Raw genomic sequence first — 87,546 nt, forward strand, 5'->3', positions numbered from 1 at the left:
CCCTTATCCCTGCTAGACGCGCCAAACGCCAAGCCCTGTTGGGGCTGATGTCTTCGCCCATGTCGCACAGATCATCATGCAACTTGCGGTATCCATAGACCTCGCCCCTCTCATCCCAAGCCTGCTTCAACAGCACCGTTTGGCGCTGATCCTCCAGCGCACGCTGACAAAAAGGTTCACGCAGCCATGCATAGAAGCCGCTCGGATGAACGGCCAGCATCCGGCACATAGCCCTGACGGCAAAGATTGGCCGGTGTTCGGCGATAAACGCATACCTCACCGGGATTCCCTGGCGAAGTATGCGGTCGCCTTTTTTAGGATGTCCCGTTCCTCCGTGACCCGCAGCAGATCTCGCTTCAACCGGCGGATCTCATCAGCTTGCGCATCGACCTCTTGGATCACCTTTGCGGGCCGCGAAAACTGCTTCTGCCATGTGTAGATCGACTTGGTGCTGACCCCCAATCGCTCGGCCACCTCGCGCACCGGGTAGCCCCGATCCTCGACCTGTGCGACCGCATCGCGCTTGAACTCATCTGTGAATTTGTTCGTGGACATATCGTCCTCCTTGCTTCCAAAATTACCAAGCAAGGCGTCTACAAATCTAGGGGCTATTCAGGGCTGGATATGGCCAATGCGATTTTCGGAAATGGCATCACCGCCACTTCGGCAACCTATAACAGATCTACGGTTTCTTCAGGCGTCTACTCGGGTGCGCTGACCACGATTGCGGGGGTCTCGCCGACAGATACAGGCGTGATTCTATCGACGGGCAACGTCGCGATTGACGAGGTGAACGCGGGCAAAAACCGTAACCTCTATCATGACAACACCTTGGATCAGTTCAACACCGAGATGGACGGTTTCACTATGTGATCTCGCTCAAGGCCCCGGTGAATGCGGGGCAGGTCAACACCATCAAGATCGGCATCGCTGATGCCAGCGATACGGCATATGATTCCAACCTGCTGATCATGGGTGACAGCGTTCAGACGATTGCGCTTGCGATTGATGACAAGATTAACATCACCGCCAACGGCACCCGCACCTTTGATATTCTGGCCAATGACCGCAACGCGGCGGGCACGACGCTGACCATCACCCAGATCAACGGGGTGAATGTGGTGGCAGGGCAAACAGTGACGTTGTTCACCGGGCAAACCTCGCGGCTGAACGCCGATGGCACCATCACCGTGACGGCCAATGGCACCAACGGGGTTGAGAGTTTCACCTATACCGTCAGCGATGGCACCAATACCAACGTGAGTTATGTGACGCTGACCTCCTCTGGCTCGGCCTCGCCGGATGGCATCGTGTCGGGCACCTCGGGCAATGACACCATCGACACCTCTTATGTTGGCAACCCGGATGGCGATAAGGTTGATAACAATGACGGGCTGGGGGTGCAGGGCACCACGGGCAACGCCGATCTGATCTATGCGAGCGCGGGCAATGACAGCACTTCTGCCGGAGTGGGCAATGATATTGTCTATGGCGGCTCGGGCAATCATACGGCGCTGGGCGGCGCGGGTGACGACAAGATTTACGGTGACGCTGGCAATGACCTGGTTGCCGCGGCGGCGGGCAACGACTCGGTTGAGGGCGGCGCTGGCAATGACACGCTGTATGGTGGGGCGGGCAACGACAGCTTTGTCGGTGACAGCGGGGCCGACAGCCCGTTCGGTGGCGATGATCGCGATACATTCTTCGGTGGGGCTGGCGATTGCATAGACGGTGGTGAGGGCGGTCACGATTATGACGTGCCCGACCTCACGGCCTACGGGTTTGCGGCCACAAATTTCCTCTACGACCCGCTGAACCACGAAAACGGCACGGTCAAGTTCTTGGATGCCACGGGTCATGTGACGGGTACGCTCAACTTCAGCCATATCGAGAAGGTCATCGCCTGTTTCACCCCCGGAACTTTAGTGCTGACAGCGTACGGCAAGGTCGCGGTTGAAGATCTGATGGTGGACGATCTGGTGCTGACCGGCGACAATGGTTTCCAACCAATCCGCTGGTTCGGGCGTCGCGATCCGTCGGCTGCCAAACTGGCGGCTGCACCACAGTTTAACCCGACGCGGATCGCGCAGCGCGCAATGGGACGTGGTCTGCCAGAGCGCGATATGCAGGTCAGCCCGCAGCACCGGATGCTGATCAACACCTCGCGCGCCGATCTGTTGTTCGGCGAGCCTGAGGTGTGGGCAGCCGCGATGCATCTGATCGGCATGCCCGGCATCACTCGGGCCACGCCGGGGCGGATCAGCTATTTCCACATCCTGTTCGATGAACATCAATTGGTCTGTGCCGATGGCGCTTGGAGCGAAAGCTTTCAGCCGGGCCAGCACACGTTGGCGGGGCTAGAGCGCGGACAGCGCCAAGAAATCTTCGCGCTTTTCCCAGACCTGAGTGCAGGCGTGTCCTATCCAGCGCGCGCATGATGTTGAAGTCAAAAGAGGCGCGCATGTTGCTGCATCATTGAACGTCCAGATGGCAACACTCATCAGTATGTACGCGCAGGGTAGCGGGCATTGTCCTCACAACAGAAACATACCCCAGTCTGGCCACATTTCGACCATGCGGAAGGGGTATTCCCAGTCTTAGAAATACTGGAATGGGCCCGCTTTGTGGTTACCTGTCGCAAAAAATTACCTCTGTGTCCCTGAGCGCCCGCCTGGGTTGCAGGGCCTTAAGGAACGTTGATCATGGCTGTGTTGAACTCTGGTCTCGGCGGCACCTCGGGCTACGGTGAGCAATCCTTCAAGACCACGGGCGGTTATACCGGGTCTTTGGATGACGGCTCGCGGTTGGTTGATATCAGCGGGGTTTTCGGCACCGGCGGCATGGATGTCTATGGCAGCCGCTTTACCTCTATTTATATCAACACCAATGGGTTGATCACCTTCACCTCGGCACAGCCGAGCTATACTCCAGCGGCCCTGACCACGCTGGGTCAACCTAGCCTTGCGCCGTTCTGGACCGATATCGACATCTCAAAAGGTGGCGATATCTATTGGGATATCGACGCCACCACGGGCAAGATCACCATCACTTGGCTGAACGTAGCACCCTATTCTGGCACGGGTACGAACAGCTTTCAGGCGGTGATCACCAATCTGGGCGGCGGTGATTTCGGCGTTGATTACCTTTATAACTCAATCGGCTACACCAACGGCTATGCGGGGCAGGCAACGGTTGGTATCTCGAATGGCACCACCTCGCAGACATTGCTGGAAGGCTCGGGCGATCCGGCTTTTCTTGCCACTTATGCGGGCAATGATTTCGACACCAATGATCCGGCTGGCGTCTATTCGATGCAGTTTGAGGCCGGACAGATGTTTCAGGGCGACGGCGTGGTCGATGGCACCGCTGGCAATGATCTGATCGACACATCCTACACCGGGGACCCGGACGGCGACCGCATTGATGCCAATGATGGCACAGGATATGCAGGCACCACGGGGCAGGCGGATTATGTGCTGGCGGGCGCGGGCAACGATACCGTCAATTCCGGTCTGGGCAATGACATCGTCTATGGTGGCAGCGGCAATGACGTCGTCAATGCGGGCGTCGGGAACGACACCGTATATGGCGATGATGGCAATGACAGCCTAGATGGCTCCAGCGGCAACGATGTCATCTATGGCGGCGCAGGCGATGACACGATCTCGGGCGGCACTGCCACCACAGGCACCACTTATACCCCGGTTTACACCGAAGTTACCGCCGCGTTGCAATCGGTTGCGGGCACCAACGGCCGCCCGAATTTCACCGTCAACACCGTATCGGGCGACAATGATCTGACCACCGGCACCTCTGGCACGTTGACTGGGTTCCGGCTGGGCAACACCGATGCGGTAGAAACCCACACCCACACCGCAAGCTCGCAGCTGGCTGGCGGGCAGATCCTGTTCAACGCCATCAACAGCAATGAAACGATGACCATCGTCATCGACGGTGTCACGATTAATCTGAACACCGCCATTGCCTCGGGTATGGTGACGTTCAACGGCAATGCGGTCTATGCGATCAACGCTTCAGGGCAAGTGATCCGCATCGGCGGTGGCGCAAGTTCGACCACCAACGGCACGCTGACGATCAACGTGCCCTTTACCAGCCTTTCGCTGACAGCGGGCGGCACCACGACCGGGACTGCGGCGGGTTTTTACTACGAGTTTTATGCCAACACCAACCCGCTGAACGTCGCAGCCGAGGCGGCGGGCGATGATTACCTGTCCGGTGGTTTGGGCAACGACAGCCTGCTTGGCTATGATGGCAATGACACTTTGTTCGGCGACGAGGGCAACGATACGCTCGACGGTGGCAACGGCAATGATAGCCTCAACGGCGGTATCGGTGATGACAGCCTGCTCGGGGCCGCAGGCAATGACACGCTGGCGGGCGGCGATGGTCGCGACAGCCTCTATGGTGGCGCGGATGCCGACAGCCTGACGGGCGATGCGGGCAATGACCTGCTGTACGGGGGTGACGGCAACGACACCCTTGATGGCGGCGCTGATAACGACACGCTTTATGGCGACGCTGGGAACGATAGTCTGCTCGGCGGCGCGGGCAACGACCTGCTGTACGGCGGCGACGGCAATGACATGCTGGATGGTGGCGCTGACAACGACACGCTCTACGGCGATGCGGGCAATGACAGTCTGCTGGGGGCTGCTGGCAACGACAGCCAGTTCGGCGGCGCGGGGAATGACACGCTTTACGGTGGCGATGGCGATGACAGCCTTGATGGTGGCACCGAGGCTGACAGCCTTTATGGCGATGCGGGCAATGACACGCTGAACGGCGGGGCTGGGGCTGACGGGCTCTACGGTGGCACCGGGATGGATTATGCCGATTACTCGGGCTCGGGTGCTGCGGTAAACATTGACCTTGCGGCGGGAACCGGGCTTGGTGGCGACGCGCAGGGTGATGTGCTGAACAGCATCGACGGTATTTTCGGCTCGGCGTTTGACGATACTCTGCTAGGCTATGACGGCGAAAGTACGCTGCCGGGCGATCTGTGGACCAACGTGCTGTATGGCGCTGTGGGCAATGACTACATCGACGGGCGCGGCGGTTCGGACAGCCTCTATGGCGGCACCGGCAACGATACGGTGATCGGCGGCGCGGGCAATGATCTGGTAGATGGCGGCGATGGCAATGACAGCCTGACCGGAGACGCGGGCAACGACACCCTGACGGGTGGCCTTGGCGATGACCGCCTCTACGGCGGCGCAGACAATGACACGCTGTCGGGCGATGCGGGCAACGATCTGCTCTATGGTGGCACCGGCAACGACAGCCTGCTGGGCGGTGCGGACAACGACACCCTCTACGGCGACGATGGTGCAGATACGCTTGATGGCGGCGCGGGCGCTGATCAGCTGTTTGGCGGGGCTGGCAATGACAGCCTGATCGGCGGCACGGAAAACGACACCCTGAACGGCGACGATGGCAACGATACGCTGCTGGGTGGCGCGGGCAACGACAGCCTGCTCGGCGGTTTGGGCAACGACGACTTGCTGGGCGAGGCGGGCAATGACACGCTTCTTGGTGGCGATGGCAATGATACGCTGGATGGCGGCACCGAAGCTGACAGCTTGCTCGGCGAGGCTGGTAATGACAGCCTGATCGGCGGCGATGGTGCAGACAGCCTTTACGGCGGCGCAGACAATGACACGCTGTCGGGCGACGCGGGCAACGATCTGCTCTATGGCAGCACCGGCAACGACAGCCTGTCGGGCGGCGCTGATAGCGATACGCTCTACGGCGAAGACGGTGCGGATAGCTTGGACGGCGGTGCGGGCAACGATCTGCTTTACGGCGGCAATGACAATGACACGCTGCTGGGCGGCGTGGACAATGACACGCTTTACGGCGATGCGGGCCATGACAGCTTGTTCGGCGGCGCTGGGCTGGACCAGTTGTTCGGCGGTGATGGAAATGACACGCTTCTCGGCGACGATGGCAACGACACGCTGTCGGGCGATCTGGGCAATGACAGCCTGTTTGGCGGATTGGGCAACGACCAGCTTTATGGCGGCGACGGCAACGATACATTGTTCGGTGATGCGGGCGATGACACGCTGGAAGGCGGGCAGGGCGCTGACAGCCTTGACGGCGGCGACGGCAACGACCTTCTCGACGGCGGTGCAGACAATGACACCCTGCTTGGTGGCGCGGGCAATGACACGTTGCTGGCCGGGGCGGGCGACGACTCGTTGGTTGGCGCAGATGGCAACGACAGCATAAATGCCTCGCTTGGCAATGATACCGTCGATGCCGGGGTGGCCGATGACAGTGTTGATGCAGGCTCTGGCAATGATCTGGTCTATGGCGGCGACGGGCAGGACAGCATTTTCGGCGGTGACGACACCGACACGCTTTATGGTGGCGCGGGCCACGACCTGATCTTTGGCGGCAACGGTAATGATCTGGTCTACGGCGATGCCGGCAATGACACGCTCTCAGGTGATGCGGGCAATGACACGCTTTATGGCGGTGCCGACAACGATCAGCTTTCCGGCGGTGATGGCAATGATCTGCTGTTTGGCGGACTTGGCAACGACGTGGTCTACGGGTCTGCGGGCGACGATACGCTTTATGGCGATGCCGGGGCAGACACGCTCTACGGTGGTGCGGGCAACGATCTGTTCGTTGTCGAGGGCAATTCCAACGCCTTCGGCGATGTGATTGTCGGCGGTGAGAATGTCGGCGACAATGACGTGCTCGATCTGACCAGCTGGGGTTGGGCGCGAACCAACATCATCTACGATCCGATGAACCCCGAGAATGGCGCGGTCGAGTTCCTTGATGGCGCGGGCCATGTGATTGGCACGATGACCTTCTCGAACATCGAGAAAGTCATCCCCTGCTTCACCCCCGGCGTGATGATCACTACAGATCGTGGCGATGTGGCAGTTGAGGATTTGCTTGCTGGCGATCTGCTCGTCACCCGCGATCATGGCTTGCAACCGATCCGCTGGATCGGTAGCCGCAAATTGGGGCTGGGGGATTTGATTGCCCAACCGCGCTTGCAGCCGGTGAAAATCGGCCAAGGCGCGCTGGGCGAGGGTCTGCCGCTGCGTGATACGCTGGTCTCGCCGCAACACCGCATGCTGATCGAAGGCGCTTTGCCAGAAATGCTGTTTGGCGAGGCCGAGGTGCTGGTGGCCGCCACGCATCTGATGGCCTTGGCGGGGGTCGTACAGATTTTGCCGCCGGGCGTGACTTATATTCACCTCCTGTTGAAGCATCATGAGATCATCCGCGCCAATGGTGCTTGGACCGAAAGCTTCCAACCCGCCGAGCGGATGCTGGATGCGTTGGAGGACGGACCACGCGCGGAAATCGCCGAATTGTTTCCCGAGCTGATGCTGGATCATGCCGATTACCCGGCGGCGCGTCTGACGCTGAAAGCACATGAGGCCAAGGTGCTGCTCTCGGCGTGATTTCTCGATTTCCGTCACGGAAATCGTGCCGGAATTCGTGTCGAATTCCGCCTGCTAGCCTTGTCGCCCCGCGCGCCACGCCGCCCAAGCTTCCGGCGTATCGAGATCCGTCAGCGCGTGCTGATCGGGCAGGGCGATCAGCCGCACGCGGTCGTGGTGCCGGATCAAAACGCTCCGCGCCCCCTCATCGCCGCGCAAGTCCTGTAATGCCGCCCACAAATCTGCCGAAAAAATCACCGGATGCCCCGGCCTGCCATCCGCACTTGCCCCGCGCAGAATGGCATCAGGCCTCTCATCGAAAGCCTCGATCATCACCGTCAAATCCGCTGCATCCAGCTCAGGCATATCCCCCGGCAGGATCATCAGCGCGCCCTGCGCCGCAGCCGCCCCGGCACGGATCGAGGCCGCCATGCCCTCGGCAGCATCCGCCAGGGGCAGCAGAATCACATCCAGCCCCGCCAAGGCGGCGGTCCGCGCCAGATCATCCCCCCGCAGCGTCACGATCACTCTGTTGCACACAGATCTTGCCAGCCGCGCCTGCCTGCGCAGTATCGGCTCTGCGTCTAGCAGTTCCAGTAACTTGTCGCCACCGCGCATCCGGCGGGCGGCCCCGGCGGCGGGGATCAGGATGGTCAGGTTCATGGAGTGAGGGTGACGCAAACAAAAACGCCGGTCAAGCGACCGGCGTTTTCTGTTTTATCAAACTGGACCTTAGCCACGCATCCGCGCGCCATCACCGTCAAACAGCGGGGCGAGATGCACCACAGCTTTGCGGCGTTCGCCCAAGATTTCGATGTGGCACTCCAAGCCATCCTGCACTTTGTCGGCAGGCAGGAACCCCTGCGCGACCGATTTCCCGGTGAAATGGCTGAAACCACCGCTGGTGCAGAAGCCAACCACCGCATCCTCCAGCCAGATCGGCTCCCATGCCACCACGTCCGCATCCGATGCATCGACGATGAACGACACCAGCTTGCGCTTCGGACCTGCGGCTTTCTCGGCGGTGGCCGCCGCTTTGCCGATCCAGTCGGCATCTTTGTTCCAGCGAATGAAGCGATCCAGACCCGTCTCGCAGGGAGTGTAATCCGGCGAGAACTCACGCCCCCATGATCCGAACCACTTGTCCAACCGCAAGCTCATCATCGCCCGCATCCCGAAGGCGCGCAGACCCAGATCGCTGCCCGCTGCGTTCAGCGTATCCCACAAATGCCGCACTGACATGTGATCGCAGAAAATCTCGTAGCCCAGATCGGCGGTGTAGCTGACGCGTTGCACGATGCAATTTGCCATCCCCACCGTCATCCGCTTCACATCCATGAACTTGAATGCAGCGCCCGACACATCCGAGCGCGTGACGCGGCTCAACAATTCCCGCGCATTCGGCCCGGCAATCTGGAAGCCCGAGCGTGCGTCCGAGACGTTTTCGACCGTCACCCCGTCCATCGCATTCTGCTCAAACCAGCGGTAATGCCAGCCCTGCGCGCCATAGCTGGCGGTCAGTTGGAATTCGGTTTCCGACAGGCAAGACACCGTGAAGTCACCGATGATCTTGCCGGAATGCGCCAGCATCGGCGTCAGGCTGAGGCGGCCAACCTTGGGGATATTCCCCGCCATGATCCGATCCAGCCAAGCCCGCGCGTTCGGCCCTTTGACGATATACTTGCCGAAGTTCTGCAACTCGTTGATGCCGACGCCCTCGCGCACCGCCATCACTTCCTGCCGCGTCGCCTCCCAAGCGTTGGAGCGTTTGAAGGTCGGCTCCTCATAGGTCGGTTCACCCTGCAGAGCGTAGTAGTTGACGACCTCAAGCCCATATTGCTGGCCCCAAACCGCATTCAGGGCATTGTTGGTGTCATACATCGGCGTGGTACGGAACGGCCGCGCCGCCGGACGCTCCTCGTTCGGATAGCCGACCGAAAAGCGCATCTGATAATTCTCGATCACCTTCGGCACGGTATAACCCGGCGTCGTCCAAGTGCCGAACCGCGAGACGTCAAAGCCGCGCGGGTCACGCTCGACCTCGCCCTCGATCATCCACTGCGCCAGCGCCAGCCCCATGCCGCCGCCTTGGCTAAAGCCTGCCATCACCGCGCAGGCCGACCAGTAGTTCTTCAAGCCCTGCACCGGGCCGATCAGCGGGTTGCCATCGGGGGCAAAAGTGAACGGCCCATGGATCACCCGTTTTACGCCCGTGCGCTCTAACACCGGGAAGCGGCGATAGGCGAAGTTCACAGAATCCTCGATCTTGTCAAACTGTTCGTTCAACAATTCATGGCCGAAATTCCACGGGGTGCCGTCCAAAGACCATGGCTCACAGGGTTTTTCATAAAAGCCAATACACAAACCCCGGCCTTCTTGGCGAAGATAAGACTCGCCACCCGGATCCATCACATGCGGGAATTCCTTGCCAGATTTCAGGATATCCATGATTTCAGGAATGTCATCGGTGACCAAATACTGATGCGCCATCGGCAACAGCGGCAGATAAACCCCCGCCATCGCGCCAATTTCGCGGGCCCAAAGCCCGCCTGCGTTCACCAGATGCTCACAATACACCGTGCCCTTTTCGGTGACAACTTCCCAACCCTCAGCGGTCGGGTTCGTCTCCAACACGCGGTTGTGCAGAACGATTTCCGCCCCGCCCATCCGCGCGGCTTTGGCATAGGCGTGGGTCGTCCCCGACGGGTCCAAATGCCCATCCAAGGGATCATACAAAGCCCCAACGATGCCTTCGAGATTCACCATGCCATAGGTGAATTTCTTGATCTCCTCTGGCCCCAAAATCTCGGTATCCAGCCCCATATAGCGGTGCTTGGCACGCTCTGCGATCAGTTGATCAAATCGCGCCTGATTGTCGGCCAAGGTGATGCCGCCAACATGGTGCAGGCCGCAAGACATCCCGGTGATCGCCTCCAGCTCTTTATAAAGCCGGATCGTATAGCCCTGCAAAGCCGCCATATTGGTGTCGCCGTTCAGCGTATGAAACCCGCCCGCCGCATGCCAAGTGGAACCGGAGGTCAACTCCGACCGCTCAATCAGCATCACATCCGACCAGCCGAGTTTGGTCAAATGATACAGAACCGAGCAGCCGACAACGCCGCCGCCAATCACAACAACGCGGGTATGGGTTTTCATCTGGGAATCCTTTTGCAAGCGCAGGGCCGTAGCCCTTTTGCGCCAAAATAGGCGCTTCAACGCAAATCACCGCCCCATCCGCGACAAAATGCGTCGCAAATGACGTGCTTCGACCGCGGTGGACCGCAACCTCCGATCATAGTAGCAAGGGCGCAGCAACGGAGGCGCAGATGCTGGGTAAACTTTGGCCGATCCTAATTGGCGTGGCAGTGGTCATGGCCGCCCTTGTGGCAATGCGTCCGCTGCTGCCGATTGACGAGACCCGCTACCTTTCCGTCGCGTGGGAGATGTGGCTGTCGGGCGACCCGGTGCATCTGACCAAAAACGGCGAGATGTATACCCATAAAACCCCGCTGCTGTTCGTGCTGATCAACCTCGTCTGGCTGGTCACAGGTGTCAGCGAATTCGCCGCCCGCCTCGTCGGCCCCGCCTGTGCTGTTGGAATGGTTGCAGGCACCGCGATGCTCGCCCGCCGCTTGTGGCCCGCCGAAAACCTCGGGATCCGCGCCGCGCTGATCCTTGCAGGTTTCCCGGTTTTCCTGATCTACGGTTCCGCCACGATGTTCGACGCACTTCTGGCGCTCGGCGTGCTTGGCGGCATCGCAGCACTTTGGAGCATCGGTCAGGGCAGGGGTGGCTGGCCGCTGTTCGGCTTGGCACTCGCTTTCGGCGTCTATGCCAAAGGTCCGGTCATCCTCGTCCACCTGATGCCCGTTTTGCTGACCATGCCCTACTGGGCGCCAAACCCACCCAAAACCGCCCAAATTGCCAAGGGTTTCGGCGGCGCACTTCTCATTGCCCTCGCCCTGATCGCGCTCTGGCTGGTCCCCACGCTCCTCACCGCCACCCCCGAATTCCGCACCGAACTGCTCTGGACCCAATCCGCCGCGCGCGTTGCGGGCGGCATGGCGCACGACCGCCCGTTCTGGTTCCTCGCAACCCTACTGCCGCTTTTGCTGTTCCCATGGGGCTGGTCGATCCGCCTGTGGTACGGCTTCAAAGGCACATGGAGCGATCCCGCGATCAAACTCTGCACGATCTGGGCAGGCTCAACCCTGATCCTGTTCTCGTTGATTTCCGGCAAACAAGCACATTACCTGCTGCCCGCCTATCCCGCGATGGCCCTACTTTTCGCCCATGCCTCAATCCGGGCCAAATCCGGCAGCCTTGCTTGGGTCGCCCTGCTGCTGATCGCCGCTGGGGCAGGGGCAGTGGGCCTCGGCCTGATCCCCGCCAAAGCTGATCTCGCCCCACTGGCCCCGTACTGGCCGCTCACCGCTTTCGCCGCCCTCTGCCTGATCCTCGCCCTGTTGATCTGGCGCTTGCCCAGTATCCCCGGCCACCTGCTGGCGGGCATAGGCCTAACCCTTGGCATCCACGCCATCATTGCCACCACCGGGCTCTATGCTGCCTATGACGGCCAAGCCCTTGCCACCACCCTCGCCGCCGATGAAGCCGAAGGCCTCGCCGTCACGAACGCCGAATACAACGCCGAGATCAACTTCCTCGCTCGTTTGACCACAAATGTCGCCCTGACCCCCGATCTGCCAAGCCTGACCGCTTGGGCGCAAACCCACCCGAACGGCATGATCTTTGGCCGCATAAAAGAAAACCCGCTGACGGCAGCGCCGCAGCAGGTTTTCCATTTCATGGCGCAGGATTGGGGCCTCTGGCCTGCTACTTCTCTGGGATCAACCCCTTAGGACTAAACCTGAGCACCAACAGCAAAACTGCGCCCAACGTCACCAAGCGCAAATGCGGGGCGGCATCAATCAGATGCGCCTTCAAGGCACCTGCTGGCAGCGGATAGGTCAGATAGCCCATGAACACCGGGCCTGCGTTTTCAACGATCAACCACAGCCAGCCCAAAAGCAAACCGCCCAGAACCGCGCCCCAGTTGTTGCCAGAGCCCCCAACAATCACCATCACCCAGATCAAAAACGTAAACCGCAGCGGTGAGTAATTGCCCGGCGTCAACTGCCCCTCCATCGAGGTAAGCATCGCGCCTGCCATCCCCACCACAGCCGAGCCGATGATGAAAATCTGCAAATGCCGGGCGGTGACGTTCTTACCCATCGCCGCCGCCGAGACTTCATTGTCGCGGATCGCCCGCATCATCCGGCCCCAAGGGCTGTTCAGCATCCGCTCTGATACCCAGATCAGCGCCAGCAGAACCAGACCAAAGATCAGCATATACAGCAGCTTGACCAGAATGGTGGAGGAGGTGATCAGCTCAAACCCCCAACTCTGCGCCCACCCGATAAACTCTGGCGATTTCTGCAAATCAACCTCATACGGCACCGGCCAAGGCCGCGGCAGACCGACGAGGTTCTTCACCCCGCGCGACAGCCAGTCCTCGTTCTTCATCACTGCCAGCACGATCTCGGCAATCCCCAGCGTCGCAATCGCCAGATAATCCGAGCGCAGACCCAAAGCCACCTTGCCAATCGCCCAAGCTGCGACCCCTGCGAACAGCGCGCCGACTGGCCAAGACAGCAACGAAGGCAAACCGAAGCCGCCAATATTGCCATAGACCGCCGGGTTAAACGCCTCAATCGCCGTCACCGCCGGGTCATAAATCGCGCGATAGGCAAAGAAGCCGCCGACCAGGATCGCAGCCACCGTCCAGTTGCGCGCGTGGCCGGCCAGCCGCCGATAAGCCGCCACCGCCGCCGCGATCACCGCAAGCCCGAACGCAAGGCTCAACAGCAACCGAGGCCCACCCGCCGCCCAAGCTTCGGGCACTGGCTGGGCTGAAACCACCACCACCGCCAAACCGCCCAACGCCACCGAGCCCATGATCCCGGTCGAAAACAACCCAGCATAGCCCCATTGCATATTCACGCCCAAGGCCATGATCGCGCTCAGGATGCCGATGTTGAAGATTTGCAGGCTGAGGTTCCAGCTTTGCATCAGGCCGGTCAGCACGAACAGCAGACCGACGCCCGCGAAAAGCATCACATTGCGGTGCATGTCATTTCCCCTTAAAAATGCCGGTCGGCATGAACAGCAGCACGATGATCAGGATCGAGAAACTGACTGCGAATTTGTAATCGGTCGACAATAGTTGCAGCAGCTGCGTCGGGGCCAGGTCAACCGAAGCCAGATACAGCACCACCTTTTTCCACGCATAGGTCACAAAGACCTCGGAAAACGCGATGACAAAGCCGCCCGCAATCGCCCCCAGCGGATTGCCCAAACCGCCCACGACCGCTGCCGCCGCAATCGGCAACAGCAGTTGGAAATAGATGAAGGGGCGGAACGACTTATCAATGCCATACAGCGTGCCCGCGATCACCGCCAAAGCCGTGGCAATGATCCAAGTCACCATCACCACCTTTTCAGGGTTGATGCCCGACAGCAGCGCCAGATCCTCGTTATCCGAGAACGCCCGCATCGACTTGCCAGTGCGGGTTTTCTGCAAGAACCAGAACAGCAAGCCTACACAGACCGCCGCCATCACCACCGTGATCGCCGTGGTGGATTTGATCGCCAGACCCTCTTGCAGCCCGGTCATGTCCTTGAACTGCTGCGCCGTCATCACAAACCGCCCGCCATCGGCAAAGCTTTGTTCCTCTGGCCCGATGATCATCCGGGTCAACCCGTTCAGGATGAACATCACGCCGGTCGAGACGATCACCAGAATGATCGAGGCCGCCTTCTTTTGCCGATAGAACCGATACACCACTCGGTCCGTCGCCAGCACAAATGCGCAAGTGATCGCAATCCCGAAGGGCAGCGCGAGCAGCGCCGTTGGCAGCGGTCCAGCACTGATGCCCATGCTTTGGAACCACCAGGTGATCAGGATCACCCACATCGTGCCAAAGGCCATAGTATCGCCATGCGCAAAGTTGGAAAACCGCAGGATGCCGAACACCAAGGTCAACCCCAGCGCCCCCAGCGCAAGCTGGCTGCCATAGGCAAAGCCCGGCACCACAACGAAGTTCAGAAAGGCCACAAGGGCGTTGAGCATATCCATGGCCTCAGCCCCCCAAGAACGAACGACGGACTTCGGGATCGGCAAGCAGCGCTTGGCCCGTGTCGGTAAAGCGATTGGCGCCCTGCACCAGAACATAGCCTTTGTCGGCAATATCAAGCGCTTGGCGGGCGTTTTGTTCCACCATCAGAATGGAAATCCCGGTGCGGGCGACCTCGATGATGCGGTCAAACAACTCGTCCATCACAATCGGCGACACGCCAGCGGTCGGCTCGTCCAGCATCAAAACCTTCGGCTGCGTCATCAGCGCGCGACCCACGGCGACCTGCTGACGTTGCCCGCCAGACAATTCCCCCGCTGCCTGATAGCGCTTTTGCTTCAGGATCGGAAACAGATCATAGATCTGCGCCATGGTGTCCTTGATGTCATCAGTGCGAATAAACGCGCCCATCTCAAGGTTTTCTTCCACCGTCATCGAGGTGAAAATATTGCTGGTCTGCGGCACAAAGCCCATGCCCTTATGCACGCGCGCCTGCGGCGAAAGCTTGGTGATATCCTCACCGTCCAGCATCACCCGGCCACCGCGCAGATTGAGCATGCCAAAAACCGCCTTCATCGCTGTGGATTTGCCCGCGCCATTCGGACCCACGATCACCGCGATCTGGCCTTTTTCGACGGCAATCGTGCAGTTGTGCAGAATATCGACCGGGCCATAGCCACCCGTCATATTCTCACCAATCAGGAAGGGTTCAGACATGCGCCGCTTCCTTCACCTTGTTCTTCAGCCCGGTGCCCAAATAAGCCTCAATGACCTTTTCGTTGTTCTTCACTTCCTCAACCGTCCCCTGCGCCAGCACTTTGCCCTCGGCCATGCAGATCACGGGGTTGCAGATGCGGGCGATGAAATCCATGTCATGTTCGATGACGCAGAACGTATAGCCGCGCTCTTTGTTCAGCCGCACGATGGCATCGCCAATGGTGTTCAAGAGTGTGCGGTTCACGCCCGCGCCGACCTCATCGAGAAACACCATCTTGGCATCGACCATCATGGTGCGACCCAACTCCAGCAGCTTTTTCTGCCCGCCCGAGATATTGGCGGCGCGTTGATCGGCCAGATGGGTGATCGTCAGAAATTCCAACACCTCATCGGCCTTCTCGCGGATGCGCTTTTCCTCGGCAGCCACAGCGCCACGGCGGAAACAGGCGTTCCACAGGCTTTCCCCGGATTGCGCCGCTGGCACCATCATCAGGTTTTCCCGCACCGTCATGCTGCCAAATTCATGCGCGATCTGGAAGGTGCGCAGCAGACCCTTGCCGAACAACTCATGCGGCGGCAGCCCGGTGATATCTTCGCCCGCCATCTTCACCCGTCCGCTGGTTGGTGGAAGCCGTCCTGCGATCACGTTGAACAATGTGGTCTTGCCCGCGCCATTCGGCCCGATCAGCCCGGTGATCGACCCGGCCTTTATCTCCAATGATGCACCATCAACAGCCCTAAAGCCGCCGAAATGCCTGTGCAGGTCTTCGACAACGATCATATTTCCCCCTAGTCCCCGCTTCTTGTCATGGAATCCCATGCGAGCGTGTTTGGTTGCATGGCAAGCCATGCTGCCGTTTTGGTTTGCATGGAACCCCATGCGGGCGCGTTTACTTACAGCAACGGCCCGAGGCGTAACCCCGGGCCGCACTTAGATCACTTCAGAGTCGAAATCAACGGAACTTGACCGTCTCGTAGACGCCGCCCTTGATTTCAAACTCGCGGTAACGGCCAGCGCTTTCGCCCGGACCGATCAGTTCCACGCCCGACGCGCCATCATAGTCGATGTCTTTGCCAGCCGCGATCAGCTCCAGTGCTTTGCCGATTTCGCCGGGCAGGATTTTCTCACCCGGTGCGTTGGCAATCTCCATCACTTTGTCTTTGTAGACTTTGGAATCGGTGGAATTTGCCGCCTGCATCGCCAGCATGATAAGGGCCGCGGCGTCATACGACTCCATCGAATAGGGCGAGGTCGCATCGAACGGTGCTGCCGAGGTTTTGCCCATTTCGGTCAGAATAGCCGCGCCGGGGCTGTCGGACTGAGCGACTTGGCCGTAGGAGCCGTCCAAAGCCGGACCGATGGATTTCGGCAGGTTATCCCCCACCATACCGCCCGGCAGACCGAACTTGGTGAAAGCGCCTGCGTCGAGCGAGGCTTGGATGATGCCCTTGCCGCCTTGGTCGAGATAGCCCGCCACAACCAGCAAATCGCCGCCAGCCGCCGCCAGCGAAGCGACTTCAGCCGAGTAATCAGCCTTGCCATCTTCATGCGGGATATTGATGGTCACGGTGCCGCCTTTGGCCGTGAACGCGGCTGCAATCGCTTCCGCCAGGCCCTTGCCGTAGTCGGTATTGGAATAGGTCAGCGCGATCGACTTCACGCCATGCTCGACCAGAATGTCGCCCATGACTTCGCCTTCGCGGGCATCCGACGGGGCGGTGCGGAAGAACAGGCCGTCATCTTCAGCGCTCGACAAGGCGGGCGATGTCGCCGAAGGCGAGACCATCACGATGCCGTTCGGACGCGCGACGTTTTGCAACACAGCCCCGGTCACACCCGAGCAATCGCCGCCCATGATGCCTTTAACGCCGTCAGCTGTGACGATACGTTCTGCTGCCGCAGTGCCAGCCGCTGAGTCACCGCAGGTGTCATCTGCGCGCACCGAAACAAAGTTCCAGCCGTTCAGCGCTTTGCCCGAAGCATTGGCTTCCGACATCGCCAATTCAGCCGCGTTGGCCATATGGCCGGTCAGCGATTCGATTGGCCCGGTAAAGCCGATCAGAACGCCAATTTTCACATCTTCCGCCGAAGCAGCACCAGCCATAAGGGCGGTTGCCGCCGAGGCCAAAAGCAGTTTTTTCATTGTTATCTCCCATGTTGGATCGCAATCCTGCCATCAAGCCTAGAGCGGCGTTTCGCAAAAGAAAAGCGTCTTAAAGGACAACATTTTCTTCCGATACATCAGCTTTGGGTGCAGCAGGTTGCAAGCAGGCTAATGGCGGAATGGCGTTATTTCAAGCTTAAAGCACTATGGACCAATGAAACCGCAGGTATTTGCTGCAAATGCGGGGGGCGTTGCAGCTTGAGCTTGCATTTTCTGGACAGATTATCGGACCGCGTGCAAGGATACAAAATTGGATTTTGTGAGGTCAGAAATGAATTTTGTCGAAGCCGTGAAATCTGGCTATGCGAACTATGTAAACTTCTCGGGCCGCTCGCAGCGCTCTGCCTATTGGTGGTGGACGTTGTTTCAAATCGTTGTGGCGCTTGTTATCGCGCTGCTTGAAGGCGGCGGCTCGTTCAGCCGTGGCGCGGGTTCTATGGAGTTCGCCGTGGCGGGCGGTATCTTTTCAACGATCTGGTCGCTGGTCAACATATTGCCGGGGATCGCAGTTTCGGTGCGCCGCTTGCACGATACCGACAGATCCGGCTGGTGGCTTCTGATCGGTCTCATCCCACTGGTGGGGGCGATCATCCTGCTGGTCTGGTTCTGCTCGCGCGGTACAGTTGGCGGCAATCGCTTCGGCGCCGACCCTCTGAGCGGCACTAACGCTAACGTGTTCTGATCGGCCTCAGATCGACAGCCGCACGCCAATTCCGGGGCTGGGCATCCCTTGGGTGCCACGCTCGCGGTAAGGTGTGGTGTTGTAATGGCTGCGGTAGCATTTTGAGAAATGCGACGGGCTGGCAAAGCCACAAGCCAAAGCCACGTTGATCACCGACATATCGGTCTGCATCAATAGGTTGCGCGCTTTTTGCAGCCGCAATTCCATGTAATAGCGCTTTGGCGAGCGATTGAGATACCGCCGGAACAACCGCTCCAACTGCCGCGTAGACATCCCCACGTCCTCGGCCAAATCCGCTGGGCTCATCGGGTCTTCGATGGCGTTTTCCATCATCTGGATAACCTGAGACAACTTCGGATGCCGCACCCCGATCCGGGTCGGGATCGACAGCCGCTGGGTGTCCTGATCGGTGCGGATGGTGGAGTAGATCATCAAATCGGCTACGTTATTCGCCAGGTCCTCACCGTGATCCGAGGCGATGATCCGCAACATCAGATCAATCGACGAAATCCCCCCCGCCGTAGACCAGCGATTACCATCCATCACGAACACCGATTTGGTCAGCTTGACCTCCTCGAACTCCTCGGCAAAGCCGTCTTGGTTCTCCCAATGGATCGTCGCTTTTTTGCCGTCCAACAAACCGGCCTTGGCCAGCGCATAAGCCCCGGTGCAAAGCCCGCCAATCGCCACGCCGCGCCGCGCCTCGCGTCGCAGCCAGCCGATCACCGGCTTGGTGGTGGTGCGTTGAATTTCAATACCGCCGCAGACCAGAATGGTATCCTCGCGGTCCACCTCATCTAACCCGAAGTCGAGCTTAAAGGTCGCCCCGCTGGAACAGGTCTTCTCGACCCCGCCTTCGCCGCACAAGGCCCAAGAGTAAATCGGATAGCCCATCACGTGATTGGCCAGTCGCAAAGGCTCAATAGCGCCTGCGAAATTGATCATGGTGAACTTGTCCAGCAGCAAGAAGACAAACCGACGCGGCGCGTCAGCCTTTTCTACTTGGGTGGCTTTGCGCGTAGGGGCGGGCATGTTGCGACCTGTTTGTGTCGGTTTCGACGCAAGGAAACAGGAAACAACGGCTTCCGCAAGGGCGAACAATGCACAAACACCGCCTTTCGCTCTTTGCAATCCCGCATATTTTTTCTATACCGCCCCGATATCGCTAACAGAGGGGGAACTCCCATGACCAAGGGTTGGACAAAGTCGGATTGGCGCGCAAAACCGCGCGTGCAAATGCCCGATTATCCGGACACCGCTGCACTCAACACGGTTGAGGCGCAACTGGCCAAGTATCCCCCGCTGGTGTTTGCAGGCGAGGCGCGCAAGCTGAAAAAGCAACTGGCCTTGGCGGGCGAGGGTAAGGCCTTCCTGCTGCAAGGCGGTGATTGCGCCGAAAGCTTCTCCGAGTTCTCTGCCGACAACATCCGCGACACCTTCCGCGTCATGCTGCAAATGGCGGTCGTGTTGACCTATGGCGCAAAAGTTCCGGTGATTAAAGTTGGCCGCATGGCGGGGCAATTCGCCAAGCCGCGCTCGGCCAATACAGAAATCATCGGTGGCGTCGAATACCCGTCCTACCGCGGTGACATCATCAACGGCTTTGACGCCACGGTCGAGGCGCGCCGCCCCGATCCGTCGCGGATGCTGCAAGCCTACACCCAAGCCGCCGCATCTTTGAACCTACTGCGCGCGTTCTCGACGGGCGGTTTCGCCGATATCCACCGTGTCCATTCCTGGACCCTTGGCTTTGCCGAGCATGACAAGGCCGAGCGTTACCGCGAACTCTCGAACCGCATTTCCGATGCGCTCGACTTCATGTCTGCCGCGGGCATCAATTCCGATTCTGCGCCGTCGCTGGCAACCGTCGATTTCTACACCAGCCACGAGTCGCTGTTATTGGAATACGAAGAAGCGCTCTGCCGCGTCGACAGCATTACTGGCCAGAACGTAGCAGGCTCCGGCCATATGATCTGGATTGGTGATCGCACCCGTCAGCCCGACGGCGCCCATGTCGAATTTGCCCGTGGCGTGTTGAACCCGATCGGGTTGAAATGCGGCCCGACCACCACGGCAGATGATCTCAAGGTGCTGATGGCCAAGCTGAACCCGGCTAACGAGGCAGGCCGTTTGACCCTGATCGCTCGCTTTGGCGCAGGCAAGGTGGGTGAAAACCTGCCGCGTCTGATCAAAGCCGTGCAGGAAGAAGGTGCCAACGTGGTCTGGTCTTGCGATCCGATGCACGGCAACACTATCAAAGCGGCATCGGGCTACAAAACCCGGCCCTTTGAATCGGTGCTGCGCGAGGTTCGTGAATTCTTCCAGATCCACAAAGCCGAAGGCACAGTGCCGGGCGGCGTGCATTTTGAGATGACCGGCCAAGACGTCACCGAATGTACCGGTGGCCTGCGTGCTGTGACCGACGAAAATCTGTCCGACCGCTATCACACCGCTTGCGATCCGCGTCTCAACGCTTCGCAATCCTTGGAATTGGCGTTCTTGGTGTCGGAAGAACTCTCTGCCCAACGCGAAGCCGCTCGCCGCGTCGCGCTGTAAGCACCAAGAACATTAAAACAAAAGGGGCGGGGACAAAAATTCCCGCCCCTTTTGCATTTCACATTGGTGCAAATATCCTCGGGGGTTAGGGGGCGGAAAGCCCCCTTTTTGCTAGCCGCGCGAACTCACCAATCGCAACTCTGCCCGCCCCGAACTGCGCGGCGGTGCAGGCTCGACAGGCTCCGCATCTGGTACGACGCGCAAACCCGACCCCGCCACCAATTCCCGCACCAGCCCCGAAATCGCAAACCGCCGTGGTTGCCGGCCCAACTGCCCTTTCGTCACCAAACATCCCAACGCCAGCTTCGGCTCGCCCACAGCCCCTGCCAGCGGCAACAGCAGCATTCGCCCCGACAAAGCAGGCCGCCCCACCGAACGCTCCGCCTCCAGCCACACTTCCATGATCGCAGGCGAGGCAAAAACCTGCTCCAACTCATGCCCCATCCGGGCCCGCGCCACTGGTTCCAACAGCGCCGACAGCGGCATCCCGCGCAGATCCATGCCCAGCAGATCGTTCAAAGCCATCCCGGCAAGTCGAAACCGCGCCAGTCCCGGCGCGATCTGCTCAATCAAAAACGCCTTATCCAGACAATCGGCCATCCCACGCGGATCAATCTGGCTGCGCTGAGGCAAGCCACCCGCCACCCGCAACGCCTCCCAATAGCCGCGCACGACCTGCAACACCGCTAGCATATCCGTCGAAGACCCGCTGCAATCACCGCCCTTGCCATGCGGGCCTTTACCAAAGAAAGTTAACATCGTAGGCCCTCCACAGGCATCGGGTTGCAGCAATCTGAGCGTGTAGAGCTGTTCAACTTAAGATTGCTTACTGATAAGTTAATATACACCAGTTGCCCCGCATTTCGCGGATAATCTCAACAAATGGTAAACACCGCGCGTCCCCAGCGCACGGCGGATAAGGAGCAAGCGATGACAGTTTCGATGACAGGATTCGCGGCGCGCAAAGGGCAGGGGGCAGGTTATACTTGGGCCTGGGACATCCGCTCGGTCAACGGCAAGGGCCTTGATCTGCGGTTGCGTCTGCCCGATTGGATTGATGGCTTGGAACTCGCCCTGCGCGCCGAACTCAGCCGCGCCCTGCAACGCGGCAACGTCAGCCTGTCGCTGAAAGCTACCCGCGATGCTGGGGCCGAGGGTGCCGAACCCCTCCGCCTCAACCCCGCCACGCTGTCCGCCGTCCTCAGCGCCTTGGCCCAAATCGAAGACGCAGCTATGGCCGCAGGGGTTACTCTTGGCCAGCCCACCAGCGCCGACGTTCTCGCCGCGCGTGGCGTCATTGATGCCGCTAGCACCGACACCGACCCCACCCCGATCCGCACCGCCCTTCTCGCCGACTTGCCCGGATTGCTCAGCGATTTCCGAGCCATGCGCGCCGCCGAAGGCGCTGCCCTGAACAGCGTGATCGCCGCCCAACTCGACAAGATCACCGATCTCACCCAACAAGCTGACACCGAGGCCACCGCCCGCCGCGACGCAGCCCCCGCCACCCTGCGCGACGCGCTCACGAAAGTCCTCGTCAATGCCGAAGGCGTCGACGAGACGCGCCTCGCCCAAGAACTCGCCCTGACCGCAGTAAAAAACGATGTCACCGAAGAACTCGACCGCCTGCGCGCCCATATTGAAGCTGCCCGTGATCTGTTGACTGAAGCGGGGCAGGTGGGCCGCAAATTTGATTTTCTGATGCAGGAATTCATGCGCGAGGCCAATACCTTGTGTTCCAAATCTCAAAGCCTTTCACTCACCCGCATCGGGCTTGACCTGAAGACCGTGATAGATCAGATGCGCGAACAGGTTCAAAACGTGGAATAATCATGGCCCAAACCCTCACCCGACGCGGCCTTTTGCTGATCCTGTCCTCACCGTCCGGTGCGGGCAAATCCACCCTCGCCCGCAGGCTGATGCAATGGGACTCGACCTTGCGCTTTTCCATCTCGGCCACCACCCGCCAACCGCGCCCCGGTGAAGAAGATGGCCGCGAATACTATTTCCACAGCCGCGCCGCCTTCGAGGCCCTCGTGCAAGCCGATGAGATGTTGGAACATGCCGAAGTGTTCGGCAACTTTTACGGCTCGCCAAAAGCCCCGGTCGAGGCTGCCATGCGTGAAGGCCGCGACACTCTGTTTGATATTGATTGGCAAGGCGGCCAGCAAATCCGCAACTCGTCCTTGGGCCGCGATGTGGTCTCGATCTTCATCCTGCCGCCCTCGATTGCCGAGTTGGAATCCCGCCTGCGCGCCCGCGCGCAGGATTCAGACGAGATCATCGCAGGCCGAATGGAGAAATCCCGCGATGAAATCAGCCACTGGGCCGAATATGACTACGTCATCATCAATCGCGATATCGACAGTGCGTTCAATGAGTTGACGGCCATTCTTCAAGCAGAACGCCTGAAACGCGACCGCCAACCTGATCTGTCCGATTTCGTCCGCAATCTGAACCGAGAGTTTGAAACCCGATGATCTACTTACTCGACGGAATGACCCCGCAAATTGACCCTTCGGCTTGGGTCGCCGACACTGCCGTGCTGATCGGCAAGATCACACTGGAGCAAGACGCGAACATCTGGTTCGGGGCGATCTTGCGTGGAGACAATGAAGAAATCTTCGTCGGGCGCGGCAGTAACATTCAGGAAAATTCGGTGCTGCACACCGATATGGGCTATCCGCTGACCATCGGCGCCAACTGTACCATCGGCCACAAGGCGATGCTGCACGGCTGCACCATTGGCGAGGGCACCTTGATCGGCATGGGCGCGACCATCCTGAACGGGGCCAAAATCGGTAAAGGCTGCCTGATCGGGGCAGGGGCGCTGATCACCGAAGGCAAAGAGATTCCCGATGGCAGCTTGGTGATGGGCGCGCCCGGCAAGGTGGTGCGCCAGTTGGACGCCGAGGCGCAAGCGCGGCTGCTGAAATCGGCGACCGGCTATCAAGCCAACGCGAGGCGCTTTGCCAAGGGGCTGGTATTGCTCAAATAAAAAGGGGGCCGATTGGCCCCCGAAACGTCGTAGATTTTCAGGCCAGAGCCCGGCAGCTTAACCCCAGACAGCCTTGCGGGCGATGCGTTCTGCATCCTCGGGGAAGATGCCCAGATCGAGTGCGACCCGGCGCGGCATCCCAGCGATTTCGTCACGGGTGCGACGATACAGGGCATGTTTCTCGGCAGCGGTACGCAGTTGAGCGATAAGCGATTTCATAATGTTTCCTTTTCCTCTGCGATGACTTGGCCCGGATGGCTTTGTCCCTTTCGCATGATCAGAATATAGGAAAGCTGTTAGCGCCAACAACCGACAATGCTGCGATGCGGCATTGCGTTTTGTGCATGGCTTGTGCATTTGCGCCGTAACGAAAAGGGGGCACCCAAGGGCACCCCCAAACCGATTTCTATCAGAAATCGTGCCGGAATTCGCGCGAATTCCGCCCTACGTTAAGGTCAGATCAGCTTACCCATCGCCACAGCGGTATCCGCCATCCGGTTCGAGAAGCCCCATTCATTGTCATACCACGACAGGATCGAGCAGAACGTGCCGTCCATCACCTTGGTCTGATCCATGTGGAACACGCTCGAATGTGGGTCATGGTTGAAATCCGACGAGACATTCTTGAACTCGGTATAGCCCAGAATACCCTTCAGCGGCCCGGAAGTCGCAGCGTCTTTGATCGCAGCATTGATTTCTTCCACCGAAGTCGCCCGCTTTGCGATGAACTTCAGATCGACAACCGAGACGTTCGGCGTCGGCACGCGAATGGCGAAACCATCCAGTCGGCCCTTCAACTCGGGCAGCACCAGACCAACCGCCTTAGCAGCCCCGGTCGAAGTCGGGATCATGCTCAAAGCCGCAGCGCGACCGCGATAGAGGTCCTTGTGCATGGTATCCAGTGTCGGCTGATCGCCAGTATAGCTGTGGATCGTCGTCATCATGCCTTTTTCGATGCCGATCAGTTTGTTCAGCACATAGGCGACAGGCGACAGGCAGTTGGTGGTGCAAGAGGCGTTGGAAACCACCAAATCCGCCGAAGTCAGCGTGTCATGATTCACCCCAAACACAATCGTCTTATCGGCATCCTCACCCGGGGCCGAGATCAGCACGCGTTTCGCACCATTCTCAAGATGTGCCTTGCACTTCTCTTTGCTGGTGAAAATCCCGGTGCATTCCAGCACGATATCGACATCGCCCCACGGCAATTCCGCCGGGTTGCGCAAAGCCGTCACCCGCATCGGGCCACGGCCCACATCAATCGTGTCGGCGGTGGTGGTCACCACATGCGGGAAGCGGCCATGCACCGAATCAAAGCGCAGCAAATGCGCGTTGGTTTCCACCGGGCCCAGATCGTTGATCGCGATCACGTTGATATCGGTGCGTCCCGATTCGATGATCGCGCGCAGCACGTTGCGGCCAATGCGGCCAAATCCGTTAATGGCGACTTTTACGGCCATGCAAACCTCCTGAAAACAGCGCGACTCACGCGCGATATGCTAGCGCTAACATCACGAAATCGGTGTGACAATCAACGATAAAGCCAAGCCTTACCGCCAGATCATCACATATTGAACCAGATCGCCAAGCTTGCGTAGCAAAAACACCGAGGCGTGACCACTGTTGAACGCCGCATCCGCCGCAATAGCGGCGGCAATCAGCAGGGCAAGCACCAAAGCAATACGGTCGGTCACGGCATCTCCGCTTTATTGCAGCAGCCGCCCCATCACCCCGGCCACATCGGCCATGCGGCAGGAAAAGCCCCATTCATTGTCATACCAAGCCAAAACCCGCACCGAGCGTCCCACAACTTTGGTCTGGTCTGGCGCGAAGATAGACGAATGTGGCGTATGATTGAAGTCGATTGATACTTTGGGTTCCGGGTCATAGGCCATCACCATGCCCATATAGCCCGAGGCCGCCGCGCGCACGATCTCATTGACCTCATTCACCGTCACCGATTTCTTCGCGATGAAGGTCAGATCCACCGCCGAGACATTCGGCGTTGGCACCCGGATGGAGGATCCATCCAGCAGCCCGGCCAATTCCGGCAGGACATCCCCCAGCGCACGGGCCGCACCCGTCGAGGTCGGAATCATCGCCATAGAAGCCGCCCGTGCGCGGTAAAGATCCTTGTGGCGGCGGTCCAAAGTCGGCTGATCGCCGGTATAGCTGTGGATCGTCGTCATGATCCCGCTTTCAATCCCAATGGCATCGTTCAAAACCTTCGCCAAAGGCGCGAGGCAGTTCGTCGTGCAAGACGCGTTGGACACCACATGATGATCCGCCGTCAGGCCGCGATGGTTCACCCCATACACCACCGTCATATCCGCACGCTTGGCAGGGGCCGAGACCAACACCCGCTTCGCGCCGCGCCCCAGATGCACCGCTGCCTTCTCACGCTCGTTGAACTGCCCGGTGCATTCCAGCACCACATCGACGCCCTCCCAATCCAATTCTTCGGGGTTATAGGTGCTCATCACCCGCATCGGCCCACGTCCAAGGTCCAGCTCATTGCCCGAGATCTTCACCACACCCGGAAACCGCCCATGCACCGAATCATATTTCAGCAGGTGGGCATTGGTCTCAATCGGCCCAGTCGCATTGATCGCCACCACCTGCACATCATTGCGCGCGGACTCGGCAATATGCGCCAAAGTGCAACGGCCAATGCGGCCAAATCCGTTGATCCCGATGGTAATCATGCGCGCACCCCTTGGTTTCGACCTCTATCCCATTTTGCTATAGGCAAGCCGGACGCGGGCGAAAAGTCTAAAAACGACACGAATTCAATATGTTATCGCAAACATTGCCTGTTCGCGCTAACAAGTCACAGGCTTTGCCTTTTGCCGGTGCAGCCCCTAAATAACCTCAAACAACCTTGGGGCAGGCATGAGCGGTTTACTGGCACTACTGGATGATGTCGCGGCCATCGCCAAAGTCGCGGCGGCTTCGATTGATGACATCGCGGGGGCTGCGGCGAAAGCCGGGGCGAAAGCGGCAGGGGTGGTGATCGACGATGCCGCTGTGACGCCGAAATACGTCCACGGTTTTGAGGCCAAGCGCGAGCTGCCGATCATCTACCGCATCGCTAAGGGCTCGTTGAAAAACAAGCTGATTATCCTGCTGCCCGGCCTGTTAGCGCTGAACGCTTTCCTGCCGCAAGCGATTACGCCCTTGCTGATGCTGGGCGGGGCCTATCTGTGCTTTGAGGGTGCGGAAAAGGTCTATCACGCTTTGATGCCCCATGCCGATGAGCAGATCGAGGCCGATTTCGACACCAAAGACCCCGCCCATCTCGAAGAAGAAAAGGTCGCAGGCGCGATCAAAACCGATTTCATCCTGTCGGCTGAGATCATGACCATCGCCCTCGCTGCCATCCCGGCAGGCAGCTTCTGGATGGAGGCGATCACCCTCGCCATCGTCGGCACCATGATCACCGTCGTGGTTTACGGCGCGGTGGCGCTGATCGTCAAAATGGACGACATCGGCCTGCACATGGCGGCGAACCGCAAAACCTCTGCCGCCCGCGCCTTTGGCCGTGGCCTTGTCACCGCGATGCCAAAACTGATGAGCTTCCTCTCCACCGTCGGTACGCTCGCGATGCTCTGGGTTGGCGGCAATATCATCGTGCACGGTCTGGACGTTTTGGGCCAACACGAACCCTACAACACCATCCACCATTGGGCCGTCGCCGCAGCCGAGACCTTGCCGCAAGCCGCTGGTCTGGTGGAGTGGGCCGTGACCGCCGCCTGCGATGGCGTGCTGGGTCTGGCCTTGGGCTTGGCTCTGATTCCCGTTGCCACAAAAATCGTGCTGCCCGCTTGGGCTGCATTCACCGGAACGAAAAAGGTCGCGCATTAAGCGCGACCCCATTCCGTATCGGTAGGGCGGGGTTCACCCCGCCTTACGTTGCTCTCAAAGCAGCGCTTTGACCTTCGCCACCGCATTCTCTGCCGTGATGCCAAACTCTTTATACAGCCGCTCCATGGGAGCAGATGCACCAAAGCTCGACATCCCAACGAAATCGGCCTTGCCGTCGCGGCCACGCTCGCCGAGCAACCAGCGATCCCAGCCCTGACGCACGCCAGCTTCAATCGCCACCCGCACCGGACCAGCTGGCAGCACTTTGCGGCGATAGGCTTCGTCCTGCGCCGCAAACAACTCCATCGACGGCACCGATACAACCCGGGTGCCAATACCCTCGGCTTGCAGCAGATCGCGCGCCTTCAACGCAATCTCGACCTCCGAGCCCGTTGCCATCAGAATGACCTGACGTTTGCCCTCGGCCTCGGCCAAAACATAAGCGCCCTTGGACACCATATTGGTATTGGTATGGACTTTCCGCACCGTTGGAAGGTTTTGACGGCTCAACGCCAGCACCGAAGGCGTTTTCTTCGAGCTGAGGGCAATCTCCCAAGCCTCAGCCGTTTCCACCAGATCGGCAGGACGGAACACATAAGTGTTTGGCGTAGCCCGCGAAATCGCCAGATGCTCCACCGGCTGGTGGGTCGGGCCATCCTCACCCAAACCGATGCTGTCATGCGTCATCACATACACGACAGGAATCCCCATCAGCGCCGACAGACGCATCGCCGGCCGTGCGTAATCGGTGAAGCACATGAAGGTGCCCGAATACGGACGCACCCCGCCATGCAAAGCCATGCCGTTCATCGCTGAAGCCATGCCATGCTCGCGGATGCCGTAATAGACGTAGCGACCCTTGCGGTCCTCAACGCCAAACACCCCCAGATCAGCGGTCTTGGTGTTGACCGATCCGGTCAAATCCGCCGAGCCGCCAATGGTTTCCGGCAAAATCGGGTTCACCGCCGCCAGCACTTTTTCGGACGCCGAACGGGTGGCAAGCTTTGCTCCCGCTTCCGAGGCCGCCTTCTTCACGCCGCGAATGATCGCTGGCAGTTTCGCCACCACATCGCCCGCGAAAATCCGTTTGAATTCAGCCTGCTTGGCCGGGGAAAGCGCCGCAAACCGCGCCTCCCATTCAGCATGCGCCACACCGCCACGCACCCCAAAAGCCTCCCACTGCGCCTTGATCTTGGCGGGAATAACGAAGGGCTCCGAAGTCCAGCCATAAGCCTCTTTCGTGGCTTTCATCTGCGCCGCATCGGTCAAAGCGCCGTGGCCCTTCGAGGTATCCTGCGCCGCATGGCCCAAAGCGATATGGGTCTTGCAATCAATCAGCGTCGGCTTGTCGGATTTCTTCGCAGCCGTCAAAGCCCGGTCAATATCCACCGGATCATGACCGTCGCAATGCAGCACATTCCAGCCGCTTGCCGCAAACCGCGCGCGCTGGTCGGTCACATCCGACATCGACACCTTGCCATCAATGGTGATGCCGTTGTTGTCCCACATCACGATCAAGCGGCTCAGCTGCAGTTTCCCAGCCAAACCAATGGCTTCCTGAGAAACACCCTCCATCAGACAGCCATCGCCCGCGATCACATAAGTATAGTGATCCTGAACCTTAGCCCCCCAACGCGCCCGCAAATTCTCCTCGGCAATCGCAAAACCGACCGAATTGGCAATGCCCTGACCCAGCGGGCCAGTGGTGGTCTCAACCCCAGACACATGACCATATTCCGGATGACCTGCGGTAATCGCGCCCCACTGACGGAAGTTCTTGATCTGCTCAATCGTCATATCGGCATACCCCGTAAGGTATAGCAGCGAATAGATCAGCATCGAGCCATGGCCCGCCGAGAGAATGAAGCGATCCCTGTCCGCCCAACGCGGCGCTTTCGGATCAAACTTCAGGTGTTTTTCAAACAACACCGTCGCTACATCCGCCATGCCCATCGGCATGCCGGAATGGCCGGAATTGGCGGCGGCAACGGCGTCCAACGTCAGCGTGCGGATGGCGGCGGCGCGCATCCAATGATCGGGGTGAGCGGTGCGAAGCGTCTGGATATCCAAGGCTGATGTCCTGTTCATAAGATTGGGTGGGCTGAAAGCTGCATAACAGCCCGTGCGGCAAGATCAAGCGCGCCCCGCAAGGCCTTGGACGCAAAAGACAAGACGGCCCCGCACCAAGCCGCTAAGATCGCCCTTAACGCAAGGCTTTGCCGATTCGCGAACCGCGGGTAGGGCAGGGCCAGCCCAGAAGAAACAGAAAGGGCGTAAGACCCATGCAGGATATCGCAGAACTAGAGCGGCGCATCACCGCAGCCCTCGAACGCATCGGGCGCGGAGTGGAAAACCTCAGCGCCGCCGTGCCAATGCCATCGGACAACCCCACGGCGATGCTGCCCGAAAGCGATTTCGCGGTGCTGAATGAGAAACTTGACGAAGAGCGCATGCTCAACGCCCAGCTGCAGGAACGCCTGCGCGCGGTGCATCAAAAGGATGAGGCCACGAAATCTGCACTCACCGATGAACTCTCGGCGCTGAACGCCCAGCTTGCCGCGCAATCCGAGGAACTCGCCCGCCTGCGCGCCACCTCCGCGGCATTGAACGAAGAACTCGCCGCCCTGCGCGATGTCGCCGAGCTGGGTGTCACCGAACCCGAGCATATCAACAAAGCCATGTTGGCCGAACTTGACGCCCTGCGCAGCGCCCGCGCCTCTGAGGCCGAGGAGCTCTCGGAAATCATCGCCGCGCTGAACCCGCTGATTGAGGAGGCCGCCGCCAATGCCTGATATCGAAATCACCATCGGAGGCCGTAATTTCACCGTTTCCTGCCAACCCGGCGAGGAACATTTTCTGCGCGGCGCTGCGGGTATGTTGGATACCGAAGCCACCCCCTTGGTCGCGCAAATGGGCCGCCTGCCGGAATCGCGGATGCTGCTGATGGCAGGCCTGATGTTGGCTGATAAAACCGCCGCGATTGAGGATGAAAACCGCCAGCTGAAACTGAAACTGGCCGAGATCGAAGCCCGCCCGCAGCCAGAACGCGAGAAAATTGAGGTCGCAGTGATCCCGCCCGGCCTGCGGGAAACTCTCGCCGAAATCGCTGCACGGGCCGAGGCGATGGCTGCTTCCGTCGAGGATCGTCTGCAATGATCCGCACATTTGCCTTGCTGGCGCTGCTTGCCGCCTGCACACCCGAAGAAGCCCCACCGCCCGTCGCTGATGTCGGCACGACGCAGTATTTGTGCGCGGACGGGACGATCATCCCGGTTCTTCAAGGCACTGACGGCAATATCAGAATCACCGTGAAGGGCGAAAACTTCAACCTGATTGCCGAAGAAGCCGCCTCTGGCGCCCGCTATGGCTGGCCCTCGGACGGGTCTAACTATGTCTGGTGGACCAAGGGCAAAGAAGGCACGCTTTACTGGAAAGACGGCACCAAGGGCGGCGAGGAAACCATCCTGCACTCTGACTGCAAACAACAGTAACCAAAAACAACAGTAACCAAACGCCAACTCCGCAGTATTTGATTAAAATTTGCTTTCACAACGGCATAAATACTCCGGGGGCGCGGGGGCAGGCCCCCGCACCCCCGGATCAATCAGCACAGTCCTCAGCCGACATTCGCTTCGCGGATTTTCTCCGCTGCCGCTTTGTCAAACGCGACACCATTGGCTTCCAACAATGCATCCAACTCGCCCGACAAAGTCATCTCAATGGCAATGTCGCAGCCGCCGACAAACTCGCCCTTGACGTAAAGCTGCGGAATCGTGGGCCAATCCGAGAATTCCTTGATGCCCTGCCGGATTTCGGCATCCGCCAGCACATTCACATCGGCATATTCGACGCCCAAATAATTCAAAATCCCCGCCACCTTCGACGAGAACCCACATTGCGGCATCAACTTGTTGCCCTTCATAAACAACACCACATCGTTCTTCGTCACGGTGTCTTTGATCATCTCAAGAGCGGTCATGCTCGCTTTTCCTTTTCGTTTCCGACGTTTCCACCTGATCGCCAATAGCAATCCGACACACCCAGACAATAACGGCCATCAACACACCAACAATACCGAAGGCAGCACCACCGAAATTACCCAGATGCCTAAATTTCATCTCATTCCGGCGCTTTCGTCGTCAGTGCCAGCGCGTGCAGCGCACCACTTGGCCCGTCCATCTTGCCCTTCAAACTGGCATAAACCGCGCGCTGTTGTTGCACCCGGTTCATGCCCTTGAAGCTGGCATCAATCACCTCAGCCGAGAAATGCGCGCCGTCGTCGCCCTGCACGGTGATCTTGGCCTGCGGGAAGGCCACGCGGATCAAGGCTTCAATCTCATGGGCTTCGATCGCCATTGCACACTCCTGAATTACTCCCGCCAAATGTAAGCTTGGGGCAGGGGCGGTGCAAGAGGCCAATCAGCCCCGCGCTTGCCACTCATTGCGCAGCATCCCGTAGATCAGCAAATCCACCACGCGCCCCAACGCGGGCCGATACCAATGCCCACGCAGACGCCCCTCCAGCACAAACCCCGCCCGCAGATACGCCGCCTGCGCACGCAGATTCTCACCCGAGGCATCCAACCATAGCCGCTGCGCAGCCAAATCCTGAAACGCATAGTCGATGAGCGCGCGCATAAAAGCCTGACCTTCGCCATGCCCCGGAAGGTCCAGCGCCAACCGCCGCAATTCGACCACGCCAGAGCCAAACTGCGGCAGCGCATATAGCGCAAACCCGCGCGGCCCGTGATCGTCTTCCCAGATCAGCAATCGCTCTGCAAGGCTGGTCAGGTAAACCGCCAACCCGGCCTCATCCTCATCGGTCAGAAAGGGCAGATAGTCAGCCCGCCGAGTGACGCTGTGAATAAAGCCAAGATCAGCGGACTGGGCAGGGCGCAGCCTCACCCCACTGCCTTCTCAAACGCGCTGCGATAGAGGTTCGACAACTCCGCCAAGCTTGCCTTGTCGCCACCGAAGTCCACCGATGCGCCGCCGAACGTGCCGACGCGGATCACTTCGATGCCACTCAGCAAAGCCGCTGCCTCCAATGCCTGCGCCCCGGTCGCATCCGCAGCGATCAAATACCGCGCCTGATCCTCGCCAAACAGCGTCGGAATATCGCCCGCGATCAGCGCCACACCCAAACCCGCGCCCTCGGCCATCTCAAACGCCGCCAGTCCAAGCCCGCCATCCGCCAAATCGGTGCAAGCCCGAATGGCTTTGCGGTTCGCCAGAATGAAATCCCCGCTCGCCTTCTCAGCGCCCAGATCAACACGCGGAGCATCCCCCGCCTCGATCCCAAAGGCCTCGGCCAACAGTGCCGACTGCCCCAGATGCCCAAACGTCTCGCCCACAACCAGCGCCACATCGCCCGCCATCGGACGCCCGGCGATCAGATCATCCAACGAGGCCAAAATCCCCACCGCGCCAATCGTCGGCGTCGGCAAAATCCCCGAACCATCCGTCTCATTATACAATGACACGTTGCCCGAAACGATCGGCATATCCAGCGCCAGCACAGCCGCGCCAATGCCCTTAATCGCCCCCACCATCTGCCCCATGATCTCGGGCTTTTCGGGGTTGCCGAAGTTCAGGTTATCTGTCGTAGCCAAAGGCTTAGCCCCGACAGCGATCAGGTTCCGGTAAGCTTCCGCCACCGCCTGCTTACCACCTTCAAACGGATTCGCCTTCACATAGCGCGGCGTCACATCCGAGGTGAACGCCAGCGCCTTGCCCGTGCCATGCACCCGCACAACCCCTGCACCAGCCCCCGGCGCCACCACCGTATCTGCCCCAACCATGCTATCATACTGCTCGTAAACCCAAGCTTTCTGCGCATAATTGGGCGAACCGATCAGCGCCCGCAGCCCCGCAATCGCGCCAATCGCAGGCACATCCCCCAAGGCCGCAGCCGCAGGCGTTTCCACCCAAGGCCGATCATATTCTGGCGCAGAGGAAGACAGCTTCGACAAAGGCAGATCCGCTTTCACCTCATTGCCATGCAGGATCAGGAAGCGATCCTCGGGAATAGTCTCGCCGACAATGGCAAAATCCAGATCCCATTTCACAAAAATCGCCCGCGCCACATCCTCCAGTTCCGGCTTCAGAACCATCAGCATCCGCTCTTGGCTCTCGGACAACATCATCTCATAAGCCGTCATGTTGGTTTCGCGCTGCGGCACTGCATCGAGTTGCAGCTTGATCCCCAAGCCGCCCTTATCGCCCATCTCAACCGCCGAGCAGGTCAGGCCAGCCGCGCCCATATCCTGAATGGAAATCACAGCCCCCGAAGCCATCAGTTCCAGACAAGCCTCCAACAGCCGCTTTTCGGTGAAGGGGTCGCCAACCTGCACGGTGGGGCGCTTTTCCTCAATCGTGTCGTCAAACTCAGCCGAGGCCATCGTCGCCCCGCCGACGCCATCCCGCCCCGTCTTGGCGCCCAAGTAAACCACTGGCATTCCCACACCCGAGGCCACCGAATAGAAAATCTTGTCGGCATCCGCCAACCCGGCGGCAAAAGCGTTCACCAGACAGTTGCCGTTATACGATTTATGAAACCGCACCTCGCCCGCAACCGTCGGCACACCAAACGCATTGCCATAAGATCCCACGCCCTCAACCACGCCCTTCACCAGATAGCCGGTTTTCGGATGCGACGGCACGCCAAACGACAGCGAGTTCATCGCCGCAATCGGCCGCGCCCCCATGGTGAACACATCGCGCAAAATCCCGCCAACGCCCGTCGCAGCGCCCTGATGCGGCTCGATATAGGACGGGTGGTTGTGCGACTCCATCTTGAAGATCACCGCCTGCCCGTCGCCAATATCGACAACCCCGGCATTCTCGCCCGGTCCACAAATCACCTGCGGCCCAGTGGTCGGCAAGGTCCGCAGCCAACGCTTCGACGACTTATAGCTGCAATGCTCATTCCACATCGCCGAGAAAATCCCCAGCTCGGTGAACGAAGGCTCGCGCCCGATGATCTCCAACAACCGCTGATATTCATCCGGCTTCATGCCATGCTTTGCGATCAGATCAGGCGTGATGGCAGGCTCGGTCATGGCATTCCCCGGATATATGAGAGTTGTGGGCGTCATAGGCCAAGCGGGCCAACAGGGAAAGGCCCGGGGCAAATTTCGCGCAATTATTTCACGCGCGCTGTCGAAATCGGCCAAGCCCGAACGTCCTTGTGCTATCGAAACCCAAGAAGGAGACGAAAATGCAATTCATCGCCCTTATCTATTCCACCCCCGGCAGCGAACCGCCCCATGGCAGCCCCGAATTTGACGCCTTCATGCAGGGCTATTTCGCGCTGACCGCCAAGCTGAAAGCCGATGGCGCCTATCTCGCGGGCGAGGGCCTGAAACCGGTGCAAACCGCCACCTCGGTACGGCTGCGCGGCGGCAAGGTCGAAACCATGGACGGCCCGTTTGCTGAAACCAAAGAACATTTGGGCGGCTTCTACCTGTTCAACGTCGAAAACCTAGAGGCCGCCATCGCCTATGCCGCAATGATCCCCTCGGTGGCTTGGGGCACCGTCGAATTGCGCCCGGTGATGGAATATAACTGAGGCCACACCATGAGCGACCCCGCCGCAGCTTTAGCACATTGCCTGCGGCGGGACCGTGGCCGTATCCTTGCCGCCCTGATCGCCCGGGTGCAAGATTTCCAACTCGCCGAGGATGCGCTGCAAGACGCCTGCGTTTCGGCCCTGATCCATTGGGGCCGGGCAGGGCCGCCGCATCGGCCAGAGGCGTGGCTGATCCGCGCCGCCTTCCGCAAAGCCATCGACCGCCTGCGTGGGGTGGCGCGCGATAGCCGCCAAGCCGCAGCGCTGACCCAGCTCGCCCGCGATGAGGCCGCCGATGATCCCGCCAGCATCCCCGACGAACGCCTCAGGCTGATCTTCACCTGTTGCCACCCGGCGCTAGATGAAAAATCCCGCTGTGCACTGACCCTGCGCACCGTCTGCAGCCTTTCCACCGCGGAAATCGCCGCCGCCTTCCTCGATACGGAGTCCACCATGGGCCAGCGCATCACCCGCGCCAAAGCCCGCATCGCCGCTCTGCACCTGCGTTTTGATCTGCCCGATCCCGCCGATTGGCCGGAACGCCTACGCTCTGTGCTGACGGTGATCTACCTGATCTTCACCACCGGCCACGCCGCCGCCAACCCAAGCCTCTGCATTGACGGGATCTTCCTCGCCCGCCTGCTGCAAACCCTGCTGCCCAATGATCCCGAAACCCAAGCCTGCCTCGCGCTGATGCTGTTCACCCAGGCCCGCACCGCTGCCCGCGCGCCAAAGGGCCAGACCATCCCGCCCGAACACCAAGACCGCAGCCTGTGGAACGCCGCCGAAATCACCGAAGCCCTCAGCCTGCTGAACGCCGCCATCAGCCAAAGCCGTCCCGGCCCGATGCAGCTGAAAGCCGCCATCGCCGCCGCCCATATCCTGCCGCCAACCCCCGATTGGCCGCAGATAGAGGCGCTTTATGCCCGCTTGTTCGAGTTGGAGCCCACCCCGGTCGTAGCCCTCAATCACGCAGTGGCGCTTGCCGAAACCGGACACGCGGTGCAGGCCCTGCGCCTGCTCGAACCCCTCGCCGAAGCTCTTGCCAGCTATCAACCCTACCACGCCGCGCTTGCGCATCTGTTGGCGCTAACGGCGAATCATCCCGCCGCTTATACCGCCTACAGCCGCGCCATCGCACTTGCAGCAAATCTCGCAGACGCAGCATTTTTGGCCGAACGCCGCAAAAATCTGCTTGATGTGCGGGCAGTTAACAAAATCCCCCCCGAAAGCTAAAAAAAAGGCCGAGCTTTCGCTCGGCCAAGTCCAACAGGGAGGTATGAAGCAACAAGAGCGAACTCGACTGCTGCCTCACAGCGGTATCTATACCTATGGCTGAATTGCCTCAATGAAGAACAGGCTGCAAACGCAGCAATGCCGTCATGCGTTGCGCGCATAGCTTTGACCGAATGGTCAATTTTCACCTGATGGCGGACGCGCGCCTTTGAAATGAAAAAGCCCCGCCCACTCGGGCAAGGCTTCCTCCACCCCATAGCTTTCGCGCAGCCTACAACTGCTGCCGCTTACGAAACGCAAAGATTTCTTCGGTCACGAAATCTCGAAACGCTGACACCCGCTTCGAGTGCCGCAATTCCTCAGGATAGGCCAGAAACACCGGCACTTCCGTCGATTCCGTCTCCGGCAACACCCGCACCAGATGCGGAAAGTCTTCGGTCAGGTAATCTGGCAGCACGCCGATGCCCAGATGGTTCAACACCCCCTGCAGCACCCCGAAATAGTTGTTCACCGTCAGCGTCGAGGGAATGTCATGCGCCATCAATTCTGCCACCAAATTCGCCCCCGCCGCCACCTGAGCCGTACCCGCATGTTGGCAGATCAACCGATGCTGCGCGAAATCATCCATCGTCAGCGGCGTGCCATGTTCCGCCAGATATTCCGGCGTCGCATAAAGCCGCATCCGAATGTTCATCAAGCGCTTGCGGATCAGATCGGCTTGGCTGGGCTCTTTCATCCGAATGGCCACATCCGCCTCCCGCATCGGCAGATCAAGCACGCGTTCTTCCAGCATCAAATCAATCTTCAGGCTGGGATACTTCTTATACAACGCCGGCAACCGCGGCGCCAACCACAACGTGCCAAAGCCCGTCGTCGTCGTCACCCGCAACTCGCCAAACACCTCATCCTCGGAATCCCGGATCCGCGCCGCCGTCGCATCCAGCCGTTTGACCATCGCTTGCGTCGCATCATACAGCAACTCGCCCTGTTCGGTCAGGATCAACCCGCGGGCATGGCGGTGGAACAGCGTCACCGAAAGGCTCTCCTCCAGCGCGCGAATTTGCCGGCTAACGGCGGATTGCGACAGATGCAGCACTTCGCCCGCATGTGTAAGGCTGCCCTTTTCGGCAACCGCATGAAAAATGCGCAGCTTGTCCCAGTCCATCGGTCCCTCAAAATTATTTCACGGATGATACCATGAGCCTGCTTATCTATGCACAAAATCCGCCCTGTAAACCGGGTAAATCCGTAATTATTCCCTCTATTTGTCAGCCTTATCCCTCGTCCGCTGTCATTTCAGCGTCACGCACAGCCATTACCCTGTCACAAACCCGCCATGCCGCCCGTGCAAACCCCCGAGGTTCCCATGCTGCAAACTAACATCAGCCGCGACATTTCCTACGCCACCTCGGCCCGCACCCGCCCCGGTCGCGCGTTGATCCGTGTGCTGGAAAACGTCTCTGGCCGCCGCCACCTGATCGAGCGCGCCGCTGGTTACGAACATGACATCGCGCAAGGCCGCTCGTTCTGGCAAGTCATCCCCGAGCGCTACGGCCTCAGCCTCGACCTCATCGCAGGCAGCCCTGCCAACATCCCCACCGCAGGCCCACTGGTGCTGATCGCCAACCACCCCTACGGCATCCTCGACGGCCTGATGATGGGCCATCTGCTGGATGCGATCCGAGGCGATTTCCGCATCCTGTCGAACGCGGTCTTCCGCCGCGCCGAGGCGCTGAACAAAGTCCTGCTGCCGATTTCGTTCGATGAGACCAAAGAGTCCGTCAAACTCAACCTGCAAACCCGCGCCACCGCCCTGCAATACCTCAGCGAAGGCGGCGCGATCGGCATCTTCCCCGGCGGCACAGTCTCCACCTCACTCAAACCATTCTCCCGCCCGATGGACCCAGGCTGGCGCAACTTCACCGCCAAGATGATCGCCAAATCCAATGCCACCGTGGTTCCCATATACTTTGAGGGCCACAACTCGCGCCTGTTTCAACTCGCCTCCCGCGTCCACGCCAACCTGCGCGTCGCCATGCTGCTGAAAGAGTTCAAATCCCGCACTGACACCCCCGTCCGCCTTGTGATCGGCCAACCGATCCCCGCCGACACCATCCAATCCCTGAAATCCGACCTCACCGCGATGATGGAAACCCTGCGCCAAGCCACCTACGCCCTTTCACCCGCGCCACTTCCCTCTTATGCTCACGGCTACGAATTCGAGGCGAAATACAAATCCCGCTAAACCGCAGCCTCAAGACTGCGAAAGCGGGCAGGGGGCAAAGATGGCAGTAGGCGTATTCGACAGCGGCATCGGCGGGCTGACAGTGCTGGACGCACTGACAAAGCGTCTCCCCGACACCCCCTTCGTCTATTTCGGCGACAACGCCCACGCGCCCTATGGCGTGCGCACCCATGACGACATTTTCAACCTGACCTGCGCCGCCACCGAACGCCTCTGGGCCGAGGGCTGCGATCTGGTCATCCTCGCCTGCAACACCGCCTCCGCCGCAGCCCTCAAACGCATGCAGGAAACCTGGCTCCCCCCCGAAAAGCGCGTCCTCGGCGTATTCGTGCCGCTGATTGAGGCGCTGACCGAACGCCAATGGGGCGACAACTCGCCGCCCCGCGAAGTCAGCGTCAAACATGTGGCCCTGTTCGCCACCCCTGCCACCGTCGCCTCCCGCGCCTTCCAGCGCGAATTGGCCTTCCGCGCCATCGGCGTCGATGTCGAAGCCCAACCCTGCGGCGGAGTGGTGGACGCCATCGAGCAAGGCGATGAAATCCTCGCCGAAGCCCTCGTGCGCAGCCATGTCGAGGCCCTCAAACGCCGGATGCCCCACCCGCAAGCCGCAATCCTCGGCTGCACCCACTACCCGCTGATGGAAAAAACCTTCGCCGAAGCACTAGGGCCAGAGGTGAAAGTCTACTCCCAAGCCAACCTCGTCGCCGAATCCCTCGCGGACTACCTCACAAGACGCCCCGAAATGCTGGGGCAGGGCACGCAAAGCAAATTCATCACGACTGGCGACGCTGCGTCCGTCTCCAACAAAGCCACGCAATTCCTCCGCAAGAAAGTCACCTTTGAGGCCGCCTGACCCGTAGGGTGCGCTTCAGAGCACCACCCTCAATCCCAACAAATTCACATTGGCCCAAATACTCCCCGCAGAGCCTCCCCAGCCTTCCACCCGCGCGACGCTGCAATGCGCTGGGTAGGGCGGGGTTCACCCCGCCATATCTTTTCCACCCATATCGCGTTCCTTTGCGTCAAGAATATCGGCGCTGACCATCTTGACAAATGCCAACCCTCGCAACCGTTTTCCCTTCAAGGCTTCTGCAACACCATCTCCCACCAGTATTGGGGAGTCGAAGAATGCAAGATTCTTTTTCCCAATAGTTCTCATGACGAAATTGCTTTGAGCGCTCACTATTTCTGATCGGCCAAGAACCTCATCGCGCCCCAATGCCAACGTAAAAGATTTTGCAGTATGTTGTTTTGGATGGCCGCACGCGTCACAAATTGGTCCGTGAGGTTCTTGTTCAAAGCCACCGCCATGCAGCCGCACAGCGCGCTTTGGCAAAAACACAAATTGCTTTCTCGACAGCGGCAAAAACGCGACCCCCTCAAGATCAGCCTCCTCCACCATCCGCTTAAACTTAGCGGTCGCAATCCAGAAGCCATCTGATGTCATAGACAGATCGCCGGTCGTTGCGCGATGCTCCGTATCAAGGCCGACTGGCTCAACTTCAAGAATAAGCCCGCAGCCCTGACACTTTCTGTGTGGGGTTTGCGGAGTGACGACACATATGCCATTCATATGGCCAGATAGAAGAAACGGCATCGACGGACCCCTCACTTTTCGAAACAATAGCGTGGCATTCGATGAAGTCTACAACCGCGCGGCAACCCTTGAAAATGAAGGTGAAACCTGCGCCAGATCGCTGGAAAGTCATCCGCAATTCATCCAGTGTGATCCTGATAACAAGGTAGGGTGTGCTTCAGCGCAACACTTCCTTTGCTCATCACTCACCCAGCCAAACCTTAACAAATCCTTAAATCCACCACCCCACCCCCTTGAATCCAAACAATAAAAAAAGGTCCCGAGTTGGGACCAGCCAAAAAGGCCCCCACAATGCTCCCCCTAACCCAACACCGCGCCGCCCGCCTGAAAGCCCTGCAAGCCGAGGACGGCTGGCTCAACCTCACCGACCGGGTCGAGCTTACCCCCGGCCCCCAATCCGCAGGCACCGCCCCCGATAATCAAATCCACCTCTCCACCGGTCCCGCCCATCTCGGCCTGATCGACCACACCACCGAAACCCTGACACCCCCCGGTGCCGCCCCGATCCCCTTCCTCCCCACCCCAGCAGGCTTCCCCCAACTCCGCACTGAAACCCTCCTGCTAGAACTCCACACCGTAGACGGCACCCCAGCCCTCCGCGTCCGCGACCTCACCCTGCCACGCCAAGCAACGCTCCACTACTTCCCCACCAACCCATCCTTGATCATCCGCGCCCGCTGGCAAACCCTGCCCACCCCGATCCAACAATCCATCGACCAAAAAGGCGGCGCGCAAACCACTGTCCAACTCACCCACACCGCGCATTTCACCTACCAAAGCCACGCCATCACGCTGCTTGCGACCCATTGGAAAGACGGCAAACCCATGTTCGTGATCCGTGACCAGACCAGCGGAAAAGAAACCTACCCCGCCTCGCGATTCCTGATCGGTGAGGACGCGACCGACACCGAAATCACCCTCGATTTCAACCGCGCCTTCACCCCGCCCTGCGGCTTCACCGATTTCGCGATCTGCCCGCTGCCGCCTCGCGACAATATCCTGCCGTTTCGGGTTGAGGCTGGCGAGCGCCTGACACCATAATTTCACTTGCATCTGCCCCCCCCAAACGCCACATCTGCGCCACCAAAACGGAGGCAGCCATGACCCATCGCATCGCCATTCTCGGAGCTTCAGGTTACACTGGTGCCGAGCTTGTCCGCCTGATCGCCACGCATCCCGAGATGAAAATAGTTGCGCTTTCTGCCGACCGTAAAGCGGGGATGGCGATGGCCGAAGTCTTTCCGTTCCTGCGTCACCTTGATCTTCCGCGCTTGCAAAAGATTGATGAGATCGACTTTTCAGGCGTTGATCTGTGTTTCTGCGCGCTGCCCCACGCGACCACCCAAGTTGTCATCTCGGCCCTGCCGCGCGATTTGAAGATTGTCGATTTGTCGGCTGACTTCCGGCTGCGTGATCCGGCAGAGTATGAGAAGTGGTATGGCCAAGCCCACACAGCCACCGACCTGCAAAAAGAAGCCGTCTATGGTCTGACCGAGTTTTACCGCGACGATATCCGCAAGGGGCGTCTGGTGGCAGGGACGGGTTGCAACGCCGCGACCGGGCAGTACGCGCTGCGGCCGCTAATTTCGGCGGGGGTGATTGATCTGGACCATATCCTGATCGACCTTAAAGCCGGAGTATCCGGGGCTGGGCGGTCGCTAAAGGAAAACCTGCTGCACGCGGAACTTTCCGGCGGCACGCATACCTATTCGATGGGTGGCAAGCACCGCCATTTGGGCGAGTTTGATCAGGAGTTTTCTAAACTCGCCGGACGGCCTGTTCATATTCAGTTTTCGCCGCATCTGCTGCCGATGAACCGCGGGATTCTGGCGACCACCTATGTGCAGGGCGACGCGAAGGTCATTCATCAGGTGCTGACCGACGTTTATGCAGCCGAGCCGTTCTTGCAGGTGCTACCCTTTGGCGCACTCCCCTCGACGCGCGACATTGCAGGCTCTAACTACTGCCATATCGGCGTGGTCGGGGATCGGGTTCCGGGCCGCGCTGTGGTGGTGGCTGTGTTGGACAATCTGACGAAAGGCTCGTCGGGGCAGGCGATCCAGAACGCCAATCTGATGCTGGGAATTGAGGAAACGTCGGGGCTGATGTTAGCACCGATGTTCCCGTAAGGGGCTGATATGGCTGGGTTAAAGGGGCTAAAAAAACGCCGCCGCGTGCAGTTGATCCTGTTTGCATTTGTGCTGCTGGCGGCCTCAACCGCGCTGATTGGCTATGCCATGCGCGACGGTATCAACTTTTTCCGCTCGCCCAGTCAGGTTCTGTCCGATCCGCCGCGCGCGGGTGAGGTGTTTCGCATCGGCGGGCTGGTCGAAAAGGGCACCTTGGTGCGCGGGCAGGGGGAAACGATCACCTTCAGCGTGACCGATACCAACAAGACCGTGCCTGTGAAGTTTACCGGAGTTCTGCCCGATCTGTTTGCCGAAGGCGCGGGCATGGTCGGCACCGGAGAGATGGAGGGCGATACCTTTGTCGCCAGTGAAATTCTCGCAAAGCATGATGAGAATTACATGCCAAAAGAGGTGGTTGACGCTTTGAAAGCGCAGGGCGTTTACGTCGCGCCGCAGAAGTAGTTCTGCAGTACCAGCGCGCGCTTCACTCGCAGCAGGTTAACCGCTTCGCGCCAGCATAGCCCCCGGCAATCCAAGGGGAGATGCGATGAAATCTGTGCGGGAACTGGCGGCTGAGATTGTCGCGCGCGAGGGCGGTTTTGTGAACGATCCCGATGATCCGGGCGGCGCCACAAACCACGGAGTTACCCTGAATACCCTGCGGCGATTGGGGATTGATATCACCCGCGACACGCGCATTGATGTGACCGATGTGCGGGCGCTGACCCCCGCCCAAGCGGTTGATATCTATGTCGAACATTGCTACCGGCGCACTGGCATTGGCGCGCTGCCCGAGGTCTTGCAAGCGTCCGTTTTCGATATGTATGTCAACGCAGGCGCAAATGCGGTGAAGGTGTTGCAGCGGTTGCTGACCAGCATGGGATTTCCCTGCAATGCGGATGCTCAGATTGGTCCGCAGACCATTCGCGCGGCGCAGATGGCCGCAGAAGCTGCCCCCAGCCACCTTGCAGACGCCTACGGAATTGCACGGCGGAATTATTATTACGCTCTGGCCGATGCCCGTCCCGCCAGCCGTAAATATGCGCGCCGCCGTGATGGCGGCAAGGGCGGTTGGATCACGCGCGCCGAGGAGTTTATCGCGCCGAAATATCGGCTGACAGAGGCGCAACATCACGCACGGGTGGCAGCATGGGATTGATCGGCACAGTTTTGAACGCGCCGGGTGCGGTGGCGGCTTTGGGCGATGCCGCCAAGGGCGTGGCAGAGGTGTTCGTCCCGTCGGCGACCAAGCGGATGGAGCTGTCGGCACAGGCGCAAGCGGCGGCGTTAGAGCAATTTGGTGATGAATTCAGCAACGCCTCGACCAGTGGTTTCGACCGCTTGATTAACGGGTTAAACCGCCTGCCGCGCCCGCTTCTGGCGTTTGGCACCATTGGTCTGTTCGTTTATGCGATGATTGACCCGCCGGATTTTGCTTTGCGTATGATGGGGTTGAATGCGGTGCCGGAACCGCTTTGGTGGCTGCTCGGTGCAGTCGTGGCGTTTTACTTTGGCGCGCGTGAGACACATTACTTTCGCAATCGCCCGGTCAGCGTGACTGCGGGGCTGAATCCAACCACCGCGGCCTCTGATGCCAATCCCGCCTTGGATGATTGGCGTTTTGAGCAAAACTAGCCGCCTAAACGGCCCCAAAACCGGGGCTGTCCTTGACCTGTCTTGCTGGCTCTGGCATTGCCAAACCAACGAGACAGGAATTGATCAAATGAACCTCTTTGCCGAAATCCGCAGCTTGGTGACCGACAGCCTGACGGCTTTGGCCGCCGAGGGCGTTTTGCCCACTGGTCTGGACTTTGCACAGGTGGCGGTCGAGCCGCCGCGCGATCCGGCGCATGGCGATATGGCGACCAATGCGGCGATGGTGTTGGCGAAACCCGCCGGTATGCAGCCGCGTGCGATTGCCGAGGCTTTGGCTGCCAAGCTGGTGCTGGACCCGCGCCTGACCGGGGCCGAAGTGGCGGGGCCAGGGTTCTTGAACCTGCGGCTGGCGGCGAATGTCTGGCAGGGCGTGGTGAAAGCGGCGCTGACGGAAGGGTTGGCGTTTGGCAAATCCAGTGCTGGGGCAGGGCGCAAAGTCAACGTCGAGTTCGTCTCTGCCAACCCGACTGGCCCGATGCATGTCGGGCACGTGCGCGGTGCCGTGTTCGGAGATGCGCTGGCGCGGCTACTGGCATTCTCGGGCTGGAATGTCACCCGCGAATATTACATCAACGATGCAGGCGCGCAGGTTGATGTGTTGGCGCGCTCGGCTTACGAGCGGTATCGTGAGGCCAATGGGCTGGAGCCTGAAATCCGCGAGGGGCTTTATCCCGGCGATTATCTGATCCCGGTGGGCGAGGCGTTGAAGGCGAAATTCGGCACCAGTCTGCTCGATAAGGGCGAGGAGGTCTGGCTGGCCGACATTCGCGAAATCGCGTCTGAGATGATGATGGAAGAAATTCGCGGCGATCTGGCGGCTTTGGGCGTCAAGATGGACGTATATTCGTCGGAAAAGGCGCTGTATGGCACCGGGCAGATTGAGGCTGCGATCCAAGCCCTGCGTGACATGGATCTGATCTATGAAGGCACGCTGGAACCGCCGAAGGGTAAGCTTCTGGAAGACTGGGAACCCCGTGTCCAGACCCTGTTCCGTTCCTCTGCGCATGGAGATGACAGCGACCGCCCGGTGATGAAATCAGATGGATCGTGGACCTATTTTGCCCCCGACATAGCCTATCACTACAACAAGGTGCAGCGCGGTTTTGACGAGCTGATCGACATTTTTGGTGCCGATCACGGCGGATATGTCAAGCGGATGAAGGCGGCGGTTTCGGCCCTGTCCAATGGTAAAGTTCCGTTGGATATCAAGCTGGTGCAGCTGGTGAAGCTTTATAAGAATGGCGAGCCGTTCAAGATGTCAAAGCGGGCAGGCACCTTTGTGACCCTCCGCGATGTGGTCGAACAAGCGGGCGCGGATGTGACCCGCTTTATGATGCTGACCCGCAAGAACGACGTGACCTTGGATTTCGATTTCGCCAAGGTGCTGGAGCAGTCGAAAGACAACCCGGTGTTCTATGTGCAATATGCCAATGCCCGGATCAACTCGGTGCTGCGCAAGTCGCGTGAGGCCGGGATTGATTGCAGCGATGCGGCTTTGGCAAACGCCGATCTGGCCATTCTGAGCCACCCTGCTGAGATCGCTATGGCGCAGAAACTCGCCGAATGGCCGCGCTTGGTCGAGATCGCCGCCAAGGGCAACGAGCCGCACCGTATTGCGTTTTACCTCTATGAACTGGCGTCCGAATTCCATTCGCTTTGGAACAAAGGCAACGATGATACCAGCCTGCGCTTTATCCAGGAGGGTAATGCGGCAACATCTTCGGCGAAAATCGCCCTCGCGCGTGCCACGGGCGTTGTGATTTCGGCCGGCCTTGGTATCCTTGGCGTCACTCCGGTTGAGGAAATGCGGTAAGTGTCAAGGTCTGACCAGCCCGACCGGAGAGGGCAAAATAACAAGCAGGGGTGGCATGTATCGCCCTTGCACGCGAGGCAAGACATGGCGGACGTGGATTTCGATGAGTTCGACGGCGGTTATGCCGAGCATGAGATAGCCTCTGGCTATGCGACGGGGCGCGCCCGCGCGATGATAAACTTGGCCGGGGCCGCCTGTTCCGTGGCTTTGGTGATTGGGCTTGGCGTCTGGGGCTATAAACTGGCGGTGCGTGATGTTTCCGGCATCCCGGTGGTCCGCGCGCTGGAAGGCCCGCTGCGTATCGCGCCCGATAATCCCGGTGGCGATGTGGCGATGCATCAGGGTCTATCGGTCAACGCTGTGGCTGCTGCCGGAACCGCTTTGCCTTTGCCGGATAAACTGATCCTTGCGCCGAAAGAGGTGGCTTTGACAGCAGAAGATCAAGCAGGCACCGCTGAATTGTCGCAACTGCCTGCCGCCGATCCTTTGGCAAGTGGTGCCGAAGTGGTCGAGGTGGCACCGCAGGCTCAGGTAAGCCTTGCGCCCGTTGAGATTGCTCCGTCTGCTATGCCCGAGGTTGCTCCCAGTGCCGGGGGGGCGGATGCGACAAGCCTTGCGGTCACTGCACCTTTGCCTGCGACCCAGGAAGACGCAGTTGCCGCAGCCCTCGCCGCCGCTTTGGCGGACGGAGAAACCGCAGAAGGCGGGTTGAGTGAGGCCGAGGTTGCCGCCGCCGATCCGGTGAAGTCAGTGCGCCCGAGGCTGCGTCCAGCCAGCCGTAGCGCCGCTGCGGTCGCAGCCGTTGAACCCGCAGCCGCCACCGCCGAAGCTGCACCGGAGGCTGCCGCTCAGGTTCCCGTCGCAACAACCACCGCCGTGGCTGAAATCGACCCCAGCACTATCCCCGCGGGCACCCGGCTGGTACAGCTCGGGGCCTTCGACGATGAGGTGAGTGCGCGTGCCGAATGGGCCAAGCTGCAAGCCGACTTCCCGGATCTGCTGCCGGGCAAAGCCATGGTCGTGCAGTCGGCGCAAAGTGGCGGGCGTACCTTCTACCGCTTGCGCGCGCATGGTTTTGCCGACGAAGATGTGGCGCGGCAATTCTGCGCCGCGATGCTGGCTCAAAACGCCTCGTGCATCCCGGTTGCCCAAAAATGATCGGCTCTGGTGCCGCGATCTTCGGCTGTGCCGGGCTGACGCTGACCGCAGCTGAGCGGGATTTCTTCCGCGATTATGATCCGTTGGGTTTCATCGTGTTTGCGCGGAATGTTGAGACTCCTGAACAGCTTACCCGCCTGACTGCCGATTTGCGCGATAGCGTTGGCCGTGACGCCCCCATCCTTGTTGATCAAGAAGGTGGCCGCGTTCAGCGCCTGCGCGCGCCATACTGGCGTGAATGGGCCGCCCCGCTTGATACCGTAGAGAAAGCCGGAGCAAACGCCGCCCGCGTGATGGCGCTGCGTTCGCTGGTGATCGCTGCAGAACTCCGCGCCGTCGGCATTGACGCCAACTGCGCCCCTGTTGCTGACATTGCGGGCCCCAATACCCACCCGTTCCTGCGCAATCGCTGCTATGGCCAAGACGTTGAAACCGTCAGCCAAATCGCCCGCGCCGTCGCCGATGCGCATCTGGAGATGGGCGTGCTGCCGGTGGTCAAACACATGCCGGGGCATGGCCGATCCATCAACGACACCCACCACGATTTGCCCACTGTCACCACCGACCGCGCCACCCTGAACGCCACAGATTTCGCGCCGTTCCGCGCTTTGGCCGACCTGCCGATGGCGATGACGGCGCATATCATCTTCTCGGCCTATGACAGCCTGCCCGCCACCCAATCGCCCGCGATGATCAAAGCGATCCGCGATGAGATCGGCTTTGCGGGCCTGCTGATCACCGATGATCTGAACATGCAGGCGCTGGCGGGCAGCTTGGGGCAGCGGGCGGCGCGCTCGATGACGGCGGGCTGCGATATTGCGCTGCATTGCAAGGGCGATATGGCCGAAATGCTGGAGGTCGCCGCTGCCGCAGGCGTGATGACGGCTGCCGCCCGTACGCGTGCTGTGGCAGCGCTTGCGCAACGCCGTCCGGCGAAATCCGTTGACATCGCCGCGCTGGAGGCTGAGTTTTCGGCTCTGCTGGGCGAAGGTGCGCATGGCTGACACGGATACCGATGACTGGGCCGCTGCAGAGCGTATTCCGGCCGCCGAGAGGCTGGCCTCGGAAGCGCTGATCATTGATGTCGATGGTTTTGAGGGGCCGTTGGACCTTTTGTTGATGCTGTCGCGGACGCAAAAGGTCGATCTGCGCAAGATCTCGGTGCTGCAGCTGGCCGAGCAGTATCTGGTCTTCGTGCAGCGCGCGCAGGCGTTAAGGATTGAGCTTGCCGCAGATTATCTGGTGATGGCGGCTTGGCTCGCCTTTCTGAAGTCGCGACTGCTGCTACCGCCAGAACCCGGTGAGGCGGGGCCTTCGGCTGAGGATTTGGCGGCGCATCTGGCCTTCCAGTTGGAGCGGCTGTCGGCCATGCGCGAGGCCGCTGCCCGCCTGATGGGGCGTGACCAGTTGGGACGTGATTTCTTTGCGCGGGGTGTGCCCGAGGATGTCACCCGCAAGGTCAATGTCAGCTATTCCGCCACGCTGCTCGATCTGATGCGCGCCTATGCCCGCATCCGAACCCGCGACGAATTCCGCCCCTATGCCTTTGATCGCAAAGACGTCTACACGATGGAAGACGCGTTGGAGCGGATGCGCGGCTTGCTGGGTTATGCCGGGGAATGGTCGGATTTGACCAGCTTCATGCCCGAAGGCTGGGAGGTTTCCCCCGCCCGTCGCAGATCGGCCACCGCCGCCCATTTTGCGGCGATTTTGGAAATGGCCAAACGCGGCCAAGTGCAGATCAAACAGGGTGAAGTGTTTGCCCCGCTGATGATCCGCAGGACGGAACAATGACCGATCCGATTGAGAAAAGCCTGTTCGAAGCGCCGCCGATGGGTGAGCAGGAACGTATGGTGGAAGCCATCCTGTTTGCCTCGACAGAGCCGGTGACTCTGGCCGAACTGGTCAAGCGGATGCCGCATGGCTGTGACCCCGCCGAGGCCCTGTTGACCCTGCGCCGTCGCTATGACGGGCGGGGGGTGAATATGGTCAAGGTTGGCGATGCCTATGCCTTCCGCACCGCTGCTGATCTTGGACATTTGATGCAAAAGGAAAGCGCCGAGCAGCGCAAACTGTCGCGCGCGGCGATTGAGACGCTGGCGATTGTGGCTTACCATCAGCCGGTGACGCGGGCCGAGATTGAGGAAATTCGCGGTGTCGCGGTCAGCCGGGGCACCGTGGACCAACTGTTGGAGTTGGACTGGATCAGGTTGGGGCGCAGGCGGATGACTCCGGGGCGTCCGGTGACCTTTGTGGTGACCGATCACTTCCTTGACCACTTCGGCCTTGAATCCGCCCGCGATCTGCCGGGGCTGAAAGAATTGCGCGCGGCTGGGCTTCTCGACAGTCGCCCCTTGCCGGGTGGGTTGACCACCCCATCTGAAGACGAAGAACAGCCCAGTACCGGGCAAAGCGAATTGTTTGAGGACTAAGCCATGGACCGTATCATTCAGATGATCCTGAATAAACTCTTGGGGCGGCTGGTCAACACCGCCGTTAATAAGGGTGTTGATTATGCGGCTCGTAGGGGGAAGTCGCCCGATGATATGACGCCTGAAGATCACGCACAGGCCCGCGCGGGCAAGGAAATGGCGAAGCGCGCACGGCAAGCGGCCAAGCTGACCCGCCGCATCCGCTAAAGCAAAAGGCCCGCCAGTGGCGGGCCTTTTGGTACTGATCTAAAAGGCTTAGCGCGCGCGACGCCCACCGCGACGCCCTGACGTTGCCGCTGTTGCCGCAGCCGAAGCCTCGGCAAACGTCGCCCCAGCCTCGACAGCCTCCAGAACCTTCGCAAAGCGGATCCACTCGCCGCCATTGGCGTCATGGTTCATCAGGAAGTTGGCGGCGCGAATCGCCTCCATCTCGGGTAGGCGTACCGGGTTCATGATGGCGCTGGTCATGCCCGCGCCAATCGCCATCGGCAGGAAGGCGGCGTTGACGCCGTGACGGTGCGGCAGACCGAACGAGATGTTCGAGGCACCACAGGTGGTGTTGACGCCCAATTCTTCGCGCAGCCGGCGCACCAAGGCGAACACCTGCTGGCCAGCCGAGCCCATCGCACCCACAGGCATCACCAGCGGGTCAACCACGATGTCATGCGCCGGGATGCCGAAATCGGCGGCGCGCTCGACGATCTTTTTCGCCACCGCAAACCGCACATCGGGGTCTTGCGAAATCCCGGTGTCATCGTTGGAAATCGCCACCACCGGCACGTTGTATTTCTTCACCAGCGGCAGAACCAGTTCCATGCGGTCTTCTTCCCCCGTCACCGAGTTCAGCAGGGGGCGGCCCTCGCAAGACTGCAAGCCAGCCTCCAACGCGCCGGGAACCGAGCTGTCGATGCACAAAGGCACATCCACCACGGCCTGAATCCGTAGGATCAATTCGCGCATCAACGGCGGCTCGACAAAGTTATTGTCGGCATAGCGCGGATCTTCGGCCATTTTGTTGGTGAACACCGCCCCCGAGTTCACGTCCAGAATGTTGGCACCGCAAGCTACCTGCTCTAGCGCGTCACGCAGAACCGTTTCAAAATTGCCGGCTTCCATTTCGGCGGCCAGCTTTTTACGGCCCGTTGGGTTGATACGCTCACCGATCACGCAGAACGGCTCGTCAAAACCGATGATCACGGTTTTTGTTTTGGATTCAATGACGGTACGGGTCATTCTTAAACCTTCTCTTTAAGCGTTTGTGGGTTTCTTAAGCGTTTGCAGGCACACCAGACGCACCGCCATTTTCAGTCACCCAAGCGGCATTGGTCTTGATGCCGCCGAGCGGGAAGAAGTGAACCTGCTCGATGCCGAAAGCCGGGTTGGCCGTTTTGTGCGCAGCTAGTCCTGCGATGAACTCGGTCGGCTCGTAGGGCAAAAGCAGTTTCGTCACGTCCATAGCACGTTTTTGCAGCACACGCAGCGAAGCACCAACGCCACAGGAAATCGCGAATTTGATCAGGGTTTGCAGCTTGGCGGGACCGGCCACACCAATATGGATCGGTAGATGCACGCCCGCCTCGGCCAGACGGTTGGCCCAAGCGATCACCGGGGCAGCCTCAAAGCAGAACTGCGTCGCAATCGCCATTTTCGCATCAGAGCGTTCGGAAAACGCCTGTTTCCACTTCAGCGCAGCCAGCACGATGGCATCGCCGCCGTCCTTGTCGATGTCTTTGTTGCCCTCGGGGTGGCCCGCGACGTGCAGACGCTCAAAGCCGTCGAACAGCCCGGTTTCGATCAACTGCATCGAGCTGTCAAAATCGCCAGCCGGGGTGTTCACACCGCCCCCGAGCAAAAGCGCTTGCTTGACACCCGCCTCGGTCTGGTAGCGCTTGATCCAATCGGCCAAGGTAGCCTTGTCATGGATGATCCGCGCCGGGAAATGCGGCATCACGTCAAAGCCTTCGTGCGCGATCCGCTTGGCGGTGGCCACCATATCTTCAATCGGCGTGCCCTCGATATGGGCGATGTAAACCCGCGTGCCTTTCGGCAGCAAAGCGCGGAAATCTTCCACCTTTTCGGCGGTGCGCGGCATCACCTCAATCGAATAGCCCTTCAGAAAGGCTTCATTCGCGTCGGTGTTGGCTGCGGGTTTGGTTTCTTTGCGGAAAAAGCTAAGTGCCACGCGGGCCTCCCTTAGAACGGTCAGGCCTGCGCCCAGCCCTCGGCGTTGATCAGCGTCTTCAGACGCTCGGTATCATAGGTGGTGTCCAAGCGCGCGGCCTCGGCGGCAGCCACCTCGGCGGCTTCGCCTTCCACCGGATAGGGATCAGCCTTGCGCCATTCGGCCAAGTAAGCGTCGGCACCTTTAGCGCCGATCTTCATGGCACAGCGGTCAATCGCTTGCTCAAACCGCTCGGGCAGTTGCACCTTAGACGCAGATCGCCCCTTACCGACAATCACCTGCGCCGGAATATCGCGCCAAAACACCACTGTTACATCCGGCATAGCTGATTCCCCCCACCTATTTTGTCACCTGTTCTATGCGCCGATACGCGACAAATACGGTCGGTTTTCGACATAGAACATGCTTGTAGCGACCACGCTTGTTGCTAGCGGCAAACTGCGCGTGCGGCCAGTGCTTAGGATTGGAGAAATTTTCATCATCTCTATGAACGCACAGCTCACGTTTGCACAGGCATGGGGGAGGGTGCTTGCCACTGCCCGGTAACGGGACTACCTTTGGGGCAACCACCAATGGAGGGCGATTATGGCGCCCGAGCGTCCCCTGGGGGCGGACGCGATGCAAACAGCGGTTGAGGCACTGGGTGCTTTCCGCGAAACTGACCCGTCGGCCCCCCCCGGCCTGTGGTCCAAGGGGCTTTATGCTGCCGTGGATCTGGGCACAAATGCGTGCCGCATGTTGATTGCCCAACCAAAGGGCAGTCAGTTTGTGGTTGTGGACAGCTTTTCAAAAACTGTCCAACTGGGTGCGGGGCTGGAAGCCTCGGGCCGGCTTGGTCGTGCCTCGATGGGTCGCACGATGCAGGCGTTGCGGATTTGCCAGAAGAAGATCGAACAGCACGGCGTGACGCGGATGCGGTTCGTGGCGACCGAGGCGTGTCGGCGTGCGCGCAATTCCAAAGAGTTCATGCGGCAGGTGCGGCGCGAAACCGGGCTGATTGTCGAGATTATCCCGGCCGAAGAAGAAGCACGGCTGGCGGTGATTTCTTGCGCGCCTTTGGTGAACCGTTCGACAGAACAGCTTTTGGTGGTCGATATTGGCGGCGGGTCCACCGAACTGGTGTGGATTGATCTGTCGGCGGTGGCCCCCGAGGATCGGCCAAAGTCGATCATGCGGCTGCATCGCGGTTTTCAGGTGGAGCCTGCGGGGGCGCGGGTGGTGGATTGGATTTCGGTGCCGTTGGGGGTCGCGACGCTGAAAGACCAGTTTCAGGATGTCGAGGATGACGCGGCGCGGTTCGCGTTGATGAGCTGGTTTTTTGAAGAAAATCTTGCGTCTTTCAGCCCCTATGCTTCGGCGCAAAAGCGTGAGGGGTTTCAGATTATTGGCACCTCTGGCACTGTCACCACTGTGGCCGCCAGCTATCTGGGCCTCCGGCGTTATGATCGCACCAAGGTGGACGGGTTGCAGATGACCAGCGATCAGATTGATCTGGTGATCCGCGAATATCTGACGCTGGGGCCGGAAGGGCGGCGCAATGATCCACGGATTGGCCGTGACCGACATACGCTGATCATGTCCGGCGCGGCTATCCTTCAGGCGCTGATGCGGATATGGCCAACCGATCGCCTTTCCGTCGCCGACCGTGGTCTGCGCGAAGGGCTCTTATATGCACAGATGAGCGCCGATGGCGTGTTAGAGGACGGGCCGTTCGAATGACCGAGAAAACCACATCAGGCCGGGGCCAGCGCGAGCTGCGCGTGCGGGTCAAAACCGCCAAGGGCCGCAAGCTGTCGTCAACCCTGTGGCTGGAGCGGCAGTTGAACGATCCCTATGTGATCCGCGCCAAGAAGGAAGGTTTTCGGGGCCGGGCGGCGTATAAGATTTCCGAGCTTGACGACAAGTATGGCTTCCTGGTGCCGGGCGCGCGGGTGGTCGACCTTGGCTGTGCGCCGGGGGGCTGGTGTCAGATCGCAGTGAAGCGGGTTAATGCTTTGGGCGATAATCCAAAAAAGCCGATTGGCACTGTGCTCGGCATTGATCTACAAGAAATTGAAGGCATCGCGGGCGCGCAAATCCATCAGTTGGATTTCCTATCCGATGAAGCTGACGCTCTGGTCAAGGGCTGGCTGGGCGGCAAAGCCGATGTGGTGATGTCGGATATGGCGGCCTCGGCTTCGGGGCATAAGGGCACCGACCACTTAAGGATTATTGCACTCATCGAGGCGGCTTTAGCCTTTGCCTTTGACGTGCTGGAAGAAGGCGGCACGTTTATCGCCAAAGTTCTGGCGGGCGGCGCGGAAAATGAGATGCAGGTGCAGTTGAAAAAGTCGTTCAACAAAGTCGCCAATGTGAAGCCGCCAGCGAGTCGCGCCGACAGTTCCGAAAAATTTGTCGTCGCACAGGGCTTCCGGGGTAAAGCGACGCTGACTGGATCTTTCGCACCACGTTCCGGGGATGAAAATTGATCTGCCGCTATTAAGCGGGTTGCAGAAACAATCCCGAACCCGGCGAAAAACAAAAGGCGCCCCAAGTAGGCGCCTTTTTGCTTAAACGTTGATCGACCTTGCGCGAAAACTCGCCTCAGCCGCCCCAAGTGCGGACCGGGCCGCAGTCCATATGCACGAAGTTCGAGCCATAGTAATGGCCGACACCACCCGCCGAACAGGCCTCTGCCGCCTTGGCCATTTGGCTGACCGAACGCGATTTCAATCGCAGATCCGCCGCCATGCCCTTCATATGCAGCGAGTGTTTTGCCACACCGCGCGAATGAGAACGCAGCATCGCGTTGGTCGAGGGGCTGCGATAGCCCGACAACAACATGTAGGGTTCGCGGACATCCAGCAGGCGATGCGCGGCTGCGATGATGTCATAGTTGCGAGGGTCCATGCCAACCACTTCGTCGGAACGCCAGTCGCGCATGAAGTGGTTGATTTCTTTGGTAACTTCCGGGATGTATTCGCCTTCGACCCAATAAATTGTGTCGATGCTTTCCCCGGTGCGACCCGAATACATTCGGATCCGCCGGATATCGCCTGCGCCCCGTAGAAGGCCGAAAGCATTGGAATAAGTCGGGGCTGCAATCGCGGCAGTCGCCGCAAAAACACCCAACAGACCACGTCGCGTGATCATGTCCGTCTTCATAATCGCCATTCTTTGCGCCTGTCCCATCGCTGGTCTTTGACCGCCTGAAGTCGCGGTTCTGTTCGTCACTTCATCCCCAAGTGCTGGGCACCTTATGGCACAGCTTGCGGTGAAGCCAAAGAGCAGAATGGCCGCTGCGACTCAGTCTGGCAGCAATAGGCAAAAAATTGCTGAAAATGAGGGAACCAAGTGGGGATTTCCGTATCTGCCTTATTCGTGGCGAATATGCGACAATCGCGGGGTTAGTCGCGACTCATGCGCAGGCAGATGCGTTAACACGAGTTTACAGTTTCAACGATTTCACCCAAGCTTTTCAAAGTAAACCACTATCAGATGCGACAGGGCTTGGCCCGACCAATGGGAATCATCGTGCACATCAGCTTTTCCGCGCGCGCCTGCGGAGTTATCCGCCGCCTAACCGCCACCAGCGCTTTGACCGTAGCCTTGGCCTGGACCTCGCCGGTTCTGGCGCAAAGCGACGCCTTCACGCGGTCTTTGGCGGAAGCTTCGGCTGCAGATGAGGCGGTTGCTGGGTTCTACCGCGACCATCGCTATCAACCGCTGTGGACCGGCCCCCACGATCAGGCGCGGCGTCATGCGTTGATAATGGCGCTTTCGACGGCGGACGAGCAGGGCCTGCCGGTGAAACGCTACGATCCGGCTGATCTGATCGCGCTGGCGAAAGCGGCGGTGACGGAAGGCGACCGGGGCCGCTTGGAAATGGCGATGACCTCGGCCTATCTGTCTTATGCGCGCGATGTCAGTTCTGGTGCTTTAACGCCGAAAAAAATTGACCCGACCATCCTGCGCGAGATCATCCGGCCTGATCCGGCTGTGTTGCTGGCTGGGATGGCGGCCACGACTGCGCCCGACGCTTACCTCAGGGCTTTGCTGCCCACGGCCGCGGAATATGCCCGGTTGGTGAAGGAAAAACTGCGGTTGGAGCGCGAAGCGCCGTCGTTGATCGGGATTTCGGCGGCAAAACTCTCGCCCGGAGACAGCGGCAATGCGGTTGTGGCGCTGCGGGATCGGTTGATCGAGCTCGGCTATATGGGCCGCTCGGCCACAGCGACCTACGATGGCCAGATGCAGCGCGCGGTGCAACGTTATCAGTTGGATCAGGGCCTTGCCGCCGATGGTGTGGCTGGTGGATCGACCATTGACGCGCTGAACACGACGCCAGCGGAGCGCTTGCAATCGGTGACCGTGGCCTTGGAGCGGATGCGGTGGATGGCGCATACCGATCTGGGCAAGCGGCATATCTGGGTCAATCAGGCGGATTTCACCGCTGAAATCGTCGATGACGGTCGGGTGACGTTTCAGACGCGGGTGGTGGTTGGCAAAGCCTCGCCCGAGATGCGCAGCCCGGAATTTTCCGATCAGATGGAATATATGGTGATCAACCCCAGCTGGGGGGTGCCGCGCTCTATCATCGTCAAGGAATACCTGCCGATGTTGCAGCGCAACCCGAATGCGGTTGGGCATTTGCAGGTGATTGATGGCAGAGGTCGTGTGGTGCCGCGCGGGGCGGTGAATTTCGCGGCCTATTCGGCGTCGAGCTTCCCGTTTGGCCTGCGTCAACCACCCTCGGATGGCAACGCCTTGGGCAAGGTGAAGTTCATGTTCCCCAACCCTTACAACATCTATCTGCACGACACGCCTGCGAAAGCGCTGTTCGCCAATGAGGTGCGCGCCTTCAGCCATGGTTGCATCCGTTTGGGCGACCCGTTTGATTTCGCCTATACGCTGCTTGCCAAGCAGACCAACGATCCGAAAGGCCTGTTCCAAGAGCATCTTGATGCCAAGAACGAAAGCTCGGTCTCGCTGGATGTGCCAGTGCCGGTGCATTTGGTCTATTACACCGCTTGGCCGACCAAGACCGGGATGGCCTATCGCCGCGATGTCTATGGTCGCGACGGCAAGCTGTTTGAGGGGCTGACCGAGGCGGGTGTGGCCTTGCCAGAAGTGCAGGGCTGATTTCCCGTTGGGATAGCCGGTTGAAACAATGTGATTTCCCTGCGGGGGAATCCGTTTGGCTGTTATGAGAATTGTGGTTCAAGCTGCCGGTTATCCGCGCTAAACCTTCCGCAAACCGCCGGAGGATACCATGGCCCATACGATCCGCGACATTGCGCAGGCTTTAGGGGCTGAAGCAGAGGGCGATCTTGACCTTTTGGTGCTGCGCGCGTCTGAGCCAGCTTCGGCAGGGCCGCAGGATTTGGCTTTGGCGATGGACCCACGCTATGGCGACGGTTTGGCAAAGGGTCGGGCGCAGGCGGCGATGCTATGGCCGGGCGCGGATTGGCGGGGTTTGGGGCTGAAAGCAGCGATTTTCGCGCCACGCGGACGGCTAGCGATGGCGGGGCTGTCGGTGATGCTCGATCCGGGGCCTGCGATTGCGGCAGGTGTGCATCCGATGGCGCTGGTGGATGCCTCGGCGCAGATCGAGGAAGGTGCTGCGATAGGGCCTTTTGTGGTGATCGGGGCGGATGTTCGGATTGGGGCGAGGGCGCGGATTGCCAGCCATGTCTCGATTGCGGAGGGGGCTGTGATTGGTGACGACGCGCTTATCCTACAGGGCGCACGGATCGGCGCGCGAGTAACAATCGGGCATCGGTTTATCTGCCAGCCGGGGGCGGTGGTGGGTGCGGATGGATTTTCCTTCGTGACACCTCAGAAATCCGGGGTTGAAGAAATCCGCGCCAGTTTGGGCAAACGTGACGAAATTCGCGCACAAAGTTGGATGCGGATTCATTCTTTGGGTGCTGTGGCCTTGGGCGATGATGTCGAACTTGGTGCAAATGTCGCGATTGATCGTGGTACCATTCGCGATACCACCATCGGCTCGGGCACCAAACTCGATAACCTCGTGCATATTGGTCACAATGTTCAGGTGGGCCGCGATTGTTTGCTGTGTGGACAGGTGGGGATTGCGGGCTCGGCCAAGATCGGCGACCGAGTGGTACTCGGGGGGCAAGTCGGGGTCAGCGACAATATCTTCGTCGGCGATGATGTGATTGCGGGCGGGGCTACGAAAATTTTGACCAATGCGCCTGCGGGCCGGGTGCTTTTGGGCTATCCTGCGGTCAAGATGGAAACCCATGTCGAGATGCAAAAGGCACTGCGCCGCTTGCCTCGGCTGGCGTCCCGCGTGGCGGAATTGGAGAAAGCCATATCCCTGTTACCTGATGTTGATTAAACGGGGTAAACCGTGACGGAAGGAAACCCGATGAACATGCAAAGCCAAGTGATTAGCGTGCAGGCGCAAGTGATTGCGATCATTGCCGAGCAGGCGGTGCTGGATGTGACAGATGTCAGCCCGGCGCAATCGCTGGAAAGTCTGGGCATCGACAGTCTGGGTCTGGTCGAGACGATCTTTGCGATTGAGGAAGCCTTCGACATTTCCGTGCCGTTCAACGCCAATGAGCCGTCAAAAAGCGGGTTTGATCTGACCTCGGTGGCCTCGATTGTCGCGGCGGTTGAAGTCCTGATCACTCAGAAAGCCGCATGAGGCGGGTTGTCATCACCGGAGCAGGCACGGTCAACGCCTTGGCGCGCGACGTGGCAGGCACCTATGAAGCCTTTGCCGAAGGCCGATGTGGCATTGCCGAATTGGACATTCGCGACAAGGACCGTCTGAGCATCAAAATCGGCGGGCAGGTCCGCGATTGGGACGCCGAGGCTTTGTTCAGCCGCCAGCAGATCACGCTTTATGATCGGTTTACGCAGTTTACGCTGACGGCGGCACAGCAGGCGATTGCGCAGTCCGGGCTGGTTTTTGACGGCGATCTTGGTGACGAGTCTGGCGTCGTGCTGGGTACGGCTGCGGGTGGCGTCAACACTTGGGATGACAGTTACCGCGCTGTCTATGCCGAGGATAAAAACCGGGTGCATCCCTTCGTGGTGCCGAAGCTGATGAACAGCGCCGGGGCCAGCCATGTGGCAATGCAGTTTGGCTTGCGCGGGCCAAGCTTCAGCGTTTCAACCGCCTGCGCCAGTTCCAATCACGCAATGGGCCTTGCGTTTCAGGCGATCCGGGGCGGAAGTGCCACGGTGATGGTGACGGGCGGCTCTGAATCCATGCTGTGCTTTGGCGGCATTAAGGCGTGGGAGGGGCTGCGGGTGATGTCGCAAACCGCCTGCCGTCCGTTTAGTCTGAACCGCAGCGGCATGGTGCAGGGCGAGGGCGCGGCGATCTTTGTGTTTGAAGATTACGACCACGCCCACGCGCGCGGGGCTCAGATTTTGGCAGAAGTGATCGGCTTTGCAATGACCTCGGATGCCTCTGACATCGTGATGCCCTCGCAAGAAGGGGCTGCACGGGCGATCCGGCTGGCGTTGCGCGATGCGCAGGTGGCACCCGATGCGGTGGGCTATATCAACGCACATGGCACGGGCACGGCGGCGAATGACAAGACCGAATGTGCGGCGATCTCGGAGGTGTTCGGGGCGGCGGCGCAAAGCGTGATGCTGTCCTCGACCAAATCTATGCACGGCCATCTGATTGGCGGCACCGGGGCTGTGGAGTTGCTGGCCTGTCTGATGGCCTTGCAGCAAAGCGTGATCGCACCGACGATCGGCTATGAGGTCGCAGACCCCGATTGCCCGCTCGACGTGGTGCCCAATCAGGCGCGCGAGGTACCCGTCAATGTGGTGATGTCGAATGCGTTTGCCTTTGGTGGGCTGAATGCCGTGCTGGTGTTGCGCAAAGCGGCGTGAGCTTAGATGAAGCCCGCCAAAAAACACGCAATAGCCCATGAAAAAGCCCGCCCAAAACTGGGGCGGGCTTTTTCTATTCTGCGTCAGATCTTACTTCTTCGGCATCGTTGCGGCGACGGCCTCGTAGCCCGCCGTGAAGCCTTTCAGCTCGACCGCCAGTTCAACCTTTTGATCCGGTGCCGCAGCCGGAACGATGGTGATCGTGGCCTTGGTGCCTTTTTTGAATTGTGCCACTTCGTCTGCCGTAAAGCCGACGCGTGCCACGCAGCCCAGTTGGGCGCAGAAGGTGAACGGGTAGATCTTGGCCTTGCTGCCATCCACCGACACCGCCAGATTGGCGGTCAGCAGAGTTTCCAGCGGCGCGATGATCGTGGCACCCGCAGCAGCCTTGCCGCCAGCGGGCAGCGCGAACATGCTGATTTCAGCAACATTGGTGCCGTCTTTGTCTTTCAGCAGCTGATACAGCTCGCAAGGGTCCGAGCCATCTTTCATCTTGGTGCAGCGCTGTGCCCAGGCATCGAAGGTGGCGAGTTGGTAAATCTGACCGACTTCTGCCGCTTCCTGCGTCAGCGGCGCGGGCGGCGTGTTGGGGTCAACGCCCATATTCAGATCTTCCGTCGCCGGAGCGGTGGTGTCCACCGTTGCAGCCGGGGTCGGATCCGCCGGAGCGGTCTCTTGTGCGAGGGCTGGGAATGTCGCGGCAGCAAAAGCCAGACCGAGCGAAAACGCGAGGGAACGGTGCAGAGTCGTCATCGACATCACTGTCTCTTTCTTGATTGTTTGGCTGGGCAATAGCATGGCAATGCCGGGAAGTCAGCGGGAAAAAACATCACGTCTTCGCGCGCATGGGCGAAAAACGGTTGCGGCGATCACGACTGAAACGATTCTGCTAACCGCGTGTTCCAAAAGGAAAAAGGGCCGGACAGCCGACCCTTTTTCAACTTTTCTTATTCTCCCTGTCGGACTGGCCGACTTGTGAAGCAGACGCTACGGCGCTTTCAAATCCGCGTCAACTGGAATTGTAACCGATTGTGACAGTCCTGCGATGGAAAAAAGCCGCGCTGTTTGATCAGCGCGGCAGTCTGACAGGGAGGAAGTCACCACAACGAACACCGGAGCGTGTTCGGGGTAAGATCGAGACTGGCAGAGTTAGGTTAACAATGTATTTTGACCCAGAACGGTTGCCGTTTGGCAGCTTTGGATCGTGCAAAAGGTGGCAGCATGGGCGAGACGATTTTTGTGGGTGGCGGCGGTGAAGCTTATGGTGTGCCGCAGAACCTGCTGCTGAAATACGGTAACCGCCATGGCCTGATCGCAGGGGCCACCGGCACGGGCAAAACCGTAACCTTGCAAGTGCTGGCCGAGGGTTTTTCTGCCGAAGGCGTGCCGGTGTTCATGGCTGATGTGAAGGGCGATCTTTCCGGGCTGGGGGCTGCAGGCTCGACCAACCAAAAGCTGCACGACAGCTTTATGAAACGCGCTGCCACCATCGGGCTTGATCTGCAATACCGCACCTTTCCGGTGACGTTCTGGGATATGTTTGGCGAAAATGGCCATCCGATCCGCGCCACCGTGGCCGAGATGGGGCCGCTGCTGCTCTCCCGCCTTTTAGAGTTGACCGAACCGCAAGAGGGCGTGTTGAACGTGGCCTTCCGGCTGGCGGATGAAGAAAAACTGCCGCTGCTCGATCTGAAAGACCTGCAGGCGCTGCTGACTTTTGTCGCCGAACATGCGACCGAGATTTCGGCGCGGTTTGGTCTGGTCTCGCCGACCTCGGTGGGGGCGATCCAGCGGCGTTTGCTGGTGCTGGAGAATCAAGGTGCGAGCGAGATGTTTGGCGAACCTGCGTTGGATCTGGCGGATTTGATGCGTTGCGATGCCGATGGCGCGGGGATGATCAACATTCTGGCGGCGGAAAAGCTGATGAATTCGCCCCGGCTCTACGCAACCTTCCTGCTGTGGCTGCTTTCGGAATTGTTCGAAAACCTTCCCGAAGTCGGCGACCCGGATAAGCCGAAACTGGTGTTCTTCTTCGACGAAGCGCATCTGTTGTTCACCGATGCACCGAAAGCCTTGGTGGCCAAGGTTGAGCAGGTGGCGCGGCTGATCCGCTCGAAGGGCGTGGGGGTGTATTTCATCACCCAGAACCCCGCCGATGTGCCCGAGATGATTCTGGGCCAGTTGGGAAACCGCGTGCAGCATGCCTTGCGCGCTTTCACCGCCAAGGATCAGAAAGACCTGAAACTTGCGTCCGAAACCTATCGCCCCAATCCGCGCTTCGCCATTGAAGACGCGATCCGCGATGTCGGCACGGGGGAAGCGGTGACCTCGTTTTTGGAAGCCAAGGGTATTCCGGGCTTGGCCGAACGCACTCTGGTGCGTCCGCCGTCATCACAGCTTGGTCCGATTGACCCTGCCTTGCGCGCGCAACTGATCGCGGCCTCGCCGATGGGGGCGAAGTATAACGCCGTGATTGACCGCGATAGCGCCTATGAACGCCTGCGCAGCCGCGCTGAACACGCAGCGCAAGAGGCCAATGCGGCAGAGGCACAAAGCCAACAGCAGGCTGATCAAGCCGAGTCCGAATTCCGCAATGCCCGCCGCTACGATGGCGGCAGCGCCGGGCGGACCGCCTCAGCTGCCCCCAAGAAAACCTCATCCAGCCGATCCGATTCGATTGGCGAGACCTTTGCGAAAAGCTTCGCCAGAAGTCTGGGGTCAAAAACCGGACAAGCGGTGATCCGGGGCGTGCTGGGCTCGCTTTTCCGCAGCCGTTGACACAATCGCGTCGCGGCTTCGCCTTATTCGTCCGGCAGGTTGTATTGGTCTGCTTTGAATAGGGAGGCCGCGATGGCTTTGACGGCTGCTGAGCAATATCTGCTGGAACTGATCAACCGGGCGCGACTTGACCCGGCGGGTGAGGCGGCGCGTTATGGCATTGATCTGAACGCGGGGCTTGCAGCGGGCACCATTTCGACCGCCTCTAAGCAGGTGTTGGCACCCAATGCCTTGCTGGAAAACGCAGCGGTTGGCCATTCGCAATGGATGCTGGCGGCGGATGTATTCTCGCATACCGGCAGCGGCGGCTCATCTGCATCGCAACGTGCCACGGCAGCAGGTTATGCTTGGGCCAATGTTGGTGAAAATCTGTCGTGGCGTGGCACCACGGGATCAATCAACCTTGATACCATCGCCGCAACGCATCATCAGGATCTGTTCCTCAGCGCGGGACACCGCCAGAATATGTTGAACGATGCCTATCAAGAGATCGGCATCGCGCAAGAGCGCGGGCTGTTCAATCTGAGCGGACGGAATTACGACTCGTCGATGCTGACCGAGGTTTTCGCAAAACCTGCGGTTGCGAAGACGTTTTTGACGGGAGTCATTTACAACGATACCGACCGGAATAGCTTCTATTCAATCGGGGAAGGTGTGGCAGGTGCGACCTTTGCTGCGCAAAGCAAATCGGCGAGTAGCGCAGCGGCAGGTGGGTATGCGATTGGGCTGACGGCTGCGGCGGGGGTTGCTGTGACTGGGAAAGTCGATGGGCTGGATTTTTTGTTCACGGTCGGGATGCTGGGGGGCAACGTGAAAGTTGACATTGTGAACCGCAGTGTTGTTTTTTCATCCGGAAATATTGGCCTGAATCTTGGGATCCACAACGTGACATTGCTTGGTAATGCCAATTTGTTTGCGACTGGCAACCTGAATGACAACAATATGACCGGAAATGCCGGCGGCAATCGGCTTGAGGGCGGCGCTGGGAATGATGTGCTCATGGGCATGAACGGCACCGACAATCTGATTGGCGGTCTCGGCAATGATAAAATTCTTGGCGGTGATGGCGGCGACCGCATTGAAGGCGGCAGCGGAAACGATGTGCTTTCCGGAAATCTTGGTGCCGACACATTTGTGTTTGGCAATGATTTCGGGCGCGATACGGTGACAGATTTCTCGCTGGCAGCCAAAGAGAGGTTGGTGTTCGATGATCTGATATGGGGCGGCTCTGCCTTGAGCGCACAGCAGGTCGTTTCGCAGTTTGCGCATGTTATGGCGGGAACTGTCGTGTTTGAATTCAGCGCAAATGAAGTCATCACACTTAGCGGTGTCACTACAACCGCTGGCCTTGCAGACGCGTTGATGATCGTCTAGCCGCGCTCGGCAACTGGGCGCAGTTTCAGCTTGGTGAGGCGGTTTTCGCGGCGTTGCGCCACTTCGATGCGGAAGCCGTGGAAGTGGAACACCTGCCCCTCTGCCGGGATCATCTGCGCCTCGTGGATTACCAGACCTGCCATGGTATTGGCCTCGGCATCAGGCAGTTGCCAGTCGGTCGCGCGGTTCAGATCGCGGATCGTCATGGCACCGTCGATGATGTAATCGCCGTTGGCATCGCGCTTTAGGCCGGTATCGCGGGCGACGACATCGAATTCGTCAGTGATATCGCCGACGATTTCTTCCAGAATATCCTCCAACGTGATCAACCCTTGCAACGCGCCGTATTCGTCGACCACCAAAGCGAAATGCGTGCGCCGCTTGAGGAACTCGCGCATCTGCTCATCAAGGCTGGTGGTGTTGGGGATGAAATAGGGCTTCTTGGCGACCTTTAGAATATCAAGGCTATCCAACCCTTCGGGGGCATCGCCGCGCAGCAGGCGGTCGAGTTCGCGCAACAGATCCTTGGTGTGGACAAGGCCAAGGATGTTCTCGGTCTCATCGCGGTAGACTGGCAGACGCGAATGCGGCGAGGCCAGCATTTGGCTGATGATATCACCCGGCGGATCATCGGCGTTGATCATCTCAATCTGGCGGCGGTGGCGCATGATTTCTTCCACTGCGCGGTCGGAAAGGTCCAACGCTCCCAGCAAGCGATCACGATCTTCCTTTTGCATCGCCCCGCCAGAATGGCCCAAAGCAATTGCGCCTGCGATGTCATCGCGCAGGGCATCATGCTGTTCGGACAGATCGAAGGTCAGCCCGAAGCTGCGCAATGCGGCTTGCTTCAGGACCTGCATCAGCGCGGCGAGGGGGGAGAATATCCATGCGGCGATCAGGCCGAACAGGCCCAGACGGGCAAGCGTGGATTCGGCTGTGGCGGTGCCGATGGCAGAGGGGATGATGCGGCCCAACAATGCCAAAGCGATGCCTGCGGCGAAGGTCAGCCAAGCAAAATCGAAGCCTGTCCAGTCGCGGGCTTGCCACAGCAGGCCCGACAGAGCGGCAAGCGCGGTCAGGCTATGCGCAAGGCGCAGCGCCATCAGGCCCATCTCACCGCGCGCGATCAGCTTGGCAGCGGCCGCGGAATGGACCGAGACGCGGCCATGTGGCCGATTCTGCGCGGCTGCGATCACGGCTGCAAGCAGGGCGGCTGCGGCCAGTGTGACAAGGATCAGAGCGTAAATCCAAAGGTTGTGCATCATTGGCCCGGTTTGCCTGTGGCGAGGGGGTGATGCGTCAGCACCAGACGGCGCAGGTCTTCGTCCAGAACATGGGTGTAAATCTCGGTGGTGGCGACATCGGCGTGACCGAGCAGCGCTTGGATCACCATCAGATCGGCCCCGCCCGCCAAAAGATGCGTCGCAAAGGCGTGGCGCAGGGTGTGGGGCGTGACGGTGCTGGGATCAACGCCGCCTTGCACCGCGATATCCTTGATCAGCAGGTAGAAATGCTGCCGGGTCAGGTGGCCATCGACGCCGGGGCCGGGAAATAGCTGCTTGGAGGCAGGCTTGCCCAGTTTACGTCCCGCATCCTCTTGCGCATCCCGCTCGGCCAGCCAGTCCTGCACCGCCACGCGTGCGGGGGGCGACAGCGGCACCATGCGTTCTTTGTCGCCCTTGCCCTTCACCAGAATCATCTTCGGATTGCCGCGCACCGCCGCAACCGGCAGGCCGACGAGTTCCGACACCCGCATGCCCGTCGCATAAAGCAACTCGACCAAAGCGCAGTTGCGCAGTCGTTCCGGCTCGGATCGACCCTTGCGGCGGGCGGCATCGAGCAGACGCTCGACCTCGGGCAACGACAGAGTCCCCGGCAAGCGCTGGCTCGCACCGGGGCCCTTGATGCGCAGGGCGGGGTTGTCGCTGCGCCAGCCTTCTTCATGCGCAAAGCGGTAAAGCTGGCGGATCGCCGACAGCCTGCGCGCGCGGGTGGCTTTCGACAGGCCTTGCGCGTCACAAAACACCAGATAAGCCTCGACCTGATCGCGGCCCGCTGCGGCAAAGCTGTTGGCATTGCGGGAAAGCCAATCGGCGAAATCCTTCAGATCGCGCCCATAGGCCAGTTGTGTGTTTTTCGCAGCGCCAAGATCGGCGGCATGGGCGGCGAGAAAGCTGGAAATCCAACTGTCAGGATGTGTGGGGGCGGGCATTTATCCGCGCCGTTCCAGCAGCATCAACTGCAAGGCGGTGCGCCGGGCGATATCTTCCAGCCCAAGTTTTCTTAGCACCGATAGGCCCTCAGTGACCTTCACCAACTCCCCGCGCAGACCGGATTCGATGCGGATCACGGCTTGCAACATCGCCTCGCCCACTCGTTTTTGTGTGATCAACTCGGCAATATCTGCGGGCAGTTGTGGGTCGGTGAATGCGGGGGCGATGGCGCGAGCCATGCTGTCAGGCGCGATCAGGCCCTTGACCGAACCAGCGGCGAGTCCGGCCAGAAACAGGCTGCGCGCATCCGTTCCGGCCGCGGAGGATTTGGCGAGGCGTTCATATTCCGGCGAGAGCAGGCCGAGTTCATAGCTGATGCGGGCCGCATCGCCGCTGAGGCGCAACTTGGCCAGCGGTCCGGCGAACAAGGTCGCGAATGGCACTTCGACCTCGATGTCCTTCATCCGCGCATAGGCCAGCGGCAAGCGCTGTTCCACGGCGGCCACGTCCGCTTTGGTCAGCGCAGCATCAAAGCGCTGGAAGGCATCGGCGCGGTCCCAGACGCCGCCCGAGGCAGCAGGCGCGCGGTCGGTATACAGGCCCAACAACACGTTCGGCGTGATCGCGCCTGCACGCGACAACCGCTCGGCGGCCTCGATCTGCGATTTCCATCCGGCATGGTCCGAGAGGTCCGCATGGGCGAAAGCCGGGGGTAGGGTGGCGGTGGGCAGGGGTTCGCCCAACGCGTCATAGATGCGCCAAACCAGCGGCGTGATCGGCTTCGGCGCGGGCGGCATCGGCTCGCCATCAAACTGCTCGGGGTCAAGGAAGCGCGACAGCAGAGCATCATCCTCGGCGCTGATATTTACCAAAGCTTGTGCGGTGCGCAGGGTCAAAGCGGCGGCGTTCCAGTCTCCGGCGCGGGCCAGGCAGAACACGCGAGTGGTCAGAGTGGGGGCAAGTCCGGGGGCGGATTTCAACACCTCGCAGGCATTGTCTTCTTCACCCGTCAGGAGGGCGACGTCGAAACTGCGGCGGAACAATTCGGGCGAACTGGTTGCCCCTGCCGCTGTGATCAACGCCTGCGCCTGATCCAAAGCCCCCATCGTCAACAGCTTGTCGATCCGCGCGATCAGCAAATCGCCCGAACCTGCCGAATCCGCAGGCGCATCCGCCTCGGCCAACAGCAGCGTCATCAGCAAGGATTGCAGCGCGGGCACATCACCTTGCCCGGCCTCGGCGATATCGGCGGCAATCTCGGCGCTATGGCCGATGCCCCAAAGATCATGCGGAAATCCGGTCACCTGCGGCGGCAACAGCCCGACTGCATCCAGCGAGGTGCCGCCCAAGACGGTGGTCGCCACTTGGTCGGGCAAAGCATCGGTGGTGACTTTCGGCTCATTCGCCACGGGCGGCAGATTGGCCTGCGTGCCATTTTTCACCGCAGTACTGACAGGCTCTGCCGGGGTGCGGGGTGCGACGCTGCCTTTCGGCATCGGCGTTTTGACCGATTGCGACAGCCAGTCGATGGCAGACAACGGCTTTTTCTCGGCAACAGCGGCTGTTGGCAGCGCAAGTGCCAAAGCCACGCAGAGGCCGAGGTGGTTAATCGACATTCAGGGTCACCGGCAGCTTTACCTCTGACGCGGTCGGAGAAAGATCCGCGAGATAAGCGTAACCCGTAAGCCCAATGAAGCCAAGCACCGCCAAAACCACCAAAATCTTGATCAGACGTCCCATGCCCGCTTCGCCTTTACTGCTGCCGCAGGTTTACCCCGCGCGATTGTTGTTTCCGCGCTGCCGCCTCCCGAAAAAGGCTTCGCAGCTTCGTGCAGATTATATATGGCATTTGCGCCGAGTTCACGCCATTCAGGCAAGAAAGATTTGCCTTGGGCGGCGATGCGCCGCTGATGTATCGAAGTCAAGGCAGACAGGGAAAAACATGGTGCTGCTGAAAAAAACCGTGGTGATGGTCGGGATGATGGGGGCGGGCAAAACCGCCGTTGGCACCGCATTGGCGCGTCTGCTGGGCGTGCCCTTCGTTGATTCGGACGAAGAGATTGTGCGCGCGGCGGATCGCTCCATCGCTGAAATCTTTGCGCGGGACGGCGAGGCGTTTTTCCGTGCGCGCGAAACTGAAGTGATTGCCCGCCTTCTGCGCGGCGCGCCCTGCATCCTGTCGACTGGCGGCGGGGCGTATCTGTCACAAGCCAACCGCGCACTGATCCACGAGGCCGGGGTTTCGGTCTGGTTGCGCGCCGATCTGGAGCTGCTCTGGCAGCGTGTGCGCCACAAAACCACCCGCCCGTTGCTGCGCACCTCAAATCCGCGCGAAACTTTGCGCGGGCTTTACGACGCCCGGCTTCCCTTCTACCAGATGGCCGACTTGGTGGTCGATTCCTCTGCGGAGTTGTCGGTTGAGGATATGGCCCAGCGGGTGGTCGAAGCATTGAGTACCCGCGCGGACGTGCTGGAAAGGACCTAAGATGAGCCTGAATGTGGTCAATGTCGATCTTGGATCGCGCAGTTACGACGTGCGTATCGGCCAAGGCCTGATCGCACAGGCAGGCCGCCAGATCGCGCCCTTGCTGCATCGTCGCAAAGTCGCGGTGATCACCGATGACACCGTCGCGGCCTGCCATTTGATGGATCTGGCGAAAGCGTTCGAGCATGAGGGCATCGCGATGACCGCGCTGACCATCCCGCCGGGTGAGGGATCGAAGGGCTGGGAGCAACTTGCGCGTTGTGTCGAATGGCTGCTGGAGCAGAAGATCGAGCGCCGTGATGTCGTGGTGGCGTTTGGCGGCGGTGTGGTCGGCGATTTGGTCGGCTTTGCCGCAGCCGTGCTGCGGCGTGGGGTGCGGTTTGTGCAGATCCCGACCACGCTTCTGGCGCAGGTGGATAGTTCCGTGGGCGGCAAGACCGGGATCAACACGCCGCAGGGCAAGAACCTTGTCGGCGCGTTTCATCAGCCGAGTTTGGTGCTGGCGGATATTGACGTTTTGGCCACCCTAGCCCCGCGCGATTTCCTCGCAGGCTATGGTGAGGTTGTGAAATATGGCCTCCTCGGCGATGCCCGATTTTATGATTGGCTGGAAACAAACGCCCCGGCGATGGCGCAGGGCGATATCGGTTTTCGGCAATATGTCGTGACACGCTCGGTTGAGATGAAGGCGGGCATTGTCAGCCGCGATGAGACCGAAGAAGGCGAGCGCGCCTTGCTGAATTTGGGGCACACCTTCTGCCATGCGCTTGAAAAAGCGACCGGATTTTCAGATCGGCTGTTGCATGGCGAAGGCGTCGCTATCGGCTGTGCGCTGGCGTTTGAGCTCTCCCAACGGCTTGGCCTTTGTGCGCAAGAAGCCCCAAGTCGGGTGCGCGCGCATCTGAAGGCCATGGGGATGAAGACCGATCTATCTGACATCCAGGGCGACCTGCCGGGAGCCGAAGCGTTGCTGGCGCTGATGGGGCAGGACAAAAAGGTGATCGACGGCAAGCTGCGCTTCATCCTTGCGCGCGGCATTGGCGAGGCATTTGTGGCCGAAGATGTGCCGCCAGATCTGGTGCGCAACCTACTGACCGATGCCCTCGCTGCGCGGCGCTAGGGGCAGGCTGCGCTGAATAAATGCGCGTTCGCCCGATTCTTCCGCGCTATCGGACAGATTTCAGCGATGCCACCAATCAATAGCTGAATAATTCGCTTGCACAATTCCGGGGCGGCGCATTTGATAGCTGAAATCATAACGGCAGGAAACACATGCCGATTCAGGGAACTACGGCTGAAAAGCCCATCGCAATCCGTGTGGATGGTCTGCACAAATCATTTGGCACCCATGAGGTGTTGAAAGGCGTGTCGCTAACGGCCTGCGAAGGCGACGTGGTGGCGATCATCGGCGGCTCGGGTTCGGGCAAATCGACGATGCTGCGCTGTATCAACTTTCTGGAAACCCCGTCGTCAGGCACGATTGAAATCGGCGGCGAGGCTGTGGCGATGCGCTCCGATGGCAGCCCGTCGGATCGCCGCCAGCTGGAACGCTTGCGGCAAAGCCTTGGCATGGTGTTTCAGAACTTTAACCTCTGGACCCATAAGACCGTGCTGGAAAATCTGATCGAAGTGCCGGTGCATGTGCTGAAACTGCCCAAGGCAGAGGCCGAGGCGCGGGCGCGCAAGCTGCTGGCACGGGTGGGTTTGGCGGAAAAAGAGGGCGCCTATCCAGCCTATATGTCGGGCGGCCAACAGCAACGCGCGGCGATCGCTCGGGCGTTGTGCATGGAACCGCGCGCGATGCTGTTTGACGAACCGACCTCGGCGCTCGACCCCGAACTGGTCGGTGAGGTGCTGCAAGTGATCAAAGGGCTGGCCGATGAAGGCCGCACCATGGTGCTGGTCACGCATGAAATGAAATTCGCCCGTGAGGTCGCAAGCCATGTGATCTATCTGCACAACGGCGTGATCGAAGAACAGGGCCCGCCCGCCGAAGTGTTCGGCGCACCAAAATCGGAAAGACTGAAACAGTTCCTAAAAACCGTGGGTTAGCCCGGAAACTTAAACCAACTTGTGAGGATTAACTATGAAGAAACTCGCCCTCGTTGCCGCAGCCTCATTGCTGTTTGGCACGGCTGCGCTTGCTGCCCCGCTGAAAATTGGCGTCGCGGCCGAGCCCTATCCGCCGTTCACGTCGCCCGATGCCAGCGGCAACTGGGTCGGTTGGGAGATTGATCTTCTAAGTGCCGTTTGTAAGAAGGCAGCGCTGGAATGTGTGATCACCCCAACTGCTTGGGACGGCATCATCCCGGCTTTGAACGCTGGACAGATTGACGTGATCATGTCGTCGATGACGATCAATGAAGAACGCGAAAAGAGCATTGATTTCACGGACAAATATTACAATACCCCGACCGCTGTGATGGCGGCCAAAGGCTCGGGCATCCTGCCCACGCCAGAAGGTCTGAACGGCAAAATCATCGGCGTGCAGGTCTCGACCATCCAAGAAGCCTATGTCCAGGCACATTTCCCCGATTCCGAGCTGAAAAGCTACCAGACCTCGGACGAATCTTATCAGGATTTGGCGGCTGGCCGGATTGATGCGGTTGTCGCCGATTCGATCGTGGTCGCCGATTTCCTGAAAACCGAGCCGGGCGCTTGCTGTGAAAACGTCGGCAATGTCGCCGATGATCCGGTCATTCTGGGGCGCGGTGTCGGCTTTGGTCTGCGCAAGGGCGATCCGCTGAAAGAGACCCTGAACAAGGCGATTGCGGACGTTCGTGCCGATGGCGAATATGACGCCATCACTAAGAAATACTTCACCATCGACATTTACGGCCCCGCAAACTGATGACCTGCCCCCCACCCGCAGAGCTTTCGAGCCTAACGCTGCTTGGCTTTGGCGATTGCGGCTGGGGGGCGACCCTGCTTTGGGGTTTTGGCAATTCATTGATGATCGCGCTTGGCGCCTATGCGATTGGTTTTTGCATCGGCGTGTCAGGCGCGTTTGGCAAACTTTACGGCGGGCCGGTCGCGAAAGACCTGCTCGCCGTTTACACGACGATAGTGCGGGCGGTGCCGGAACTGGTGCTGATCCTGATCCTGTATTACGCGGTGCCCGCGCTGATCAACCAAGTCCTGCTGGGCTTGGGCTATGAGCGCATCAACCTGCCGCAATTCATCACTGGCGTGGTGGTGCTGGCGGTGGTGCAGGGGGCCTATCAGATCGAGGTGTTACGCGGCTCTATCCTCGCGGTGCCACACGGTCAGATCGAGGCAGCGCGGGCGATGGGAATGTCGCCGGTCATGCTGGCACGGCGGATCACCTTGCCGCTGATGACATCAAATGCGATTCCCGGTTTGGGGAATCTGTGGCTGAACGCGACCAAAGACACGGCTTTGCTGGCGGTGATTGGCTTTACCGAACTGACCAAGGCGACGTTCCAGGCTTCGGCCACCACCAAGGCGTTTTTCACGTTTTATGGCGCGGCAATGGCGCTCTATATGGCGATTTCGCTGATTTCGATCCTGCTGTTCGGACGGCTTGAGAAAATCTCGCGCCGTGGTCAACGCGACGCGAGGGGCTGATGCGCGATTTTCTCAACCTGCGCCGGGTGATTATGATCGCGATAGCGGCGGCGCTGGTGACGTGGTGCATCTATTCTTTGCGCTGGGATTGGCTGGCCAATCCGAAATATCAGTCGATGATGTTGCGCGGGCTCTGGCAGACGATCTGGATGCTGGTGGTGACGATGGTGATCGGCTTTGCGCTGGCGATCCCGATTGGATTCGTGCAGGCGGCGGGGCCGCGCTGGCTCGCTTGGCCTGCGCGGGTGTTCTGCTCGGTGATCCGGGGCACGCCGTTGTTGATGCAGATTTGGCTACTTTATTACGGGATCGGATCCTTGTTCCCGTCGATCCCGTGGATCCGGGACTCTGCGTTCTGGCCGATCTTGCGGCAGGCCTGGCCCTATGCGGTGGTGGCACTGTCGCTGTCGGTCGCGGGCTATGAGGGCGAGGTGTTGCGCGGCGCGTTCAAATCTGTGCCGCATGGGCAGTTGGAGGCTGCGCGCGCGATGGGGATGCCTCGGTTCACCATTTTCCGGCGGATATGGTTGCCGCAGGCGGTGCAGCGGGTGTTACCGACGATTGGCGGCGAGACGGTGTTGCAGTTGAAATCGACTCCGTTGATTTCAACGATCACGATCATGGATATTTATGATGTGGCGGGACGGGTGCGGCGCGATACTTTGGTGGTTTATGAACCGCTGTTGTTGCTGGCGGTGACCTATATGGCGATCACGGCGCTGATTGTGCTGCTGTTCAAGTGGTTTGAAAGCCGGTTTCCGAGCAAGGTCGCCTGAGGTCCCAACTCGGGACCTTTTTTTATCGAACTATATCAATAGGATGACATGGTTGCGTTAACGGATTTTTAACGCTTTCGCTTTGATATGGGATTATTGGCGGGGCTGTTGGATGCCTCCGGCGGGGATATTTAGACCAAGATGAAAGCAAATTTTAGGTAATTTTTAGCGAGTTTTTTTGCAGGGCGACCAAGAATTTCGGCTTGCTTTGAAATTCGTTTTGGGGGCTGTCAGGTACCGCCGAGCCTTAGCCGCGCGAACAGCACGCAGCCGTCCAGGCCGTTTTTGACCGCCAACTCGTCACCCCGGCGCAGCCAGTCGAGCCAAAGCCCGTCCAGCGTGGCCATGATCAGATCGGCGACGGCGGGGATACGCTCAAAGGCATAGCCTGCGGCCATGCGGTCGAGCAGGCGTTCCAGCGCGTCGCGGTGGCTGTCGTAAAGCGCCCGTTCAATCGAGGCGATTTCGGGCTGGGTGAGGGCTGCGGACCACAGGTCAATTTTCAGACGCAGGTGGGCGGGGGTCATCAAATCGCTGGTGAAGCCCGCACGCAGGAAGCGATCGAGGCGTTCGGACGGGGTGCCACCGGGTTGGATCAGCGCGCGGCGTCCGGCCTCTTGCACTTGATCGGCGGCAAGGCGGAAGGCGGCGGAGAGCACCTCGGCCATGTCTTTGTAGTGATAGGTCAGATGGCCCAGCGATAGGCCCGCTTCGGCAGCGACTTTGCGGGCGGTCAGGCCGGCATGGCCGTGGGTTTGCAGGGCGCGCAGCGCTGCTTCGGCGATGTGCTTGCGGCGGGTCTCGGCGGTGAGGCGCGTTTGGGCGGGGCGGAGAGGCGTGTCGGACATGTGTACTTTCCACGGGCAGGCTTAGGCTTGGGCGCGCATCCCCCTTCACTTTCTGCCCGTATTCCCGCAGAAGGGCAACGCTTACAGGGGGCCAGCATGACAAAATTCGGCTTTGATTTACAGGCGGTGGATGGGGCAGCACGGACGGGTGTGATCCACACGCCGCGCGGGGATATTCGCACGCCTGCTTTCATGCCGGTGGGGACGGCGGCGACGGTGAAGGCGATGCTACCAGAATCTGTGCGCGCCACCGGGGCCGATATTCTGCTGGGCAACACCTATCATCTGATGCTGCGCCCCACGGCGGAGCGGATCGCGCATTTGGGCGGGCTGCATAAGTTTATGAATTGGGAGCGGCCAATTCTGACGGATTCGGGCGGGTTTCAGGTGATGAGCCTTGCCGCTTTGCGCAAGCTGACCGAGGAAGGCGTGCGGTTTTCCAGCCATATTGATGGCTCTAAACACCTGCTGTCGCCGGAACGTAGCATGGAGATTCAGAAGCTTTTGGGCTCTGACATCGTGATGTGTTTCGATGAATGTCCGGCACTGCCTGCGACGGATGCCGAGGTGGCGAAGTCGATGGCGCTGTCAATGCGGTGGGCGCAGCGCTCGCGCGATGCGTTTGGCGACCGGCCTGGGCATGCTCTGTTCGGCATCATGCAGGGCGGGGTGACGAAGGATTTGCGCGAAGAATCGGCCAAGGCGCTGACGGCGATTGGCTTTGATGGTTATGCGGTGGGCGGCCTCGCGGTGGGCGAGGGGCAGGAGGCGATGTTTGGCGTGTTGGATTACGCGCCGGGGATGCTGCCTGCCGATAAGCCGCGCTACCTTATGGGGGTCGGCAAGCCCGACGACATTGTGGGCGCGGTGGAGCGCGGCATTGATATGATGGATTGCGTGTTGCCGTCGCGGTCGGGGCGCACCGGGCAGGCTTGGACGCATCGCGGACAGGTCAATATCAAGAACGCGCGGCATATGGATGATCCGCGGCCATTGGATGAGGGTTGTGGGTGCCCGTGCTGCTCAAACTACTCCCGCGCCTATCTGCATCACGTGTTCAAATCGGGCGAGATCATCGCCTCGATGCTGCTGACCTGGCACAATTTGCATTATTATCAGCTGCTGATGCAGGGGTTGCGCGATGCGATTGCGCATGGGCGGTTGGCGGGGTTTGTGGCCGAGTTCCATGCGCAGCGCGCGCAGGGCGATATTGAGCCGATCTGAGGGGGCATGATGCGGGGTTTGTGGATCGCGGTTTGGCTTGGCTTGGCGGGGGTGGCGGTGGCCGATCCTTTTTGCAAGCCGAGTGCGGCGGAATTGGTGGCTTTGCCGGGGTTGCTTGTCGGCGATTGGCAGGGCGAGATTGTGCAGGGCGTCGCGGTGCAGGGCGGCAAGCCGAGCCTTTTGCCCGAGGGAGGCCAGCCCACGCCTGCAACTTTGGCGGTGGCTGGGGCGGCGATCAGCTTTGCCGATGCCACGACGCCCCAGCCTGTGCTGCTTAGTGCGACGGCCGCGACCGAGGATTTCGCACTGCCGGGAGAATCGCCGCTGGGGGCCGAGGAATTGCTTGGCCCACTGATGCTTGAAGGCGGGTGTGCGGTTGGCGATCTGCCGCAGTTTGAGGGCGCTGCCGCGATGGCGGCGGGCATGGCGGTGCGGTTTAGCGCCTTTGTGCTGGGCAAAAGCCAACTGCTGATGGTGATGCAGGTCGGGCAGGTTGGGCCCGTCGCCAAGCCAAGCGGCGCGGGCGTGCGGGTGGTGCTGCGCTATAGCCGATAGCTTGCTGCGGGGTTAAGGGCAGGGCGCAAATCTGAACCATTCTACACTTGCCCCCGCCAGATCACGGGCGCATGATTGCGCCAGATGCAGTGGTTGACAGCCGGGCTTGCCACACCCAAATACATAATCCGAAGGGGAAAGCCTCCACGCTGCCGATCACCGGGGCCATGGCTTTCCTGCCAGAGAAGGAACGCGATATGACTGATACTCTCGCCACGAGCTACCCGGTTCTGCCGCTGCGCGACATCGTGGTTTTCCCGCATATGATCGTGCCGCTGTTTGTGGGTCGCGAAAAATCGGTGCGGGCGCTGGAAGAGGTGATGGCGGATGACAAGCAGATTTTGCTGTCGTCGCAGATTGATCCTTCCGTCGATGACCCGGCGACCGATGGCATTTACCAGATTGGCGTGCTCGCCAATGTGCTGCAACTGTTGAAGCTGCCCGATGGCACCGTGAAGGTGCTGGTTGAGGGTAAGGCGCGGGTGAAGATCACCGAATTCGTTGAAAACCCCAGTTTCTTTGAAGCGCGGGCTGTGCGTTTGGCAGAACTGCCGGGCGATAAGGAAGCCGCCGAAGCCATGGTGCGGATGGTTGCCGAGGAATTTGAGCGCTACGCCAAGATCAAGAAGAATATTCCTGAGGAGGCTTTGTCTGCTGTCTCGGAAACCCGCGAGCCTGCACGGTTGGCGGATTTGGTTGCCGGACACTTGGGCGTCGATGTCGGTCTGAAGCAGGATCTGCTGGAGACGTTGGATGTCGCTGAGCGGCTGGAGAAGGTCTACGGCCAGATGCAGGGCGAAATGTCGGTCTTGCAGGTTGAGAAAAAGATCAAGACCCGGGTGAAGTCTCAGATGGAGCGCACCCAGCGCGAGTATTATCTGAATGAGCAGATGAAGGCCATTCAGAAGGAACTCGGCGATGGTGAGGACGGTCAGAACGAAATGGCCGAATTGGAAGCCCGCATCAAGGCCACCAAATTCTCGAAAGAAGCCCGCGATAAGGCTGAGGGTGAGCTGAAAAAGCTGAAGAACATGTCGCCGATGTCTGCGGAAGCGACCGTTGTACGCAACTATCTTGATTGGCTTTTGGCTGTGCCGTGGGGGGTGTCTTCCCGCGTCAAGAAAGATTTGGGTGCGGCGCAAAAGGTGCTGGACGCGGATCATTACGGGCTTGAAAAGGTCAAGGAGCGCATCGTCGAATATCTGGCGGTGCAGGCGCGCTCGACCAAGCTGAAGGGGCCGATCCTGTGCCTTGTGGGCCCTCCGGGTGTGGGTAAAACCTCGCTGGGGCGGTCGGTGGCGAAGGCTACCGGTCGGGAGTTTATCCGCATCAGCTTGGGCGGCGTGCGGGACGAGTCTGAAATTCGCGGCCACCGGCGGACCTATATCGGCTCTATGCCCGGTAAGATCATTCAGGCGCTGAAGAAGGCGAAAACCACCAACCCTTTGATTCTCTTGGATGAAATCGACAAGATGGGGCAGGATTTCCGTGGCGATCCGGCGTCTGCCATGTTGGAGGTTCTCGATCCGGAACAAAACTCCACCTTCGTCGATCACTATATGGAGGTCGAGTACGATCTGTCGAACGTGATGTTCATCACCACGGCGAACTCTTACAACATGCCGGGGCCTTTGCTTGATCGGATGGAGATTATTCCGCTGTCGGGCTACACTGAGGATGAAAAACGCGAGATCGCCAAGGGCCATTTGGTGGCGAAGCAGATCGCTGGGCACGCTTTGAAGAAGGGCGAATTCAGCATCACCGATGGCGCTTTGACCGAGATCATCCGCACTTACACCCGGGAAGCCGGGGTGCGGAATCTGGAGCGAGAAATCGCCAAACTGGCGCGGAAAGCCGTGACCGAGATCGTCAAGAAAACCACGAAAACGGTCGAGGTGACTGAGGATAAGCTGGAAGGCTATCTTGGCGTGAAGCGGTATCACTACGGTCTGGCCGAGCAAACCGATCAGGTCGGCGTGGTGACGGGTCTGGCCTGGACATCTGTGGGCGGCGATCTGTTGCAGATCGAAGCTTTGCGGTTGCCGGGCAAGGGCCGGATGAAGACCACCGGCAAACTGGGCGATGTGATGAAGGAATCCATCGAAGCAGCGGCAAGCTTCGTGCGCTCGATCAGCCCCGAATTGGGGGTGAAGCCGCCGAAGTTTGAGACGATGGACATTCACGTCCACGTCCCGGAAGGGGCGACGCCGAAAGACGGGCCCTCGGCTGGTCTGGCGATGGTGACCTCAATCGTGTCGGTGATCACCGGCATCCCGGTGCGCAAGGATATCGCGATGACCGGGGAGGTGACCCTGCGTGGCAATGCTCTGCCGATTGGCGGCTTGAAAGAAAAACTGCTGGCGGCGTTGCGCGGCGGGATCAAGACGGTGTTCATTCCGGCTGAGAATGAAAAAGACCTGATCGAGATACCGGACAATGTGAAGCAAGGCTTGCAGATCATCCCGGTCAGCAATGTGCGCGAAGTGCTGAAACAGGCCTTGGTGCGCCAGCCAGAGCCGGTGGAATGGGACGAAGCCGCTGAGGAAGCCGCAGCCGCTGCGCGGGCTTTGTCGGCGGGCAATACTCCGGCATCGCTGGCTCACTAAGCGGTTCAAAAGTTAAGCAAAGGCGCGGGGGCAACCCTGCGCCTTTGTGCATTTATGCCCCGCAGGTCTTGGTTTTGCGAAGATTTGGCAGGTATTGGTTTCCCGTTAAGAAATTATCTTCTATGGTCGTTTCAAAATAAGAACCAATGGGAGAGCATAGATGCCGACGAAACCCGCAGCTGCAAAACCCAGCAAAGCTGCGCCAAAAACCACGGCCAAAGCGGCAGTCGTAAAGCCTGCTGCCAGCAGGAAGCCATCCGCGACACCTAAGATCGCCGCCGCAGCGGCCAAGCCCCAAACTAAAGAGCAAAGCATGAACGAAGTTGTAGAAATCGCCGAATCCGGCGCAAAAGTTGTGGCGATGATGAAGGTGAAAGATCTGATCGACCGGGTGGCTACGGCCTCGGATCAGAACAAGAAAGACGTGCGCGCCATTGTTGAGGCGACTTTGGCCGAACTTGGCAAGGCTTTGGAAGCGGGCGAAACCCTGATCCTGCCGCCGCTGGGTCGGGTGCGGATTGCCAACCAGAAGTCGGACGCCTCTGGGCAGATCATGACGCTGAAACTGCGCCGGGGTGGCGAAAAGAAGCCCGGTAAAAATGCCGGAGAGGCACTTGCAGAGGCCAGCGAAGCCAGCTAAACACCGCGCCAACGGGAGATTAGCTCAGCGGTAGAGCGCGTCGTTCACATCGACGATGTCAGGGGTTCAAATCCCTTATCTCCCACCATCATAATCTATTGATCTTAAAGAAACCCCTTGCAAAACAAGGGGTTTTTTACGTTTTGGTGTTATAAATCACGTCGCAAAACGACCGGGCGACACAGTGGCGGGCAAGGTCAGACACATGTTGAATCGCGACGGCCGCTACTTTGCGCGCCTTGTGATTCCGAAGGACTTGCGCCCGTACATGGATGGCAAGAGCGCGTTGCGTACCGTGCCCTAGCCGCAGACTACCGCTAAGCGCTCAAACTGCTGCCCGATGCCGTTACTGCGCTACAGCACCAGATCGCCCTTGCAGAACGCCGTGGAGCCGGGGCAGGGGCCGGAGTAGTGAAAGCGGCACAGCGGCAAGGCCGACAGCTCAGCGCGCCGCTTCTTTAGCAGCCGGGAACCGGGGGCTCTCGGCAAACACATCAGCCTAAAACCGCTCATCCTGGGTGGTGACGATGCCCTCAACCTCCGACGACGCCGTCGCCTTCTGGAGTGCCAATGTGTCGATAAGGCTGCCTTGGTTCGGGATCGTCTTGGCGTCACCCTTCAGGTCTGCCAGTGCGCGGGAGGCGCGGTTGAGCGCCTTCAGCACCGCCACCGTTTCCAGCATCGTAGCAGGCGGCAACATTGGCAGATTTATGTCGACTTTAACATGTTCGCCGCGACGTGTTTGAAAGGACTGTTTGGTAATATGAAGATCTAAAATTCCGCCCAGCGGACCCGCGCTGAACAGAATTGCATCGTCGGTTTCGCATAAAAACGCCCCGACCGTTTCCAGTCGGGGCATCGCCGCCAGCGTTTGAGTTCGCTTCAGGCAGGTGTAGCTGCGATCGGTGCCTTGGTCTGGCCGCGTGAGAACAGGCGGTTGATCAGCACGAAGAACACCGGCACGAAGATGATCGCCAATGCCGTGCCAGTGATGGTGCCAAACAGCGTGGCATAGCCGATAGCCTCGCGCGCCCCGGCACCCGCGCCCGAAGACAGCACCAAGGGCACCACCCCCAGACCGAAGGCCAGCGAGGTCATCAGGATCGGACGGAAGCGCAGTCTGGCTGCCTGCGTCACCGCTTCCACCGCCGTCTCGCCAAGGCTGGCCATCCGTTCGCGGGCAAATTCCACGATCATGATGCCGTTCTTGCCAGTCAGACCCACCACGGTCAAAAGACCTACTTGGAAGTAAACCCCATTCGACTGCCCGCCAATCCACGCGCCAATCAGCGCGCCCAGCACGCCGACAGGCATCGCCAACAGCACCACGATCGGAATTGTCCAGCTTTCATAGAGGGCGGCCAAGCACAGGAACACCGCCGCAAGTGCGAGGCCATAGAGCGCCATCGCCCCGGCTCCGGCTTCTTTTTCCTCCAGCGACATGCCTGTCCACTGCAAGCTGAACCCCGGCGGCAGTTTGGTGGCAAGCGCCTCCATCGCCGTAATCGCGTCACCCGAGGTAAAGCCGGGCGCTGCGGTGCCATCAATGCCCATCGAGGGCATGGCGTTATAACGGGTCACCTGCTGCGGCCCGTACACCCATTCTTGCGTCGCGAAGGTCGAGAAATCGACGAAATCGCCATTCACGTTCTGCACCCGCCACAGCGCCAGATCTTCCGGGGTCGAGCGTGCCGCAGGTTCGCCCTGCACAAAGACCCGCTTGACGCGGCCCTGATACAGGAAATCGTTGACATAGGCGCTGGACCAGATGGTGTTCAGGAAGGTGCCGACATCTGCCGCCGTCACGCCGACGGCACCCGCTTTGGCCCAGTCGATGTTCAGTCGGAACTGCGGTGCGTCTTCGACGCCACTGGGCCGCACCCCGGTCAGCACAGGGCTTTGTGCAGCCATACCGAGCAACATGTTGCGGGCGTCCAGCAGCTCTTGATGGGTCTTGCCGCTGGTTGCTTGCAGATAGGCGCTAAAGCCGTTCGAGGTTCCAAGCTCGGGCACGGCGGGGGGCGCGAAGGGCACGACCATGGCCTCGTTGATGCCAAAGAACAGCGGCCCAAACGCGCGCCCTGCAATGGCCGAGATTGAGGACTCGGCACTTGTGCGCTGGCCCCAATCCTTCAACTTGGTGAACAACAGCCCCATGTTCTGGCCCTGCCCACCGAACGAAAATCCGCGGACAGAGAACACGGCGTCGGTGTTCGCAGCCTCGCCTTTCATGTAGTAATCTTCAACTTTGCGCAGAACCTTTTCGGTCGCCCCGGCGGTCGCCCCCGATGGAAGCTGCACAATAGTGATCAGCGCGCCTTGGTCTTCATCGGGCAGAAACGAGGTTGGCGTGCGTAAATACAACGCCGCCATAGCCACAACAATCAGAGCATAGAACGCCATCATGCTGAGCGGTCGTGCCGTCGCCCCTCGGACAAGGCTGGTATAGACGCTGGTCAATCGGCCAAAATTACGTTCGAACCAGTTTGAAAAGCCGCTGCCCAGTTTCGCCAGCATCCCTTGCCGCTTTGCCCCATGCGCGTGCGGCTTCAACATGGTGGCGCAAAGTGCAGGGGTGAAGATCAACGCCACCAGCACCGAAAGCCCCATCGCCGAGACGATTGTAACGGCGAACTGCTTATACATCTCGCCTGTAGCGCCACCGAAGAACGCCATCGGCACAAACACCGCCGAGACCACCATCGCAATGCCAACCAGCGCGCCCGAGATTTCGTCCATCGATTTCTCAGTGGCCTCTTTTGGGCCCAACCCTTCTTCTTGCATGACGCGTTCGACGTTTTCGACAACCACGATGGCGTCATCCACCAGCAGACCGATGGCTAAAACCATCGCCAACATGGTCAGGGTGTTGATGGTAAAACCCAAGCTGGCCATGATGCCGAAGGTGCCCAGCAGAACCACTGGCACCGCTAGCGTCGGGATCAGCGTGGCGCGGATGTTGTGCAAGAAAATCAAAATCACCAAAACCACCAGCACCATGGCTTCGATCAGTGTTTCGATCACCGCCTCGATAGACAGCAGCACGAACGGTGTGGTCTCATAGGGAACCACATAGGTCGTACCCGCCGGAAAGCTGTGCGACAATTCCTCGATCTTCGCTTTGACCAGATCTGCCGTCTCAATCGCATTCGCGCCAGACGCCAGCTGCACCGCCATCGCCGCCGCTGGTTTGCCGTTGTAAAAGCCCGAGATTTCGTAGGTCTCGGCGCCCAACTCGGCCCGCGCCACATCACGCAGCAGCACAAGGCCGCCGTCGGTATCTGCCCGCAGCACGATGCGTTCAAAATCCGCAGGTGTTTTCAGCAAGGATTGCGCGGTGATGGTTGCGTTCAACTCTTGCCCTTCGGGCGCAGGCATCGCGCCAAAAGCACCCGCCGAGATTTGCGCGTTCTGGGCGCGGATCGCCGCAATCACTGTCGCAGGCGACAGATCATAATACTTCAGCTTCAGCGGATCGAGCCAGATCCGCATGGCATATTCCGAGCCAAACACCTGCACTTTGCCAACGCCGTCCAGTCGCGACACCGGCTCGACCAAGTTCGACGCAAGATAGTCGGCAAGGTCGATGGCGTTTTGTGCGCCCCCCTCTGAGACAAGACCGACAATCATCAGAAACCCGGTTGCCGATTTCTCAACAACAACGCCCTGACGGGTAACAGTTTCGGGCAGACCGGCCTGTGCCTGCGCCAGCTTGTTTTGTACCTGCACCTGCGCAATGTCGGGATCGGTGCCGATGCGGAAGGTCAACGTGATCGAGATTTGCCCGGTCGAGGTGGTGGACGAGTTGATATAACGCAGCCCATCCAGCCCGGTCATCTCTTTCTCGATGATCTGCACTACGGTATCGGCCGCAGTTTCCGCCGATGCACCCGGATAACTGGCGCTGATCACGATCGAAGGCCCGGCAATCGACGGATATTGCGAGATCGGCAAACGCATCACCGACAACACGCCCACCGCCATCACGATGATCGCCAACACCCATGCAAAGATGGGACGATTGATAAAGAAACGCGACATCGATCAGTTCCCTTCAGCGGGGGCAGCCGTCGGAGCCGCCGCAGTGGCACCCTCTGGCGGCAGGATCACAACATCAGCGCCCGGTCCGGCCTTTTGAAAGCCCGAGGTCACGATCTGATCGCCCGCGTTCAGCCCCGAAGTCACCACCCAGTTGCTGCCCGAAGCCCCCAGAATGGTGACGGGACGCACGGCCACCTTGCCGCCCTCTGCGCCCCCTTCGACAATCCAGACATTGGCGCCACCACTGGCGTCGCGCATCACAGCGCTTTGCGGCACAAGGATTGCGTTCTTCTCGGTGGCTTGCGGCAGCTCGACCTCAACGTAAAGTCCGGGCAACAAATAGAAATCCGGGTTCGCAAAGCTGATCCGCAGCGTCACCATGCCAGTGGTCGGCTCGACCTGCGGCTCGGCCGCCTTCAGCTGACCCTTCTGACCATAGGTCGCACCATTTGGCAGGATCATGGTGGCTTCGGCACTTTTCAAAAAGTCGCGCGCAGCACCGGGGCTGTTCCAACGCAGCAAGTCGCTTGCGGATTGGGTGACATCGACGAAAATTGGGTCCAGCGTGCGGATTGTTGCCAGCGTGGCCGCCTGCTGTGCGCCCACGAGTGACCCAGTATTGGCTTGCGACAAACCGATCACCCCGGTGATAGGGGCGCGGATCGTGGTGTGGTCCAGATCAATCTCGGCGCTGACCTGCTGGGCTTTGGCCGATTGCAAAGCCGCCGCCGCCGCATCGCGTGCAGCAATCGCCTTGTCGCGGTTGGCGGCAGAGCCTGCATTGCTCGACAGCAATTCTTCGGCGCGGTTTCCATCCGACAGCGCAAGATTATAATTCGCCTGCGCCTGCGCCACCGCAGCCTTGGCCGCAGCGACCGTGGCGGCATACAACTCGTCTTCGATCTTATACAGCGGCTGGCCCGCTTCGACCCAAGTGCCTTCCTCAAACAGACGCTCGCGGATGAGGCCGGACACTTGCGGTCTGACCTCTGCGACGGTTGAGGCTTTGATCCGGCCCGGCAGGCGGGTGGTCAAGGTATATTCGCCGACTTTCGCGGCCAAGACACCCACGGCGGGCGGCGGCGGGGCTTGCTGGGCAAGGGCTGCAACAGGCGCCACGCAAAGCGCCAGCACGAGGAAGGATGCACGCAGAGGTGCATGTCGGAGGGGTTTTTGCATGGATTGGCCTGTTCTCAGTTGAGGAGGTGTCGGGAATAGGTCGGTAAAACGTAGATTAGGTGGCGGGCTTGCGGAAGAGCGCCATTTGCTTGCGCAGAAATCTGTTGCCAAGGTCAGACAGCGAGAAACATTTGCCCGAGCGTAACCACTCACTCAGCAAACCATTCATCGTCGCCATCAAAATTCCCGCGGTTTCTTTCGGGGTGAAATCGGCCGAGAGATTGCCTTGGTCGTGGGCGAGTTGGATCATAGTCGAAAGCGTCAGAAACATATCGGCATTCATCTCTTGCATCCAGGCCATGCCTTCCGCATCGGCAGAATGCGTGTTCAAGATAATAAAGACCCGCTGCTGACGCTCGTCTTGTTCAAAACTGATCAGCACTTCTTCAGCAACTTGCTCAAGCAGACCCAGCGGATCGCTGTGGCCCTCTTGTGCCGCCTTACGGATCAGCATCTTTTGCGGTGGCTCGTTGCGTTTGTGCAGGGCGCGCAGCAGGTCGATCTTGTCTTTGAAATGCCAGTAAAGCGCGCCACGGGTGACCCCCGCCTTGCGCGAGATTTTCTCCAGCGTCGAGGCCGAAACCCCCTGTTCGCAGAACATCTGCTCTGCCGCATCCAGAATCGCGCTGCGAGTCTGTTCGGCATCTTCCTTGCTTCTGCGCATACGAATCTCCGGCGGCTTTGCGTCTCTTTACAAACATTCATGGATGTATGTAAAGAGACGCTGAAAATTACATGGCCGATACAGGGGGACCGTTCCCGATGCACCAGCCAGACATCGCGAAAGATCATCAAGGAGTTTCCCCCCATGCGCCAGCATCCGGCTGCAATCCCAGGCACGCAAGGCCTTTCCGCATCCCCGGCGCATCCCTCGCGCCGCGCGCTTCTGCTTTGGTCGGGCGCTGCCCTGACATTGGCAGGCTGCACCCAGATCGCCTACGAATCGCCCACACCCAGTGTCGCCGCAGACTTTGAAAACGGCGCGCCCGCCCGTAAAGACGCCGCCGCCACCCGCAACTGGTGGCTGGCTTTCCGCGACACCAGCCTCAATCAACTGATCGACGCGGGCATGACCCGCAATCTGGATGTGCGCCAAGCGGTTGAGGCCATCAACGAAGCCCGCGCCACTTCGGCAGGGGTGATCGCCAACGACTTTCCGCAGATTTCCGCCCAAGGCACAGCGCAACGTGGCGACAGTCAGGGGGTAGGTGTCAGCGAGACCTCGTCGGTGGCAGGCAATGTCTCTTGGGTGGCGGATGTTTTCGGGGCCAACAGCAATGCCCGCCGCTCGGCAGCAGCACAGCTCGACGCGGCCTATGCCACGGCGGATGTGGCGCGGTTGGTGATGCAAAGCGGCATAGCCAATGCCTATGTCGATCTGCGCTTTCAGCAAGCCAGCATCGCTTTGACCCGCAAATCGCTTGAAAGCCGCCGCCGCAGTCTGGAGCTTACGAAAAACCAGTTCGACGCAGGGGCGACAGATCGTCTGGCCGTGCTGCAAGCCGAGCAACTGGTGGCCGAAGGTGAGGCGCAACTGCCCGGCTATGAGACCGGATTTGATCAGGCGCTGGCGCGGCTGGCCACGCTGACCGCCCGCAAAATTGCCGATCTGCGCCCGATCCTGCAACGCGGGGCCGCCCAGCCCCGTCCGCGGTTTTCCGCCAGTGTTGGCATCCCCGCCGATGTGATCCGTGCGCGCCCCGATCTGCGCGTGGCCGAGCGCAACTATGCCTCCACCGTGTTCGCGATCGGCGTGGCAAAAGCCGCGTTCTACCCGTCAATCTCTCTGTCCGGCAATATCACCCCAACCAATGGATCTCGCGGCAGCAGTATCACCACTTGGGCCGTTGGCCCCGCGATCAACCTGCCGATCTTCACCGCAGGCGCAAACACTGCCAATCTCAACAAAGCCGAAAGCCTGGCCGTGCAGGCGCGGCTGGGCTGGGAAAGCGCCGTGCTGAATGCCATCGAGGAAGTAGAAAGCAGCCTCGCCGCCTATCGCCGCGACAACCGCAACGTTGCCGCCCAGCGACGTCTGGTCCGATACCTCAGCCGAGGCGGTCGAGTTGACCCGCACCAACTTCAGCGCCGGCGGCACCGAGTTTTCCAACGTCCTGACCGCAGAGCGCAGTTATCTTACGGCACAGCAAGCACTGGCCGCAGCCCTGCGGCAACAGGCGGCAAACTTCGTCTCGCTCAGCGCCGCCAGCGCAGGCGGAACCGGCGGTGCTGGCTAAGCGCAACGACGCCGGGGCGGCATTGGATAACCTCTATTAGATCTAGGCTCCAGACTTCGGTAACGGGGTCGTCCCAGTCAAGCGGTTTTGCGCATGCGGGATGCGCCGCCGAACTGCGGTTTTGTGCTTTGAGAGCTTAGTCTGCTTCCCTTCTCGGCAGCCTTCGCCTGAGGTCGACCCGGGTGCATGCTTCGGTCCGGGTCAGCGCGATGGCCGCCAACATGATGCTGGTTCAATGCAATTCCGATGTGCCCATCTCATGAGCGTGCTCGATGCGATCGGCATCAGTCCTGAGCACGGCATCATCGCAACCGCGTCCCGTGGGGACCTCGAAGGCCCGCGATCAGGCGGGCAGCAGTCTGGAGCTTGCGTCTTCAGCCGGCATGGATCACCGGAGTATCGAAGCGGAAGTCGATGTCATCCTTCCACATGCGGTGCAGGATCACGGCGATACGCCGCGCCAGCGCAACCATCGCGCGCTTGGCACCACGACGGCGCGCAAGCTTTGCGGCCCAGGTTCGCAGCCAGCTCGCCCGCCCACCAATCGTCGGGAAAACAGTCCACTGGACTGTTTTCTGACCCTCCTCATACATCATGACCGTGGCAGCCTGACACAGCGCGCGTCGAAGGTTGACGTCGCCCGCCTTGGTGATCCCACCCGAGATGCTCGCTCGCCCGACTGGTTTCGCGAGGGAGTCAGGCCGACCCACGGCCCGACCCTCTTCGAGGAAGTGAACCGGTCGGGATCGTCGACCGCAGATCGATAGGTCAGTGCCACAACAGCGCCGATCCCCATTGCCCGGCAGGCGATTTGCGAAGCAAATCTGCCGAGAGGGGGCATCGACATCAACCGGCAGCAGACCGGATCTTCCTGCGCGCGTTGCCGGACATGGCGTTCAAGGCTCGCCAACTCTCGCCGCAGCGCCGACCGCGCGCTGAGCATGGGTTCGGTTGCCGCTTCCAGCATCGGATTACCGGCCGCCCGCTCGCGGATACGCTGTTCGAACCGGCCTCGCGATATGGTGCCGACCTTAAGTCCGAAGTTCCGAAGGAGACTGCGCAAAGACATTTCCAGCGTGATGAACCCCTGTTGCACGGCCTTTCGAGCAGTGAGCACCGCCCGAACCTCTTGTGCGGACACCGATTTGCAGTGAACAGGCCGGAACCAGCCGAGGTGCAGAAGCGCGCGATACCGTCGCATCACGGCGGTCCGTCTTGATCGGCATAGCCTTAAGGGCGCCCTTCACTTGCCGGGTTTCCATGAGCACGACAGGCTGCCCAGCCTCGGACAACCCGCGATGCAACCACTGCGACAAGGGGCCAGCCTCGAGCCCGACGGCAGCGATTGCGCCGTCCTGATCGTTGATCCAACGCAACAGCGCCTCGGGTTCGCGCGCCACCTGCGCCTCCTTCACGATCTTCCCATGCTCGCTGATCACGCAGATCGCGGTCTTCTCCAGCGACACATCCAGTCCGACAAACAGCTTCATCCCGCACTCCTGCCTGTGAATCCGATACGGGAATGGCGCCAGCTTGCCCGCGATTCTGCAACGGTAACGGGCGGGCCGCGACGCAG

General features: G+C 59.9%; 81 protein-coding genes, 1 tRNA gene and 2 pseudogenes. 48 read left to right on the forward strand and 36 right to left on the reverse strand.

All coding sequences use genetic code 11. From position 1 onward, the window contains the following. Positions 1–555, reverse strand: a pseudogene (locus AKV04_RS27045) (transposase); the annotation flags it as partial. Between the two features lie 69 nt (positions 556–624). Here AKV04_RS27045 and AKV04_RS08015 point away from each other — a divergent pair. The 3 genes from AKV04_RS08015 to AKV04_RS27690 all read left to right on the forward strand — a co-directional run bounded on the left by AKV04_RS08015 (position 625) and on the right by AKV04_RS27690 (position 7,451). Further along, on the forward strand, positions 625–873 hold the full coding sequence (locus AKV04_RS08015) for a hypothetical protein (RefSeq protein ID WP_054005941.1): 249 nt from the start codon (positions 625–627) through the stop codon (positions 871–873). Then, positions 870–2,438 (forward strand): Hint domain-containing protein, encoded by a 1,569-nt coding sequence (locus AKV04_RS08020; protein ID WP_054005942.1) that lies wholly within the window; start codon positions 870–872, stop codon positions 2,436–2,438. The genes AKV04_RS08015 and AKV04_RS08020 overlap by 4 nt, the downstream gene beginning before the upstream one ends. Before the next feature lie 264 nt (positions 2,439–2,702). After that, positions 2,703–7,451 (forward strand): Hint domain-containing protein, encoded by a 4,749-nt coding sequence (locus AKV04_RS27690; protein ID WP_054005943.1) that lies wholly within the window; start codon positions 2,703–2,705, stop codon positions 7,449–7,451. Between the two features lie 54 nt (positions 7,452–7,505). On the opposite strand, the gene AKV04_RS08030 is transcribed toward AKV04_RS27690, so the two are convergent. Beyond that, positions 7,506–8,093, reverse strand: coding sequence for a nucleotidyltransferase family protein (locus AKV04_RS08030; RefSeq protein WP_054005944.1), 588 nt, complete (start codon positions 8,091–8,093; stop codon positions 7,506–7,508). A 69-nt stretch (positions 8,094–8,162) separates the two neighbouring features. Beyond that, a complete protein-coding gene (locus AKV04_RS08035; RefSeq protein ID WP_054005945.1) occupies positions 8,163–10,586 on the reverse strand; it encodes a GcvT family protein in 2,424 nt (807 codons plus the stop codon). 170 nt (positions 10,587–10,756) lie between these two features. On the opposite strand from AKV04_RS08035, the gene AKV04_RS08040 reads away from it, so the two are divergent. Continuing rightward, the gene (locus AKV04_RS08040) at positions 10,757–12,289 is read left to right on the forward strand and encodes an ArnT family glycosyltransferase (RefSeq protein WP_054005946.1); all 1,533 of its coding nucleotides are present in this window, start codon (positions 10,757–10,759) and stop codon (positions 12,287–12,289) included. Here AKV04_RS08040 and AKV04_RS08045 read toward each other — a convergent pair. From AKV04_RS08045 to AKV04_RS08065, 5 genes are all read right to left on the reverse strand, one after another. Then, positions 12,264–13,559: a branched-chain amino acid ABC transporter permease gene (locus tag AKV04_RS08045; protein WP_054005947.1), complete on the reverse strand. Its 1,296-nt coding sequence runs from the start codon at positions 13,557–13,559 to the stop codon at positions 12,264–12,266. The genes AKV04_RS08040 and AKV04_RS08045 overlap by 26 nt on opposite strands. A gap of 1 nt (position 13,560) precedes the next feature. Beyond that, positions 13,561–14,565, reverse strand: coding sequence for a branched-chain amino acid ABC transporter permease (locus AKV04_RS08050; RefSeq protein ID WP_054005948.1), 1,005 nt, complete (start codon positions 14,563–14,565; stop codon positions 13,561–13,563). Positions 14,566–14,569: 4 nt separating this feature from the next. Continuing rightward, positions 14,570–15,280 (reverse strand): ABC transporter ATP-binding protein, encoded by a 711-nt coding sequence (locus AKV04_RS08055; protein ID WP_054005949.1) that lies wholly within the window; start codon positions 15,278–15,280, stop codon positions 14,570–14,572. Beyond that, positions 15,273–16,061, reverse strand: coding sequence for an ABC transporter ATP-binding protein (locus AKV04_RS08060; RefSeq protein ID WP_054005950.1), 789 nt, complete (start codon positions 16,059–16,061; stop codon positions 15,273–15,275). The genes AKV04_RS08055 and AKV04_RS08060 overlap by 8 nt, the downstream gene beginning before the upstream one ends. A 172-nt stretch (positions 16,062–16,233) precedes the next feature. Continuing rightward, positions 16,234–17,424 carry an ABC transporter substrate-binding protein gene (locus tag AKV04_RS08065; protein ID WP_054005951.1) on the reverse strand — a complete coding sequence of 397 codons (1,191 nt, stop codon included), beginning with the start codon at positions 17,422–17,424 and terminating at the stop codon, positions 16,234–16,236. Positions 17,425–17,716: 292 nt separating this feature from the next. Here AKV04_RS08065 and AKV04_RS08070 point away from each other — a divergent pair, with 292 nt between their 5' ends. Then, positions 17,717–18,127, forward strand: coding sequence for a DUF805 domain-containing protein (locus AKV04_RS08070; RefSeq protein ID WP_054005952.1), 411 nt, complete (start codon positions 17,717–17,719; stop codon positions 18,125–18,127). Between the two features lie 6 nt (positions 18,128–18,133). Here AKV04_RS08070 and AKV04_RS08075 read toward each other — a convergent pair whose 3' ends face one another. Further along, on the reverse strand, positions 18,134–19,159 hold the full coding sequence (locus AKV04_RS08075; RefSeq protein ID WP_054005953.1) for a GlxA family transcriptional regulator: 1,026 nt from the start codon (positions 19,157–19,159) through the stop codon (positions 18,134–18,136). 153 nt (positions 19,160–19,312) lie between these two features. Between AKV04_RS08075 and AKV04_RS08080 the strand changes: the two genes are divergently transcribed. Next, on the forward strand, positions 19,313–20,683 hold the full coding sequence (locus AKV04_RS08080) for a class II 3-deoxy-7-phosphoheptulonate synthase (protein ID WP_054005954.1): 1,371 nt from the start codon (positions 19,313–19,315) through the stop codon (positions 20,681–20,683). Between the two features lie 111 nt (positions 20,684–20,794). Here AKV04_RS08080 and AKV04_RS08085 read toward each other — a convergent pair whose 3' ends face one another. Beyond that, positions 20,795–21,442, reverse strand: a complete 648-nt coding sequence (locus tag AKV04_RS08085) for a PAS domain-containing protein (protein ID WP_156317418.1) — start codon at positions 21,440–21,442, stop codon at positions 20,795–20,797. A gap of 171 nt (positions 21,443–21,613) precedes the next feature. On the opposite strand from AKV04_RS08085, the gene AKV04_RS08090 reads away from it, so the two are divergent. From AKV04_RS08090 to AKV04_RS08100, 3 genes are read left to right on the forward strand one after another with little or no spacing between them, the layout of a single operon-like run. Next, on the forward strand, positions 21,614–22,513 hold the full coding sequence (locus AKV04_RS08090) for a YicC/YloC family endoribonuclease (RefSeq protein ID WP_054006012.1): 900 nt from the start codon (positions 21,614–21,616) through the stop codon (positions 22,511–22,513). Between the two features lie 2 nt (positions 22,514–22,515). Continuing rightward, positions 22,516–23,163, forward strand: coding sequence for a guanylate kinase (gene gmk, locus AKV04_RS08095; RefSeq protein ID WP_054005955.1), 648 nt, complete (start codon positions 22,516–22,518; stop codon positions 23,161–23,163). Continuing rightward, complete coding sequence (locus AKV04_RS08100) at positions 23,160–23,681, forward strand: gamma carbonic anhydrase family protein (RefSeq protein WP_054005956.1); 522 nt, start codon at positions 23,160–23,162, stop codon at positions 23,679–23,681. The genes gmk and AKV04_RS08100 overlap by 4 nt, the downstream gene beginning before the upstream one ends. 57 nt (positions 23,682–23,738) lie before the next feature. On the opposite strand, the gene AKV04_RS26635 is transcribed toward AKV04_RS08100, so the two are convergent. The 4 genes from AKV04_RS26635 to gap (AKV04_RS08115) form a co-directional block, all read right to left on the reverse strand. Continuing rightward, on the reverse strand, positions 23,739–23,900 hold the full coding sequence (locus AKV04_RS26635) for a DUF1127 domain-containing protein (RefSeq protein ID WP_202905586.1): 162 nt from the start codon (positions 23,898–23,900) through the stop codon (positions 23,739–23,741). 236 nt (positions 23,901–24,136) lie between these two features. Continuing rightward, the gene (gene gap, locus AKV04_RS08105; RefSeq protein WP_054005957.1) at positions 24,137–25,141 is read right to left on the reverse strand and encodes a type I glyceraldehyde-3-phosphate dehydrogenase; all 1,005 of its coding nucleotides are present in this window, start codon (positions 25,139–25,141) and stop codon (positions 24,137–24,139) included. A gap of 90 nt (positions 25,142–25,231) precedes the next feature. Then, entirely contained in the window at positions 25,232–25,375 is a 144-nt protein-coding gene (locus AKV04_RS26640; protein WP_054005958.1) for a hypothetical protein, read from the reverse strand. 12 nt (positions 25,376–25,387) lie between these two features. Further along, the gene (gene gap / locus AKV04_RS08115; RefSeq protein WP_054005959.1) at positions 25,388–26,386 is read right to left on the reverse strand and encodes a type I glyceraldehyde-3-phosphate dehydrogenase; all 999 of its coding nucleotides are present in this window, start codon (positions 26,384–26,386) and stop codon (positions 25,388–25,390) included. A 187-nt stretch (positions 26,387–26,573) separates the two neighbouring features. Here gap (AKV04_RS08115) and AKV04_RS08120 point away from each other — a divergent pair, with 187 nt between their 5' ends. Then, positions 26,574–27,545: a DUF808 domain-containing protein gene (locus AKV04_RS08120; protein WP_054005960.1), complete on the forward strand. Its 972-nt coding sequence runs from the start codon at positions 26,574–26,576 to the stop codon at positions 27,543–27,545. 54 nt (positions 27,546–27,599) lie between these two features. Here AKV04_RS08120 and tkt read toward each other — a convergent pair whose 3' ends face one another. Next, positions 27,600–29,615 (reverse strand): transketolase, encoded by a 2,016-nt coding sequence (gene tkt, locus AKV04_RS08125; RefSeq protein ID WP_054006013.1) that lies wholly within the window; start codon positions 29,613–29,615, stop codon positions 27,600–27,602. A gap of 212 nt (positions 29,616–29,827) precedes the next feature. On the opposite strand from tkt, the gene AKV04_RS08130 reads away from it, so the two are divergent. From AKV04_RS08130 to AKV04_RS08140, 3 genes are read left to right on the forward strand one after another with little or no spacing between them, the layout of a single operon-like run. Next, a complete protein-coding gene (locus AKV04_RS08130) occupies positions 29,828–30,337 on the forward strand; it encodes a hypothetical protein (RefSeq protein WP_054005961.1) in 510 nt (169 codons plus the stop codon). Then, positions 30,330–30,701 (forward strand): cell division protein ZapA, encoded by a 372-nt coding sequence (locus AKV04_RS08135; protein WP_054005962.1) that lies wholly within the window; start codon positions 30,330–30,332, stop codon positions 30,699–30,701. The genes AKV04_RS08130 and AKV04_RS08135 overlap by 8 nt, the downstream gene beginning before the upstream one ends. Beyond that, a complete protein-coding gene (locus AKV04_RS08140) occupies positions 30,698–31,036 on the forward strand; it encodes an MliC family protein (RefSeq protein ID WP_054005963.1) in 339 nt (112 codons plus the stop codon). The genes AKV04_RS08135 and AKV04_RS08140 overlap by 4 nt, the downstream gene beginning before the upstream one ends. A gap of 125 nt (positions 31,037–31,161) precedes the next feature. Here the strand turns inward: AKV04_RS08140 and grxD are convergent, their stop codons facing one another. The 4 genes from grxD to purL all read right to left on the reverse strand — a co-directional run bounded on the left by grxD (position 31,162) and on the right by purL (position 34,606). Further along, positions 31,162–31,524, reverse strand: coding sequence for a Grx4 family monothiol glutaredoxin (gene grxD, locus AKV04_RS08145; RefSeq protein ID WP_054005964.1), 363 nt, complete (start codon positions 31,522–31,524; stop codon positions 31,162–31,164). A gap of 140 nt (positions 31,525–31,664) precedes the next feature. Then, complete coding sequence (locus AKV04_RS08150; protein WP_054005965.1) at positions 31,665–31,901, reverse strand: BolA/IbaG family iron-sulfur metabolism protein; 237 nt, start codon at positions 31,899–31,901, stop codon at positions 31,665–31,667. A 63-nt stretch (positions 31,902–31,964) separates the two neighbouring features. Continuing rightward, positions 31,965–32,450, reverse strand: coding sequence for a GNAT family N-acetyltransferase (locus tag AKV04_RS08155; RefSeq protein ID WP_054005966.1), 486 nt, complete (start codon positions 32,448–32,450; stop codon positions 31,965–31,967). After that, positions 32,447–34,606, reverse strand: coding sequence for a phosphoribosylformylglycinamidine synthase subunit PurL (purL, locus tag AKV04_RS08160; protein WP_054005967.1), 2,160 nt, complete (start codon positions 34,604–34,606; stop codon positions 32,447–32,449). The genes AKV04_RS08155 and purL overlap by 4 nt, the downstream gene beginning before the upstream one ends. Positions 34,607–34,764: 158 nt before the next feature. Between purL and AKV04_RS08165 the strand changes: the two genes are divergently transcribed. Continuing rightward, complete coding sequence (locus AKV04_RS08165) at positions 34,765–35,115, forward strand: YciI family protein (RefSeq protein ID WP_054005968.1); 351 nt, start codon at positions 34,765–34,767, stop codon at positions 35,113–35,115. Between the two features lie 9 nt (positions 35,116–35,124). After that, positions 35,125–36,351, forward strand: a complete 1,227-nt coding sequence (locus AKV04_RS08170; RefSeq protein WP_054005969.1) for an RNA polymerase sigma factor — start codon at positions 35,125–35,127, stop codon at positions 36,349–36,351. A 271-nt stretch (positions 36,352–36,622) separates the two neighbouring features. Here the strand turns inward: AKV04_RS08170 and AKV04_RS08175 are convergent, their stop codons facing one another. Beyond that, positions 36,623–37,516, reverse strand: a complete 894-nt coding sequence (locus AKV04_RS08175; protein WP_054005970.1) for a LysR family transcriptional regulator — start codon at positions 37,514–37,516, stop codon at positions 36,623–36,625. A 201-nt stretch (positions 37,517–37,717) separates the two neighbouring features. Between AKV04_RS08175 and AKV04_RS08180 the strand changes: the two genes are divergently transcribed. After that, positions 37,718–38,596, forward strand: coding sequence for a lysophospholipid acyltransferase family protein (locus AKV04_RS08180; RefSeq protein ID WP_054005971.1), 879 nt, complete (start codon positions 37,718–37,720; stop codon positions 38,594–38,596). A 40-nt stretch (positions 38,597–38,636) separates the two neighbouring features. After that, entirely contained in the window at positions 38,637–39,449 is an 813-nt protein-coding gene (locus AKV04_RS08185; RefSeq protein WP_054005972.1) for a glutamate racemase, read from the forward strand. Positions 39,450–39,575: 126 nt separating this feature from the next. Here the strand turns inward: AKV04_RS08185 and AKV04_RS08190 are convergent, their stop codons facing one another. After that, positions 39,576–40,193: a hypothetical protein gene (locus AKV04_RS08190; protein ID WP_054005973.1), complete on the reverse strand. Its 618-nt coding sequence runs from the start codon at positions 40,191–40,193 to the stop codon at positions 39,576–39,578. 291 nt (positions 40,194–40,484) lie between these two features. Between AKV04_RS08190 and AKV04_RS08195 the strand changes: the two genes are divergently transcribed. The 11 genes from AKV04_RS08195 (at position 40,485) to AKV04_RS08245 (ending at position 49,588) form a co-directional block, all read left to right on the forward strand. Next, positions 40,485–41,234: a DUF1684 domain-containing protein gene (locus tag AKV04_RS08195; RefSeq protein WP_054005974.1), complete on the forward strand. Its 750-nt coding sequence runs from the start codon at positions 40,485–40,487 to the stop codon at positions 41,232–41,234. Positions 41,235–41,293: 59 nt separating this feature from the next. After that, positions 41,294–42,322: an N-acetyl-gamma-glutamyl-phosphate reductase gene (argC, locus tag AKV04_RS08200; RefSeq protein ID WP_054005975.1), complete on the forward strand. Its 1,029-nt coding sequence runs from the start codon at positions 41,294–41,296 to the stop codon at positions 42,320–42,322. A 9-nt stretch (positions 42,323–42,331) separates the two neighbouring features. Beyond that, positions 42,332–42,784, forward strand: a complete 453-nt coding sequence (gene ccmE, locus AKV04_RS08205; RefSeq protein ID WP_054005976.1) for a cytochrome c maturation protein CcmE — start codon at positions 42,332–42,334, stop codon at positions 42,782–42,784. Positions 42,785–42,869: 85 nt separating this feature from the next. Continuing rightward, positions 42,870–43,481 (forward strand): holin-associated N-acetylmuramidase, encoded by a 612-nt coding sequence (locus AKV04_RS08210; RefSeq protein WP_054005977.1) that lies wholly within the window; start codon positions 42,870–42,872, stop codon positions 43,479–43,481. Further along, the gene (locus tag AKV04_RS08215) at positions 43,472–43,957 is read left to right on the forward strand and encodes a holin family protein (RefSeq protein WP_054005978.1); all 486 of its coding nucleotides are present in this window, start codon (positions 43,472–43,474) and stop codon (positions 43,955–43,957) included. The genes AKV04_RS08210 and AKV04_RS08215 overlap by 10 nt, the downstream gene beginning before the upstream one ends. A gap of 88 nt (positions 43,958–44,045) precedes the next feature. Beyond that, positions 44,046–45,791, forward strand: a complete 1,746-nt coding sequence (argS, locus tag AKV04_RS08220) for an arginine--tRNA ligase (RefSeq protein ID WP_054005979.1) — start codon at positions 44,046–44,048, stop codon at positions 45,789–45,791. A gap of 84 nt (positions 45,792–45,875) precedes the next feature. Further along, on the forward strand, positions 45,876–46,949 hold the full coding sequence (locus tag AKV04_RS08225; protein WP_054005980.1) for an SPOR domain-containing protein: 1,074 nt from the start codon (positions 45,876–45,878) through the stop codon (positions 46,947–46,949). After that, a complete protein-coding gene (nagZ, locus tag AKV04_RS08230; RefSeq protein WP_054005981.1) occupies positions 46,946–47,953 on the forward strand; it encodes a beta-N-acetylhexosaminidase in 1,008 nt (335 codons plus the stop codon). The genes AKV04_RS08225 and nagZ overlap by 4 nt, the downstream gene beginning before the upstream one ends. Continuing rightward, positions 47,946–48,743 (forward strand): segregation and condensation protein A, encoded by a 798-nt coding sequence (locus AKV04_RS08235; protein ID WP_054005982.1) that lies wholly within the window; start codon positions 47,946–47,948, stop codon positions 48,741–48,743. The genes nagZ and AKV04_RS08235 overlap by 8 nt, the downstream gene beginning before the upstream one ends. Continuing rightward, positions 48,740–49,381 carry an SMC-Scp complex subunit ScpB gene (scpB, locus tag AKV04_RS08240; RefSeq protein ID WP_054005983.1) on the forward strand — a complete coding sequence of 214 codons (642 nt, stop codon included), beginning with the start codon at positions 48,740–48,742 and terminating at the stop codon, positions 49,379–49,381. Before AKV04_RS08235 ends, scpB begins: the two co-directional genes overlap by 4 nt. 3 nt (positions 49,382–49,384) lie before the next feature. Further along, a complete protein-coding gene (locus AKV04_RS08245; protein ID WP_054005984.1) occupies positions 49,385–49,588 on the forward strand; it encodes a hypothetical protein in 204 nt (67 codons plus the stop codon). 48 nt (positions 49,589–49,636) lie between these two features. Here the strand turns inward: AKV04_RS08245 and AKV04_RS08250 are convergent, their stop codons facing one another. The 3 genes from AKV04_RS08250 to AKV04_RS08260 are packed head-to-tail and all read right to left on the reverse strand — an operon-like array spanning position 49,637 to position 51,886. Continuing rightward, positions 49,637–50,614, reverse strand: a complete 978-nt coding sequence (locus tag AKV04_RS08250; RefSeq protein WP_054005985.1) for a methyltetrahydrofolate cobalamin methyltransferase — start codon at positions 50,612–50,614, stop codon at positions 49,637–49,639. Between the two features lie 34 nt (positions 50,615–50,648). Next, complete coding sequence (locus tag AKV04_RS08255; protein WP_054005986.1) at positions 50,649–51,563, reverse strand: methylenetetrahydrofolate reductase; 915 nt, start codon at positions 51,561–51,563, stop codon at positions 50,649–50,651. A gap of 20 nt (positions 51,564–51,583) precedes the next feature. Further along, positions 51,584–51,886 carry a virulence factor gene (locus AKV04_RS08260; RefSeq protein WP_054005987.1) on the reverse strand — a complete coding sequence of 101 codons (303 nt, stop codon included), beginning with the start codon at positions 51,884–51,886 and terminating at the stop codon, positions 51,584–51,586. A gap of 262 nt (positions 51,887–52,148) precedes the next feature. Between AKV04_RS08260 and AKV04_RS08265 the strand changes: the two genes are divergently transcribed. Together AKV04_RS08265 and AKV04_RS08270 are read left to right on the forward strand one after the other, a co-directional pair. Further along, positions 52,149–53,282, forward strand: a complete 1,134-nt coding sequence (locus AKV04_RS08265; protein WP_054005988.1) for a Ppx/GppA phosphatase family protein — start codon at positions 52,149–52,151, stop codon at positions 53,280–53,282. Next, positions 53,279–54,031, forward strand: a complete 753-nt coding sequence (locus AKV04_RS08270; RefSeq protein WP_054005989.1) for an RlmE family RNA methyltransferase — start codon at positions 53,279–53,281, stop codon at positions 54,029–54,031. The genes AKV04_RS08265 and AKV04_RS08270 overlap by 4 nt, the downstream gene beginning before the upstream one ends. Positions 54,032–54,146: 115 nt before the next feature. Here AKV04_RS08270 and AKV04_RS08275 read toward each other — a convergent pair whose 3' ends face one another. After that, the gene (locus tag AKV04_RS08275; RefSeq protein WP_054005990.1) at positions 54,147–54,716 is read right to left on the reverse strand and encodes a YcbK family protein; all 570 of its coding nucleotides are present in this window, start codon (positions 54,714–54,716) and stop codon (positions 54,147–54,149) included. 348 nt (positions 54,717–55,064) lie between these two features. Here AKV04_RS08275 and AKV04_RS08280 point away from each other — a divergent pair, with 348 nt between their 5' ends. The 4 genes from AKV04_RS08280 to AKV04_RS08295 all read left to right on the forward strand — a co-directional run bounded on the left by AKV04_RS08280 (position 55,065) and on the right by AKV04_RS08295 (position 59,426). Next, positions 55,065–56,684: a L,D-transpeptidase family protein gene (locus AKV04_RS08280; protein ID WP_054005991.1), complete on the forward strand. Its 1,620-nt coding sequence runs from the start codon at positions 55,065–55,067 to the stop codon at positions 56,682–56,684. Between the two features lie 130 nt (positions 56,685–56,814). Next, positions 56,815–57,906, forward strand: coding sequence for a UDP-3-O-(3-hydroxymyristoyl)glucosamine N-acyltransferase (locus tag AKV04_RS08285; RefSeq protein ID WP_054005992.1), 1,092 nt, complete (start codon positions 56,815–56,817; stop codon positions 57,904–57,906). A 36-nt stretch (positions 57,907–57,942) separates the two neighbouring features. Then, entirely contained in the window at positions 57,943–58,218 is a 276-nt protein-coding gene (locus tag AKV04_RS08290; protein ID WP_202905587.1) for an acyl carrier protein, read from the forward strand. After that, complete coding sequence (locus AKV04_RS08295; protein ID WP_054005993.1) at positions 58,215–59,426, forward strand: beta-ketoacyl-[acyl-carrier-protein] synthase family protein; 1,212 nt, start codon at positions 58,215–58,217, stop codon at positions 59,424–59,426. Before AKV04_RS08290 ends, AKV04_RS08295 begins: the two co-directional genes overlap by 4 nt. A gap of 90 nt (positions 59,427–59,516) precedes the next feature. On the opposite strand, the gene AKV04_RS08300 is transcribed toward AKV04_RS08295, so the two are convergent. Further along, a complete protein-coding gene (locus tag AKV04_RS08300) occupies positions 59,517–60,185 on the reverse strand; it encodes an invasion associated locus B family protein (RefSeq protein WP_156317419.1) in 669 nt (222 codons plus the stop codon). Between the two features lie 462 nt (positions 60,186–60,647). Between AKV04_RS08300 and AKV04_RS08305 the strand changes: the two genes are divergently transcribed. After that, complete coding sequence (locus AKV04_RS08305; protein WP_054005994.1) at positions 60,648–62,204, forward strand: helicase HerA-like domain-containing protein; 1,557 nt, start codon at positions 60,648–60,650, stop codon at positions 62,202–62,204. A 72-nt stretch (positions 62,205–62,276) separates the two neighbouring features. Then, complete coding sequence (locus AKV04_RS08310) at positions 62,277–63,578, forward strand: CAP domain-containing protein (protein ID WP_054005995.1); 1,302 nt, start codon at positions 62,277–62,279, stop codon at positions 63,576–63,578. Here the strand turns inward: AKV04_RS08310 and AKV04_RS08315 are convergent. Genes AKV04_RS08315 through AKV04_RS27520 form a run of 4 tightly spaced genes read right to left on the reverse strand, consistent with a single transcriptional unit; the run spans position 63,575 to position 67,531 of the window. After that, positions 63,575–64,843, reverse strand: a complete 1,269-nt coding sequence (locus AKV04_RS08315) for a CBS domain-containing protein (protein WP_082351559.1) — start codon at positions 64,841–64,843, stop codon at positions 63,575–63,577. The genes AKV04_RS08310 and AKV04_RS08315 overlap by 4 nt on opposite strands. Beyond that, positions 64,840–65,790, reverse strand: a complete 951-nt coding sequence (locus AKV04_RS08320) for a site-specific tyrosine recombinase XerD (RefSeq protein ID WP_054005996.1) — start codon at positions 65,788–65,790, stop codon at positions 64,840–64,842. The genes AKV04_RS08315 and AKV04_RS08320 overlap by 4 nt, the downstream gene beginning before the upstream one ends. Next, positions 65,791–67,407: a hypothetical protein gene (locus tag AKV04_RS08325; RefSeq protein WP_054005997.1), complete on the reverse strand. Its 1,617-nt coding sequence runs from the start codon at positions 67,405–67,407 to the stop codon at positions 65,791–65,793. Further along, positions 67,397–67,531 carry a hypothetical protein gene (locus AKV04_RS27520; protein WP_268871782.1) on the reverse strand — a complete coding sequence of 45 codons (135 nt, stop codon included), beginning with the start codon at positions 67,529–67,531 and terminating at the stop codon, positions 67,397–67,399. Before AKV04_RS27520 ends, AKV04_RS08325 begins: the two co-directional genes overlap by 11 nt. Between AKV04_RS27520 and AKV04_RS08330 the strand changes: the two genes are divergently transcribed. The 6 genes from AKV04_RS08330 (at position 67,530) to AKV04_RS08355 (ending at position 72,640) form a co-directional block, all read left to right on the forward strand. Beyond that, positions 67,530–68,276: a shikimate kinase gene (locus AKV04_RS08330; protein ID WP_082351560.1), complete on the forward strand. Its 747-nt coding sequence runs from the start codon at positions 67,530–67,532 to the stop codon at positions 68,274–68,276. The two genes, AKV04_RS27520 and AKV04_RS08330, sit on opposite strands and share 2 nt — an antisense overlap. 1 nt (position 68,277) lies before the next feature. Continuing rightward, positions 68,278–69,396, forward strand: a complete 1,119-nt coding sequence (gene aroB, locus AKV04_RS08335) for a 3-dehydroquinate synthase (protein ID WP_054005999.1) — start codon at positions 68,278–68,280, stop codon at positions 69,394–69,396. A gap of 152 nt (positions 69,397–69,548) precedes the next feature. Then, positions 69,549–70,328 carry an ABC transporter ATP-binding protein gene (locus AKV04_RS08340; protein ID WP_054006000.1) on the forward strand — a complete coding sequence of 260 codons (780 nt, stop codon included), beginning with the start codon at positions 69,549–69,551 and terminating at the stop codon, positions 70,326–70,328. 34 nt (positions 70,329–70,362) lie between these two features. After that, complete coding sequence (locus tag AKV04_RS08345; protein WP_054006001.1) at positions 70,363–71,127, forward strand: transporter substrate-binding domain-containing protein; 765 nt, start codon at positions 70,363–70,365, stop codon at positions 71,125–71,127. Beyond that, positions 71,127–71,864, forward strand: a complete 738-nt coding sequence (locus AKV04_RS08350; RefSeq protein WP_054006002.1) for an ABC transporter permease — start codon at positions 71,127–71,129, stop codon at positions 71,862–71,864. The genes AKV04_RS08345 and AKV04_RS08350 overlap by 1 nt, the downstream gene beginning before the upstream one ends. After that, entirely contained in the window at positions 71,864–72,640 is a 777-nt protein-coding gene (locus AKV04_RS08355) for an ABC transporter permease (protein ID WP_054006003.1), read from the forward strand. Before AKV04_RS08350 ends, AKV04_RS08355 begins: the two co-directional genes overlap by 1 nt. A 230-nt stretch (positions 72,641–72,870) precedes the next feature. Here AKV04_RS08355 and AKV04_RS08360 read toward each other — a convergent pair whose 3' ends face one another. Next, positions 72,871–73,488 carry a TetR/AcrR family transcriptional regulator gene (locus AKV04_RS08360; protein ID WP_054006004.1) on the reverse strand — a complete coding sequence of 206 codons (618 nt, stop codon included), beginning with the start codon at positions 73,486–73,488 and terminating at the stop codon, positions 72,871–72,873. Positions 73,489–73,584: 96 nt separating this feature from the next. Here AKV04_RS08360 and tgt point away from each other — a divergent pair, with 96 nt between their 5' ends. The 5 genes from tgt (at position 73,585) to AKV04_RS08390 (ending at position 78,601) form a co-directional block, all read left to right on the forward strand. After that, the gene (tgt, locus tag AKV04_RS08365) at positions 73,585–74,712 is read left to right on the forward strand and encodes a tRNA guanosine(34) transglycosylase Tgt (protein ID WP_054006005.1); all 1,128 of its coding nucleotides are present in this window, start codon (positions 73,585–73,587) and stop codon (positions 74,710–74,712) included. 9 nt (positions 74,713–74,721) lie between these two features. Beyond that, positions 74,722–75,267, forward strand: coding sequence for a hypothetical protein (locus AKV04_RS08370; protein WP_156317420.1), 546 nt, complete (start codon positions 74,722–74,724; stop codon positions 75,265–75,267). A 197-nt stretch (positions 75,268–75,464) separates the two neighbouring features. Beyond that, the gene (gene lon / locus AKV04_RS08375) at positions 75,465–77,873 is read left to right on the forward strand and encodes an endopeptidase La (protein ID WP_054006016.1); all 2,409 of its coding nucleotides are present in this window, start codon (positions 75,465–75,467) and stop codon (positions 77,871–77,873) included. A 313-nt stretch (positions 77,874–78,186) separates the two neighbouring features. Further along, positions 78,187–78,513, forward strand: coding sequence for an HU family DNA-binding protein (locus AKV04_RS08385; RefSeq protein ID WP_054006008.1), 327 nt, complete (start codon positions 78,187–78,189; stop codon positions 78,511–78,513). A gap of 13 nt (positions 78,514–78,526) precedes the next feature. Continuing rightward, positions 78,527–78,601, forward strand: a tRNA-Val gene (locus AKV04_RS08390). A gap of 411 nt (positions 78,602–79,012) precedes the next feature. Here AKV04_RS08390 and AKV04_RS08400 read toward each other — a convergent pair. The 4 genes from AKV04_RS08400 to AKV04_RS08415 form a co-directional block, all read right to left on the reverse strand. Next, a complete protein-coding gene (locus AKV04_RS08400) occupies positions 79,013–79,213 on the reverse strand; it encodes a Fic/DOC family N-terminal domain-containing protein (RefSeq protein WP_054006017.1) in 201 nt (66 codons plus the stop codon). Between the two features lie 182 nt (positions 79,214–79,395). Next, positions 79,396–82,554 (reverse strand): efflux RND transporter permease subunit, encoded by a 3,159-nt coding sequence (locus tag AKV04_RS08405; RefSeq protein WP_054006009.1) that lies wholly within the window; start codon positions 82,552–82,554, stop codon positions 79,396–79,398. Between the two features lie 3 nt (positions 82,555–82,557). Beyond that, positions 82,558–83,733, reverse strand: coding sequence for an efflux RND transporter periplasmic adaptor subunit (locus AKV04_RS08410; protein WP_054006010.1), 1,176 nt, complete (start codon positions 83,731–83,733; stop codon positions 82,558–82,560). A 55-nt stretch (positions 83,734–83,788) separates the two neighbouring features. After that, the gene (locus AKV04_RS08415; protein WP_054006011.1) at positions 83,789–84,397 is read right to left on the reverse strand and encodes a TetR family transcriptional regulator; all 609 of its coding nucleotides are present in this window, start codon (positions 84,395–84,397) and stop codon (positions 83,789–83,791) included. 144 nt (positions 84,398–84,541) lie between these two features. Here AKV04_RS08415 and AKV04_RS08420 point away from each other — a divergent pair, with 144 nt between their 5' ends. After that, a complete protein-coding gene (locus AKV04_RS08420) occupies positions 84,542–86,110 on the forward strand; it encodes an efflux transporter outer membrane subunit (RefSeq protein WP_235815574.1) in 1,569 nt (522 codons plus the stop codon). A gap of 234 nt (positions 86,111–86,344) precedes the next feature. Here AKV04_RS08420 and AKV04_RS08425 read toward each other — a convergent pair. Further along, positions 86,345–87,460, reverse strand: a pseudogene (locus AKV04_RS08425) (IS110 family RNA-guided transposase). Between the last annotated feature and the right edge of the window lie 86 nt (positions 87,461–87,546).

Source organism: Cypionkella psychrotolerans (assembly GCF_001294535.1).
GTDB classification, from domain to species: Bacteria; Pseudomonadota; Alphaproteobacteria; order Rhodobacterales; family Rhodobacteraceae; genus Cypionkella; species Cypionkella psychrotolerans.

Excerpts from the sequence above, each read along its gene's own strand:
- gap (WP_054005959.1), bottom strand. The coding sequence starts at position 26,386 with ATGATTACCATCGGGATCAACGGATTTGGCCGCATTGGCCGTTGCACT.
- AKV04_RS08295 (WP_054005993.1), top strand. The coding sequence starts at position 58,215 with ATGAGGCGGGTTGTCATCACCGGAGCAGGCACGGTCAACGCCTTGGCG.
- AKV04_RS08405 (WP_054006009.1), bottom strand. The coding sequence starts at position 82,554 with ATGTCGCGTTTCTTTATCAATCGTCCCATCTTTGCATGGGTGTTGGCG.
- AKV04_RS08355 (WP_054006003.1), top strand. The coding sequence starts at position 71,864 with ATGCGCGATTTTCTCAACCTGCGCCGGGTGATTATGATCGCGATAGCG.
- ccmE (WP_054005976.1), top strand. The coding sequence starts at position 42,332 with ATGGCTGGGTTAAAGGGGCTAAAAAAACGCCGCCGCGTGCAGTTGATC.
- AKV04_RS08250 (WP_054005985.1), bottom strand. The coding sequence starts at position 50,614 with ATGACCCGTACCGTCATTGAATCCAAAACAAAAACCGTGATCATCGGT.
- AKV04_RS08360 (WP_054006004.1), bottom strand. The coding sequence starts at position 73,488 with ATGTCCGACACGCCTCTCCGCCCCGCCCAAACGCGCCTCACCGCCGAG.
- AKV04_RS08060 (WP_054005950.1), bottom strand. The coding sequence starts at position 16,061 with ATGATCGTTGTCGAAGACCTGCACAGGCATTTCGGCGGCTTTAGGGCT.
- argS (WP_054005979.1), top strand. The coding sequence starts at position 44,046 with ATGAACCTCTTTGCCGAAATCCGCAGCTTGGTGACCGACAGCCTGACG.
- AKV04_RS27520 (WP_268871782.1), bottom strand. The coding sequence starts at position 67,531 with ATGGGACGTCTGATCAAGATTTTGGTGGTTTTGGCGGTGCTTGGCTTC.
- AKV04_RS08015 (WP_054005941.1), top strand. The coding sequence starts at position 625 with ATGGCCAATGCGATTTTCGGAAATGGCATCACCGCCACTTCGGCAACC.
- AKV04_RS08030 (WP_054005944.1), bottom strand. The coding sequence starts at position 8,093 with ATGAACCTGACCATCCTGATCCCCGCCGCCGGGGCCGCCCGCCGGATG.
- AKV04_RS08080 (WP_054005954.1), top strand. The coding sequence starts at position 19,313 with ATGACCAAGGGTTGGACAAAGTCGGATTGGCGCGCAAAACCGCGCGTG.
- AKV04_RS08305 (WP_054005994.1), top strand. The coding sequence starts at position 60,648 with ATGGGCGAGACGATTTTTGTGGGTGGCGGCGGTGAAGCTTATGGTGTG.
- AKV04_RS08285 (WP_054005992.1), top strand. The coding sequence starts at position 56,815 with ATGGCCCATACGATCCGCGACATTGCGCAGGCTTTAGGGGCTGAAGCA.
- AKV04_RS08310 (WP_054005995.1), top strand. The coding sequence starts at position 62,277 with ATGGCTTTGACGGCTGCTGAGCAATATCTGCTGGAACTGATCAACCGG.
- AKV04_RS08090 (WP_054006012.1), top strand. The coding sequence starts at position 21,614 with ATGACAGTTTCGATGACAGGATTCGCGGCGCGCAAAGGGCAGGGGGCA.
- AKV04_RS08100 (WP_054005956.1), top strand. The coding sequence starts at position 23,160 with ATGATCTACTTACTCGACGGAATGACCCCGCAAATTGACCCTTCGGCT.
- nagZ (WP_054005981.1), top strand. The coding sequence starts at position 46,946 with ATGATCGGCTCTGGTGCCGCGATCTTCGGCTGTGCCGGGCTGACGCTG.
- AKV04_RS08050 (WP_054005948.1), bottom strand. The coding sequence starts at position 14,565 with ATGGATATGCTCAACGCCCTTGTGGCCTTTCTGAACTTCGTTGTGGTG.
- AKV04_RS08330 (WP_082351560.1), top strand. The coding sequence starts at position 67,530 with ATGCCCGCTTCGCCTTTACTGCTGCCGCAGGTTTACCCCGCGCGATTG.
- AKV04_RS08150 (WP_054005965.1), bottom strand. The coding sequence starts at position 31,901 with ATGGCGATCGAAGCCCATGAGATTGAAGCCTTGATCCGCGTGGCCTTC.
- AKV04_RS08235 (WP_054005982.1), top strand. The coding sequence starts at position 47,946 with ATGGCTGACACGGATACCGATGACTGGGCCGCTGCAGAGCGTATTCCG.
- tgt (WP_054006005.1), top strand. The coding sequence starts at position 73,585 with ATGACAAAATTCGGCTTTGATTTACAGGCGGTGGATGGGGCAGCACGG.
- aroB (WP_054005999.1), top strand. The coding sequence starts at position 68,278 with ATGAGCCTGAATGTGGTCAATGTCGATCTTGGATCGCGCAGTTACGAC.
- AKV04_RS08165 (WP_054005968.1), top strand. The coding sequence starts at position 34,765 with ATGCAATTCATCGCCCTTATCTATTCCACCCCCGGCAGCGAACCGCCC.
- AKV04_RS08175 (WP_054005970.1), bottom strand. The coding sequence starts at position 37,516 with ATGGACTGGGACAAGCTGCGCATTTTTCATGCGGTTGCCGAAAAGGGC.
- AKV04_RS08325 (WP_054005997.1), bottom strand. The coding sequence starts at position 67,407 with ATGTCGATTAACCACCTCGGCCTCTGCGTGGCTTTGGCACTTGCGCTG.
- AKV04_RS08265 (WP_054005988.1), top strand. The coding sequence starts at position 52,149 with ATGGCGCCCGAGCGTCCCCTGGGGGCGGACGCGATGCAAACAGCGGTT.
- AKV04_RS08345 (WP_054006001.1), top strand. The coding sequence starts at position 70,363 with ATGAAGAAACTCGCCCTCGTTGCCGCAGCCTCATTGCTGTTTGGCACG.
- AKV04_RS08045 (WP_054005947.1), bottom strand. The coding sequence starts at position 13,559 with ATGCACCGCAATGTGATGCTTTTCGCGGGCGTCGGTCTGCTGTTCGTG.
- AKV04_RS08245 (WP_054005984.1), top strand. The coding sequence starts at position 49,385 with ATGGACCGTATCATTCAGATGATCCTGAATAAACTCTTGGGGCGGCTG.
- AKV04_RS08135 (WP_054005962.1), top strand. The coding sequence starts at position 30,330 with ATGCCTGATATCGAAATCACCATCGGAGGCCGTAATTTCACCGTTTCC.
- grxD (WP_054005964.1), bottom strand. The coding sequence starts at position 31,524 with ATGACCGCTCTTGAGATGATCAAAGACACCGTGACGAAGAACGATGTG.
- AKV04_RS08065 (WP_054005951.1), bottom strand. The coding sequence starts at position 17,424 with ATGAAAAAACTGCTTTTGGCCTCGGCGGCAACCGCCCTTATGGCTGGT.
- AKV04_RS08055 (WP_054005949.1), bottom strand. The coding sequence starts at position 15,280 with ATGTCTGAACCCTTCCTGATTGGTGAGAATATGACGGGTGGCTATGGC.
- AKV04_RS08070 (WP_054005952.1), top strand. The coding sequence starts at position 17,717 with ATGAATTTTGTCGAAGCCGTGAAATCTGGCTATGCGAACTATGTAAAC.
- AKV04_RS08185 (WP_054005972.1), top strand. The coding sequence starts at position 38,637 with ATGGCAGTAGGCGTATTCGACAGCGGCATCGGCGGGCTGACAGTGCTG.
- AKV04_RS08190 (WP_054005973.1), bottom strand. The coding sequence starts at position 40,193 with ATGCCGTTTCTTCTATCTGGCCATATGAATGGCATATGTGTCGTCACT.
- AKV04_RS08040 (WP_054005946.1), top strand. The coding sequence starts at position 10,757 with ATGCTGGGTAAACTTTGGCCGATCCTAATTGGCGTGGCAGTGGTCATG.
- AKV04_RS08120 (WP_054005960.1), top strand. The coding sequence starts at position 26,574 with ATGAGCGGTTTACTGGCACTACTGGATGATGTCGCGGCCATCGCCAAA.
- AKV04_RS08370 (WP_156317420.1), top strand. The coding sequence starts at position 74,722 with ATGCGGGGTTTGTGGATCGCGGTTTGGCTTGGCTTGGCGGGGGTGGCG.
- AKV04_RS08280 (WP_054005991.1), top strand. The coding sequence starts at position 55,065 with ATGGGAATCATCGTGCACATCAGCTTTTCCGCGCGCGCCTGCGGAGTT.
- gap (WP_054005957.1), bottom strand. The coding sequence starts at position 25,141 with ATGGCCGTAAAAGTCGCCATTAACGGATTTGGCCGCATTGGCCGCAAC.
- AKV04_RS08320 (WP_054005996.1), bottom strand. The coding sequence starts at position 65,790 with ATGCCCGCCCCCACACATCCTGACAGTTGGATTTCCAGCTTTCTCGCC.
- AKV04_RS08270 (WP_054005989.1), top strand. The coding sequence starts at position 53,279 with ATGACCGAGAAAACCACATCAGGCCGGGGCCAGCGCGAGCTGCGCGTG.
- AKV04_RS08290 (WP_202905587.1), top strand. The coding sequence starts at position 57,943 with ATGCAAAGCCAAGTGATTAGCGTGCAGGCGCAAGTGATTGCGATCATT.
- AKV04_RS08400 (WP_054006017.1), bottom strand. The coding sequence starts at position 79,213 with ATGTTGCCGCCTGCTACGATGCTGGAAACGGTGGCGGTGCTGAAGGCG.
- gmk (WP_054005955.1), top strand. The coding sequence starts at position 22,516 with ATGGCCCAAACCCTCACCCGACGCGGCCTTTTGCTGATCCTGTCCTCA.
- AKV04_RS26635 (WP_202905586.1), bottom strand. The coding sequence starts at position 23,900 with ATGAAATCGCTTATCGCTCAACTGCGTACCGCTGCCGAGAAACATGCC.
- AKV04_RS27690 (WP_054005943.1), top strand. The coding sequence starts at position 2,703 with ATGGCTGTGTTGAACTCTGGTCTCGGCGGCACCTCGGGCTACGGTGAG.
- AKV04_RS08260 (WP_054005987.1), bottom strand. The coding sequence starts at position 51,886 with ATGCCGGATGTAACAGTGGTGTTTTGGCGCGATATTCCGGCGCAGGTG.
- AKV04_RS08300 (WP_156317419.1), bottom strand. The coding sequence starts at position 60,185 with ATGTCGATGACGACTCTGCACCGTTCCCTCGCGTTTTCGCTCGGTCTG.
- AKV04_RS08315 (WP_082351559.1), bottom strand. The coding sequence starts at position 64,843 with ATGATGCACAACCTTTGGATTTACGCTCTGATCCTTGTCACACTGGCC.
- AKV04_RS08180 (WP_054005971.1), top strand. The coding sequence starts at position 37,718 with ATGCTGCAAACTAACATCAGCCGCGACATTTCCTACGCCACCTCGGCC.
- AKV04_RS08075 (WP_054005953.1), bottom strand. The coding sequence starts at position 19,159 with ATGCCCGCCCCTACGCGCAAAGCCACCCAAGTAGAAAAGGCTGACGCG.
- AKV04_RS08225 (WP_054005980.1), top strand. The coding sequence starts at position 45,876 with ATGGCGGACGTGGATTTCGATGAGTTCGACGGCGGTTATGCCGAGCAT.
- AKV04_RS08410 (WP_054006010.1), bottom strand. The coding sequence starts at position 83,733 with ATGCAAAAACCCCTCCGACATGCACCTCTGCGTGCATCCTTCCTCGTG.
- scpB (WP_054005983.1), top strand. The coding sequence starts at position 48,740 with ATGACCGATCCGATTGAGAAAAGCCTGTTCGAAGCGCCGCCGATGGGT.
- AKV04_RS08420 (WP_235815574.1), top strand. The coding sequence starts at position 84,542 with ATGCGCCAGCATCCGGCTGCAATCCCAGGCACGCAAGGCCTTTCCGCA.
- argC (WP_054005975.1), top strand. The coding sequence starts at position 41,294 with ATGACCCATCGCATCGCCATTCTCGGAGCTTCAGGTTACACTGGTGCC.
- AKV04_RS08275 (WP_054005990.1), bottom strand. The coding sequence starts at position 54,716 with ATGGCGATTATGAAGACGGACATGATCACGCGACGTGGTCTGTTGGGT.
- AKV04_RS08340 (WP_054006000.1), top strand. The coding sequence starts at position 69,549 with ATGCCGATTCAGGGAACTACGGCTGAAAAGCCCATCGCAATCCGTGTG.
- AKV04_RS08415 (WP_054006011.1), bottom strand. The coding sequence starts at position 84,397 with ATGCGCAGAAGCAAGGAAGATGCCGAACAGACTCGCAGCGCGATTCTG.
- AKV04_RS08130 (WP_054005961.1), top strand. The coding sequence starts at position 29,828 with ATGCAGGATATCGCAGAACTAGAGCGGCGCATCACCGCAGCCCTCGAA.
- AKV04_RS08140 (WP_054005963.1), top strand. The coding sequence starts at position 30,698 with ATGATCCGCACATTTGCCTTGCTGGCGCTGCTTGCCGCCTGCACACCC.
- AKV04_RS08035 (WP_054005945.1), bottom strand. The coding sequence starts at position 10,586 with ATGAAAACCCATACCCGCGTTGTTGTGATTGGCGGCGGCGTTGTCGGC.
- AKV04_RS08350 (WP_054006002.1), top strand. The coding sequence starts at position 71,127 with ATGACCTGCCCCCCACCCGCAGAGCTTTCGAGCCTAACGCTGCTTGGC.
- AKV04_RS08385 (WP_054006008.1), top strand. The coding sequence starts at position 78,187 with ATGAACGAAGTTGTAGAAATCGCCGAATCCGGCGCAAAAGTTGTGGCG.
- AKV04_RS08195 (WP_054005974.1), top strand. The coding sequence starts at position 40,485 with ATGCTCCCCCTAACCCAACACCGCGCCGCCCGCCTGAAAGCCCTGCAA.
- AKV04_RS08170 (WP_054005969.1), top strand. The coding sequence starts at position 35,125 with ATGAGCGACCCCGCCGCAGCTTTAGCACATTGCCTGCGGCGGGACCGT.
- lon (WP_054006016.1), top strand. The coding sequence starts at position 75,465 with ATGACTGATACTCTCGCCACGAGCTACCCGGTTCTGCCGCTGCGCGAC.
- AKV04_RS08215 (WP_054005978.1), top strand. The coding sequence starts at position 43,472 with ATGGGATTGATCGGCACAGTTTTGAACGCGCCGGGTGCGGTGGCGGCT.
- purL (WP_054005967.1), bottom strand. The coding sequence starts at position 34,606 with ATGACCGAGCCTGCCATCACGCCTGATCTGATCGCAAAGCATGGCATG.
- AKV04_RS08210 (WP_054005977.1), top strand. The coding sequence starts at position 42,870 with ATGAAATCTGTGCGGGAACTGGCGGCTGAGATTGTCGCGCGCGAGGGC.
- AKV04_RS08085 (WP_156317418.1), bottom strand. The coding sequence starts at position 21,442 with ATGTTAACTTTCTTTGGTAAAGGCCCGCATGGCAAGGGCGGTGATTGC.